Annotated in this window: 97 protein-coding genes and 11 pseudogenes (2 of these 108 only partly in view); 55 read left to right on the top strand and 53 right to left on the bottom strand. The window is 68.1% G+C overall.

Going from position 1 to position 115,343, the window contains the following annotated elements:
• Both OG568_RS01065 and OG568_RS01070 read right to left on the bottom strand, forming a co-directional pair.
• Positions 1-13, bottom strand: the beginning of a protein-coding gene (locus tag OG568_RS01065; RefSeq protein WP_329529856.1) for an SDR family oxidoreductase. It extends 722 nt beyond the left edge of the window; the window shows 13 of its 735 coding nt (coding positions 1-13); the start codon lies at positions 11-13; its stop codon lies off the left edge, out of view.
• A 101-nt stretch (positions 14-114) separates the two neighbouring features.
• Positions 115-783: a nitroreductase gene (locus OG568_RS01070; protein WP_329529857.1), complete on the bottom strand. Its 669-nt coding sequence runs from the start codon at positions 781-783 to the stop codon at positions 115-117.
• Between the two features lie 148 nt (positions 784-931).
• On the opposite strand from OG568_RS01070, the gene OG568_RS01075 reads away from it, so the two are divergent.
• Entirely contained in the window at positions 932-1,582 is a 651-nt protein-coding gene (locus OG568_RS01075; RefSeq protein ID WP_329529858.1) for an FMN-dependent NADH-azoreductase, read from the top strand.
• A 678-nt stretch (positions 1,583-2,260) separates the two neighbouring features.
• On the opposite strand, the gene OG568_RS01080 is transcribed toward OG568_RS01075, so the two are convergent.
• Positions 2,261-2,755, bottom strand: coding sequence for an AAA family ATPase (locus tag OG568_RS01080; RefSeq protein WP_329529859.1), 495 nt, complete (start codon positions 2,753-2,755; stop codon positions 2,261-2,263).
• 159 nt (positions 2,756-2,914) lie between these two features.
• Positions 2,915-3,361, bottom strand: a complete 447-nt coding sequence (locus tag OG568_RS01085) for a MarR family winged helix-turn-helix transcriptional regulator (protein ID WP_329529860.1) — start codon at positions 3,359-3,361, stop codon at positions 2,915-2,917.
• A 1,007-nt stretch (positions 3,362-4,368) separates the two neighbouring features.
• Between OG568_RS01085 and OG568_RS01090 the strand changes: the two genes are divergently transcribed.
• Positions 4,369-4,596, top strand: a complete 228-nt coding sequence (locus OG568_RS01090) for a DUF2871 family protein (protein ID WP_329529861.1) — start codon at positions 4,369-4,371, stop codon at positions 4,594-4,596.
• Between the two features lie 669 nt (positions 4,597-5,265).
• On the top strand, positions 5,266-5,580 hold the full coding sequence (locus tag OG568_RS01095) for a hypothetical protein (protein ID WP_329529862.1): 315 nt from the start codon (positions 5,266-5,268) through the stop codon (positions 5,578-5,580).
• A gap of 406 nt (positions 5,581-5,986) precedes the next feature.
• Here OG568_RS01095 and OG568_RS01100 read toward each other — a convergent pair whose 3' ends face one another.
• Positions 5,987-6,433: an NUDIX domain-containing protein gene (locus OG568_RS01100; RefSeq protein WP_329529863.1), complete on the bottom strand. Its 447-nt coding sequence runs from the start codon at positions 6,431-6,433 to the stop codon at positions 5,987-5,989.
• Between the two features lie 268 nt (positions 6,434-6,701).
• Here OG568_RS01100 and OG568_RS01105 point away from each other — a divergent pair, with 268 nt between their 5' ends.
• Positions 6,702-7,052: a DUF6461 domain-containing protein gene (locus OG568_RS01105; protein ID WP_329529864.1), complete on the top strand. Its 351-nt coding sequence runs from the start codon at positions 6,702-6,704 to the stop codon at positions 7,050-7,052.
• Positions 7,053-7,313: 261 nt separating this feature from the next.
• Here OG568_RS01105 and OG568_RS01110 read toward each other — a convergent pair whose 3' ends face one another.
• Together OG568_RS01110 and OG568_RS01115 are read right to left on the bottom strand one after the other, a co-directional pair.
• Positions 7,314-7,904, bottom strand: coding sequence for a peroxiredoxin family protein (locus tag OG568_RS01110; RefSeq protein ID WP_329529865.1), 591 nt, complete (start codon positions 7,902-7,904; stop codon positions 7,314-7,316).
• A gap of 1,034 nt (positions 7,905-8,938) precedes the next feature.
• The gene (locus tag OG568_RS01115) at positions 8,939-9,091 is read right to left on the bottom strand and encodes a hypothetical protein (protein WP_329529866.1); all 153 of its coding nucleotides are present in this window, start codon (positions 9,089-9,091) and stop codon (positions 8,939-8,941) included.
• A 1,094-nt stretch (positions 9,092-10,185) separates the two neighbouring features.
• Here OG568_RS01115 and OG568_RS01120 point away from each other — a divergent pair.
• Positions 10,186-11,205: a GlxA family transcriptional regulator gene (locus OG568_RS01120; protein ID WP_329529867.1), complete on the top strand. Its 1,020-nt coding sequence runs from the start codon at positions 10,186-10,188 to the stop codon at positions 11,203-11,205.
• A 218-nt stretch (positions 11,206-11,423) separates the two neighbouring features.
• Here the strand turns inward: OG568_RS01120 and OG568_RS01125 are convergent, their stop codons facing one another.
• The 4 genes from OG568_RS01125 to OG568_RS01140 form a co-directional block, all read right to left on the bottom strand.
• Positions 11,424-12,005, bottom strand: coding sequence for a helix-turn-helix domain-containing protein (locus OG568_RS01125; RefSeq protein WP_329536228.1), 582 nt, complete (start codon positions 12,003-12,005; stop codon positions 11,424-11,426).
• Between the two features lie 327 nt (positions 12,006-12,332).
• A complete protein-coding gene (locus tag OG568_RS01130; RefSeq protein WP_329529868.1) occupies positions 12,333-13,169 on the bottom strand; it encodes an SAM-dependent methyltransferase in 837 nt (278 codons plus the stop codon).
• A 114-nt stretch (positions 13,170-13,283) separates the two neighbouring features.
• Positions 13,284-13,514, bottom strand: a complete 231-nt coding sequence (locus OG568_RS01135; protein WP_266423508.1) for a DUF397 domain-containing protein — start codon at positions 13,512-13,514, stop codon at positions 13,284-13,286.
• A 4-nt stretch (positions 13,515-13,518) separates the two neighbouring features.
• Complete coding sequence (locus tag OG568_RS01140) at positions 13,519-14,337, bottom strand: helix-turn-helix domain-containing protein (protein ID WP_266694636.1); 819 nt, start codon at positions 14,335-14,337, stop codon at positions 13,519-13,521.
• Between the two features lie 433 nt (positions 14,338-14,770).
• On the opposite strand from OG568_RS01140, the gene OG568_RS01145 reads away from it, so the two are divergent.
• Positions 14,771-15,154 carry an ATP-binding protein gene (locus tag OG568_RS01145; protein ID WP_329529869.1) on the top strand — a complete coding sequence of 128 codons (384 nt, stop codon included), beginning with the start codon at positions 14,771-14,773 and terminating at the stop codon, positions 15,152-15,154.
• 448 nt (positions 15,155-15,602) lie between these two features.
• Here the strand turns inward: OG568_RS01145 and OG568_RS01150 are convergent, their stop codons facing one another.
• The 8 genes from OG568_RS01150 to OG568_RS01185 all read right to left on the bottom strand — a co-directional run bounded on the left by OG568_RS01150 (position 15,603) and on the right by OG568_RS01185 (position 23,593).
• A complete protein-coding gene (locus OG568_RS01150; RefSeq protein WP_329529870.1) occupies positions 15,603-16,592 on the bottom strand; it encodes a GlxA family transcriptional regulator in 990 nt (329 codons plus the stop codon).
• Between the two features lie 8 nt (positions 16,593-16,600).
• Positions 16,601-17,248 (bottom strand): HD domain-containing protein, encoded by a 648-nt coding sequence (locus OG568_RS01155; RefSeq protein WP_329529871.1) that lies wholly within the window; start codon positions 17,246-17,248, stop codon positions 16,601-16,603.
• Positions 17,249-17,293: 45 nt separating this feature from the next.
• Positions 17,294-17,851, bottom strand: a complete 558-nt coding sequence (locus tag OG568_RS01160; RefSeq protein ID WP_329529872.1) for a glycoside hydrolase family 36 N-terminal domain-containing protein — start codon at positions 17,849-17,851, stop codon at positions 17,294-17,296.
• 53 nt (positions 17,852-17,904) lie between these two features.
• Complete coding sequence (locus OG568_RS01165) at positions 17,905-18,120, bottom strand: hypothetical protein (RefSeq protein ID WP_329529873.1); 216 nt, start codon at positions 18,118-18,120, stop codon at positions 17,905-17,907.
• Positions 18,117-19,466, bottom strand: a complete 1,350-nt coding sequence (locus tag OG568_RS01170) for an ABC transporter substrate-binding protein (RefSeq protein ID WP_329529874.1) — start codon at positions 19,464-19,466, stop codon at positions 18,117-18,119. Before OG568_RS01170 ends, OG568_RS01165 begins: the two co-directional genes overlap by 4 nt.
• A gap of 18 nt (positions 19,467-19,484) precedes the next feature.
• Positions 19,485-20,420: a carbohydrate ABC transporter permease gene (locus OG568_RS01175; protein ID WP_329529875.1), complete on the bottom strand. Its 936-nt coding sequence runs from the start codon at positions 20,418-20,420 to the stop codon at positions 19,485-19,487.
• A gap of 11 nt (positions 20,421-20,431) precedes the next feature.
• Positions 20,432-21,253: a carbohydrate ABC transporter permease gene (locus OG568_RS01180; RefSeq protein ID WP_443077504.1), complete on the bottom strand. Its 822-nt coding sequence runs from the start codon at positions 21,251-21,253 to the stop codon at positions 20,432-20,434.
• A gap of 249 nt (positions 21,254-21,502) precedes the next feature.
• Positions 21,503-23,593 (bottom strand): fibronectin type III domain-containing protein, encoded by a 2,091-nt coding sequence (locus OG568_RS01185; RefSeq protein WP_443077506.1) that lies wholly within the window; start codon positions 23,591-23,593, stop codon positions 21,503-21,505.
• A 401-nt stretch (positions 23,594-23,994) separates the two neighbouring features.
• On the opposite strand from OG568_RS01185, the gene OG568_RS01190 reads away from it, so the two are divergent.
• The 3 genes and pseudogenes from OG568_RS01190 (at position 23,995) to OG568_RS01200 (ending at position 27,557) form a co-directional block, all read left to right on the top strand.
• Complete coding sequence (locus OG568_RS01190; protein ID WP_329529877.1) at positions 23,995-25,146, top strand: ROK family transcriptional regulator; 1,152 nt, start codon at positions 23,995-23,997, stop codon at positions 25,144-25,146.
• A 91-nt stretch (positions 25,147-25,237) separates the two neighbouring features.
• Positions 25,238-26,959 (top strand): annotated as a pseudogene (locus OG568_RS61180) (glycoside hydrolase family 95 protein); the annotation flags it as partial.
• 52 nt (positions 26,960-27,011) lie between these two features.
• Positions 27,012-27,557, top strand: coding sequence for a glycosyl hydrolase family 95 catalytic domain-containing protein (locus tag OG568_RS01200; RefSeq protein ID WP_329529878.1), 546 nt, complete (start codon positions 27,012-27,014; stop codon positions 27,555-27,557).
• Between the two features lie 21 nt (positions 27,558-27,578).
• Here the strand turns inward: OG568_RS01200 and OG568_RS01205 are convergent, their stop codons facing one another.
• On the bottom strand, positions 27,579-28,337 hold the full coding sequence (locus OG568_RS01205; protein ID WP_329529879.1) for an SDR family NAD(P)-dependent oxidoreductase: 759 nt from the start codon (positions 28,335-28,337) through the stop codon (positions 27,579-27,581).
• A gap of 34 nt (positions 28,338-28,371) precedes the next feature.
• Positions 28,372-29,574 carry a mandelate racemase/muconate lactonizing enzyme family protein gene (locus OG568_RS01210; protein WP_329529880.1) on the bottom strand — a complete coding sequence of 401 codons (1,203 nt, stop codon included), beginning with the start codon at positions 29,572-29,574 and terminating at the stop codon, positions 28,372-28,374.
• Positions 29,575-29,711: 137 nt separating this feature from the next.
• On the opposite strand from OG568_RS01210, the gene OG568_RS01215 reads away from it, so the two are divergent.
• The 4 genes from OG568_RS01215 to OG568_RS01230 all read left to right on the top strand — a co-directional run bounded on the left by OG568_RS01215 (position 29,712) and on the right by OG568_RS01230 (position 33,504).
• A complete protein-coding gene (locus tag OG568_RS01215) occupies positions 29,712-30,686 on the top strand; it encodes a LysR family transcriptional regulator (protein ID WP_329529881.1) in 975 nt (324 codons plus the stop codon).
• A gap of 26 nt (positions 30,687-30,712) precedes the next feature.
• Entirely contained in the window at positions 30,713-31,714 is a 1,002-nt protein-coding gene (locus OG568_RS01220) for an SMP-30/gluconolactonase/LRE family protein (RefSeq protein ID WP_329529882.1), read from the top strand.
• 240 nt (positions 31,715-31,954) lie between these two features.
• Positions 31,955-32,440, top strand: a complete 486-nt coding sequence (locus OG568_RS01225; RefSeq protein WP_329529883.1) for a hypothetical protein — start codon at positions 31,955-31,957, stop codon at positions 32,438-32,440.
• 425 nt (positions 32,441-32,865) lie between these two features.
• Positions 32,866-33,504 carry a TMEM175 family protein gene (locus tag OG568_RS01230; protein ID WP_329529884.1) on the top strand — a complete coding sequence of 213 codons (639 nt, stop codon included), beginning with the start codon at positions 32,866-32,868 and terminating at the stop codon, positions 33,502-33,504.
• A gap of 194 nt (positions 33,505-33,698) precedes the next feature.
• Here OG568_RS01230 and OG568_RS01235 read toward each other — a convergent pair whose 3' ends face one another.
• Positions 33,699-34,592, bottom strand: a complete 894-nt coding sequence (locus tag OG568_RS01235) for a helix-turn-helix domain-containing protein (protein ID WP_329529885.1) — start codon at positions 34,590-34,592, stop codon at positions 33,699-33,701.
• Between the two features lie 437 nt (positions 34,593-35,029).
• On the opposite strand from OG568_RS01235, the gene OG568_RS01240 reads away from it, so the two are divergent.
• Positions 35,030-35,722, top strand: coding sequence for an SDR family oxidoreductase (locus OG568_RS01240; protein ID WP_329529886.1), 693 nt, complete (start codon positions 35,030-35,032; stop codon positions 35,720-35,722).
• Positions 35,723-35,910: 188 nt separating this feature from the next.
• On the opposite strand, the pseudogene OG568_RS01245 reads toward OG568_RS01240, so the two are convergent.
• A pseudogene (locus OG568_RS01245) lies at positions 35,911-36,729 on the bottom strand (hypothetical protein).
• Positions 36,726-37,217, bottom strand: coding sequence for an FBP domain-containing protein (locus tag OG568_RS01250; RefSeq protein WP_329529887.1), 492 nt, complete (start codon positions 37,215-37,217; stop codon positions 36,726-36,728). The pseudogene OG568_RS01245 and the gene OG568_RS01250 overlap by 4 nt, the downstream one beginning before the upstream one ends.
• Positions 37,218-37,288: 71 nt before the next feature.
• On the opposite strand from OG568_RS01250, the pseudogene OG568_RS01255 reads away from it, so the two are divergent.
• A pseudogene (locus OG568_RS01255) lies at positions 37,289-37,819 on the top strand (TetR-like C-terminal domain-containing protein).
• Positions 37,820-37,835: 16 nt separating this feature from the next.
• Positions 37,836-39,014 (top strand): GDSL-type esterase/lipase family protein, encoded by a 1,179-nt coding sequence (locus tag OG568_RS01260; RefSeq protein ID WP_329529888.1) that lies wholly within the window; start codon positions 37,836-37,838, stop codon positions 39,012-39,014.
• Between the two features lie 90 nt (positions 39,015-39,104).
• On the opposite strand, the pseudogene OG568_RS01265 reads toward OG568_RS01260, so the two are convergent.
• Both OG568_RS01265 and rph read right to left on the bottom strand, forming a co-directional pair.
• Positions 39,105-39,350 (bottom strand): annotated as a pseudogene (locus OG568_RS01265) (transposase family protein); the annotation flags it as partial.
• Positions 39,351-39,445: 95 nt separating this feature from the next.
• Entirely contained in the window at positions 39,446-42,046 is a 2,601-nt protein-coding gene (gene rph / locus OG568_RS01270) for a rifamycin-inactivating phosphotransferase (protein WP_329529889.1), read from the bottom strand.
• A gap of 801 nt (positions 42,047-42,847) precedes the next feature.
• Here rph and OG568_RS01275 point away from each other — a divergent pair.
• A pseudogene (locus OG568_RS01275) lies at positions 42,848-43,123 on the top strand (transposase); the annotation flags it as partial.
• A 214-nt stretch (positions 43,124-43,337) separates the two neighbouring features.
• Here the strand turns inward: OG568_RS01275 and OG568_RS01280 are convergent.
• Positions 43,338-44,510 (bottom strand): right-handed parallel beta-helix repeat-containing protein, encoded by a 1,173-nt coding sequence (locus OG568_RS01280; RefSeq protein ID WP_443077509.1) that lies wholly within the window; start codon positions 44,508-44,510, stop codon positions 43,338-43,340.
• Between the two features lie 255 nt (positions 44,511-44,765).
• Here OG568_RS01280 and OG568_RS01285 point away from each other — a divergent pair.
• Together OG568_RS01285 and OG568_RS01290 are read left to right on the top strand one after the other, a co-directional pair.
• Positions 44,766-45,439 (top strand): annotated as a pseudogene (locus OG568_RS01285) (IS5 family transposase); the annotation flags it as partial.
• Between the two features lie 575 nt (positions 45,440-46,014).
• Entirely contained in the window at positions 46,015-46,215 is a 201-nt protein-coding gene (locus tag OG568_RS01290; RefSeq protein ID WP_329529890.1) for a hypothetical protein, read from the top strand.
• 1,460 nt (positions 46,216-47,675) lie between these two features.
• Here the strand turns inward: OG568_RS01290 and OG568_RS01300 are convergent.
• The 3 genes from OG568_RS01300 to OG568_RS01310 form a co-directional block, all read right to left on the bottom strand.
• A complete protein-coding gene (locus OG568_RS01300; protein ID WP_329529891.1) occupies positions 47,676-48,395 on the bottom strand; it encodes a hypothetical protein in 720 nt (239 codons plus the stop codon).
• A 389-nt stretch (positions 48,396-48,784) separates the two neighbouring features.
• The gene (locus OG568_RS01305) at positions 48,785-49,138 is read right to left on the bottom strand and encodes a hypothetical protein (RefSeq protein ID WP_329529892.1); all 354 of its coding nucleotides are present in this window, start codon (positions 49,136-49,138) and stop codon (positions 48,785-48,787) included.
• 269 nt (positions 49,139-49,407) lie between these two features.
• Positions 49,408-49,791, bottom strand: a complete 384-nt coding sequence (locus tag OG568_RS01310) for a VOC family protein (RefSeq protein ID WP_329529893.1) — start codon at positions 49,789-49,791, stop codon at positions 49,408-49,410.
• 569 nt (positions 49,792-50,360) lie between these two features.
• Between OG568_RS01310 and OG568_RS01315 the strand changes: the two genes are divergently transcribed.
• Entirely contained in the window at positions 50,361-51,278 is a 918-nt protein-coding gene (locus tag OG568_RS01315) for an NADP-dependent oxidoreductase (RefSeq protein WP_329529894.1), read from the top strand.
• 282 nt (positions 51,279-51,560) lie between these two features.
• Here the strand turns inward: OG568_RS01315 and OG568_RS01320 are convergent, their stop codons facing one another.
• The 3 genes from OG568_RS01320 to OG568_RS01330 all read right to left on the bottom strand — a co-directional run bounded on the left by OG568_RS01320 (position 51,561) and on the right by OG568_RS01330 (position 54,419).
• Positions 51,561-51,761 carry a hypothetical protein gene (locus OG568_RS01320; protein WP_329529895.1) on the bottom strand — a complete coding sequence of 67 codons (201 nt, stop codon included), beginning with the start codon at positions 51,759-51,761 and terminating at the stop codon, positions 51,561-51,563.
• A gap of 184 nt (positions 51,762-51,945) precedes the next feature.
• Positions 51,946-53,343 (bottom strand): HupE/UreJ family protein, encoded by a 1,398-nt coding sequence (locus tag OG568_RS01325; RefSeq protein ID WP_329529896.1) that lies wholly within the window; start codon positions 53,341-53,343, stop codon positions 51,946-51,948.
• Positions 53,340-54,419 carry a DUF3500 domain-containing protein gene (locus tag OG568_RS01330; RefSeq protein WP_329529897.1) on the bottom strand — a complete coding sequence of 360 codons (1,080 nt, stop codon included), beginning with the start codon at positions 54,417-54,419 and terminating at the stop codon, positions 53,340-53,342. The genes OG568_RS01325 and OG568_RS01330 overlap by 4 nt, the downstream gene beginning before the upstream one ends.
• An 850-nt stretch (positions 54,420-55,269) precedes the next feature.
• Between OG568_RS01330 and OG568_RS01335 the strand changes: the two genes are divergently transcribed.
• Positions 55,270-55,752: a hypothetical protein gene (locus tag OG568_RS01335; RefSeq protein WP_329529898.1), complete on the top strand. Its 483-nt coding sequence runs from the start codon at positions 55,270-55,272 to the stop codon at positions 55,750-55,752.
• A gap of 3 nt (positions 55,753-55,755) precedes the next feature.
• Here OG568_RS01335 and lexA read toward each other — a convergent pair whose 3' ends face one another.
• Positions 55,756-56,427 carry a transcriptional repressor LexA gene (lexA, locus tag OG568_RS01340; RefSeq protein ID WP_329529899.1) on the bottom strand — a complete coding sequence of 224 codons (672 nt, stop codon included), beginning with the start codon at positions 56,425-56,427 and terminating at the stop codon, positions 55,756-55,758.
• 388 nt (positions 56,428-56,815) lie between these two features.
• Positions 56,816-57,310 (bottom strand): MarR family winged helix-turn-helix transcriptional regulator, encoded by a 495-nt coding sequence (locus OG568_RS01345; protein WP_329529900.1) that lies wholly within the window; start codon positions 57,308-57,310, stop codon positions 56,816-56,818.
• A gap of 121 nt (positions 57,311-57,431) precedes the next feature.
• Here OG568_RS01345 and OG568_RS01350 point away from each other — a divergent pair, with 121 nt between their 5' ends.
• The 6 genes from OG568_RS01350 to OG568_RS01375 all read left to right on the top strand — a co-directional run bounded on the left by OG568_RS01350 (position 57,432) and on the right by OG568_RS01375 (position 63,843).
• Positions 57,432-58,889 (top strand): MFS transporter, encoded by a 1,458-nt coding sequence (locus OG568_RS01350; RefSeq protein WP_329529901.1) that lies wholly within the window; start codon positions 57,432-57,434, stop codon positions 58,887-58,889.
• Between the two features lie 65 nt (positions 58,890-58,954).
• Positions 58,955-59,377, top strand: coding sequence for a hypothetical protein (locus tag OG568_RS01355; RefSeq protein ID WP_329529902.1), 423 nt, complete (start codon positions 58,955-58,957; stop codon positions 59,375-59,377).
• A 175-nt stretch (positions 59,378-59,552) separates the two neighbouring features.
• Positions 59,553-60,383, top strand: a complete 831-nt coding sequence (locus OG568_RS01360) for a M55 family metallopeptidase (protein WP_329529903.1) — start codon at positions 59,553-59,555, stop codon at positions 60,381-60,383.
• 727 nt (positions 60,384-61,110) lie between these two features.
• Positions 61,111-62,442, top strand: coding sequence for a helix-turn-helix domain-containing protein (locus OG568_RS01365; protein ID WP_329529904.1), 1,332 nt, complete (start codon positions 61,111-61,113; stop codon positions 62,440-62,442).
• Positions 62,443-62,691: 249 nt separating this feature from the next.
• Positions 62,692-62,922, top strand: a complete 231-nt coding sequence (locus tag OG568_RS01370) for a hypothetical protein (RefSeq protein ID WP_329529905.1) — start codon at positions 62,692-62,694, stop codon at positions 62,920-62,922.
• Positions 62,923-63,456: 534 nt separating this feature from the next.
• Entirely contained in the window at positions 63,457-63,843 is a 387-nt protein-coding gene (locus OG568_RS01375; RefSeq protein ID WP_329529906.1) for a nuclear transport factor 2 family protein, read from the top strand.
• Positions 63,844-64,014: 171 nt separating this feature from the next.
• Here OG568_RS01375 and OG568_RS01380 read toward each other — a convergent pair whose 3' ends face one another.
• The 3 genes from OG568_RS01380 to OG568_RS01390 all read right to left on the bottom strand — a co-directional run bounded on the left by OG568_RS01380 (position 64,015) and on the right by OG568_RS01390 (position 66,450).
• Positions 64,015-64,893 (bottom strand): ABC transporter substrate-binding protein, encoded by an 879-nt coding sequence (locus OG568_RS01380; protein WP_329529907.1) that lies wholly within the window; start codon positions 64,891-64,893, stop codon positions 64,015-64,017.
• Between the two features lie 106 nt (positions 64,894-64,999).
• Positions 65,000-65,764, bottom strand: coding sequence for an SDR family NAD(P)-dependent oxidoreductase (locus OG568_RS01385; RefSeq protein WP_329529908.1), 765 nt, complete (start codon positions 65,762-65,764; stop codon positions 65,000-65,002).
• A complete protein-coding gene (locus OG568_RS01390; protein ID WP_329529909.1) occupies positions 65,761-66,450 on the bottom strand; it encodes a TetR/AcrR family transcriptional regulator in 690 nt (229 codons plus the stop codon). Before OG568_RS01390 ends, OG568_RS01385 begins: the two co-directional genes overlap by 4 nt.
• Before the next feature lie 533 nt (positions 66,451-66,983).
• On the opposite strand from OG568_RS01390, the gene OG568_RS01395 reads away from it, so the two are divergent.
• Positions 66,984-67,256 (top strand): hypothetical protein, encoded by a 273-nt coding sequence (locus OG568_RS01395; RefSeq protein ID WP_329529910.1) that lies wholly within the window; start codon positions 66,984-66,986, stop codon positions 67,254-67,256.
• Between the two features lie 301 nt (positions 67,257-67,557).
• On the opposite strand, the pseudogene OG568_RS01400 reads toward OG568_RS01395, so the two are convergent.
• Positions 67,558-67,773, bottom strand: a pseudogene (locus tag OG568_RS01400) (IS110 family transposase); the annotation flags it as partial.
• Between the two features lie 83 nt (positions 67,774-67,856).
• On the opposite strand from OG568_RS01400, the gene OG568_RS01405 reads away from it, so the two are divergent.
• Positions 67,857-69,031 (top strand): IS3 family transposase gene (locus OG568_RS01405; protein ID WP_266421100.1). Its coding sequence is split into 2 segments (ribosomal slippage): positions 67,857-68,124 and positions 68,124-69,031, totalling 1,176 coding nucleotides; the frame shifts between segments, so codons are not numbered across the junction.
• A gap of 60 nt (positions 69,032-69,091) precedes the next feature.
• Here OG568_RS01405 and OG568_RS01410 read toward each other — a convergent pair.
• Positions 69,092-70,729 (bottom strand): transposase domain-containing protein, encoded by a 1,638-nt coding sequence (locus OG568_RS01410; RefSeq protein WP_329529911.1) that lies wholly within the window; start codon positions 70,727-70,729, stop codon positions 69,092-69,094.
• Between the two features lie 205 nt (positions 70,730-70,934).
• Here OG568_RS01410 and OG568_RS01415 point away from each other — a divergent pair, with 205 nt between their 5' ends.
• Positions 70,935-71,579 carry a DUF998 domain-containing protein gene (locus OG568_RS01415; protein WP_329529912.1) on the top strand — a complete coding sequence of 215 codons (645 nt, stop codon included), beginning with the start codon at positions 70,935-70,937 and terminating at the stop codon, positions 71,577-71,579.
• A 262-nt stretch (positions 71,580-71,841) separates the two neighbouring features.
• Positions 71,842-73,497, top strand: a pseudogene (locus OG568_RS01420) (IS1182 family transposase); the annotation flags it as partial.
• A gap of 86 nt (positions 73,498-73,583) precedes the next feature.
• Here the strand turns inward: OG568_RS01420 and OG568_RS01425 are convergent.
• Positions 73,584-73,988, bottom strand: a complete 405-nt coding sequence (locus OG568_RS01425; RefSeq protein ID WP_329529913.1) for a cupin domain-containing protein — start codon at positions 73,986-73,988, stop codon at positions 73,584-73,586.
• 578 nt (positions 73,989-74,566) lie between these two features.
• On the opposite strand from OG568_RS01425, the gene OG568_RS01430 reads away from it, so the two are divergent.
• Positions 74,567-74,860, top strand: coding sequence for a GNAT family N-acetyltransferase (locus tag OG568_RS01430; RefSeq protein WP_329536229.1), 294 nt, complete (start codon positions 74,567-74,569; stop codon positions 74,858-74,860).
• A 288-nt stretch (positions 74,861-75,148) separates the two neighbouring features.
• Here the strand turns inward: OG568_RS01430 and OG568_RS01435 are convergent, their stop codons facing one another.
• The 3 genes from OG568_RS01435 to OG568_RS01440 all read right to left on the bottom strand — a co-directional run bounded on the left by OG568_RS01435 (position 75,149) and on the right by OG568_RS01440 (position 76,308).
• Entirely contained in the window at positions 75,149-75,469 is a 321-nt protein-coding gene (locus OG568_RS01435; protein WP_329529914.1) for an alpha/beta fold hydrolase, read from the bottom strand.
• Positions 75,388-75,972: an alpha/beta fold hydrolase gene (locus OG568_RS61185; RefSeq protein WP_443077512.1), complete on the bottom strand. Its 585-nt coding sequence runs from the start codon at positions 75,970-75,972 to the stop codon at positions 75,388-75,390. Before OG568_RS61185 ends, OG568_RS01435 begins: the two co-directional genes overlap by 82 nt.
• A 93-nt stretch (positions 75,973-76,065) precedes the next feature.
• Positions 76,066-76,308 (bottom strand): hypothetical protein, encoded by a 243-nt coding sequence (locus OG568_RS01440; protein ID WP_329529915.1) that lies wholly within the window; start codon positions 76,306-76,308, stop codon positions 76,066-76,068.
• A gap of 314 nt (positions 76,309-76,622) precedes the next feature.
• Here OG568_RS01440 and OG568_RS01445 point away from each other — a divergent pair, with 314 nt between their 5' ends.
• The 6 genes from OG568_RS01445 (at position 76,623) to OG568_RS01470 (ending at position 86,324) form a co-directional block, all read left to right on the top strand.
• Entirely contained in the window at positions 76,623-77,033 is a 411-nt protein-coding gene (locus OG568_RS01445; RefSeq protein ID WP_329529916.1) for a cupin domain-containing protein, read from the top strand.
• Between the two features lie 690 nt (positions 77,034-77,723).
• Positions 77,724-78,143, top strand: a complete 420-nt coding sequence (locus OG568_RS01450; protein WP_329529917.1) for a hypothetical protein — start codon at positions 77,724-77,726, stop codon at positions 78,141-78,143.
• Between the two features lie 1,024 nt (positions 78,144-79,167).
• On the top strand, positions 79,168-79,908 hold the full coding sequence (locus tag OG568_RS01455; RefSeq protein ID WP_329529918.1) for a class I SAM-dependent methyltransferase: 741 nt from the start codon (positions 79,168-79,170) through the stop codon (positions 79,906-79,908).
• 199 nt (positions 79,909-80,107) lie between these two features.
• On the top strand, positions 80,108-80,581 hold the full coding sequence (locus OG568_RS01460; protein WP_329529919.1) for an NUDIX hydrolase: 474 nt from the start codon (positions 80,108-80,110) through the stop codon (positions 80,579-80,581).
• Between the two features lie 284 nt (positions 80,582-80,865).
• A complete protein-coding gene (locus OG568_RS01465; protein ID WP_329529920.1) occupies positions 80,866-82,293 on the top strand; it encodes a PGAP1-like alpha/beta domain-containing protein in 1,428 nt (475 codons plus the stop codon).
• Positions 82,290-86,324: a tetratricopeptide repeat protein gene (locus OG568_RS01470; protein WP_329529921.1), complete on the top strand. Its 4,035-nt coding sequence runs from the start codon at positions 82,290-82,292 to the stop codon at positions 86,322-86,324. Before OG568_RS01465 ends, OG568_RS01470 begins: the two co-directional genes overlap by 4 nt.
• A 206-nt stretch (positions 86,325-86,530) precedes the next feature.
• Here OG568_RS01470 and OG568_RS61190 read toward each other — a convergent pair whose 3' ends face one another.
• Together OG568_RS61190 and OG568_RS01480 are read right to left on the bottom strand one after the other, a co-directional pair.
• Positions 86,531-87,472, bottom strand: a complete 942-nt coding sequence (locus OG568_RS61190; RefSeq protein ID WP_443077513.1) for a leucine-rich repeat domain-containing protein — start codon at positions 87,470-87,472, stop codon at positions 86,531-86,533.
• Between the two features lie 113 nt (positions 87,473-87,585).
• Positions 87,586-87,762, bottom strand: coding sequence for a hypothetical protein (locus OG568_RS01480; RefSeq protein ID WP_329529922.1), 177 nt, complete (start codon positions 87,760-87,762; stop codon positions 87,586-87,588).
• Positions 87,763-87,888: 126 nt separating this feature from the next.
• Between OG568_RS01480 and OG568_RS01485 the strand changes: the two genes are divergently transcribed.
• A complete protein-coding gene (locus OG568_RS01485; protein ID WP_329529923.1) occupies positions 87,889-88,848 on the top strand; it encodes an alpha/beta hydrolase family protein in 960 nt (319 codons plus the stop codon).
• A 727-nt stretch (positions 88,849-89,575) separates the two neighbouring features.
• Here OG568_RS01485 and OG568_RS01490 read toward each other — a convergent pair.
• On the bottom strand, positions 89,576-90,919 hold the full coding sequence (locus OG568_RS01490; protein WP_329529924.1) for an MFS transporter: 1,344 nt from the start codon (positions 90,917-90,919) through the stop codon (positions 89,576-89,578).
• 55 nt (positions 90,920-90,974) lie between these two features.
• Between OG568_RS01490 and OG568_RS01495 the strand changes: the two genes are divergently transcribed.
• From OG568_RS01495 to OG568_RS01525, 6 genes are all read left to right on the top strand, one after another.
• Positions 90,975-91,733, top strand: coding sequence for a helix-turn-helix transcriptional regulator (locus OG568_RS01495; RefSeq protein ID WP_329529925.1), 759 nt, complete (start codon positions 90,975-90,977; stop codon positions 91,731-91,733).
• A 395-nt stretch (positions 91,734-92,128) separates the two neighbouring features.
• The gene (locus OG568_RS01505; protein ID WP_329529926.1) at positions 92,129-93,355 is read left to right on the top strand and encodes an acyl-CoA dehydrogenase family protein; all 1,227 of its coding nucleotides are present in this window, start codon (positions 92,129-92,131) and stop codon (positions 93,353-93,355) included.
• 5 nt (positions 93,356-93,360) lie between these two features.
• The gene (locus tag OG568_RS01510; protein WP_329529927.1) at positions 93,361-94,593 is read left to right on the top strand and encodes a CaiB/BaiF CoA transferase family protein; all 1,233 of its coding nucleotides are present in this window, start codon (positions 93,361-93,363) and stop codon (positions 94,591-94,593) included.
• Positions 94,590-95,372, top strand: coding sequence for a crotonase/enoyl-CoA hydratase family protein (locus OG568_RS01515; protein WP_329529928.1), 783 nt, complete (start codon positions 94,590-94,592; stop codon positions 95,370-95,372). Before OG568_RS01510 ends, OG568_RS01515 begins: the two co-directional genes overlap by 4 nt.
• A 65-nt stretch (positions 95,373-95,437) precedes the next feature.
• On the top strand, positions 95,438-96,427 hold the full coding sequence (locus OG568_RS01520; protein WP_329529929.1) for a 3-hydroxyacyl-CoA dehydrogenase NAD-binding domain-containing protein: 990 nt from the start codon (positions 95,438-95,440) through the stop codon (positions 96,425-96,427).
• A complete protein-coding gene (locus OG568_RS01525) occupies positions 96,424-97,329 on the top strand; it encodes a 3-hydroxyacyl-CoA dehydrogenase (protein WP_329529930.1) in 906 nt (301 codons plus the stop codon). The genes OG568_RS01520 and OG568_RS01525 overlap by 4 nt, the downstream gene beginning before the upstream one ends.
• Before the next feature lie 193 nt (positions 97,330-97,522).
• On the opposite strand, the gene OG568_RS01530 is transcribed toward OG568_RS01525, so the two are convergent.
• On the bottom strand, positions 97,523-99,058 hold the full coding sequence (locus tag OG568_RS01530) for an AMP-binding protein (RefSeq protein ID WP_329529931.1): 1,536 nt from the start codon (positions 99,056-99,058) through the stop codon (positions 97,523-97,525).
• Between the two features lie 162 nt (positions 99,059-99,220).
• Between OG568_RS01530 and OG568_RS01535 the strand changes: the two genes are divergently transcribed.
• A complete protein-coding gene (locus OG568_RS01535) occupies positions 99,221-99,742 on the top strand; it encodes an HAD domain-containing protein (RefSeq protein WP_329536230.1) in 522 nt (173 codons plus the stop codon).
• Positions 99,743-99,785: 43 nt separating this feature from the next.
• On the opposite strand, the gene OG568_RS01540 is transcribed toward OG568_RS01535, so the two are convergent.
• Together OG568_RS01540 and OG568_RS01545 are read right to left on the bottom strand one after the other, a co-directional pair.
• Positions 99,786-102,647 carry a type 2 lanthipeptide synthetase LanM family protein gene (locus OG568_RS01540; protein WP_329529932.1) on the bottom strand — a complete coding sequence of 954 codons (2,862 nt, stop codon included), beginning with the start codon at positions 102,645-102,647 and terminating at the stop codon, positions 99,786-99,788.
• A gap of 361 nt (positions 102,648-103,008) precedes the next feature.
• The gene (locus OG568_RS01545) at positions 103,009-103,209 is read right to left on the bottom strand and encodes a DUF6229 family protein (protein ID WP_095858363.1); all 201 of its coding nucleotides are present in this window, start codon (positions 103,207-103,209) and stop codon (positions 103,009-103,011) included.
• A gap of 738 nt (positions 103,210-103,947) precedes the next feature.
• Between OG568_RS01545 and OG568_RS01550 the strand changes: the two genes are divergently transcribed.
• Complete coding sequence (locus OG568_RS01550; protein ID WP_329529933.1) at positions 103,948-104,952, top strand: substrate-binding domain-containing protein; 1,005 nt, start codon at positions 103,948-103,950, stop codon at positions 104,950-104,952.
• 170 nt (positions 104,953-105,122) lie between these two features.
• Here OG568_RS01550 and OG568_RS01555 read toward each other — a convergent pair whose 3' ends face one another.
• Positions 105,123-106,124: a LacI family DNA-binding transcriptional regulator gene (locus OG568_RS01555; RefSeq protein ID WP_329529934.1), complete on the bottom strand. Its 1,002-nt coding sequence runs from the start codon at positions 106,122-106,124 to the stop codon at positions 105,123-105,125.
• A 471-nt stretch (positions 106,125-106,595) separates the two neighbouring features.
• Here OG568_RS01555 and OG568_RS01560 point away from each other — a divergent pair, with 471 nt between their 5' ends.
• From OG568_RS01560 to OG568_RS01585, 6 genes and pseudogenes are all read left to right on the top strand, one after another.
• Positions 106,596-107,456: a TIM barrel protein gene (locus tag OG568_RS01560; RefSeq protein WP_329529935.1), complete on the top strand. Its 861-nt coding sequence runs from the start codon at positions 106,596-106,598 to the stop codon at positions 107,454-107,456.
• An 8-nt stretch (positions 107,457-107,464) separates the two neighbouring features.
• A pseudogene (locus OG568_RS01565) lies at positions 107,465-108,692 on the top strand (MFS transporter).
• 20 nt (positions 108,693-108,712) lie between these two features.
• Positions 108,713-109,732 (top strand): Gfo/Idh/MocA family oxidoreductase, encoded by a 1,020-nt coding sequence (locus OG568_RS01570; protein WP_329529936.1) that lies wholly within the window; start codon positions 108,713-108,715, stop codon positions 109,730-109,732.
• The gene (locus tag OG568_RS01575; protein ID WP_329529937.1) at positions 109,729-110,598 is read left to right on the top strand and encodes a sugar phosphate isomerase/epimerase family protein; all 870 of its coding nucleotides are present in this window, start codon (positions 109,729-109,731) and stop codon (positions 110,596-110,598) included. The genes OG568_RS01570 and OG568_RS01575 overlap by 4 nt, the downstream gene beginning before the upstream one ends.
• A 277-nt stretch (positions 110,599-110,875) precedes the next feature.
• On the top strand, positions 110,876-111,415 hold the full coding sequence (locus OG568_RS01580; RefSeq protein WP_329529938.1) for a GNAT family N-acetyltransferase: 540 nt from the start codon (positions 110,876-110,878) through the stop codon (positions 111,413-111,415).
• Between the two features lie 86 nt (positions 111,416-111,501).
• Positions 111,502-111,687 (top strand): annotated as a pseudogene (locus OG568_RS01585) (IS5 family transposase); the annotation flags it as partial.
• 59 nt (positions 111,688-111,746) lie between these two features.
• Here OG568_RS01585 and OG568_RS01590 read toward each other — a convergent pair.
• Entirely contained in the window at positions 111,747-112,346 is a 600-nt protein-coding gene (locus tag OG568_RS01590) for a hypothetical protein (RefSeq protein WP_329529939.1), read from the bottom strand.
• Between the two features lie 197 nt (positions 112,347-112,543).
• Here OG568_RS01590 and OG568_RS01595 point away from each other — a divergent pair.
• A pseudogene (locus OG568_RS01595) lies at positions 112,544-112,785 on the top strand (hypothetical protein); the annotation flags it as partial.
• Between the two features lie 375 nt (positions 112,786-113,160).
• A complete protein-coding gene (locus OG568_RS01600; RefSeq protein WP_329529940.1) occupies positions 113,161-114,429 on the top strand; it encodes a multicopper oxidase family protein in 1,269 nt (422 codons plus the stop codon).
• A 902-nt stretch (positions 114,430-115,331) separates the two neighbouring features.
• Here the strand turns inward: OG568_RS01600 and OG568_RS01605 are convergent.
• A protein-coding gene (locus OG568_RS01605) for a MarR family winged helix-turn-helix transcriptional regulator (protein ID WP_329529941.1) crosses the window boundary here: on the bottom strand, positions 115,332-115,343 show its 3' end. The gene runs 486 nt beyond the window's last position; only the last 12 of its 498 coding nucleotides appear in the window; its start codon lies off the right edge, out of view; its stop codon occupies positions 115,332-115,334.

The raw sequence follows: 115,343 nt of genomic DNA on the forward strand, positions 1-115,343 counted from the left end.
CTGCGATCTTCATGACATGCCTTTCGTCGGAACTATGTCCGGAATATTCCACATGAACCCGCATACGGGCGCGGCGAGGAACGGCGCCCGGGCCCGCCGGAGGGGCAGGCGGTCTCAGTGACCGCCGACGAACGTGACCGTCTCGCCCAGCGGCGCGCGGCCCGTACGGGCGCAAGCCGCCCCGGCGTCCTCGAATCCGATCGACACGCCGCAGAAGAGGATCAGCCCGTCCGGGGGCGAGAGGACCTCCGCGACGGTCCTGTGATACTTCGCCCACGCCATCTGCGCGCAGCTGTGCAGCCCTTCGGCGCGCAGCAGCAGCATGACGGTCTGCAGATACATGCCGGCGTCGGACCATTGCGGCCGGCCCAGGTCGCGGTCGATGTAGCAGAACAGGGCGGCGGGCGCGCCGAAACACTCCCAGTTCGCGGACGCGGCCCTCTGGCGCGCCTCCAGGTCCTCGCGCGAAATGCCGAGCGCGCCGTAGCGCTGCTCGCCGAAGGCGGACCGGCGTTCGCGGTAGGGGGACTTCAGTACGGGCGGGTACTGCTCGTACTCCGGCTCGTCCCAGGGGTCACCCGCGGCCAGGCGCTCGCCGGCACGCTTCTTGAGCTCGGCCAGCGGCCCGCCGGTCAGCACGTAGACGTGCCACGGCTGGAGGTTCGACGCGGACGGCGCCCAGGCCGCGGCGGACAGCACCCGCTCCAGCACCCCTTCCGGGACCTGCCGGCCGGTGAATCCGCGCACCGCCCGCCGGCTCGTGACCGCCTCATAGACGTCCAAGACCGCCCGCCTCCCGTTCGCTCAGCACACCCATCTCCGTCACACTCGATACAGTATCACTCAATACTATCTCGTGTATAACTATCTCTGCGTACAAATCCTCCGCCCCGGGCTCCCCGGCCCGGGCACCGCCCTTGGGAGAACGTCCATGGCCACGCTGCTGCACATCGACTCGTCCGTGTTCCCCGCCGAGGCGTCCTCGTCCCGCTGCGTCACGGACGCCTTCCGCAAGGCCTGGCAGGAACAGCACCCGCAGGGCACCGTCATCCACCGCGACCTCGCCGCCAGCCCCGTCCCGCACATCACCGCCGACGCCTGGTCCGCCGACTACGCCGCCCCGCGCGAGCACACCCCCGGGCAGTCCGCCGCGTTCGCCGCGCGCGTGCAGCTCATCGAGGAACTGGAGCAGGCGGACGCCGTCCTGATCGGCGCCCCCATGTACAACTACTCGATCCCCTCGACCCTCAAGGCATGGCTGGACAACGTGCTGCTGCCCGGCCGCACCGCGGGCCCGGCCCCCTCCGCCCAGGGCACCCCGGCCGTCGTCGTCGCCAGCCGCGGCGGCTCCTACGCACCCGGCACCCCGCGCGAGGGCTACGAATTCGTACAGAACTACCTCAAAGCCGTCCTCCAGGGCACCCTCGGCCTGGACCTGGACTTCATCGTCCCGGAACTCACCATGGCCCCCCGCAACCCGGCCATGTCCGAACTGATCCCCCTCTACGAGGCCTCCCGCGAGCGCGCCTTCCAGGACGCGAACGCCAAGGCCAAACAACTCGCAGAACGCCTCGCCGCATGACCCCGGCCGGACAGCACCCGGCCGCTCCACACACGGCGCAGATACAGGCAGGCACAGGTACAGGTACAGGTACAGGTACAGGTACAGGCACAGGCACAGGCACAGGCACAGGCACAGGCACAGGCACAGGCACAGGCACAGGCACAGGCACAGGCACAGGCACAGGCACAGGCACAGGCACAGGCACAGGCACAGGCACAGGCACAGGCACAGGCACAGGTGCAGGTGCAGGTACAGGTACAGGTACAGGTACAGGTACAGGTACAGGTACAGGCAGGCACAGGTGCAGGTGCAGGCGGGTGCGGGTGCAGGCGGGTGCGGGTGCGTTCCGGCTGCGGCGGTGCGGGTGCGGCTCCGGCTTTGCGCTGCACGCAGTCCACGACGGTGCGGGCCGGGCGCACCAGGCACCCGTCCCGGCCGCACCTACAGCCCGTCCCGGCCAGGGCCGCCTTCGCAGCACCGACCGCCGCACCGACAGCACTGCGGGCCGTGGCCGCCCCGGCGAGGGACTTCGGCCTGAAGCCCTCGCCGGGCCGGCGAGGGCTTGGCCACGGACCCAGCCCACGTGCGGGCCGGGTCCTGCCGCCGCGCGCGATCAGAAGCACACCCGCACGGACGGCGGGTCAGAGGCACACCCGCACGGACGGCGGGCCGGCGGGCGGGCACCGAAAGAGCCCGTCATCCACGCCGGCCCAAAGACGGTTCGCCGAAGAGAGCAGGCTCGTCATCGCCGGGAGCCTGGAAGAGCTTCACGTACTCCTCGATCAACTCGCGGCCGACCGGGACGGTCCCCGGCCCGCCCTCCCGGCTGCAGGCTTCGAGGCGGCGGCACAGCCCATCAACCGGGGCGGCCAGGCAGTGCAGTTCAACCGAAACGCCGAGTGCGCGCGCTCCCGCACGCTTCTCGTCCCGCTCAGAACGCGCCCAGAAGCCGAACTCCAGGATCACCGCCCGCCCCAGCCTCAGCAACTCCCGGGCATGCTCCCACAACCACCCCTCGAGCCGGCCGCGCATGCACTCATCGAACAGGCCGATACCGAGAGCCGCCATCCATGCGTCCGGGCACAGACGCACCGCTGGAACCCCGCCGGCCAGACGCTCGGCCAGCGCCGTCTTCACCCAGCCGGAAAACCCGCACAGCAAGATCAGAGCAGCCCCAGGACGCGCCGCCATCAGACACCTCCACCGCACCACTGCCGCAAGGCCACTCCAGCCTGCTCGCGCAACCACCAAACCGCTCCATCGAACGGAAACGGTTTCCGCCAGGCAGACCCGCCGGCTGCGCAGCGGCCAAACCCGCCCGCGCGGCAGGCAGCCGGAGCACGGGCACACTTACACCTGACCGCCCGCGGGATGGGCGAACCGGGTCAGCAGATCCCTCAGCCGCTCGGCCTCACCGGGCCCCAGCTCGGCAACCAGACGCCCCGCCAGCGGCTCCGCCGCCACATGAGCCGCATCGAACAACTCCACACCCTCAGGCGTGATCTCCACCGCCCGCACCCGCCGGTCCCCCGGAACACCCCTGCGCACAGCCAGCCCCTTGCGCTCCAGGTCATCCACCACCCGCATGATCCCCGCCTTGTCCGACCCCGTCGCCGCCACCAGATCCCGCTGCACCGTCGGCCCCCGGTCGACCAGCACGATCAGCACAGCGAAATGCCGCAACTCGATACCGAGCGGCCGAAGCGCCTCCTCCATCACCCCGGCCGCACGCCAATGCGCCCGGCGCAACAGCAGACCGAGAGCGAAAGGCGAGGCATCCCCAGGACGGTCGGTCACACGCGAGGCGGTAGCTGTGTACGGAACACCGGCGGCCATGAGACCACACTACAACCACCCACTCACTCAATACGGTCTCACCTGAAACCAAATACGGGCATGCCCACCGCAACCCTGCCACCTCACGCCAGAACGCCCGCCAAGACCACAGCACAGCCCACCACCCACGGCCGCCAACACCCACAGACAGTCCAACCGCACCCCCAGCCGCACCCCCAGCCGCACCCCCAGCCGCACCCTGCCCCACCCGTCCAGCCAGATACCAACACCCAACAAGCCAGCCCGAACCCCCCACCAGGACACAGAACCGACACCAGCACCGCACCAAACCCCGTCCACCCCGGAGAAAACCTCCACCACCCCAGAGCAGCACCCCCCGAGACCAACACAGACAGACAGCCAACCCCTCCCCCGCCGCAGGCCCCCCGGCCCGATCCCGACCCGAACGGCACACACCAGCCAGCACACCCACAGACACCACCGCCACCACCACCCACCCGCACGACACCGCCAGCAAAACGCCCGCCACCCATCCACCCAGGCAACCGACCGCCCCACCCAAAACCACCCCGGACACCCGCCCCCGAGCCCACCAGACAGCAAAGCCAGACCCCCACCCACCCCGACCCCCACCCACCCGGCCCCCACCCACCGGGGCTACTGCGAACAGGCGCCCTACACTCCCCTCCAGCGCCCCGGGCGACAGCAGGATGACGGGCCCGGACGTGACCTGTGCGCTCACCACACCCCCGGCGGCCAAAACAAGACCGGCAACCGCAGCGACGGCCACGACCGCACGGAAATACCTCATACGGACGCCATCCGTCCACACGGACTCCGCATGGACCAACCCCGACACCCCAACCCGGCCCGGAACACCGCAGAGATCTCCGAAAGCGGCCCGGACGATCACCCGAACCGGGCGAAACGTCCACTGCCCAACGCTTCAACAGCCCCCGGCAGAGCCCGAATTGACCAGCACCGGCTGGCAGGGAGCAAGCACGGACATGCGGAAGTCGTACTACGCAGCACACACCTACATGATCCTGGGAGTGATCTCCGGGCTCCACTACCGGGAGTTCACCAAAGCTAACCACTTCACCGGCGACACCCAGCTCGCACTCATACACACCCACCTGCTCGCACTGGGCATGCCGGGATTCCTCATCATCCCCGCCCTGGACAAACAGTTCACCCCCTCCGGAACAAAACTGTTCACCTACTTCTTCGCGTGAAGGCGTCGGGGGAACGGGCCGCCAGCAGCTGCCGGGTGAGCGGGCCCTGCCTGTTGAACGCACGGCTGCCGTACCGGTGGATCTGCAGCCGGACAGAAGCTGAGCCGGCCCGCCCGATTCAGCGGCACACCAGCGAGGGTGTGCTGTTGGCCTGATCTGGGCCGACGCAGGGACCGGGCGGGAGCGTGACGCTGCCTCGGGGCCCCTTCGCCGGGCCATTGTGGCAGTGGGAGTCCTCACTCCGCAGGCCGTGCGGTGGCCGGGTGACGAGTCACGCGAAAGCCCGAACGGGCGCAGCCGTAGCCCTCGTTCTCACCCCAGATGCCGGCCTTCCCCCTGGAAGACGGACAGGCCGACATCCGCCTCGGCCCGCGCGGTGAATCCCTGGTTCCCTCCGGACGGGGCCGCGGCCGCCGCCAGACGGATCCGGTATCCGGGGCCCAGGGCGCATGGTCGGACGCGGCGTGGCGCGACTGGTAGAACGTGTTCAGCACGGACCGGAACGTCAGCACGGCCTCGGGCGCCTGCGCCCGGTGATGGGCCGTCAGGGCGGCCGCATACCGCCGTCTCCTGTCCTGTGCGAGGGGAGGGCGGAGGCTCGGGCAGCCACGCCCACGCCTCAGGGGCGCGGGCGTGGTCACCTGCCCCGGCTGCCAGGACTAGGGGCTCTTGGTCGACGTGGCGGTCACGGTCGGCAGCGCCGTCGTCTTCGACGGGCTCGGCTTCGGCGAGTTCTTCTGGGTCTTCGTCGGCGACGGCTTCGGCGAATGCTTGCCGGTCTTCGACGGGGTCGGCTTCGGCGAACGCTTGTTCTTTGTCTTCGTCGGCGACGGCTTCGGCGAATGCTTGCTGCTCTTCGTCGGGGTCGGCTTCGGTGAATGCTTGTCGGTCTTCGACGGCGACGGCTTCGGCGAATGCTCGTCGGTCTTCGACGGCGATGCCGATGCCGATGGTGTCGCCGCGGGTGCGGCCGGGTGCTGCTGAGACCCGGTGGCCGCTACCGCGATACCGCCCGCTGCTCCCCCGGACAGCAGGGCCGCTGTCAGGGTTCCCACGGCGAAGGTGCGCCCCCAGTGGCTGCGGATTGTGTCATTCATGATGTTCTCCCATCTTGAACAACTGCCCCATGGGTCACTGTCGGCCTCAACCGAGGTTAGGTCGGCGCCACCCGATCGGCGACCGGAGCAAACCGGTTCGCACCTTCAACGGAAGTGGCCGATGCCTGCGCGCGGCAGCACGCCGGGCGCCGCGGCCGTGCGCAGCACCGTGAACGTGTGTGAAGACGGCCGCCGGACCGGCGGCCGCAGCCTCCGACCCGCTGACAGGGCAGGCTGGTTGGGGCCCGGCGGCCGTCAACGGCCAGGCTCGGCAGGGTGCCCGCTCGCCGGACTCACCGTGCGGGATCTGCCAGGGCGGCAAGGTCGGTCCCGGCCCTCACCGCCTCGCGCAGCAGTGCGGTGATCTCCTCGGGGTCCGGGCTGACGGCGTCGAGCGCCTGGACGGTCAGCGGGACTTCCTCGATCTGGTACTCCCCGCGGTCCGGATCGCCGAACTCCGGACCGGTGCGGTCCGCCTCGGACCATGACCCGATGCAGGCCAGGTAGAAGTACTGGCGCTGGTGCTCATCAGCCAGCACCTCCAGCAGGCCCGTGATCTGCGGCTCCGCACCGGTCTCTTCACGTATCTCACGGACCAGGGCCGCGCGGAGGCTGGGGTCGCCGGGTTCGACGTGCCCGCCGGGAAAAACCCGGTAGGGCGTCGCGCCCGGCCAGGTGCGCCGGATCAGCAGCAGTCGGCCGGCGGGCGTGAGCAGTACCGCCCGGACACACTCGATCACCGCACCTCCCGCTGCCGACACCGCCCGTCAGGTCATCGAATCAGTATGTGCAGCCCCGCGCAGCCGGTTGCCCGGTTACGGGCGGCGGCTGCCGGGTGCGGCAAAGTGGTAGCAGCCGCCAGGCCGCCAGGCCGCAGTTGCCGGTCACCGGCGCATCCGGGGTGCTCGCCTGCCCGAAGGCCCACCCGCTCCCCCGCTCCCCCGCTCCTGCGGGTTCCGGGCGGGGACATCGCAGATGTGTTGCCTGCCGGGACCGGCCGCCCGGGACATGCACGGCACCAGAGGGTCCAAGGACGCGTGGATCGCCCGTTCCAGGACGCCGAGTTCGCCCCTGCGCCACCGGCGCAGGCCGGCCTGGCCGGAACGCAGACTTTCGGCAGGCTCCTTCCCCGCACCGGATACCCGTGGACGGCCGGACGGCCGGCTGGAAGCCGGGTACACCCTGACACCGGTAGACGGGGCCTGGCCCACCGAGCCGTTCAGGATGGCGGGCGCCGAGCCGCGGGATGTGTGTGAGGGGCCCGGCGAACCGGTCGAGCAGCACCAGGAGTTCTTGGACGAGTCCGGCGACTGCCCCGAGTCCTTCCTCGCGGGAGCTTCACCGTCATGGGGCGAGTGAGGCAAGCGGACCCTCGCCCCCGAGTTCGGCGGCGATCTGGCGGGTCTGCCGCCGGGGTGCAGCGCCCGGACGGCTTCGGGGACGAACGTGCGTGGGCCGGTCCAGTGCGACGTGGGCGCCCGTGGGGGAAAGCGGCGGAATGCGGCTCCCGGGGTGGCGGAATGCGCGCAGCGAAGCCAGCGGGCCGGCCGACGCGGGTCCGCCGACGCTCACGCCCTGCGGGATTCCCGCTCCGAAAACGCCGCATCTGCCGCCGCGGGCTCACGTGGGCCCGCGGCCCTCTCGGGCCTCCTGGTAGGGGTAGTGCATCGAGTGGTCGCCGGCCTCCCAGGCCGCGCTGAGGCCCGGCGCGCTCAAGTCCCAGTCCGGGCGGATTTCCCGGGTCACATCGCGGAGATCGCGGCGGAGGTCCTCGATCGACGGCCTGCCCCAGTACCAGTAGCCGTTGTAGACGCTGTGGATGACCAGACCCGGCCCGAGGACGAGCGTGTGCGGGATCATCGGGTCGTGATGGGGGTCGGTGTATTCCTGGATCTGAAGGTCCTTCTGCACCTTGCGGCCGGCGTCGGACAGGAAGGTCCACTGGCCGCCGACCGCCGCGCGGAACTCGTTGAGTTCAAGGATGTTGTCGGTCGCGATGGTGACGACCTGGGTGTAGGCGACGGCGATCTCGGAGTAATGGGCCGCCAGTTGAAGGTGCTGCTGATGATCCTTCGGGCAGTAGTGGCCGCGTGAGAGCAGGAGGATCACCGGGTCGATCCCTTGCAGCCCGCTCAGTCGCCGCCGGGTCCTGGTGTGGTCGGTCAGCTCGTAGTCGGGGAAGGTTCCACCGGGTGTGATGTCGGCACGCACGGTGTTGTTCCTTTCTCGAGGTCGTTCGCTCGGACGTGTGGGGCGTTTGCGTATGCCGGCTTCGACAGGCCGGGATCATGGAACGGGACACGGACATCACCAAGTCGGCCCGCCGGTCTCGCGGGACGACGAAGCCGCTGCCGACGCCGGCCCCGCACTCAGGAGCCGGGCACCTTGTCAAAGGCCCTGTTTCGCCCCGGCATTGTTCCCGGCCACCGGCCCGAAAGCCGCGCCGTGATCTCCTGCAGCAGTCGGCCGTTGCCATCCGGATCACCGAACGAGAGGAACGAGGAACAAAGCACAGCCGCCGGGTTCCGTGCCCGGGCCTGCCACGTATGCCTCGGTCCCGGCGCGATGCAACACCCCGCCCGCGTCGCGGAACACCCCGACGTCGCGGTCGGCGCGCTCAGCATGAGCCGTCTCGATGCCAAAGACGGCCCAGGTGCAGGCCCTCCGCGCAGCCCGGCGCGGCGAGGGCGGCCCCGGGCCAAAAACGGAGCAGGACCAGGCCGGCGGGGTGAACTGCACCGCCCGCAAGCCCCCGCCGCCCGCAAGCCCCCGCCGCCGGCGAGGCCGGCGTCGGGCCGCCGCCCCGGCGGCTCGCAGAAGTCCTCGGCTCGGCCGTCCCCGGCAGCTGCCACCACCACAACCTCGGGTTTCACGTCCACCACCCTGCTCCTGTCCTGAGTGTTGTCACGTGGTGTTGACGGGGGTCACCTGGCCCCGGCCGGCGTCAGGGGTCCCTGCCCACGCGACTGGATGCCGCTGGGGCTTTTGTCTGTATCCACGCTTGTGCCGGGGGACGGCCGTCCGCAACCCGTGCGAGGCACCGGCCTGCGATCCGGGCCTGCGAAGTGATCGTCCCGCGGCCGTCCTCAGCGGGTCGGAAGCGCCCGGCACAGGGCTTCACCCCCGTTTGCGGCCCGCGGCCGCCAGCGGCCGCGGGCCGTTCCCCGCGCGTGCCGCGCCTCCGCACGTGCGGCCCGTCCGTAGACGTGGCCCGTACGGATGTGTGACGCGTACCGCCTCGATGCCTACGCGGGGGGAGCTGCCGGGTGTCCGCCGGCCGGGTGGGGCAGGGGAAAGCCGCGCAGTGCCGCGCAGCTCCGGGGGAAGCCGTAGCCGGGGTGCAGGACCGGGTCCTGTGCCTCGCCGGCGGGCACGGCGACGGCGACGGCGACCAGCACGCCGGACGCCGGGCACCGGTGGCAGTTCGATAAACCGCCACGGGCGGGCCGCGTCGTCGCCCGGCGGGGCGAAGGCGCGTACGCCGCGTTCGTCGTCCAGCGTGAAGACGAACACGCCGAAGGGCCGCTGCCCCGCCTCCCGGCCGGAAACCCGCAGAGGTCAGGACAGGTCATCCAGCCCCTCATCCGGCCCCGCCCCGGGCAGCACCGCCCGGACAGCCGGACAGGCTACACACCCGCCCCGCACAACCGGCCCAGGCAGCAGCAGGAGAGCGGGCCCGGGATGAACGGCGAGGCGCTCTTCACCCGGCCTCAGACGTGACAGTACGCCCGCCCGGGCGCAGCGTGCCCAGACCCCGCCACGGCGGCACACCGGCCGCCCGCCCGCACCGCGGGGCAGCAATACGCCGACCCGCCCGCGCACAGTGGCACACCGGTGAACCCGGACAGTTCACCGCGCCGGGCCGCCGGACACCCGCACAACCCGCCCCGGGAGCACGGCACGTACACGAACGCCCCCGCCGGACATCACCAGGCAGCACACACACCCCCACAGCCCGCGTCGGGTCCGGCGGCGGTACGCGAATGCGGATGGCCCGACAAACCCGCCAGCGCTCAAGATCCCGCCCCGCGCCGTCCACGCTCACGGTGCGGGACCCGCTTCGCGCGGCTCCCGGCTCCCGGCGAGCGCACTGGAAGGCTGCACCTCCCAGCAGGGAGCAAACCGGTCGTGGCACCGGCAGCGGTCACGGGCGCAGCATGAGGACACCGAAATCCGACGAAGGACGGACCACAGCCGGCCACGACCCCATTCCGGAGGTCCGGGAAGCACTCCTCGCCTGCCCCCCCAGTTCGGCGGCTGCGGCTCCTGGAGCCAGGTCCCGCACAACGCGGCACCCGCCAGGACACCGCGTGCCGCGTTGTGCGGGACCGCACCCGGCGGTGCGCACCAGGCAGCCGGGGGCCGCACGCGCCGGCGGCCTGACCGCTCGCCGGGGCTTCGGCTCGGTCCCAAAACCAAACGCCGGCAGGCATGGCGGGGGCGGCGTCCTGTCGGCCCAGTGTCCGCACCGCGCACGGCCCGGAGGCATCCGATGAACCGCAAGCACCCCGCAACGGGCCCGCTCACCGTGACCGTGTTCGTCTTTCCGGGAGTGCGGCTGCTCGATGTGACCGGCCCCATCGAGGTGTTCACGACGGCGAACGAGTTCGGCGGGTGCTATCAGGTGCAGATCGCGTCCGAGGACGGCACGGAGGTCATCACCTCTGCCGGGACCCGCCTCAGCGCCGACCTGAGCGCCCACGACGTGCAGGAACCGTGCGACATCCTGCTCATCCCCGGCGGCCCCGAATGGGAAACGATGATCAAGGACGACGCTCTTGTGGACACCGTCCGCCACCTGCACGCCAAGAGCCACTGCACGGCATCGGTGTGCACGGGAGCGTTCCTGCTGGCCGCGGCCGGACTCCTCAACGGCCGCCGCGCGGCGACGCACTGGCGCCATTCACGGCAACTGGCCTCCCGTTTCCCCTCCGTGCAGGTCCAACCGGACGCCATCTTCGTGCGGGACGGGCAGGTGATGACCTCGGCAGGTGTCAGCGCCGGTATCGACCTGTCCCTGGCCCTCGTCGAGGACCACTACGGCGCGCAGGTCGCCCGGTCGGTCGCCAAGGACATGGTCGTCTTCATGCAACGGCCGGGCGGCCAGTCCCAGTTCAGCGTCCGCTCCCGCACACCGCACACCCGCCAGGAGATGCTCCGCCGGGTCCTGGACGCCGTCGCCGAGGACCCCGGGGCCAACCACACCCTCACCGCCATGGCGCGCAGGGCAGGCATCAGCGTCCGTCACATGACCCGACTCTTCGACGACGAGGTGGGAACCACCCCGGCCCGCTACGTCGAACAGGTCAGACTGGAAGCCGCCCAGGTACTGCTGGAAACCGGTGACGACCCCATGCCGGCCGTGGCGCGCCGCACCGGGTTCGGCTCAGCCGAGTCACTCCGCAGAGCGTTCGTGCGGCACCTGGGTGTGACACCTGGCGCATTCCGGACCAGTTTCCGCACGACCGGCATGCACACCACAGACCCCGCATCCGCACCCACAGCACCGTAGCCGAGGCACAACACGCCGAAAACGCACAACCGCCAGCCACCCCAGGCCACCTCACCAACCTCCCCCACCGGCCCGCTCGCGAGTTGCGGACACCGGCGCCCTCACCCGATCAGTGGCCACGCTGAGAGAGGTCAATGACTGAAAGCCGAAGATTGACTGGCCGTCGCGAAGGGCATCACCGTCGCCCACTCGCCCTCGCCATACAACATCACGCATTCCTAGCGCGTGGCGTACGCGCGGATAGCTGGATGGACTCCGTCGAGAGTGGTCTTGCGGACCTTTTCCGGGTTGGCGTTGGCGGGGACCGGTTGACGCATGTAGGCCAACAGGAGGGTCAGGGCACTGAGGCGGTCGGCGGCCAGGCGCGAGGTGTCGGCGGCCAGGAGCCCTGCACCGACGAAGTGAGCCATGCGTTCCGCCCGGTCTTCCGCCGCCGCTTCCGTCGCGAGATCGCCCTTGGTCGACGGCGTCTGCAAGCCTTGTTGGGCGACGAGGGCGAATGCGGCGGCGGAGCCGACGATCGACGTGCCGAGGTCGATCGCCAACACCATGAGTGCCGTCTCCAGTTGCGGCACCGTCGTGATCTGCGCGTCCTCGGGGAGATGCTCGTCGAGCGCTCGGCGGCCAGTGGCCGGCAGTGACTCGGACGCGGCGGAGAGGATGGCCAGGAGCAGTCGCCTCTTGTCACCGAAGTAGTCGTACACGGCGTCCTTCGACACCTCGGCTCGGGCCGCGATGGTTTCCATGCTGACGCGGTCCACTGGGTGGCGCACGAACAGTTCGCGTGCAGCGGCGAGGATGGCCGTCCGCTTCTCCGCAGCCCCCTCGCGTTCTCCGTAGCCCCCTCGGGAACCGTCTTCTCCGCGCCGCGGCGACCGCTTCCCTCAGTTCCGCGATCTCAACGTGCCGGACCGCCAACCGGGAGATCGCCGGCCTCTTGAACTCGGCCGCCGCCGCCAGTTTCGCGGGAGACGACCCTCTCCTCGAACTGGGCAACCTCCCCCTGAGGCGTTCGATCTGGGCTTCCCTTGGATCGACACCCCGGCCTCCCGGGGTGCCTTCACCCGCCGCTCGAACTCATCGGCGTTCCTACCCGTCGAAGGGGTTGATGACGTCGGGCACCGGCGTCATGCCTTCAGTGCCACGCCCCCGTACATGGCAACGTCCGAGTCCTTGACGTCTCCTTCGGTACCGGGGAGGGGCCGCCACTGGTGCACGAGTGTCACCCCAGGCTCGACCAGTTGCAGGCCGTCGAAGAACGGCTGAACTTCGGCCCTGGTGCGGTTTCGGGCGGGCATACCGCGTTTGGTGTACTCGGCGACTACGCTGCCAATCGGTTTCGGGCTGGAATCGGTGGTGACCGTGGACATCGCCAGGAAGCTACCGGGCGCCAGCAGCTGCAGGTACTGCTTGACCAGGTCGTATGCCTTCTGGTCGTCGAGGACGAACTGCAGTACCGCGATGATCGACAGTGCGACCGGTCGGTCGAGGTCGAGGGTGCCGGTCAGCTCCGGTGCGCGCAGGATCGCCTCCGGGTCGTGCATGTCGGCATGGATGTACGCGATGCGGCCCTCAGGGGTACCCGTAAGCCGGGCTCCGGCGTGCGCGAGGACGATGGGATCGTTGTCGACGTAGACGATGCGGGCATCCGGGATGATCCCCTGAGCGACCTCATGGAGGTTCGGGGAGGTGGGGATTCCTGTACCGATATCCAGGAACTGGTCGATTCCCTGCTCGGCCAGGTACCGCACGGCCCGGTGCATGAACTTACGGTTTTCACGCATCGATATCTGCAGGCTGGGCCAGGCAGTGAGCATCTGCTCCGCTGCCGCACGGTCCGGGGGATAGTTGTCCTTTCCTCCGAGTATGTAGTCGTAGACCCGCGCCGAGTGCGGAACGCTCGTATCGATCCGAGGGGGTTCATATCCCAGAGGTCGTTTTGTCCAGGTCGTCTCGTCGGGCACTCGCGTACTCCTCTTGATTGCCTGCGTCAGAATGCTGCGTACGGTGCGGACGAAATCGCTCCAGGGCGCTTCGCCAACGATTCTTATGCCGATTATGCCGAGACCCGAGCGCCGTCAGGAGGCCAACAGGCTGGCCTGGCCCGTCTCCCAGCCCTGGGCGAAGACATCGAGCTCGACCTGCGTGAAGATCAGCGCCGGCCCTTCCGGATCGGTGGACTGACGGACTGCGAAACGGCCGTCGGGCAGTTTCCTGACTTCAACGCAGGCGCCGCCGTTGCTTCCGCTCCACGGCATGTGCCAGCCTTCCGTCCCCAGTTCCTGAACAGCATTGTGTATGCGATTCACGGGACTACAGCTCCTTGCGAATATCACCGAGGAATTCTCCGGTACGTTGTACTGGTAGGGCTTGCGCGCACATCCGGTCCAGGGCCGCCTGGTAATTCGTCACATCGTCGTACTCGTCGAGATATACCGCGCCGACGAGATTCTCGATGTATGCGATATCCGATATTTCCTCATGCGGGAATCGGAAGATATGGAACGGCCCATACATGCCCTCGTGCGCGCAAAGCCCGAACGGCATGATCTGGAGTTTGATGTGCGGCAGATCGGTCACCTCGATGAGACGGTCGATCTGCGTCCGCATCACATCGGGCGGAACCATGGGGCGGCGCAGCACCGTTTCGTCCATCACCACCCACAGTTCGGGCGGTTGGGGCCCGCTGAGCAGTTTCTGGCGCTCCATGCGGACGACGACTCTTCGCTCGGCTTCCTCGTCCGCACCATGGAGGCCGGCGCGCAGGATGGTCCGCGCGTAGCCCTCGGTCTGGAGCAGCCCGGGGACGTAGTGCGGCTCGTAGACCCGGATGAGGCTCGCCTCTTCCTCAAGGCTCACGTATGCGCTGAACCAGGCGGGCATCGCGTCCCGGTGGCGGTGCCACCATCCGGGCTGATTGGCCTCCTTCGCCAGGGCGAGGAAGGTCCTGGCCTCGTCTGCGGGGACTCCGTACGCCCCCAGCAGGGTCTGGATGTACGGGAGCTTCCACTTGCCCTTGGCGAGTTCCATCCGCCGGATCGTCAGGGGGGTGACGTCGAGTACGACCGCGGCGTCGTCGAATGACATTCCGGCATTTTTCCGCAGGTCTCGCAACCGTCTGCCCAGGACCATCAGCCTGACGGTCGAGGCGCCGGCCGCGGACTGAGCTGGGGTCACGTCCCGCCTCCTTGCACAGCATCCATAGGAGCAGTCTGTCACTCCCTGGTGATATCGACTCCCTGGCAATGTCTCCGTGAAATTATCACGGAGCATCTTGCTTCGTGACCATGTCGGCGAGCATAGTGGCGCGGTGACCGTGTTCACTCAAGCGTGGCAGTCGGCAGCCGCGCAGGCCTGGGCACCAGGTCTCTTCGCGAAGTCCCGCATCGGACGTCCCATGTGCGGCGCAGAGGTGTGCCGCTGCCGCACGGCCTCGGCCCGGGACGCGTCCACGCGTGTGGGGTTCGGCCCCTGGACAGGTCACGTGCGGCACTCACCCCCCATGACGAGGATTCACGTGGCCATCACTGATATGACCTTCCAGCGCGCTCCCTCCCCAACGAACTTGACCTTCGAACTTCCGACGCACGCAGCCTCCGTCGGTGAGGCTCGCCGCCGCGTCCGTGCCCACCTCAGCCGTCAGAGTTGTTGTGACGACACCTGCGAGACCGCGGTCTTGCTGGTCAGCGAACTGGTGACGAACGCGGTGCGGCACACACGAAGTCCCCGGGTGAAGTGCTCCGTCGGGCTGGAGGCGGACAAGGTCCGTATCGAGGTGGAGGACCACGGCGAGGGCGGCGCCCCTGTCGCGCTGGTCCAGGCTGCCGCCGATGACATGCACGGACGAGGTCTGCACCTGGTGGCGGCGCTTTCGCAGGAGTGGGGGGTCCGCGAAAGGAACGGCGTTCCCGGCTGCGTGGTGTGGGCACTCGTGTCCGTAGTCGAATGAGCACGCCGAAGGCGGTGGCTGGGGATCACGTGGACCGAATGCCGAGCCAGAGATGAACGGAGGGCAGGGGCGCACGGGCAGCGGGAGTCATACGGCAGAGCTCTGAACGCAACATCCGCGGCGGCATACCGCCAACCCGGCAGCCGTTCGCCGGGCGATTCGCTCTGAGAACGCGGCACCGCCGACCCTCGGGACGTGTTGTCGTGTGCGGCGTATTGAACGAGCGTGCTGGGCTGCGAGACTCTCCCGAACCCCGGGACACGGCCGACACACCGCCGGCGCGGGCCGGCCGCGTCCGATGGGAGCGACCCGAGCGCCCCACCCCGCGCACGAGCAAGCCCGGTGCACGCACTGCAAGCCCTGGGTGTTGTCAGAACCCGGCTCTGCGCTCTAGCACAGGTCTTGGGGCGGGGCAGTCGCGGAGTGTCACTGAGGCACGATCAAGCCCTCAGGCCGCCGTGATGCGGCGACTGCCCGCGGTGCTTCGGAAGCGGGCGCGGTACACGGTCGGAGAGACTCCGAGGGTGTGCTGAAAGACCCGGCGCAGGGACTCCGAGGAACCGAATCCGGCCTGCTGCGCCACTTCCTCCACTGTGCCGCTGCCCCTTTCGAGAAGAGCCTGAGCGGCTTCGACCCTGATGGATTCGACGTATTGCCCAGGAGTCATGCCGATCTCGGTACGGAAGAGCCGCCCCAGGTGCCGGGCGCTCACCCCGCTCACAGCGGCCAGGGAATCCAGGGTGTGCTCGGCCGAAGGGTCCGCACTGACGTGATCCAGTACTCGTCTCACCGCCGAGTGCCGAGGCTGAGATGAGACCAGTCGGGCGCTGAACTGCGCCTGTCCGCCGGGCCTGGCCATGAAGACGACCAACTGCCTGGCCACGCTGCGCGCCACCTCGGCCCCCCAATCCTCTTCGACCAGGGACAGCGCGAGGTCGATGCCTGCCGTGACGCCGGCTGACGTGACGACGTGGCCGTCCCGGACGAAGAGAGGATCGCTTTCCACCCGTATCCCTGGGAAGGCCACCGCGAGGTCCGGGGCGAGCTCCCAGTGCGTCGCAGCGCGCCGACCGTCCAGGACACCGGTCGCGGCGAGAACGAACGCCCCCGCGCACACGGAGGTCACCCGCTCGGCCCGATCGGTCAGGGCCGTGACCGACTCCACCAAGTCCGTGTCGTTGACGGCCTCCCGCCAGTCCCTCCTCCCCGGTATCAGCAGGGTGCCGATCCGGCGGGGAAGTGAGGAAACCGAGCCGTTGACGCCGAGCACCAGTCCCGATGAGGTGGCGACGTCGGCACCGGTGGGCGAGACGACTCGGACGTCGTAGTCCGCACCGTAGCGGTTGGCGGTCGTGAAGACCTCGACCGGGCCGGTGACATCCATGAGCTGAACCGCGTCGAAGGCGACAACGGCGACCGTGTGACTGTGGTGGGACACCCGCGGGACTACTCCTTCCACGGGGACTCGAGGATCGTACGGACGAAATCACCGCGCTGGAAGTCCGGGACGAAGTGCTCCAGAACGTCGGCCTTCACATTGCCGAACGTGGTCTCCGGCTTGAGGCGGATACCGTCGTAGAACGCCTGCAGGATCCGGTGCTTGAAGTCGGGGCGGGGGTGCAGGGCCACGACCTCGGCCCGGTCCGCCTCCGGGATCGTGCCGTATCCGATGCCCAGTACGTCGTACTCCACCCCGGCGGTGACCAGGGCCACCTCCGGCTCCATGAACTCCGGTATCCCTGGAGTGGTGTGCAGGGCGATCGCCGTCCACGCACGGCGAACACTGTCTTCCGGAATCCCACGCGCCTGCAGGAACCGCTTCGCTTCGTCGGCGCCGTCCACTTCGAACCGGCGGCCGCTGCCATGGAAGGTGTCACCCAGGCCCACGTCGTGGAACATGGCGGCGATGTAGAGAAGTTCCGGGTCGAAACTCAGGTCGCGGTTGCGTCCCTGCAGACTGCCGAAGAAGTACACCCGACGTGAGTGGTGGTAGATGAGCTCGCTCGTGGTGTCACGGATCAGCTCCGTCGCCTCTCGAGCCAGCTTCGTCGCAGGCACGTCTACGTTCGCCACCCCAGCACGATCGATTCCCATGTTGTCCGCCTCTTCCAGGTGTGTGTCGCCGTCCGGTCGGCGATGTCATCTCCAGCGTGGCACCGGCGGCCTCTGCCTCGCCATGGCGATCAAGACGTGTAACCCACAGATACCGACATGAGGACGCCAGCGCGCCGCCTCCTCCCACTTGCCGAGGCGTGGGATGTCGGGACGTCCCACTCCCGAAGGCGGAGGCGTGCACGCCTCCGCCTTCGGGAGTTGCTCGACGAGGTAGCGCTGGTCGCCGCTCCATGCCACGTGTACGGCGCACACTTCGCCGGTGCGGAGTCCGAAGCCGGGTACTCCCACCGGCACGAGGTAGGGAGAGTCGACGCCGGGTTTCCCGCGGCGCACGTCGCGAACATGGGCACCGTGGTGCAACGGGCGGCGCTGGGGGGACCGCTCCCGGCTCCACTTTCCGGTGAAGTCCAGGATCTCGGTGGCCCGACGCGGCAGGGGCAGCAGAGTCAGGGCGCCGCCCAGGTCGTAGGGCGTCGTACCGCCGCTGCTCCCGCGGTAGAGGACGGCGTCGGTGGTGAGTATCGCGTGGGTGTCCGTGGCGTGGGTGAGCGTGATGTCCAGTCCGGACGCCGTCTCGGTCAACTGCGGCTCAAGTACGCCGCCGCCGTCGGGGTCCGCACGCTGGGTGGCCCCTGTCAGGGTCGGACGGGGAGCGGTGCCGGTGCCGGCCAGGTGACCATGGTGGGCCGGGGTGCCGGTTCGGTGAGTTCCACGGCGTAGCAGGTGCCGGCCGCGCTCAGGCTGACGATTCGCGTGGGGGTGGTGCGCATACGGTCTCTTGCCAGGGGGACGGCAGGACGCGCCGTACGGGCCGCGTCCTGGCCGCGGTGCGCCGAAGAGACGGCGGTCACTTCTCGTTCAGGATGCTCTTGGTCTTGGCCTGCATGTCGGCGAAGACACTGTCGTCCTTCTGCCCGGCGAAGTAGGCCTCGATCAGAGGCTCGATCGCGTCCTGCAGAGCCGCTCCGTTGCGGAAGTCCGGCGACGGGTAGAGCTCCTTGTTCTTGAGCATGTCGGTGAAGACCGTGAGGTCGACGCCCTGCGCCTTGAGTGCCTCGGCGGAGGCGTACATCGAGGCGGGGATGGACGGGAAGAAGGTTCCGGTCGCCGACGCCTTCGTCTGGCAGGTCTCGGAGCCCATGTAGGAGACCCACTTCCAGGCCAGGTCCCGGTTCTTCGTGCCGGCCCAGATGGTGTTGCCGTTGGAGTTGCTGAAGACGGCGCGGGTCTTGCCGTCGGGGCCGAGGACCGTGGGACCGATTCCGACCTTGATGTTGGGAATCTTGGCGAAGGTGGACGCCGACCACGATCCGCCCGTCTCCATCGCGACCTTGCCCGAGGAGAGCAGGTCGACGTCGGACACGGTGTTGGTGAACGTACCGATCTTGGGTGCGTATCCCTTCGCCACCAGGGTGCGGATCCAGTCCATGGTCTTCACCAGTCGGGGATCGTTGTAGTTCAACTCGGTCGGCCAGTTGGCCGTGTTGCCGAGCCGCCAGCCCGTCGTGGAGACGAAGGAGCTCCAGGTGGACTGGCCCAGGAAGTCCTTGGCGGCCAGCTGGCCGAAGCCGTAGGTCTTGATGTGTGCCTTGTCGAATCCCGGCTCGTCACCGCGTCGGCCCTTGGTGTCGAGGGTCAGATGGGCGATCATCTTGCCGATCGTGCCCCCGTTGTCGGGGTTCCAGTTCAGGTTCTGGACGTCCTTGGCGCTGTATCCGGCCTTGGTGAGCATGTCGGTGTTGTAGTACAGACCGGTGGCGGCCCAGTCCAGCGGCAGGCCGTACTGCTTGCCGTCGGTGTACTTCCACGAGTCGACTCCGACGGAGAAGCGCGACAGGTCGAAGTCGTCCCTCTTGATGTAGTCGTCCAGCGGGAGCAGTTGGTTCTGGTCGGCGTACTGCGGGAAGAACTGGACGCTGTTCTGGAACGCGTCGGGAGCCGTGCCGGCCACGAAGCCGGCGGTGAGCTTGGTGAAGTAGTCCGTGACGTTGTACTGGGTGATCTTCACCGTGACGCCCGGGTTGGCCTTCTCGAAGTCCTTGGCGCAGACCTTGTACGCGGTCGCCTGCTTGTCGTCCCAGGTCCACCAGTTCAGGGTCGAGGAGCCGGAGCCGCCGCCCGAGTTGGAGGAGCATGCGGAAAGGACGGCCGCCAGGGTGAGCGAGGCTCCCAGTGCCACAGCCTTGCGAACTCTCATGGTTCCTTCTTTCACTGGTCACTTGAGGCCGGAGAAGCCGATGGAATTGACGATGCGTTTGCCGAAGGCGATGAAGAGCACCAACATCGGCAGCGCCGCGATGAGGGCGGCGGCCATCAGGCCCGCCCAGTCGGGCGCGGCTTGTGGTGAGGACTGCTTGAAGACGCCGAGTGCGAGGGTGAGGGGTTGGACGTGCTGGTCGTTGGCGATCAGCAGCGGCCAGAAGTAGTCGTTCCAGGCGTTGACGAACATCAGCAGCGACACGGTGGCGATCGGCGCGGACGACATCGGCAGGACGATCCGGAAGAAGATCCGCAGCGGGCCGGCGCCGTCGATGATGGCGGCCTCCTCGACCTCGTTGCTGAGGCCGAGCATGAACTGCCGCAGGAAGAACAGCGTGAAGGCCTGGAAGAGCCCGCCGGGCAGGATGAGTCCGGCGAAGGTGTCGGTGAGCCCCAGGTCCTTGACGAGGACGAAGTTGGGCAGCAGCGTGAACACACTGGGCACCATCAGGGCACTGATCAGGATGTTGAACACCATGTCGCGGCTGCGCCAGTGCAGGCGGGAGAACGCGTAGGCGGCGGTCGCCGAGAGCAGCACGATCAGCGCCGTCTGCACGGACGCGTAGATCAGCGAGTTGCGCAGGTAGAGCGCGATGTCGAGGGAGGCGCCGGAGCCGCCCTGCGCCTGGGCCTCCGCGGTGGAGGCGAGGCCCAGGACCCGTTCGAAGGCGCCCCAGGTGAAGCCCACCGGCAGCGGCGAGGACGGGTTGGTCGCCAACTGGTAGTTGTTCGACAGCGCGGTGCGCAGGATCCAGTAGAACGGGAAGAGGGTGACCAGGACGATGCCGCCGAGGTAGCTCCAGGCCACCACCTTGCCGGGTGAGAACCTGCGGGGTTTGTTGCGGGGGCGCTCCGGGAGGGCCGACCGGCCGGGTGCGAGGGTGACAGCCATGACGGCCTCCTTCAGTTCAGGTCGGATTCGTTGGCGCGGGCGAGCCGCAGCTGGGTGAAGGTGACCGCGATGAGCAGGGCGAACAGGGCCAGCGACATGGTGGCGGCGTAGCCGAAGTCGAACTGTCGGAAGGCCTTGCGGTAGATGTACATCTGCAGCACGTTCGAGGCGTTGGCCGGGCCGCCCTCGGTGGTGACCTGCACGATGTCGAACACCTGGAAGGAGTTGATCACCGTCAGGACGACCACCATGACGAGGATCGGCCGCAGCAGGGGCACAGTGAGCCGGCGGAACATCTGCACTTCACTGGCGCCGTCGACCCGGCCGGCCTCGTAGATGGTCGGCGGGATGGTCTGCAGGCCGGCGAAGATCAGCAGGGCGTAGTAGCCCATCCACTTCCAGACGCTGATCGCGGCGAGTGAGGGAATCGCCCATCCCCCGCTGCCGAAGAACAGGATGGAGTGGCCGGTCAGGTGTTTGAGGACGATGTTGACGATGCCGAGCGTCGGGTCGAGCATCCACTGCCACACCAGGGCGGCGATGACGTTGGAGATCAGGAACGGCAGCAGGATCACGCCGCGCAGGACCGACGAGCGGGTCACCCTGTGCAGCACCACCGCCGTCACCAGTGAGATCACCGTGCCGAAGGCGACGGACAGCAGGACGAAGTAGACGGTGACGAGCAGCGAGTGCCAGAAGACGTCGTCCCCGACCATCTCCCGGAAGTTGGCCAGTCCCACCCACTGCGGTGGGCTCAGGACGTGGAAGTCGGTGAAGCTGAGGTAGATACCGCGCAGGGTCGGATAGGCGTAGAAGGTCGCGAAGCCGATCACGGCGGGGAGGATGAGCAGCAGTGCGACCGGCAGGTCCCGGCGGCGTGCCGCCGGGACCTCGTGGTGGTGGAGCGCCGTCCCTTCCCGAAGGGACTCTTCTTCTTGACCGGTGAGGTGGCCGTGGTGGCCAGCGCGCCCGGTTCACCGGACCGCGGTTTCACCGACGTTGCGTGGTTGCCCTGTGATGTGACCACCACAGCACCCTCCTTCGTGTGTTGCGTGTCCAACTGGTGGAGCGACGGGCGTGGATCAGACGGTGATCTTGTCGATGTCGGGCGCGTAGCCGGTGGCGTTGCCGAAGGTGAGCGTGTTGTCTCCGGCCTTCAGCGGCACCGGGACGGTGAGCGACTGCGGGGCACCCCAGTTGTTGTCATTGGTGCCGGGCGCCGGGATCTGGAGGGTGGTGTCGCCGACGGTGAGGTCGATGACGCGACTCGAGTCGCCGTCCACGTAGTCCAGCTTCATCAGATACGTGCCGTCATTCGGGGCGCTGACGAGGGTGATGGCCACGTCACCGCCGCCGAGGTTGCCGATCTTCTGCCCGCCGGAGCCGCCGTCGCAGCCGGCGACGGCGGCGTTGCCGGTGAGGGTGTTGCCGGGTGCCTCGGCCTCGTAGGCGGTGGGACCGTCGGATGCAGGCGTGGTGATCTGGACGGCCTTGCTCGGAGCCGAGGTTCGCCCCTTGGTGTCGCGGGCGACGACGGTGAAGGTGTGAGCGTCGGCGGCGCTGAGGCCGTGGACGGTGGCGGTGGTGCCGGTGCTGGTGGTCACCGGCCGGCCGTCGGCGTAGACGGTGTAGCGGGTGACAGGTGAGGTGCTGGTGTTCACCTTGCCCCAGGCCAGCGAGACGCTCGTCGGCGTGGCGGAGGTGCCGTGCACGCCCAGCGGGGTGCCGGGTTGGTCTCCGTGCCGGGTCGGGGCGAAGGTGAAGAGCCGCGAGCCGTGCGGCGGCAGGTTCTGCGTCAGGTGCCCGGAGAAGCGGCCGAGGTTCTTGTGCGTCCACAGGTCACGGACCGCGGCCGTGCCGTTGATGCCCAGGTCGGCGAAGTCCGCGGTGACGTCGGCGTCATCGGAGCCCAGATTGAACAGCGCTACGGTGTAACTGCCGTCGGGATTGCGGGTGTACCAGGTCTGCTGGTTCGTGGTCTGGCTGACCGGACGCGCGGGACGGCCGGCCTGATCGACCGCGATCACCTCGTCGTTGGTGAGCAGCTTCAGCCCGTACGGGTCAAGCTTGGTGAGGTCGTCACCCGTGTACAGCGGCGCCGACTCGATGGCCCACAGCGTCATGTAGCTCTGTCGCTCGGCCTCGGTGAGACCGTCCATGGCGCCGGCTCCCACGTCCAGGGAGTCGAGGTTGTTCCAGTGCCCCGGCCCCGCGTCGTCGATCCACTGCACGACGTCGTTCCAGCGCACCTTCACGGAGTTGTTCCACGTCACGAGCGTGTTGCAGTAACACTCGACGTCCGTGTCGATCCGCCAGCCGTTCGAGTCGGTCTTCCAGGTCTCGGTCTTTGTGTGACTGAGCGACCAGGACAGCGTCAACTGGATCGGGCGGCCGGCCTGCCGGAGCGCGGTGTGCCAGGCCTTCACGTCCGAGGTGTTGTCGTGGTCCGCGCCCCCCTGCCCCGAGCCCGGCCCTACCCCGTCGACCTTGAGGAAGTCCGCGCCCCAGCCGGCCAGTTGGTCGGCGACGGAGTCGATGTACTTCTGCGCGCAAGGGTTGGCGAAGTCCATCTTGTACGCGGAGTTCCACCCGTTGGTCTTGCGCAGGTCGGGATAGACGATGTTCGAGGTGGTGCAGCCGGGCGCGCCGTGGATCGCGGTCTTCCCGTCGCCGTACGCGGCGGGGTCGAGGCCGACGGCCAGGTACAGTCCGAACTTGAGGCCCTTGGCGTGGAGGTAGTCACCCAGGGACTTCATACCGTGCGGGAACGTGGTGGGGTTCGACGTGGGCCGGGCGTACTGGTCGAAGCCGTTCGACCACCCGGCGTCCACGTTGATGTACTCGTATCCATGGGACTTGAGCTTCGAGGCGACCACGTCGGCCTGCTGTTTGACGTGAGCCTCGGTGAGCCAGTTCACCCCGCCGTAGCCGGGGAAGCTGGTGGATTCCAGACTCCAACTGCTCCAGCCCATGTACGGCTTGGCGGCGAGGAGGCCTTGCTGGTGGCCGGCGCTCGTCGGCGACGGGGAGGAGTCCGCCGCGGATGCGGCGGTCGGTGCCGCGAGGGACACCACGAGTGCGGTGGCGGCCAGGACGGGCAGCCGACGCAGCCGTACGCCGCTCGTTCGAATTCTGTGACGTGTGGATGACACGGGTTCTGCTGGACGAGCCATGTTTGCTCCATCTCGGCGCGAAAGGGCACCGTGGGGAGTTGGAAGCCCCAGAAGTGCCCATGCACGGTCAGCCGCATGGGGAATTGGTTGAGCGGGCGTTTGGATCCGCCCTAGTGGCCGTAAGGCGACGCCCGTCCCGGAGCGCAGCCAGGGAAGACTTACACGGCCGGTTGGGGAGGAAACCGGCCGCCACCTGCATCGGTGGACGTCCTGTCCACCTGACGTGAGGTGCCGCGAATGTAGCCACGCTTTTCTTCCAGCGTCAACATATTGCGCTACGCGAATCATCGACATTCGTGGAAGGAATGGAACAAGAATCGGGCGATGAGAGGCGAAGGCGGGCGCTGATCAGAAGGAGACTTCTTCTTTCTTCTTTTCCAATGGAAATGTATGGTCGCCGCATGACGCTCGCCGATCAGCCACCCGCGGCCGCTCTGCTGTTCCAGACCCTGCTCGCCTACGGCCCGCTCACCCGCGCCGAGATCGGGCGCCGCACCGGCCTGTCGCCGGGCGCGATCACGAAGGTCGCCACTCCCCTGCTGACCGACGGATGGATCACCGAGCTGGGCCGCTCGACCGAGCGCACCCAGGGTCGGCCGGCCACTCTCATCGCGGTGCGCGCCGAGCGCGCCCGCTTCGTGGGCGTGAAGATCACCGGCGACGAACTCATCGGCGTGCTGACCGACCTCACCGCACGGACCCTGGCCACCGCCCGGGCCGCACTCACCTCCCGCGACGTCGGTACGGTCGTCCTGGCCGTTGCCCGGCTCGTCGACCGGCTGAACGCGGAGGCGACGCCCCGTGCACCGGATGCACTGCACGGCATCGGCGTCACGATCTCCGGAGACGTCGACGGTCACACCGGTACCGTCCAGTACTCCCCCTTTCTGAACTGGCGCCGCGTTCCCCTCGCCCAACTCGTCCAGACGGCCACGAACACACCTACCGTCATCGAGAACGACGTCCGCGCCCTGACCGTCGCGGAACAGTGGTTCGGCGCGGGGGTCGGGCTGTCCTCCTTCGCCCTGGTCACCGTCGGCGCGGGCATCGGCTGCGGCATCTCCATCGGCGGTCGGGTCGTCTCCGGTGCCCACGGAGTCTCGGGAGAAGTGGGCCACCTTCCCGTGGGCGACACCGAACGCGTGTGCACCTGCGGCAACACCGGCTGTGTCGAAGCCGTCGCCTCCACCCAGGCCATCACGGAGCAGGCTCGCCAGGCGACGGGCGATCCGGTGCTGACGATGGACGAGGCCGTCCGCCTCGCCCATGCAGGCAACTCCGACGTCCGCGCCGTCTTCGCACGGGCCGGCCGCGCCATGGGCCTGGCGCTGGCCTCCGTGGCCAACCTCATCGGGCCCGAACGCATCATCATCTCGGGCGAAGGCGTGGCTACTTACGACCCCTACGAGGACCAGATCCGTGCCACCTTCGCCGCCCGCGCCTTCGGCGCCGCGGCCGACTGCGACCTCGTCGTCAGACCCCTCCCCTTCGAGGAATGGGCCCGCGGCGGCGCCGCCGTCGCCGCGCAGCATGTCTTCGCCCCTGCCAAGTAACCCGCGAGCACCTCTCGTCCGCGGCATGCGTCACTCCTGTGTCCGCCCCGCGTGAGCCGCCCTCCGCCCCACCGTCTCGAAAGTGCAAGCCATGCTCAAAGCTTTCTCCGGCCAGGACTTCCCCGATGTCCGCGTCCAGCCCGGAACGCTCTGGTACGACCGTCCCTCAACTCGTTGGTTCGAAGCGCTGCCCATCGGCAACGGCCGCCTGGGAGGCATGGTCTACGGCGGCACTGACCGGGAGCGGATCCAGCTCTCCGAGTCGACCGCGTGGTCGGGCGGTCCGTCGGCAACGGACCTGAGTCCGACCGCTCGGCAGCAGGTTCCGCGCATCCGCGAGCTCCTCTTCGCAGGAGACCACGCCGAGGCACAGCGGCTCGCCACCGAGCATCTGCCGGGCAGACCACGGTCGTTCGGGACCAACCTGCCCCTGCCCGAGGTACAACTGAACTTCCCCGACGGGGCTCGGACCCGGGACTACCAGCGGGCTCTGGACCTGGACACGGGCCTCGTCTCGGTCACCTACGAGCAGGACGGCGTCCGCGTCAGTCGCCAGGTGTTCGCCACGAACCCGCATGGACTGATCGCGATCCGCCTCACTTCGGACCGGCCCGGATCGCTCGGCTTCGCCCTGTCGATTCACAACGGTGTGCTCCCCGGGCACACGACCGCCACGGACTCGTGCGTCGTGTTCAGCGGCCACGCCTACGAGAGCCTGCACAGCGACGGACGTCAGGGCGTCGCGCTGGAGATCCGCGCCCACCTCGAAGCCGAGGGCGGCACCGTCCACCGCGTGGGCGATGCGCTTCATCTGGAAGGCGCCGATCGCGCGGTCGTCTACGTCGCTGTCGGAACGGACTGGGCCGGGCAGGACCCACGGGCGCGGACCCGATCACTGCTGTCCGCGGGGCTGGACGCCGGGTACTCCGCTGTCCGGGCGGCGCACATCGCAGACCACCAGGCGCTGATGCGGCGGGTCTCACTGGATCTCGGAGCGGCGCCGCCCGACATCGCGGCCCTGCCCACCGACGCACGCCGCGAGCGGCTCGCCTCCGGGAAGGCCGACAACGCTCTCATAGCGCTCTACTTCCAGTACGGTCGCTACCTTACGGTGGCCAGCTCCCGCCGGAACTCCCCCCTGCCGCTGGCGTTGCAGGGACTGTGGAACGACGGCCTGGCCAGCAGCGCGCCCTGGACGAACGACTTCCACCTGGACATGAACACCCAGCAGAGCTACTGGGCCGCCGAGCCGACCAACCTGGCCGAGTGCCAGGAGCCACTGTTCGGTCTCCTGGAGACTCTCGCGGCCCATGGCCGGGCGACCGCCGAGCAGATGTACGGCGCACCGGGCTGGGTCGCGCACACAATGACCAACGCATGGGGGTACACGGCACCCGGATCCGGCATCGGATGGGGAATGAACGTGACCGGCGGTGCCTGGCTTGCCCTCCAGTTGTGGGAGCACTACGAGTACGGCCGCGATGAGACGTTCCTCCGGGATCGTGCGTACCCGATCATTCGCGGGGCCGCCGAGTTCCTCCTTGCTTACGCGGTCGACGAGCCGGAGCAAGGCCGGCTCGTCACCGGGCCGTCGGAATCGCCGGAGAACTGGTACCTCGCACCCGACGGCAGCCGGTGTTCGGTGTCCATGGGTGCCACCGCGGACCGGGTCTTCATGGAGGCTGTGCTGCGCATCTGCGCGGAGAGCGCCGAGTTGCTCGATGTCGACGCCGACCTCCGTACCAGGATCGCCGCCGCGCGCCGACGGCTGCCCCCGTTCCGGATCGGGCGTCACGGGCAGTTGCAGGAGTGGCTGCACGACTACGAGGAGGCCGAGCCGAGCCACCGGCACACGTCCCATCTCAGTGCCTTGTTCCCCGGAGCGCCAGATCACCCCACGCGCCACACCGGACCTCGCACGCGCCGCAGAAGTCACGATCGCGCGCAGGCAACAGGCCCCGGGCTGGCAGCAGACCGAGTGGGTCGAGGCCAACTTCACGGTCTACTTCGCCCGTCTCCTCAACGGCGAGTCGGCTCTGAAGCACCTGACCAGCCTGATCGCGGACGCCAGCGAGGCGAACCTGATGACGTTCTCCGCCGGCGGGGTGGCCGGCGCCGCCCAGAACATCTACTCCTTCGACGGCAATGCCGGAGGCACCGCGGGACTCGCCGAGATGCTGCTGCAGTCCGACGGCCGACACATCGAACTGCTGCCCGCACTGCCCGACGGGAGCGTGTGCGGACTGCGCACCCGTGGCGGTCTCACCGTGGACGTCCGGTGGCACGACGGGCGGTTGCTCTCCGCGCGGATCCGGGCGTCGCGTGCCGCGGACGTCCGACTGCGGTACGGCGCCGACCTCCTCGAAGTACGGCTCGTCGAAGGAGAGACGCTTGCCCTCGGCCTCGACTGAGGGCAAGCGCCGGTCACGCGGTCACTGCGCGATCTGACCGCCGTCGACGAGAAGGGTCTGCCCGGTCACCGCGGTCGCGTCGAGCGCCACGAACGCCACGGCTACCGCGATTTCCTCGGCCTCCAGCAGCCGGCGCATCGGGATCTGGTCGATCCACTGCGTCATCCGCTGCGGATCGTCCATCTCGACCGTGTCGAGGATGGGAGTGCGGGTCCTTCCCGGCGCGATGGCGTTGACGCGGACCCCGTACTGTGCCCACTCGACCGCGAGTGACCTGGCCATCTGGGCCACCCCGGCCTTCGCCACGTCGTATGCGACGTGATACTCGGGATTGGAGCCGATGAAGGCGGCAATGGAGGATATGTTCACGATCGATCCGGACCGCCGGCGCACAAAGTGCCGGCCGAACTCCCGGCAGGCCACGAAGGTTCCGGTCAGGTCGACCCCGAGAATGCGGTTCCACACCTCGTCCGACACATCGAGGGCCGCGTCCTCGTGGTCGATACCCGCGTTGTTGACCAGGACGTCGACACGGTCGAAGCGCCGCACGACCTCGTCCGCCGCCGCGGCGACGGCCCGGGGGTCGGACACGTCCAGGGGCAGGAATTCACCGCCCAGCTCCTTGGCCGCGGCGGTGCCGGTCTCCGCGTTGCGGTCGGTGACCACGACCCGTACGCCACGGGCCGCGAGAGCCGCGGCGATGGCGCGCCCGATTCCCTGGCCCGCGCCGGTGACGACGGCCACTCTCTCGTCGGTGTGCCTCGGGTGCGACTCGGACATCTCATTCCTTCCGTCGGTGGATACGTGGGTCGCTTCACAGGGTCTTGGCCGACCCCGCTCCGGGGATCTGCCACCGGACACGCGCGGCCGGATCGATCGCGGTCGAGGCGCCCGGACCCTGCGGGCGCTCCATGAGCCCCTCGCGGACGACGCTGCGCTCGACGAAGGCTTCCTGCGTCCAGGGAATGAACTCGACCAGCGGAGGCACCTCGGACAAGACGGTGCCCACCAGGTGCTGGTGCACCTGCATCATGTCGCCGGCGTGCGGCGCCAGCCGCAGCCCCCGCGCCGCCGCGTGCGACGCGATCTGCAGGAACTCGGTCACCCCGCCGACCCGGGTGACGTCGACCTGTACGACACGAATGGCGTCGGCCGCCATGAAGGAGGCGAACTGGTGGTAGGAGTAGATGCTTTCACCGGCCGCCACGTCCAGCCTCGTCGACGACTGGAGGCGGACGTGGGCCTGAAGGTCGTCGGCGTGGAACGGCTCTTCGACCCAGTCCATCGCCGCGTCCTCCAGGGCCGGCATGATCTGGTTCGCCGTCGACAGGTCCCAGCGTTGGTTGGCGTCGCACATCAAGGTCACGTCATCGCCGAGCGCCCGGCGGACAGCGTGCACCCGTCGGGCGTCCTCCCGCCAGTCGGGCCGCCCCACCTTGATCTTCACCCGGGACCAGCCGTGGTCGACCAACGCGGTGAGGTCCCGTACCAGTTCGCTGTCGGAGAGGTTGAGCCAGCCGGCGTCGGTGTTGTACGCCTCGACGCTCTCCTGCGAGCCGCCCAGAAGCCGCCACAGGGGCATGCCCGCCCGCTGCGCCGCGAGGTCCCACAGAGCGATGTCGACCATGGCCAAGGCCATGTGGACGACGCCGGCCCGGCCCATCCAGTGAGTGGGCAGCCAATACAGGCGTTTCCACGTGCCCAGGATGTCCTCCGACGAGGTGTCCAGCAGGGCGTCGGCATAGTAGGAGAGGATCACGTCGGAGAGGAGCTCAGGCGCGCAGTGAACGCCGGAGACCCCTGTCCCGATGCGGCCGTCGGCGGTGCGGATCTCGACCACGGGCACCGTCCAATGCGCCATGGCGGCGGTGGAGTCCGCGATGGGTCGCTTCAGGGGGACGGCGAGGGCATAGGTCTCAACGGAGGTGATCACCGCACCGTCGTCGCCGCGAAGGAGGTCCGCTCCGTGCGCGGACAGCAGCCCGCGGGCGGTGCCGAAGGGAGTTTGATCGGTCATTGTTCCAGTCGGCCATGGCCGTCGGAACTCGTCAACTGCGAAATGCGAATACGGATGATCTGCCGCGCAGATGGAACGCTACCCGAAGGAATAGTGCACCGGCAGTGGTCCGGCTGTGGAGCAAGGAGGTTCGGCCAATGACTCTCGAACTGGCCTGGTTGCGTACCTGGATCGAGGTCGTGGATGCCGGCGGCTTTACCAGAGCGGCCGATAAGATGCATTTGTCGCAACCGCGCGTGTCGGCGCACATTGCGAACCTGGAACGTGAACTCGGCTGCCTGCTGATCGAACGCCGCATAAGACCGCTCACCCTCACCGACGACGGGCGTGCCCTGCTGGCGCGAGCGCGGGCGGTTCTCGCGGCTGCCGACGAATTGGTCACCGCGCGCCAGACCGATCTGGGCAACATCACGGGAACCGTCACGGTCGCGAGTTTCGCCAGCGGAAGTTCGGAATTACTCCCGGCGGTCATCACGGCACTGCAGGAGGCGCACCCACAGATCCGCGTCGCGGTCCTGGACGGAGACGTGAGCTTCATCGAGGCGGCCCTGTCCGAGCGTCGGGTCTCGGTGGCGCTGCGCCCGATCCGGCCCGAACCCCACGATCACGCCTTCACCATGCGTCCGCTCTGGCGTGAGCCCGTCGTCGTGCTCGCGCCCACCGGACATCCCTTGCTCGAGAAGAACGAGGTCGATCTGGGAGACTTCGCGGACCAGCGCGTCATCACGATCGGCGATCCGCTCGCCAATACGGTCGTCGGCTACGAGGCCGAGGTCGAGGTCGAGGTCGAGGTCGAGGTCGAGGTCGAGGTCGAGGTCGAGTTGAGCATCAAGGACCTGGTCGCGCCGTACGGAACCGTGGCCCATCAGCCGACCACACTCGGCGCCATGGTGCGTGCCGGACACGGACTCGGCATCATCAACTATCTGGGTGCGGTGATGATCCAGCGCGAGGGAATGGAGATGCGTCCCATTCGCCACCTCAACCGGTATCGGGACGTGGGAATTTGGTGGCACTCGGAGCGCCCCCTGGGCGCAGCGGCACGGGCATTTATTCGAGCGATGGTACAGGCGCCGCGACCTGAAGGTACGACCGCTGTCCCACCGGTTTAGTGGGCTCAGACTCATTCGCGGAACGAATGCCCCTCATCCGTGAATCGCCATTGACGACCATGGGCGACCGGGGTCAGGTTGGTCGAAAGTCGCCTGCCACGGGACGGCAGTCGGGTTCTTGGCTGTGGAAGGTAACGAGCGGAGTCACGATGGCCAATGTCCGGACGTACTCGAATACTGATGTGGCAGTGCGCAGCGACACGTCAGACGTGGGTGAGGGGCCGGTGTTCGATCCCCGCACCGGACATCTTCTCTGGGTCGACATCTACGGCTGCAAGGTGTTCGAAGACGATCTGTCCACCGGCCGGCAGACCGTCACGGATGTCGGCATGATGGTCGGCGCGGTCGCGCCCCGCGACGCACACGACGGCTTCGTCGCCGCGGTGGCGGACGGGTTCGGTTTCGTCACCGACACCGGGCTGACGCTGGTGGATCGTGTGCTGCCCCAACCGAACCTGCGAATGAACGACGGCAAGGTGGACTCCCACGGCAGATTCTGGGCCGGCAGCAATGACATGGAGTTCGCGCCGGGCCAGGGTCGACTGCACCGTTGGGACGGTGACGCGCCCAGCGTGGTCGTCGCGGACGGTCTCGTGCTGCCGAACGGGTTGGGCTGGAACGCCGAGGACACCGTCATGTACGTCGCCGACAGCTACGCCAATCTGCTCTACCGGGCGGACTTTCACGCCGAGTCGGGAGAACTGGGCCGGCTGGAGGTGCTGGCGAAGACCGAGGGGACCGGCGTTCCCGATGGTCTTGCCGTTGACGTGGAGGGGTGCTTCTGGGTAGCCATGCACGGGGGGCGCGAAGTGCGCCGATACGACCCGACGGGGCGTGTCGTCGGAGTCGTTCCTGTGCCTGTCCTTCAGCCGACCAGTTGCGCTTTCGGTTCGGGCGGCCGCTTGTTCATCACCTCCGCCCGCAACGGTCTGTCCGCAGAGGAACTGGCGAGGTCCCCGCTGTCCGGGTCCGTGTTCGTTGTCGAGGTCGGTACGGCGGGAGTCCCGGTCCGCCCGTTCCGATCCTGACGGAAAGAGGTGGATCGCCTGATCAATCGCGCCGAAGCAGTCGTGAGCGGCGATCTGTCCACCAGGGAGACTGCCGTCGCGGTCCCCCACAATGCCGGAATCGGATCGAACGAACCAGGGAAGATCACCACTCGGACGGTAGCGCCCACGTTCTGGCCATCAAGGTGTCGACTCCCTTGGCCGAGGCTGGAGGACGTCCTCGTCGACATGCGATGACGTCCTCCGCGCAGGTCTCGTCGGGTGTCTCCATCTCCTCGACAACTCCCGGATGTCTCATCGAGCACGTCGGTACGTATCTTTCCGCCGCTGGGCGCCGTACTCAAGTCCGGGACCAGCCCACTGAACGACGTCGTCGGATACGGGGAGCCGATCACCGCACCGGGCCTGACGTTCATGGACACTCCCGGGTACGACCCGGTGTCGGCCACTGGCATGGTCGCCGGAGGCGCCAATCTGCTCGCCTTCACGACCGGACGCGGCTCGTTGTTCGGCTCTCGCCCCGTCCCCTGTCCGAAGATCAGCACCACCAGCGGGCTGTACGCGCGGATGAGCGGCGACATCGACTTCGACGCCGGGCCCGCCATGAGCCACCCGGATCAAGTCACGTACGGCACCGCTCTGTTCGAAGCCCTCGTGGACATGGCCTCTGGTGCCGAGAGCAAGTCAGAGGCTCTCGGATTCGGGACGGAGGAGATAGTCCCCTGGCGCATGGGAGCGGTCCTGTGACGGCACACGGCGCTCCGGGACGCCCCAGCGAGATGACGCACTTCCTCCACGTGCGGCGGACACCAGCGGGGCGACCCGCTCTACGGCGCGGCGCGAGTTGGGGAACCAGGACGCGTGTCGGGCGCCCGTCCGTTTCAGTAGATCGACCACATCCATCACCGGCCGGTAAGCGGTGTTGTTGTGCTTCAACTCCGGCGCGTTGAGCAGCGGGGAGAGTATCCGCCGCCAGAGCGTCGAGGGCGGCGTCGACCCGACGGCGGCGCGGCTGAGGATCTGTGTGGGCTTTGTATCGCTGGGGAAACGCCCCTTGGTTGCGGGCGTGGAGGCGTGCGGTGCCGGAGGCTGGAGCGATGGCAGAGCCTGTTCATGAACCAGATGAACCAGATGGACCGGATGGAGCGGGAGGAGCGGCGACGTCGTTCGGCGTGGAGCGCGATCCTGCCCGGGTGGTCGCCTTCAGCGACGGCGTCATCGCCATCGCCATCACGCTGCTCGTCCTGGAGATCCGCCCGCCGCACGACACCCGCCACTTGTTGCACGGCCTCGCCACACTCTGGCCGTCGTACCTCGCCTACGTCCTTACCTTCATGCTGATCGGGCAGGTGTGGGCCAACCATCACATCATGTTCGACCACATCCGCAGCGCCGACCGAGTGGTGCTCTTCCTCAACACCCTGCTGTTGATGGACGTCGCGCTCCTGCCGTTCGCCGCCTCCGTGCTGGCCGAGGCGTTCCCGGACGGACACGGGCAGCGCACCGCTGTCGTCTTCCACGGCGCCGCCTTCGCGCTCCTGGCCATCTTCTTCAACGTCATCTGGGGGTACGTCCGCCGTGACCGCCGGCTGCTCACCGCCACCATCGACGCAGCCGGCGTGACAGCCATCAGCCGGCGCTTCCGGCTCGCCCTGGTCTGGCTCGCCACCGGAATCCTGCTCGGCGCCCTGGTTCCCGTACTCGGCGTGGCCGTGATCGCCGCCTTCATCCTCTACTACTGGCTTCCCATCACAGGTGAGACCGCCGCGGCAAAGCGTCGGCGTCGGCGTCAGCGTGGACATCGGACGTGACCAGAACTGCAGGAAGCCGAATGCGGCGGCTCCACCTCACGAGGGACGAACACCGCGCTCCTGCAGCGTCCTGTTCATCGGCCGGGATGCCGGCCGACGCGCCGCTCCGACGCCCGGCCGACTCGGGGCCCGGTGTTCTGAGACGCGGACGGTGTTCTCGCCTTCGTCAGGTCTCGCCTCCCTCAGGTGGGGGATCAATCCTGACCTGAGGGCGCGGACTGGTTCTGGTCGATGTCGCTCTCTTGGCTGGCCGCCCAGGACGCGAGGAGAGACAGGTTGTCGTGTGAGGTCGTTCCTGGTTCGGCGGTGTAGGTGATCATCGTCAGCCCGGGTTCGGCGGCCAGGTGGAGAAGGTCGTAGCGCAGTTCGAGCGCGCCCACGACCGGGTGCTGGAATCGTTTGGTGCCTCGCCCGTGGGCGCGCACGTCATGGCGGGCCCACAGCTCGCGGAAGGTGTCACTGCGGGTGGACAGCTCGCCGACGAGGTCGATGAGGGCGCGGTCCAAGGGGTTGGCGCCGGCAGCGGCGCGCAACTGGGCGGTGAGGTCGTCGGCGACTTCGTCCCAGTCGCACCAGAACTGGCGGGCGTGGGGGTCGAGGAACGTGAACCGGGCGAGGCTCGGCGCTTTGCGCGCGCCAATGTGGAGCACGCTGTACAAGGCGCGACCGAGGGAGTTGGTGGCGATCATGTCGAGGGTGGGGCTGCGCACCAGTGCGGGGACGCCGACGAGGGCGTCGAGGACCATCTGCAGCTGCGGGGCGATCGCCGCGGGCGAGGTGCGGCGGGATCGGGATGCGGCGGACGGTTGGTCGGCGCGGGCGAGGTCGATCAGATGGGCTTGCTCGGCGGCGTCGAGTCGCAGCGCGCGGGCTATGGCCTGCAGGACGCTGTCGGAGGCGTTGGTGAGCGCACCGCGCTCCAGCCGGATGTAGTAGTCGACGCTGAGCCCGGCCAGAGCGGCGACCTCCTCGCGGCGCAGCCCAGGCACCCGCCGCTTGCGTCCGGCGACGGGCAGCCCTACCGACTGGGGACTGATCCGCGCCCGGCGGGTGGCCAGGAACTCCTGAATCTGGCTGCGATGGTCCATGCCTCCACGGTAGGCACGGGTGGTGCGGTTAAGGAGGACTTGGCAGTACCCCCTTAACACGTCCTGCCGCACTGTCGGCGCTGCTGGTTGCCTTGAAGCCATGACCAGCAAGACCACGGCCGCCGACACCGCACACGTGTCAGGCGATCCCGTACCTGCTCCTGTCGCACGCGGTGTGAACCGCGGTCTGAGGCTGCTGTTCGCGATTGCCGGGAGTGCCGCTGCCGGCAACCTGTGCCGGGTCGAACCACCGCCCGGCACGAGGGCGGTCACGCGTTGGGGGGCGTGGGCGAGGTCACCCGCGAGCGGGGTCAGCGGCTGCCCGGCCACCGTGGTCGGCCCGGCCGGCGGGGCGCGCCGCCCCGCCCGGATCGCGCTCGCCTGGCTGCGGGCGCACAGCCCTGGATCGTCCCGATTCCCGAAAAATGATCAACGACATGACTTCCCATCCCATCGAAGAAAGGACCGCCATGGCCCTCGGAACCGCAGTGATCGTCGGCGTCGGACCCGGCCTCGGCCTCGCCGTCGCGCGCACATTTGCCCATGCCGGACACCCGGTCGCCATGCTCGCCCGCGACAAGGCGAGGCTGGACACCTACGCTGCCGAGCTCGCCTCCACCGGCCAGGACGTCCGCGGCTACGTCACGGACGCCGCGGACCCCGACAACCTGCGCGCCGCGCTCGACTCCGCGATCACCGAGCTGGGTGCTCCCGACGTGCTCGTGTACAACGTCGGTGTGCTTCGCAAGGACTCGCCCATCGGCGGTGACGACCAGGACTGGGCCAATGTCACGGCCGTCAATGTCCTGGGTGCCAGGGTCGCGGCCAACGCCGTCCTGCCCGAGCTGCGTGATGGCCGCGGGAGCCTCCTGTTCACAGGCGGCGGCTACGCGCTGTCGCCCTCCAAGGAACACGCGTCATTGTCCGTCGGAAAGGCCGCGCTGCGCGCGTACGTGCAAGTACTTCACAACCAACTGGTGGGAACGGGCGTGCACGCGACCAGCGTCACGATCACAAGGGACATCGGCGGCGGCGAAGCGCGCTTCGACCCGGCGGTGCTCGCCCAGGCATACCTCGAACTGCACAACCAGCCCGAGGCCGAATGGCAGCACGAGCTGATGCGTTACTGAACCCTCCTAGGGTTGGCTCCGCACCGAAGGGCTCCAAGTCTGGAATGGTCCGCTCGGTGCCGTCGGTGCCGCCGAACTTCTGCCACGGTGAGCGGAGCGAGGGTGCCGGAACCGTTTCCGCATCCCCTTTGCCGCAGCGTCGGCGGCAGGCGGTTGGGAAGCCCTGGGGCGGTCCCCGGGCGGACCCCTCAGGGTTCCTTCCATGGCAGCCATGCCCGCACCTCGAAGCCCCCGGCGGGCGTGGCGCAGTGTTCCAGGCGACCACCCGTAAGGGCCGCGCGTTCCGTGAGGCCGATCAGTCCCTGGCCTGTGCCGGGGACTGGTGGCACCTCCGAGGGCGGGGCCGGGTTGGTGACGGCGAGGGTCAGACTGTCGCCGGGATCGGACTCACCGGCCCGGAGCACGCCGATGATCTCCCGCAGATCCTGCAGGGCCTCGCGGGCCAGACGCTGGGCCTGCTCAGCGAGCAGCCGTGCCTCGCTCTCCGCCTGGTGCGCCTGGTCCCTGGGGTTCAGCATCAGCATCCGTTGGGAACGGACGAACATGCCCCAGCCGATGATCGACGCGTTGAACAGTCAGGTGAGCGCGACGGCTCCGGCGTCAGGCAGGTCGGGGTAGGGGCGCAGCCAGTAGAGGAGCGGGACGAGCGCGAGGCCGACGCCGCCGATCCAGGCGACATCGCGGAAAGGCCGGTGCACTGCGAGTGTGAACACGGCGACCGTCGCCACATCGCCCGAGGTGTTGGACAGCAGACCGACCGGGACCATCGCGACGGCGAGGCCGACCGGCTGCCGGCGCCGCAGCCAGACCGCCGCACAGGCGATCACGCCGAGCGTCGGGTCGAGGACGGCGAGGGGGCGCGACAGGCCTGGTTGGTCAGCCAGGGAGTGCGCGGCCGTCAGGCCAAGGAGGACCGCCAACAGGAAGCAGGAGAAGTCGACGACCCAGTCGCGCACGGTGCGTCGCGGCCGCCGGCCGGATGTGGCGTGCGTGGCTGGTTGCTTCATGCGGTGACCTTGGCGATGAACGCGACGAGGTTCGCGACGGTCCGCTGGATCTTCTCCTCCAGAGTGAGCGACTCGGGAAGCCGCGCACCGACGCCCGCGTCCTTCTTGCCCCGCACGTACAGCGGGCAGGCCAGGTCGCTGCACATGTAGGAGCCCACGGAGTTGCCCTGCTGCCCGGCCTTGCCCGCCTTCGCGGCGACCATCAGCGAGACGCCCCCGGTGTGGGTGGTCAGGCACATCGAGCACATGCTGCGCCGCGTCTGCCAAGAAATGGCACCGGGGCAGCGCAGCGCGAGTGCCACCGGGCGACCGTCCAACTCCGTGGCGAGGTAGGCCCGGTCGGGGGCCTGGGGGTCCCGCCAGCCGAGGAAGTCCAGGTCGCCCCAGGGCCGTTCGGCCAGGTCGCGGGGGACGGACAGGCGCTTCGCCTCGCCCTTGGTGCAGTTCACGAACGCGGCACGGATCTCTTGCTCAGTCAGCGGTTTCATGAGCGTCAGGCTAGTTTGCCTAAAACTATTAGGCAAATGCATAATAGTTGTCGCTGAATGGGAGGAAGGTTATGGTTAGAGCAGGGCCGGCCCCGGAACGTCTGACCCTGGCCGGTGCGGAAGTAGCCGACGACGTCGGCTTCGACCGGGTGACCGTCTCGGCGCTCACCCAGAGGTTCGACGTCAAGGTCGCGAGTCCGCGCTCGCGCCTGAAGCGGATGCCTGCCGCGACCACGCCGGGAGCATCCTGGCGGCAGCGCCGCCGCCTGACTCAGGCTCGACCCCGGGACGGCCGGGCGCCAGCGCCGGGGTACGTCACGCACAAATGACGGGCGATCCCGCGTGGCTACGACCTGACGGAGCCCGACCAGACGCACGCGGCCTGGATGCTGGACAGCGTCTCCCGCGGTTACGTCAGCCTGGAAACGGCCGGAGGCTTCGGCCACACCGCCGTCGACTCGCCGGAATCCTGGGCCTGGATCTTGGATTCCGTCGACGCTCCGCTGCGGAACCGAACCACGCCTCGACCAGCAGGGCACCGCGCCACCAAAGACCGTCCACCGCGCCGCGCCCCGGCACACCTAAACAATCCGGAAATCTGATCAACAGGCTGGGACAATGAACACTGAGCACGACTGGATCACCACACCTGTCACCGCGGACATCCTGCGCGGTTTCCTCGACGTGGAACCGACCGCGCACGGCCTGCTGCCGCATCGGCTGCCCGCTCGGGCTCGCCGACAGATCCCTGACAACCAACTGGCCGTAGCCGAGGCCCAGCCCTCCGGCGTGCGCCTGGCATTTCGTACCCGGGCCACCACCATCGAACTGGACACGCTGCCTACCAAGCGGGTCTACCGAGGTTTCCCGGCCCCGGCGGACGGCGTGTACGACCTGCTGGTCGATGGCCGCCTCGCCGCCCAGGCCACGGTGGCCGGCGGAAACGTCCGCACGATCATCGATATGGTCACCCAGTCCGCCGAAGTGCGCGAGGGTCCTGCCGGCACCGCCCGGTTCACCGGTCTGCCGGCGCGTGACAAGGACGTCGAGATCTGGCTTCCGCATACGGAGATCACCGAGCTGATCGCCCTGCGCACCAATGCCCCGGTCGAGCCGGCGCCGGACATCGGGCGCAGAGTATGGCTGCACCACGGCAGTTCCATCAGCCACGGCTCGAACGCCGCCCACCCGACCGCCGTCTGGCCCGCCCTGGCCGCAGCCCAGGGCGGGGTGGAGTTGGTCAACCTGGGGTTCGGCGGCAGCGCGCTGCTCGACCCGTTCACCGCCCGCGCGATGCGGGACACCCCCGCGGACCTGATCAGCCTCAAGATCGGCATCAATATCGTCAACACCGACGCGATGCGCCTGCGCGCCTTTACCCCTGCGGTCCACGGCTTCTTGGACACCATCCGCGACGGGCACCCGACCACACCGCTGCTGGTCGTGTCCCCCATCCTGTGCCCGGTGCAGGAAGACACCCCCGGCCCCCTCGCGCCCGACTTCGACGGCGGAACCTTGCGGTTCAAGGCCACGGGCGATCCCGCCGAACGCGCCGCCGGGCGCCTGACGCTCAACGTCATCCGCGACGAACTCGCCCGAATCGTCGAACAGCGGGCGGCTGACGACACGAACCTCCACTACCTCGACGGCCGCGACCTTTACGGCGAGAAGGACTTCGCCGAACTGCCACTGCCCGACGAGGTCCATCCTGATCCCGCAGGACACCGCCGCATCGGCGAGAACTTCGCGTGGCTCGCGTTCGGCGACGGCGGCCCCTTCGCCGTCAAGACCGGCTGATCACATCGCGGTCACGCAGACCGCGATCGCTACCTGGCCATACGGACGGCGTCGGCCTGCCCCTCCCAGGCCGTCGGCGAAATGCAGTTACTCCTCGCGGTCCGGATCGGTGCCCTGACAGCCGCCGTCGGCGATCGTCGCCGTCTTGCCTCCGGCGGCTTCGGCGCCGGACTCCTCCCAGCCAGAGGGCCGTCGACACAGAGCACCGTGTCCTTTTGGAACCGCTTCCGGGACTGAAGCACGTATCGGACCGAGGTGGTCGATGATCCGTTCCGCGGCCGACTTGGAGATGCGGAACAACGGGGCGAGCTGTCGCATCGTCAAGTAAGTACGCCAGAGTCCCTGGTGCAAGGATCAGCAACCGACACTTCCATATCTGTTGGGCCGGCCGGTCCAGAACGCCGCCGTGACCAAAAAGGAACAGAACGCGGTCAAGGCAGGATCTCGACATATCCGTCGGTTCCGTGCACGCGGATCCGCTGCCCGTCCCGGATCAGCCGGGTGGCCTGCTCCACGCCCACGACGGCCGGCAAGCCGTACTCCCGGGCGATCACCGCGCCATGGGTCATCAGGCCGCCCACCTCCGTCACCAGGCCCGCGACCGCGACGAACAGCGGCGACCAGCTGGGGTCCGTGAACGGAGTGACCAGGATGTCGCCCGCCTCCAGATCGGCCTCCGCCATGTCGAGGATCACGCGGGCCCTTCCCTCGACGGTCCCCGCCGAGACGGGCAGGCCGATCAGGACGCCGGCCGGCACGTCGTCGCGACGGTACGCCCCGCTGACGGCCTCACCGTCCGAGGTGAGCACCCTGGGCGGGGTGAGCGCCCGGTACGACCGGAACGCCTCCTTGCGCCGCTCGATGAGCCGTTCGTCCACCTGGTGAGTGCGTACGACGTCGTGGAACTCCTGGAACGTGAGGTAGAAGACGTCCTCCTTCTCGGGAAGCACGCCGGCCCGCACGAGGCGCTCGGCCTCCTCCAGCAGGGCCCGCTTGTAGACGAAGTAGCGGCTGACGATGCCGTACTTCGGATACTCTCGGTAGCCGGCGAAGGCCCTGACCTGGTCGATCATCCGTTTCGTCTCGTCGGCCTTCCGGTCCCCGTCTGGCAGTTCCCGCAGGCGTGCCAGCACGTCCTGTTCCTTCGCCGCCGCCTTCTGCCGCCCTTGCTCGAAGCGCCGCTCCGCAGCGCCCGGTTCGAAGTTCCTGACGTTGTCGAGGATCACGGACACCAGCGTGCTGGGGCGTTCGCGCCACCGCGGCCGCGTGATGTCGATCTCGCCGACGCAGCGCATGCCGTACCGGTCGAGATAGGCCTCGATGGCATCGCGGGCTTCGGCCCCGCCCGCGAGCTTGGCCAGCTCGTCCAAGAAGCCCTCGTCCTCGACGCCCCGCAGGAACGCCACCACCTCCGGCCGCGCCCGGATCACGTCGGCGACGTCGAGCAGCTCCAGTCCCATCTCCGAGGTGATGTTGTCGGGGGCGGACAGCGTCAGCGTGTCAGCCGCGTTCCTCTCGCCCAGCCACTCCAGCAGACTGTCGTTGAGCCACCAGGTGGCCTCCATCCCCGCCATGATCGCCTGGATGTTCAGCGGATCACCGAGGACCCGCTTGTGCTCCGTGAAGGCCTCCAGCAGGAACTCGAACAGCGCCGGTCCGGTCTTCGTGCGGATACCGCGCTCCAGAGCCGCGACGGACGCCTTGCTGCGCTCGATCAGTTCGGTGACGACGGCCGGATCGGCCTCGGCCGGGGCGGTGGACGCACCTGCTGCCGGCGGTCCGACAGGACCCGTGTCCGGGAGCGAGGGGACGAGATCGCCGTGGTCGAGGACGGTCTCCAGCGCGTCCCTGACCAGCGGATCGCCTCTCCCCATGACCTCCAGGAGCGCGGCGCGGCTCGCGGGCGAGGCCAGGCGCGGGGCGACGTCGACGAACAGCCGTCCGCCGGCCTCATGCATCGGCACCATCGCCGTCAGCCGCCACATGGAGAGACCCAGGGGCTTCATGGGGTCGGTCATCATCTGCTGGTGGCCGACGGAGACGTACACGTGGTTCTCCTGGTCACCGCTCTCGGGAACGGGGAACAGCGTCGTGATCGGCCGGCTCTGGACGATCCGGAAGGCGTCGTCGGCCAGGCACCATTCGATGTCCTGGGGGCGGCCGAAGTGCGCCTCGATCCGCCGCCCCAGCCGTACGAGCCGTACGACCTGGTCATCCGTCAGCGCCGGCAGTTCCTGCCGCTGCGGGTCGATCGCCGCTTCGCGCGCACCGCCGGCCGGCAGGGCGTGCACGGCACGGTGCTTGGCGGCGATCGTCCGGGCTACGACCTGGCCGTCGCGCACCTTGAAGACGTCCGGGTTCACCAGTCCGGACACCAGCGCCTCGCCGAGGCCGAAGCCGGCGTCCACGGTCGCGACCTTCCGGTTTCCCGTCACGGGGTCGGCGGTGAACAGGATGCCGGACGCGTCCGGGAGGACCATCCGCTGGACGACCACGGCCATGTGGACCGTACGGTGGTCGATGCTGTTCCGCCGGCGGTAGGTCACGGCCCGCTCGGTGAACAGCGAGGCCCAGCACCGGCTGATGTGCCGGAGGATCTCCGCCGGCCCCACGACGTTCAGATACGTGTCCTGCTGGCCGGCGAACGACGCCGTCGGCAGGTCCTCGGCCGTCGCGCTGGACCGGACCGCGTACGCGGACCGCTCGCCCAGCCGGGCGAGCGCGCCGGTGATCGCCTCCGCGAGATCGACCGGGACGGCCGTGCCCTCGATGGTCTCGCGGATCCGGGCGCTGAGCGTGCGGATCGCCTCCCGGTCGTCCGGGCTCACGCGCGACAGCTCATCGAGCGGCTCGTCGATCGACGGCGCCAGCGCCATGATCCGCCGGAAGGCGTCCGTCGTCACGCAGAAGCCGCCCGGCACGCGGGTGCCTTCGATCCGCGACAGCGCGCCCAGGTGCGCGCCCTTGCCGCCGACGACCGCGACCTGCGTCTCGTCAACCTCTTGAAGATCCCACACGTACCGCTCGATCATCGCGATACCTCCGAGGCAGCCGTGTCCCGTTGCACTGCACTGGCCGATCGATTCACCGGCGCCTCCAGCTCTGTCGAACCTCTTGTCGGGCATGTCCTCGTCTCTCGCTGCCCTACCTCTGACGAGTCGGCCGACCGCTCCGCCCAGCCGGGCGGCGCGCACCCCCGCGCCACCGCCCCGAGCGCTCGCGACCTCACTGCCAGTCCCACCACTGATTCGACGTCACCGCGTCCCCCATACGTCGACAACACACGCACGTCGTGCCCTCATTTCCGCTGGTTGTGGCCTCGGCCGACGATTTTGCGCCACCACCCGGGTCTTGCCGCAAGCCCCCCAGTGCGCTATACGTTAAGAGAGGCAAGGAGAGAGATCTCCTTGCCTTTGCCTTTTACCGTCCGCTGGAACTGACAAGCTTCTCGCGAAGCGGTGGCGCGCCGCGTACGGGTAGGCGTCGGCGGCCCAGGCGCATGTCCCATCGGCCTACGGATGCAACCACGGAACCAGAAGTTCTGTCCCTTGTCGGCAAGGCCCGAACGCCGTCGAGCGCACCGTCATCTCCCGGAGGTCGTCGCTCCCCGCGAATGTTGAGCCAAGCTCGACAAGCGGACGCTTGACGGTCGCCGTGGTTCAAATCGGCCCGCACGCAAGCGAACGGCCCCACGCCACCTCGCCCAGATCGTGGCCCAGTTGTCCCGCCCCACGGACAAGATCCTCCTCCTGCGCACCACTTACACCCGGCGGCGCCGACGCCCTGTTCGAACTGGTGGCCTCCGATCTCACCGTCCGTCTCCGGGCTGGTCGCAGCAGGACCCGACAGCTACGTGGAAGCGGACCTTCGGGCATCACCCGCTGGCCGCGTCCGCCGACCACGGCCCGGACGGGGCCGGGAAGCCGGTGACAGGGCTGCTACGGCCGGACAACGCGGGCAGCAACACCGCCGCCGACCACATCACCACGACGAAGATTGCGCTGGCCCCACTACCGAAGCGCTACCAGCGCGGTCGGCGCACGCTGATCCGCACCGACTCCGCAGGAGGCACCCACGACTTCCTGGCCTGGCTGACCTCCCGGGGGCGGGCGAAGTCGGAGGCCGCGTAGATTTCTCGTCAACCGCCTGGACACGATGGATGCACGGCTGCTGGTCGCGGTCGTGATCGCCGGGTTCCCGATACTGAACTGGCTGGCGCACCGGTTCGAGGAGGCGCCGGTTGCAGGGGTGTTGAAGCGGGGGCTGGACACGTCGTTCGCGCGGCTACGGAACGCGAGCGCCTGGCCCCCGCCTCAGTCGTGGTTACGGCGTCACGACCTTGCCGCCGAAGGTCACGGCGAGGTGCCCGTCCGTAGCGAAGGACCAGCCCAGGGTGCCGCTGTAGGAGGAGCAGCGGGAGCCGTTCGTGCCGGTCCAGAACTGGTTGGAACTGTCGGCGTCGCCGACGGTCTTGTCGTTCGAGCCGCTGACGGTGAAGCGGCACGAGGTGTTGGTCCGGAAGACCGAAGTGCCCGCGTCGAAGGAGAAATTGCGTTGTGCGTTGTCGACGCTCGCGTTGTTCGAGAGCGTCATCTTGCCCGGGTTGCTGTTGTACGTGAATCCGTGGTGACCGTTGCCGTAGGCGATGTCGTGCTGGACCACGTGGTTGACCGCGATGTCGTCGCCGCCGAGCTTGTAGCCGTTGCGGTCACCGTTGGAATTCACAGTGCCGTCGCTCAGCGTCCCGTTCTTGTAGGACAGGGAGTACTCGATGGTCACCGGGCCGATCGCGCCGGTGTCGGTCTTCGTGTACAGGTCCCAGCCGTCGTCAATGTTGTTGTGGGAGACGTCGTAACGGAAGACGTTCCCGGTGCCGGTGGTGAGCTTCGCGGCGAAGCCGTCGGCGTCCTCGCCATCGGAGTCGGCGTTGTCGTGCGACTCCGAGCTGACGATCAGGTTGTTCGACGGCCACTGGCTGCTGGGGGTGCTGGAGGAGATCCGGCCCAGTTGCAGTCCCGTGTCGCGGTTGTACGCGGTCACCGTCCGCTCGACGACGTTGTTGCTGCCGCCGACGTAGATCCCGTTGTCGCCGGCGCGTTGGACAGAAATGCCGTACAGGTGCCAGTAGTCGGCGTTCAGCTGGAGCCCGCGGTTCGACGAACTCTCGCTCTGCGCCGAGAAGTTCAGTACGGGGGTCTCGCCCGGGTAGGCGGACAGGGTGGTGCGGGCGATCGAGGTGCCGTTGTTGCCCGCCGGGATCGTGATCGTCGAGGAGTAGTTGTACGTCCCGCCGCGCAGGTAGATGGTGCCGCCGGATGCGATGCGGCTGATCGCCGTGGTGAGGGTCGTCGGGGCGGACTGCGTGCCGGCCGCGCTGTCGGTGCCGTTCGGCGACACGTACTGGGTGGTGCTCGCGGCCTGGGCCGGGGTGCCGGACAGCGCGACGAGCGCGCCGGCCAGCAGGCTGACACACGCGATGACGGGTCTCACTTGCATCGTTCTGCCTCCAGGTTCGTCCGTGACCAGGGGTGCCGTGCAGGAGAAAGCGCTTTCCCGCGTTCTCGCAGGGGACCGTAAGCGCTTACCATGGACGCGTCAATAGATGGATACGTGATTCCTATTCATGCTGGCGAACAATCGTCGGCACATCGGGATGCGTTGGATCACGTCCGGTGCGCGCGACGCGCCTTCGTCGGGCAGATACCCCCCGCCCTAGGTCCAGCCCTAGGCCGTATCTTCAAAAGATCTTGAGTGGTGGATCATGGGCGGGTGATACGTCGCCATGAACTGTCCGATGTCGAGTGGGAGTTCGTCGGACCGCTGCTGCCGGTACCACTGCGGGACCGGCAGTGGCTGGACGACCTCGAGGTGCTCAACGGGATCGTGTGGAAGTCCCGCACCGGGACGGCCTGGCGGGACGTGCCGGAGCGGTACGGCCCGTGGGCCACGCTGCACACCCGCTTTCGCCGACGGGCGCTGGGCACCTTCGAGCGCATGCTCCGGGCCGCCCGGGCGCACGTCGATGCGGCTGGGGACATCGACTGGCTGGTGTCGGCCGACTCCACCATCGTCCGCGCCCACCAGCACGCCGCCGGGGCCCGAAAAGGGGGGCCCGCAGTCCCGGCCTCGGACGCTCCCGAGGCGGCCTGACCAGCAAAATCCACCTGGCCTGCGACAGTGTCGGCCGCCCGCTCGCCTTCACACTCACGGGCGGCAACACCAACGACTGCACCCAGTTCACCGCCGTGACGGAAGCGATACAAGTGCCCCGCATCGGCCCGGGACAGCCCCGCACACGCCCCGCCCACGTGCTGGGCGACAAGGGCTACAGCTCCCGGGCCATCCGCACCTGGCTGCGACGGCACGGCATCGGCCACACCATCCCCGAGCGGGCCGACCAGGTCCGCAACCGGCTCCGACCCGGCAGCCGAGGCGGGCGCCCGCCGGCCTTCGACAAGCAGCTCGTTGCCCGCGCACTCCGCGTCCGAGTCCGTACGACCGGCGATGAGGTGATCGAGGGCGTTCGGGATGGCCAGGCCTCAGTCGACGCCCTGGTGGTCGACATCGCCTACGACTCCGCTGTGCGGCACATCATCGACCACTACGCCTCCGGCCCCTCCCAACTGGACACCTACTCCAAGCCCTCGACCCGGATGGAGCCGGCAGTCGTCGCGGACGATGTCGGGCGTGGCAGCGGAAGGACGGGCATCGTCGTCTCTACGATCCATGACCGTGTGCTGACACGGGCGTGGGCAGGGGGCGGCGAGGTGCGGGAGCGGATCACCGCCCGCCGAGGCGAGCTGGACACACCGGCCGCGAAGCCGGCCGAGCAGCTGGAGCAGGTCAACGCCGAGCGTGAGGAACTGGCGGTGGCCGAACGGATCCTGTGTCGTCCGGCCGAACTGGCCGCCGCCGATGCCGCACCCCGGTCCTCGCCGAGGTGGCCGGCCGGGCGGTACTGCTGGTCCCGCGCCGGGGCCTCAGCATGGAGGAGACCGCGGTGCCGCCGGACTACCAGCGCGTCCTGGCGATCGTGCGGCAGGCCGACGGACCGGTGAAGACCAAGAACGTCGGCGCTGTGCTGGGCCTGGAGACCGTGGTGCGGGGCAGGCTGGAGCCGTTGCGCGGGAGGCTGACGAAGCCGGTCGGGCGGGGCTGGCCGCGCAAACTGCCCGACGAGCGATTCACCGCCCACCTGTGACCGCACCAGGTCGTGTGGGCGTGAAGCCGTGACCAGGCGAGCCCCGGCTGCAGTCAAGGGTGTGTGAGGAACGGCAACCACCCCGCCGGGGACCCTGATGGCGTTGTCTACCGGTGCCGCCTCCCGCTGTCCACAGCCACCCTCACCTTCACCCCGAGGTCCTGCGCGGCCACCTCCGGATACACGGCGACGATGCCGTCAAGCGCCTGGCGTTCATCGGCGCCGCCAAACACTTGCGTCTACTGCTGGAGGAAATCAGCGAGCCGCTGTCGGTGCGGGAGGCCGACGCCTGTAAGGAAGTGAAGTCGGACCTGCGCCCGCGAGTCGTGCTCGCCTGGCCGAAGCAGAGGGCCCGCACCGCCGAGCCTCCCATTTTTAGGCCACCTACACCTATTTGAGTGAAAGACTCAATAAAATCGCCTTTTGTGCCCGCAGGTGAGTCATGGTCTCTTCAGAGAAAACCGACCCACCGAAGGGATGAGGCATTGCATTTGAGGCGTGCCGCAACGGTCCTGGGCGCAGCCGCGCTCACCATGATGACGATCCCCGCCAACGCTCACGCCGCAGCAATCGCCTGTGGCGGAGGTACGTCGACCGGCCGGGTGGCCATCAATGGCTGCATCAGCGCCCAGCGGGGATCTGTCGGCCCCTTCCCCTCTCGAGAGATGACGGCGTACATCAAGGCACGCAACACCGGGACAAAGGGACTCAACGTCTCTTACGAGGCATTTTCACGCCCCGACGGTGGTTCTTGGGAGAGAGTAGGCACCGGTCGCGCCTACGTCAGGGCCGGCGAAGCCATTGGCCCTGTCGAAGTGGGAAGCACGACCCGAGTATGCGCCCCGGTGAAAGTCGAAATCCGAGTACACGCTCGGGCCGACGGCGCCGCCTGGAGTGGCTGGTCTTCCGCATCCACGAAGCAATGCCAGACCTGAGAGCCTGAACGTCCCCGCTGGCGGGCCGGGCACAGCCGTGTACATCGAAGTGATGCGCTGTCACCTCTGAGAGGCGAAGGCGATCTTGATGCCAACCAGGTTCTGTCCGAAGGATCAACTGACTCACCTCTTGGCCCATCGTTACGCCCGACGCGGGGCGGGGAGATCATTCTGATGAGGAATGAACTCGGCTTGAACCGCATCGGCCGGGAAACGTGGGTCGAGGCGGACGGTGGCAGTGTTACCGCAGGGTGATCAACGGGATTCTGTTCCAGCACCGGACCAATCTCCCGCGGCGGGACTGCCGCCTGAAGGTGGACGCCCACCTACTCGGCCCAACCACCTAAGTGGCGACAAAGAGTACTCATCCCGCCGTATCCGCCGTCACACCGGCTCAAGAACTCCCGTGCTGTCGCTACCTGTTACGACAAGCGGGCCCATGTGCTCCATGGAAAGGTCGCTGCCGCCTCGATCCGCCTGCGGCTCCGCTTCTGAGCCAACGGCGGTCGCTCCCCTCCATCGCGTTCACATGACGGGGCGGTTGGAGGCCGTGTACTCATCCGCGATGCTGAAGACGCTGGCACACCGCGGGCATTCTGCCTGGCCGAAGAGATAGGTGATCCCGTCGGCGAGAACGTCCTGCCCGTCACGAACGGCAGTCGCATGCATCCATCGACCGATGGCAGAGAGGTCATCGGGGGACGCCGGCCTCAGGTTGCGTCGATCCACGTCGCCCAGGTGCCAGTCCCGGATCACCGAACAGTGCCCGTAATCGCCGATGGCGATCGTCACCTCGGCAGCACAGTGAGGGCAGGCGACCTGGTAGAAGTCGTCCGAGAAGTCCCCCACGACCGCACTCCAGTGGTACTGCTCCTCGACCGCGAGCCAGTCGAGGAAGGTCGCAAGGTAGTCGGCCGGCCGCGACCGTAGGTGCCGATCCAGCAGCTTACGGGGTTCCGCGATCGCGTCGGCGCAGTCCGCGAGCAGATCATCGCAACCGTGGCCCCCTGCCGCACACCGCATGATCGTCCCGGCCAGTCCACGCGCCCGTGCGCTCCGCGATGCGAGACGCACCAGGCGCGGCAGTGCGGCGAACCCAGCAGGGAACACCAAGTCACGCTCGAGGACCAAGCGGTAGCTCAGCTCATCCCACGCTTCCGCGTCGTCATCATGCCCGACCCGCTCCAGTAGCTCGGGGACGCGATGAACGTCTCCGTAGCAGTCGTACATCTGCGCCCAGTTCACCACCTGAGCATCTAACCGCCCTGAGGCCGACGGGGATGAATCCGCATCCATGAAGCACGCCCCCATCAGGGGGCGACGAGCAATTGTCAGTACCTGTGGCTTGGGTCGCCCGTCCAGCACGATGGGGACTGGTCCAGTATGGGCGACGATGGCATCGTTTCAGTTAGTCGGTCGACGTCGAAGTCGCTGATCAGAAGGAGTTCCTTGCGGTTGCCTGTGAGGAGTTGACTCCAATCGACGAAGCCGCCGTCGGCGACTTCGTCGTCTTGGTCTTCAACCCCGGCATAGATCTTGAAGCACACGCCCATGTAGTAGCCGCCTCCCGTCGTCCGGCCCGATCCTCAAGCACGGTAATGTCTGGAAGCGCGGCGAGGTCACCACATAGTCGTTCAATGATCGGGCGGCCAGTACTGGGCACGAACCACTCGCTGACTCGCCGCCAGCCGGATCGGCATGCTGGAACGAGGATCTACGGCCAGAGCCAGCGAACGTCGCAAGGACACCTCCAGCGCCAAGGCGTTCGTCGGGTCGGCCGCAATCTCGCTGCCGCGAACCGTTGCGATCACCTTGCGCGGACCGGCCGTCGCGACGGCCGAATGCGCTACCAGAGGCAGGACTGGGGCAAACACAAGAATCTCGAAGTCGTCGGGTAACGCGGACAACAAGGCGTCTTCGGTGCGGCGTAGTGCGGTGAAGCTGGTCGGTGCCGGTGGTGCGAAGCGATCGCTGCGGTAGGGCCGCATCGCTCTGCTGGCGAGAGCTGGTCTGCGTGGAAGGGCTATCGGTGAGCCAGGCGGCAGCCGAAGAGAAGACAGGTCAACTCGACGCGCGGGAGGAGCGCGCGCAGTCTCCGACCTTCCTCGGGGTTCCCACCGTCCTCCAGGCCGGCGGCCCCACCTACGACCAGCTCTACGCGGAGACCCGCCGCCGCAACAGCCGCGGACGCTCGTCGAATGGCAAACCCCCGGCCTCGCTCGAACGGCCGCACGGTTTGGCGCCAGTACGCACGTGGTCAGAGGGGCTGGAGCCGGGTGCGCAGGAGGCAGAATTCGTTGCCTTCTGGGTCGGCCAGGCAGTGCCAGCCCTCGGTGCCCGTCTGGCCGACATCGGCGGTCCTGGCGCCGAGAGCGAGCAGCCGTTCCAGCTCGGCTTCCTGGTCGCGGTCGGTGGCGTTGACGTCGATGTGCAGTGGGAGCTTCCCGGTCCGCGGGTCACTGCTGGGGCTGAAGACGAGGGTGGGCTGCGGACCGCCGAAGCCGACGTCGGGCGGCCCGATCTCGATGCTTCCGTCCTCCTCCCGGCCGAGTTCGACGTAGCCGAGAACCTCGCTCCAGAATGCGGCGAGTCGGTCGGGGTCGGCGCAGTCGACGACCAGCTCACTGATGCGGCATGCCATGCCGTCAGTCTACCTAGACAACCCGAGAGCTGATCGCTCCGATGGAGCGGTCACTTGAGAGTGGACTTCCTCTTGAGATCCATGACGCCGCAACAGCCTGCCTCACTTCTTGTCGAAGCGGCCAAGTCATCGGCTCCAAAGCTTGGTTCGGGGGAAGCCGCTGCCGCGCACACGCGGTGGCCTTCGCCGCCCCCACTCGCCAGTCCGCGTTATTGAAGGCACACTTCCCCGCGTATCCGTACGCGGGGCTGCTGGAGCACGATCCGGAGATGTGGCCCAGGTTGTCTCCGCACTCGCTGTGTCCCGCGCTGGTCGTGTCTCGTTCCGGCGAGATCACGCCAGAAGCCGTGAACCGTCCAGCAGGCAGGGCAAGCAGGTATCGAGGTCGTCGCCGTGCATCCCCATGCCGGAAGTGACAGCACCGTTCGTCAAATACGTCCTCGGATCGTTGATCCTGGGAAGACAACTCCGTTCCCCAGCCGTTGAATGCGATGGCACGGTCGATGTGCTGCCACCCAGGGCGCGACCGTCCAAGGCCTGTCCCGACGAGGAAGAGCGGTGATCACGCGATGAAGGCGGTGCGGTTCTACGAGTACGGCGGGATCGATGTGCTGCGGGTGGAGGAGGTGGAGCGGCCCGCGCCAGGCCCGGGGCAGGTGCTGGTCGAGGTCCGTGCGGCCGGGATCCAGCCCGGCGAGGCGATGATCCGCAAGGGCGCCCGGCACGAACGCTGGCCGGCGACGTTCCCCTCCGGGCAGGGCAGCGATCTGGCCGGCGTCGTGGTGGAGGCCGGTCCGCAGGTGCGCGGCGCCGCGGTGGGCGACGAGGTCCTCGGCTTCACCCATCACAGGGCGAGCCACGCGGAGTTCGTCGTGGTCAACGACGTGAACCTGACCCTACGTCCAGAGGAGCTGTCCTGGGACGTGGCCGGGTCGTTGTACGTGGCCGGCACGACCGCATACGCCACCGTGTTCGCGGTGGACCCCGGACCGGCCGACACGGTCGTCGTTTCCGGTGCGGCGGGCGGCGTCGGGTCACTTGCCGTGCAGCTCGCGCGGCGGCGCGGCGCCACGGTGATCGGGCTGGCGAGCGAGCAAAACCACGCCTGGTTGAAGGATCACGGCGTCGTCCCGGTCGAGTACGGGCAGGACGTGGCCGAACGGATCCGGCAGGCTTCCGGCGGGAATGTCGACGCGTTCATCGACACGTTCGGCGACGGCTACGTAGAGCTGGCAGTGGAGTTGGGCGTGCGGCCCGAGCGGATCAACACGATCCGCGATTGGCAGGCCGCGGCTCGGGTTGGGGCGCGAACCTACGGAGAAGGTTCGGCGGCATGCGCGGTCGTGCTCGGCGAGTTGGCCCGGCTTGCCGCGCGCGGGGAGCTGGAGGTGCCGATCGCCCGCACCTATCCCCTGGAGCGGGTACGAGACGCGTTCCGCGAGCTGGAAGGGCGGCACCCCCACGGCAAGATCGTGCTCCGGCCCTAGGTCATGTCCGAGGCAACGGTCGAGGGGATCGAGCAGGAAATGAAGGCCGGCTGCATCCCCCTCGGCCGCCGCGGCGAACCACGCGAGGTCGCTACCTGGATCGTGTGCCTTGGCCGACCTCACCACCGTAAGGCTCACCGGCCAGGTCCTCATCACTGCGACGGCCTGGAACCGACATAGCCATCCACCCCGGAACATCAACTCGGTGTCCCCGCCGACGGCCGGATGGCTCCTCATCATGTGCCCGACAGCGGGGAATCACAACTGGCCATTGACGGACCGTCAGCAGCTGGTACTGGTGTCGATGGTCTCCTCGATGGTCGCGTCCCGGTCGGTGACACGGTCCTTCAGCTCGGCGTTCTGTGCCTTCAGACACTTGATCTGGGTGTCTGAGGTCTGGCACCTCCCCGACCTCCCGGAGGACCGCCAGAAGGCGTACGAACTCGTCGCCGAGGCGCCGGTAGAGCCCTTCGAGGACACCACCGGAACCCCCGGATCGGCGTCGAGAGCTCGTCGCGATGCTGCCCGGCTGGAAGCCGGCCACCCACGGCACTCAGCACCCCGGACTCGCCCCGCACCCCCGGCTCCGTGCCGGAGGCTGTCCGCCACCAGATCTCGAGTCGTGCTGCGCATGACCGGCGCGTCGACTCGGGCTGTGTGAGAGCACCTATCCATGCGCCGCCTCCGCCTCCGGTCGCGACCGTGACCGGAGGCGGACACCACCACCCTGTTCGGACCATGCTCGCCAGTGGGTGGCCAGTGACCAACCGACGGCGACGACCGCGGCCAGTGCGAGAGTGGCCAGCATCAGCGTGGTGTGGGATCCGGCGCTGTCGGCCGTCCGGGCGACCGGGTTGGGCGCGCCGAGCCGATCGGCCAGCCAGCCGAGGGCAGCCGTGCCGGTGAGCAGCGCGCCGGACAGCCGTAGCGCGGGTTGTATCCGCAGGCGTGCGAGTACCAGCAGCGAGGGCAGGGCCAGGCAGACCAGCAGGAGCTGGAGCAGTTCGATTCCCAGGTTGAAGCCGAGCAGGCTGAACACGAGCTGTCCAGTGGACAGATGCATCTCGGCGAGCACGAAGGAGAACGCCATACCGTGGCCGAGGCCGAAGACGCCGGCCACAACCGCTTCCCGTCCAGGGAACAGTGGGCGGATCGCGTGTATCGCGCCGACGAGGATGCTGGCGGCGATGAACGCCTCGACCGGCCAGCTGGGTACCTCCAGGCGGCCGAGGGTGGTGGCGGCCAGCGCGACGGAGTGGCCGGCGGTGAAGGCGATCGTGATGCGGCCGATGCGGCCGAGCGCGGCTCGGGCGCCGACCAGGCCGTTCCAGCGTCCCCCGGTGGCCCGCAGCGGTGCGGGCAGGAGCAGGATGAGCAGGAACAGCAGGTGGTCGGTGCCGGTGAGGATGTGGTTGCCGCCGAGTTCGACCATGGCAACGAAACCACGCCAGGCGCTGCCCTTGCCGAGGTCGACGGTCAGTGGCGGGACGCTCATGTGCCGGATGTCGAGACGGACGGTACCGACCTGGGTGGCGCCCTCGCCGCTGACCCGTCCTGCGGCCCAGTCCTGACGTACCAACACCAGTGCGACGTGGGTGACGACCTGATGGACGATCACGTCGTAGTTCAGCGTGAAGTACCGTACGTCGCCGCCGGTCGGCGGGGTGAGCACGGCCTTGACGACCAGCTCGCGGTACGGGCCGGTGGCAGTCTGCTGGGTGCGGCTGAGGCTCAGCGCGCCGATACTGACCTGCCACGCCTCGCCCTTGAGGGTGGTCGGGCTGATGTGCCGACCGAGATAGGTGCGGATGGCCTTGGCCTTGGCGGGCAGGGCGGCCGAGTCGATACTGGTCAGATCGATCCCACTGGCCGTGGAGAAGTCGCCGACCGGCAGTTCGAGCCGCGCGGTGACGGAAGCCTTGTACACGTCGAGCTGGACCACTGAGTGCGGCATCGGATGCGCGGCGGCCGGCGACGCTCCGAGCAGGAGCGCCGCCGGTACCGCGATCGCGATCCCGGCCACCAGGCGAAGTGCTGTGGTCAGCCAAGTTCGCGGTCGGGTCATGAGAAGGTGAACTCGCTGCCGTAGTCGCGGGTGTGGTCGCGGTACACGGTGTGGTAGTGGATCTGGTCCCGGTACACGACGCCGTTCTGGCAGACGAACTCGACCCACACTCCGGGGCCGTCGATGCGTACGTAGTCGCCTTGGGCGTCCAGGCCGGTGCCGCCGGAGTAGCCGACGTAGGTCTGGTTCAGCTCACGCTCGTACGTCTTCATGAGCTTCTTCGCGGTGGCATCGTCCACGTTGGCAATCCAGGGGTGGATGGCCTTCAGGACCAGCTGCTTCTGCTTGGGCGACAGCGAGCTGACCTTGATGCCCTCCTTGGTCTCCGGGAACTGGCCGTCCTCACCCGGTCCGAGGAGCACGTCACTGAACGACTGGGACAGCTTGGCGGTGGCCAGCTGTTCCGTGCTCAGGCTGCCGGTCAGGGCGAGCAGGCCGTTGCGCATGGTCGCCAGAGGCGAGTACGTGGTGCCGTCGTCGTCGGTCCAGGTGGTCGGCTCGACCCCGACGAAGAACGGGCTGGCACCTGCCACCTTGCCCTTCTTGTAAGTGAGGTTCACGGCGAGGTGATGGCCACCGAAGTGCAGCTGCCAGGTGCCGTCCGCCGAGGGGGTGCCCAGGAACGCCAGGAAGTAGACGCCGCTGCCGTATCCGCCGAGGCCTCCACCTCCGGGTCCGCCGGACGGCGGGGCGCCCGTCGGGGCATCGGTGGGCGTCGAGCTCGGGGCCGCCGTGACGGACGGATCCGCCGAGGCCGTGCTCGACGCGTTGTCCGAGGGCGCCGGCCCCGCGGAGCTGGTGCTCTGCGCCGAGTTGAGCACGTCGTCGGCCTTGATGATCTGCGTGATCTGGTCGTACCCGGTGCCCTTGCCGGTGCCCGTGGCCAGCTTCAAAACCTTCATGGCGGCGGTCAGTTGGGTGTCGGTCAGGGAGCCGAGCTGGATACCGGGCCGGCAGGACGACCCACACGGGAGGTTGGACCACGCCGTCGCGTTCGCCTGGGAGAGGTCCAGCAGCACCTCCGCCTGCTGGTCGGCGTCCAGCGTGTTCAGGAACGCGTTGGCCGCGCTGACCACGGCGCCGACGCCAGTGGCATGCTTGTCGACCGGGCGCTTGACACCTGCCGCCGATTTGACTGCCTGCGTATTCGTCGAGGCATTTGCCACAACAAAGCCACCGCCGACCAGCGCAATTGCCGCGACAGCACCGGCAACGCCCCGCCAAGTCCGTCGCATGCGCACTCGACGGGTTCTTTCTCTACTCACGAACCACTCCTTCGATACCGGAATGGCGTCCCGGACGCACGGAAAACACCCACCAGTTGGCCACGGGTACGCCATATACATGCAGATACCGGACACTTCGCCCGATTGAAACGCACGACGGCCACCCGGCCGGGCGCTCGTGCGATTGTTGACAAGATTATCGACACTCTTACCGAAAACTCAATGCATCGTCAGAAGAACTAAATATTTTCGAGCCGAACCGGGACGTGATGCAAATTCACGGAATTCCCTTATGGGTTTGACAGGCTGCTCTTATAGCGTGAATAGATTTCCCTGCTATTGCGGATAACCGGCGGTAGCAGGTCGGGCAAGCGGGGTGCATGCGTACTTCTGCGGCTCCATCCTCACCGCATCAGTCCCATGCCCAGCACTCGAAGCGATCGCCCCATGAACAGCCTTGGAGAGCAAGGGAGTCACGCATGTCCAAAGTCAGCACCCACCCCATCGAGCAGTCCCTCGCGGGGCGCGGCGTGACCATGCGGTCGCGGGTTCGCGCGCTGACGCCGTCGGGAGCGACGTCGCGGCGCGGGCGGACGGAGAAGGACGGTCGCCCACCGGGGACGGGGGAAGCCACCCGGCTCGATGTCCTCGTCGTGGAGGAAGGCGCCACCCTCAAGGCGCCATCCTCACCGCCGACGGCGTGGCCTCCACTCTCGCCCGGGGCGCCACCTACAGCGGGACGCTTACCCGCACCGTCGCACAGGGCCCCCGGCCGATCTGGATACCCGCCGTGACGTCACCCATCCCCCACCCGCGTGTCCAGCGCGTCGCCGCGACGCTCACCGCCGTGCCCGCGCTGACCCGCGGCACTGCCGGCGCACTGACCGGCAGTACCGCGGAAGCGGACACCGCCACCGCCGGCACCGCACCCGCCATGGACGGCACGGGCGTTGCCGGGCTCGATCTGAGCGGTCTCTCCGGCACCCCCACGCAGATCGCCTCGGCGACCGTACTCGCCGCCGACAACACCCCCGGAAACCGGGCGGCTCGTGAGGTCAAGGGCCTCACGCCCCACGGATCCAGAGGTCCTCGTATCCGTCGCTCGCCATCGCCGCTCCCCCTTCGGCTGCTGCGAGCATGGTTGGCGGGTGTCGCGCTCATGTCGCACGCGGTTCCCGCCTGATTCTCAGAGCACGCGCAGGACGCCGACGACCTTGCCGAGGATCTGCGCCTGGTCGCCGGGGATCGGCTCGTAGGCCGGATTGCGGGGCATGAGCCACACCCGCCCGTCCTGCCGACGCAGCACCTTGACGGTGGCCTCGTCCTCCAGGAGCGCGGCGACGATGTCGCCGTGATCGGCGCTGTCCTGCCGCCTGACGGTCACAATGTCACCGTCGCAGATCGCGGCGTCGATCATGCTGTCGCCGGAGACTGTCAGGGCGAACAGGTCGCCGTCGCCCACGACCTGGCGGGGCAGGGAGTAGACGTCCTCGACCATCTCCTCCGCGAGCAACGGCGCGCCGGCGGCGATCCGCCCGACGAGCGGCACGTCGACCGGTGCCTCGCTGTTGCGGCCCAGGTCGGGTGCCCAGGAAGGCCGTACCCGGTAGGCGCGCGGACGGTGCGGGTCGCGGTAGAGGACGCCCTTGCGTTCCAGGGCCATCAGTTGGTAGGCGACCGAGGACGTGCTGGCGAGTTGCACGGCCTGGCCGATCTCCCGCATCGACGGCGGGTAGCCCTGGCGCTGAACCGTGTCGGTGATGAACCGGACAATGTCCCCTTGGCGTGTTGTCAGTTCCCCTTCGACGCTGCGGGGGCCCGTCGGCCGACCACGGCGTACAGGCATGTCGTTGTCCATCCCGGGCACCTCCGTACAAGATCTCGCAGGTCACGACCTTAACCCGTCATCTCCCCCAAATGGAACATCCTTTCGGCTCCACGGAGAGCGGAGAGCGGCGCGGGACCGCGTGATCTCGGAGTGGGCCAGCGGTTTCATGACCGTGTCAGCGGTCCGGGACGCCTCGCTGAACCCGCTCAAGCACGGCAACCCCATCCGCCTGGACCGCTACAGCTTCACCGCGACCCCTCCGCGCGAGGAGCCGCGGCCTCTGCGCGACCTGGCAACCGTCCACCTCGACGAGGAAGGCGACGCCGAGCGCGGGTCAACCGTGAGCGTTGCACCCCGGATACGGAGGCGGGGCAGGACGCGGGCCGGAAGGCTCTGCTCCTCGACTCCGGCGTCGGGGTCATGCCCGGGAGCCGGTGGCGCCGCGGGGGCCGGGGGCCTGCTTGCCGCCGGTGCGACCCGGACGCGGCGAGGGAAGCTCGCGCAGCCGGCGGATGTGCTGCTGCTGGATCTCCTCGGTGAAGGCCAGGAAATCGGCGACCAGTTCCAGCTGTTCGGCACTGTAACGGTCGTTGACCTGCTGACCGGCGTCCTCGAGGAACGGGGCCATCAGGCCGTAGGCGCGCTGCGCGGCGTCGGGGGTGATGCGGACGAGAGTCTTGCGGCGGTCGGTGGGGTGCGGAGTGCGGGTGAGGTAGCCGAGCTTCTCCAGGCGGTCGAGCATGGCGGTCACGCTGCCGGTGGTCAGGCCGAGCCGGGTGCTCAGCTCGCGGGGGGCGATCTCCTCGGTGGCCAGGAGGATCTCCAGGCAGCGCAGGTCGGTCTCGTTCACCCCCATCAGCCGTGCCAGCTCCCGGTCGAAGTCGTCGACGGCAGCCTGGTACGTCTGCACCACTTTACCCAGTTTTGACCCGACCGGCTCCTTTTGGCTTGACATTCGAGGTACCTCCGCCTCATGGTGCTACTAGCTTGACATCCAAGATATATGAAAGTCCAGTAATCGTAAGGGAGTGACCATGTCGTCCACCACGACCGACACGGGAGACATAGCCGCCACCGGCGGGGCAATGCCCTACCCCAAGCGATGGGCGGCCGCGTTCGTGATGATCCTCGCGGCGCTCCTTGACATGATCGACGGTTCGATCGTGAACACCGCGCTGCCTTCCATCGGCACGGGCCTCAAGGCCACCTCGGCCGACCTGCAGTGGACCGTGTCGGCCTACATGCTGGGCTTCGCCGCCACACTGATCATCGCCGGACACCTCGGCGACCGGTACGGCCACAAGAAGCTGTTCATGACCGGCGTCAGTGCGTTCGCGCTGGCCAGCCTGGCCAGCGCGTTGGCCACCTCGGCAGGCATGCTGGTCGCCTCGCGCAACATCCAAGGCGTGGCCGCGGCCATCGTGATGCCCCAGATCCTGGCCTCGTTCCGGACCATGTTCGACGGCGAGGAGCGCGGCAAGGCCTTCGCCCTGTACGGAGCGATCGCCGGGATCTCCACCGCGGTCGGCGTGCTGCTCGGTGGCGTACTGACTGACTGGGACCTGTTCGGCTGGGGCTGGCGCACCATCTTCGCCATCAACCTCCCCCTGGCCGTCCTCGTCCTGGTCCTGGGCCTCAAGTGGATCCCCGCCTCCAAGGACCGGGCCTTCACCGGCCGCATCGACCTCGTGGGCAACCTCGTCCTGGCCGCAGGTCTGGTCGCGATCGTGCTGCCGCTGGTGCAGGGCCGCTCCAACGGCTGGCCGCTGTGGGGCTGGATCTGCCTGGCCGCCGGCATCCTCGCGATCGCCGTACTGACCGTCTCGGAGCAGAAGCGAGGCATCGAACACCCGTTGCTGCCCACCAGCTTGTTCAGCAAGCCCGCCTTCAGCGCCGGTCTGCTCATTCAGCTCCTGTTCTACGGCGGCATGTCCGGCTTCATGCTGGTCTTCACCATCTGGCTGCAGACCGGCCAGGGCTACACCCCCACCCAGGCCGGTCTGCTGATGGTCGCCTTCAGTGCTGGCTCCATCCTCGCCGCCCCCGCCGTCGACCCCCTTGTCGCCAAGCTCGGCCGCATCGTGCTGATCCTCGGCGCCCTGGTCATGGCGGGCGGCCTGTTCTGGGTCCGCCGCGCAGCCCAGGACTCCGCCGCCTTCCACACCGGAGCCTGGCCGCTGGTCCCGGGCCTCTTCCTGGCCGGCGTCGGCCTGATCTTCCTGATCATCCCGCTGGTCAACACCATCCTCAGCACCGTGCCCGGCCGACTCGCCGGCGGCGCCTCCGGGATCCTTTCCACCGCCCAGCAGTTCGGCGGAGCCCTCGGTGTCGCCGTCATCGGCAACGTCTTCTTCTCCCACGCCGACAAGGGCCTGACCAGCGCCATCACCCACGCAGGGCCCTGGGCCATCGCCGCCTACGTCCTGTGCGCGGTGCTGTGCCTGGCCCTGCCCCGCAAGGCCGTCGGCAACCAGATCGAACCCGCCCTCTGACCCTCAGCCCCACCAGCTGCTGCCCCACGGCAGTTCACCCCCACGGAAACGAAAGAGAACCCTCCATGTCCGAGAACACCACTCCCGCCCTCACCGCCGACGACAAGCTCACCCTGCAGACCGCCGCCCACGGCGTCATCGGCCTGATGGCCGCCGCCGACCCCGGCCCCATCTCCTCCACCCGCTCCGGCATGGCCGGCGGCAAGGCCCTGTCGACCGCAATCGGAACCATCGGCCGCATCCTCGCGGACAAGCCCAAGGGCATGAAGCTCGGCGGCAGGTCCACCGCCGACCTCGCCGACCAGACCTTCACCGCCCTCACCGACTCCATCACCCTGCTCAAGATCAAGGCACCCGGTGAAGTCGACAACTTCCGCGAGACCATCACCATCGTCATGGACGCCGCCTCCCGCGCCCACCACGGCGAAGCCGGACCCACCGAGGCCGCCATGATGCGCAGGATCACCGCAGCCCTCGACGCCGCCTGACCCCCAACCACAACAAGAGCCTGGCCCAGACCGAAACGGTCCGGACCAGGCTCTTCACACCCCACGCCCCGCCCCCTGCTGGATCAGGCCGAAACCAGATGGTCCCGGCTGGTCAAGGAACCGAAGGACGAGTGGCCGACGTCTCCCAAGCGATCAACCTTGAGGAGACAGCGCAGTGCGGATCTACATCAGTGCGGACATGGAAGGCGTCACCGGGCTCGTCGACGCCGACGATGTCCAGCCCGGCGGCCGGGACTACGAGCGCGGACGACGGATGATGGCGGAGGATGTCAACGCCGCCATCCGCGGCGCCCTCTCAGCCGGCGCCACCGACATCACGGTCAACGACGCGCACGGCCCCATGCGCAACATCCTGCCCGAGCTCCTGCACCCGGCGGCCCGCCTCCTCCGCGGCAAACCCAAGCAGATGCTCATGCTGGAAGGTCTCGCCCCCGAGCACGACGCCGTGATCTGCGTCGGCTACCACTCCCGGGCCGGGGCACTCGGTGTGCTGAGCCACAGCTTCATGGGCCACGAGATCGAAGACATGTGGCTCGACAGCCGACCTGTGGGTGAGATCGGCTTGGCTCACGCCACCGCGGCCGCCATCGGCGTTCCGGTGACGGTCCTTACCGGTGACGACTGCGCCTGCACAGAGATGACGGATTGGGATGCCTCCGTCACCACGGTGCCCGTGAAGTATGCGCGGGACCGGTTCGCGGCTGATCTGCGTCCGACGGAAGAAGCACGCACGGCGATTGAGGAAGCAGTCGCCGCCGCTCTCTCCGCACCACGAACGGCAACTGCGGTGCCTTCGGCCCCGTCCACCCTCACCGTCCGCTGGCAGTCGGCCTCGGTGGCCTCGACGCTCCTGGGAATTCCAGGGGTCACCTCGGCAGACACCCGGACCGTCCAGGCGCAGGGCACTCTGCCCGATCTCTACCGGCTGTTCGGCGTGTGGATGCGGGTGGCAGCCTCCCTGACCAACCAGCAGCCGTACTGCTGACCATGAGGGCACCCGGCCGCGGCTGTGTCGTGAATACGGCGGGCGGTCCGCTGATGCCATCAGCGAGGGGAACGGCGGCGTTCTGCACCTCGCATGGCTCGAGGCAAGGACGCCATATACCGGTCAAGAAATGCAACTAACCCGATAGCACAGTGCGAATATACGAAAAGAGTCGGCCTGATTGCGATGGCCGACTCTTCCGTAGGCCGTCTCGCGCGCCAACACGTCCGGCCTAAAGTCCCTGTTCAGCTGCGGCTGGAGCCAAGCAGTCAGGGGAGCGCCGCGATGAGCGGCAGTGGTGCTGGATGATGTCAGGGGAGTTGGCTTGCCTGCAAGCAGGCAAGGGCCGAAATGAAATGAGACAGGGCCGCAGGGGCGGCTGCTGTGTACCGTTGCGCGACCTCGGTTTCCAATGTGGCTGGTCAAGGGTTGATGCAAACCGTCCCATGCCAAAAGACCCACGCCTTTTTGTGCGGGACGATCCTGCGATATCCGTCAAGCAGGTGCAGGCGGGGCGAACTCAAGTGGCAGGATGCTGTGCGCCCACGGTTGCGCCAACTGCCGCTGGGCGACAGTCGGTTGGAGCCATAACCATGGCCGCGCACGCAGCGCGGCCCCGATGCAGCCAGGAGCCCTCCATGCACAGTTGCCCTTCTTGTCATGCCGTCCTCCCGTGGCCCTGGGGCGACACCACGATCGCCCCGCAGCACTGAAGCGGGGTCGCACGATGGGGCGTCCAGAAAAGCCGATTCCTGACCTGCTGAGTCCCGTCGGCAAGCTCGCCATGGCCTTGCGCGAGGGGCGGGAATCTCTGGGCATCTCCTACGCCACGCTGGCAGAGCGGGCGCGCGATTGCAGTGCCGCCACGCTGCAGCGGGCCGCTTCAGGAACGGTCGTGCCCAAACTCGAGGTAGTACGCGCCTTCGCGCACGTGTGCAGTCTGGACGTCGACGAGATAGACCGCCTGTGGCTTGATGCGCGCCGTGGACACCAACGCGGTAGCAGCATCAGAGGGCAGGCGCCGCCGCCTCATCTCATCCGGGACTTGCCGGATCTCAGCGCCGCTCTGGAAGAACTGCGGCAGACAAGCGGAGCACCGTCGTACCGGGTGATGCACAACAGGGCACGGACTGCCGGAATGGAGCTTTCTCGCAGCACCGCGCACCGAATCTCTACGCGCCAGCAGGTGCCGGGATCCGCAGCCTGTCTGGAGGCGTTCCTGGTCGGCTGCGGACTGCCTCCACGTAGTCGTTCCGCGTGGTTCGAGGCTTGGTTGCGGGTACAGCAGCACGCCGACAACACGCGCCGGGGAAGCGGCATACGCGAGGTGGAGCTGCTGGAGGCGGTAGTAGCGGACGGCCCAGGCGGTCAGGTTACTCAGGAAATCGCCACGAGACTGCTGCGCAAGGCTGGATTTGACGCCTTGGAGCGTTATCGCAGCTTCGATGCCCCGTGGACGGTCGAATGCCTTCGATGCGCGGCCACGCTTCGGGTGAGACTGTCCGACGTCGTCCTGGGAGTGGCCACCTGCCTGGAGTGTCCCGATCTCAACGACCGAGTACGCAAGGCGTGGGCCGATCTCCTCGAAAACCGATCCGGCACCCTCAGCCGCGAGGAGGTACAGGCTCTGCGTGCCTCCACAGTGCTGCAAGCCAGGCAGCGACGGAACCAGTTGGACGTACCTGTGTTCGTGGCGGACAAGAAGACAGCGCTTGTCCTGCAGACCGGCACATGGCACGCGGCCCTGGAAACCGCGCTGAAGCACTACCTCCGGCGGCCGTTCCATCTGGACGTCCTGCTCGTCTACGACTACGACACGATGGAATCGCGCAGAAACGGACAGCGGCAGCGCAGGCTGGCCAAGGCAGCAGGTGTCGTCGAAGGTCCCGTGGAGACGCAGTTCCCACACGAAGGCCTCCGGCCTGACCATGCCGTGACTCATCACCCACCTCAGCCCGTGGCCACGGATCAACGGATGGCTCTGCCGTCCCAAGAGGCCGCTTCCTCTGCCGAGAGGAACCAGTCACCTCTGCCTGAGCCTTCCAACAGCGGTCCCTAGACGAAGGAGACTCACAGGAACGGACGACCGTACCGATTTCTGAACCGCCTCGCCCAGGCCCACTTCGGATCCGACACCTCACCCTCCCGGCCGGAAATTGCCACAGAAGAGCTTCTGCGCCGTGAGCCACCTGACCAGCCCCGGACGACGAAAGGAAGCAACGGCAGCCGCCAAGCATCACCGTGCTTCCCCAAGCCGCGTCACAGGGCGGTCGCTCTGCCCCGATCAGCAAGAGCAAGGAGCAACCACGTGACGTCTATCGACCGTATCCCACACGAGAACGACGAGAACAACAACGCACGTCCCCGCCCTGGAGGTCGCGCCCTACGCTGGGCCCAGCTGATCCTGTGCGCCGGCGGGGTCAGCGCCGCGATCGCCATGTGGGCACTCGGAGGTTCACCACTCGTCGCCGGTGCGGTGGCTACCGCCGTAGGGCTCGGGAACGCCGGATGGCACATCACCGTCAACGTACGGCGCTGAAATATCTGGGCCGCCGTGTTTCCCTCGGCCACGTTCGCGGCCCAGGGAAACACGGCGATGCACTGGGAGTGCGCTGCATCGCCGTGACGATGCGGCGCATGGCACCGTGTCAGGCTGGTGTCTGCTCCGGCGAGTTCTTGAGCCTGGCCGTACCACCGCTGCTGGGCAGCGTCGATATCGACGACGCTGTGGGTCCGCAATGCGAGGTGTTCGCGCAGGGCTTCGTCGTCATGATGGTGTGTTGGGTACGGCAATCACTCCCCCGTCCTGGGTGGCGCCCTGCGCGTGGCCGGGATGCCACTGGGGGACAACTTCGTCCTGCTGGGCGCATTGCGGCACCCTCGGCGCTGAAGCAGTCATGGCCGTCAACGGCGGCCGGCCACTCCCGTAGAGAGGGTGTGGCCCCAGCCCGGAGATCACTGATCACCCTGGCGTGAGTGCCCGCTGTGGCTGGCCGAGGCCATGGTCCGGGGAGACAATGAGGAGTGACCTCGATGGATCTCGTCCGATACTTCTGTGATCGGAGGGAACGCGATGAGAGATCAGGAGGCTCGAGCGGCGCTGGACCGGCACTGGGCAGCGTCTGCTGCCGGGGACCAAGACGCCGAGCACGCGATCTATCACGACGACGTCATCACTGACTATCCCCAGTCGGGTGAGCGCATCCACGGCCGCCGCAATCTACAGGCGCTGCGCTCACATCACCCGGCCAAGCTCACTTTCACCATCCGCCGGATTCTCGGCAGTGGGGATCTTTGGATCACCGAATATGTGATCGACTATGATGGGAAACCCGCATCCACTATTAGCATTATGGAATTCCACGACGGCAAGGTCGTCCACGAGACTCAGTACTTCGCGGATCCGTTTGCTCCGCCCTCCTGGCGCGCCGAATGGGTGGAGTCGATGCCCCAGCTCTGACACATGCATGCAATCCACCCGCACGTCGGATCAGAACGGGGCGGAGCATGGACTCGCGGCGCGTCGTGGGCCCGCTTGGGAAGGTCTCCGGGCAGGTGGTGCCGTACATACGCATACAGGGCGCAGTACTGGTACTTCCTGCGCTGCAGCAGCGCCGGCGTCGCCGGGCTCCTAGGGTGTGGTGGTTGTGGTGCGGTAGAAATCGGCTGCGGTGAAGGTGGCGGGGACGCCGAGTTCGGCGGCGACCGCGGTGATGGCGGTGTCGCCGACGGCGAGGTCGGCTTGGCCGTCAGTGGTGAAGTGCGGTGCGATGAACACCTCGTAGTGGGCCCGGATTTCGTCCGCGGTGTGTCCGCCGAGGAATGTCTGCATGTGCCGCACTGTGGTGTCGGGGTCGTTGTGGATGACCTGTAGGGCGCGCCGGTGGGCGCGGAGGACGGCTTGGACCGCGGGGTCGTTGGGGTCGGTGTAGGTGGGGTCGACGGCCAGGCCCACGGTGGGGATCTGGAAGTGGTCGCCGACCCAGCCGAGTACGTGCCAGCCGTGTTCGGCTGCTACTGCCTCTGGTGCCATGGTGCTGCCGACCAGGGCGGCGTCGATGCTGCCGTCGTGCAGTCGGCGCAGGTCCATGTCGTAGTCGCCGGGCATGCGGACGATGGTGTCGATGTCGCGGTCCGGGTCGAGGCCTGCCTTGCGCAGCACGATCCGGGTGAAGCATCCGGGTGCGGTGTGGGGGGCGTGTACCGCCAGCCGTCGGCCGGCCAGGTCGGCCAGGGAGGTCAGGCCGGGGCGGGCGAGGAACCAGAACAGCGGGCGGTGGGTGTTGACGTTGAGTGCGACCCAGGGGGTGGCGTCGGTCAGTCGGGACAGCAGGGCCCGGCCGAGTCCGATGGTGGCGCCGCGGCGCAGCCGCTCCTCGTCCCAGGTGCAGCCGTCGCGCAGTGCGACGTGGACGCCTTCCTGGGCGTAGTAGTCCTCCTGGTCGGCGATGTAGGCGGCCAGTTCCTCGTGCAGGCCCCGTCCGACGTAGGCGAGATCGATCGTGTACATGAACGTTCCCTTGATCGTGTCGCTGCAGTGCGCCCGCGCGTGCCACGGGTCCGGCCGCCGACGGAACCGGGGGCGGTATGGCCTCTGCGCGGTGGACAGTGGGGTGTCAGTACATGGACATTCCGCCGTTGACCGCGGCCGTGGTACCGGTCATGAAGGCGTTGTCCTCGCCCGCGTAGAAGGCGACCGCTTGGGCGACGTCGGCGGGGTGCGCCAGGCGGCCCAGGGGGGTGGCGGCCACCTGCCGCCGCTTGTGTGCATCGTCGAACACATCCGTCATGCGGGCCATCCGGGTGTCCTCCACCGGGCCGGCCGCGACGATGTTGACCGTGATGCCCTGCGGGCCCAGTTCCTGGGCGAGATACCGGCCGAACTGCTCCAGCGCCGCCTTGGACGTGCCCAGCGCGATCATGTTCTCCCGCGGCCGACGGCTGAGGCCGGTACTGATGAAGATGATGCGTCCCCAGCCCTGTTCGGTCATGGCGGGCAGGACCGCTTTCGTGACGGCGAACGCCGCATGCATCTCGGCGTCGAGCTTGCCGCCCAGCTCCTCCCACGTCATGTCCTGGAACGACTTGACCGCATACGGGATCAACGCGTTGTGCACCAGCACGCCAACGCCGCCCCAGGCCGCCCGCACCTGCCCGACCATGTTCTCGACCGCGGCCACCTCGCGCACATCGGCCTGTACGGCCATGGCCTCGCCGCCCTCGGCCTCGATACCGGCGACGACCTCCTCGGCCGCCTTGCTACTGCTGAGGTAGTTGACCACCACGCGCATTCCCCGCGCGGCCAGCAGGCGCGCGGTGGCCGCACCGATTCCACTGCTGGCCCCTGTCACCAATGCCACCCTGCCGGCTGTCCCGGTCATGAGCCCACCTCCTGCTCGTCATTGCGGGCCGCCGGCATGACCACCCGGGGTTGTCCATCGCCGATGCCGGTGCGTGCCGGGCGGATCGCCCCGTAGAGCACGGTGTCGACGGTCGCCCGCAACAGATCCGCCGCGGTCGAGTCGAGTTCGTGCGGCAACTGCGAGGTGAGCAGCCGCTCCAACGCGCCGCGGGTGATCTCACTCAGCAGCTCGGGCGGCGCTGACAGCAGTCCCTGCCGGTGTCCGTCCCGGAACAGTTCGTCGAGCCGCCGGTAGACCACCGCGTCCACACGCTGCTCCACGTAATCGCGCAGCATCACATCGCCCCGCCCCGACGCGAGCTGGGCCGCGCCGATCCGCCCTAGCTCACTGCCCGCCGCGATCAGAAACCGCTGGACCCGCACACCGAACGGCTGGCCTTCCGCGTCCTCGGCCGCCGCCACCAGTGTGCGCTCCACCGCAGCGAACGTCCGATCCAGCACCGCGGCCAGCAGACTGCGCTTGTCGGGGAAATGACGGTAGATCGTCTTCTTGCTCATCCCGAGTTCACGAGCGAGATCGTCCATACTCACCCGCGCGAAACCCGACGCGAAGAACAGCCGACCGGCCGCCTCCACGATCATGTCGGCACGCCGCCCGTCACGCTCGGAAACTTGAGAAACTGATTTGGTTTCCATGGTTCCCATAATGGCTCCCCACCCCTCAAAACATTCTTACCGGACATATTGGGCCACGTGACCGAATGCCGCGATCTTGGCCGACACGCAGGAAGAGGACGTGCGCGGCGTGGGCACGCGGTTTCTCCACACGCGGGCCGGAGCAGATCACGCGGATGTGCCGACGATAGCGACCGACGCCATCCGCGTGTCCTGCGCCTTACGGCCGAGTCGGCTCACAGGAGAGCGCACACCTCAACTCCCGCTCATCTCGGTGCCGATCCGCAGCCTTTCCCCTGGCGGCACCGCAGCCGCCAGATGTTGAACAGCACCAGCGCCTACGAACTCGTGAACGCGACCGGGCCCTCTTGTCGCCGCACCAACACCGTCTACCGCAGGCCAAGAAGGACGGGAGACAGCACTACCCAATGAACGCGCCACAGCCCTCCCACCACCCTGCCAAGCCACTTGGGTGAAGCCCTCGTTGGTCAAGTTCTCGGCACACAGTTACGTGAACTCCACCTCCGGCTGCGGCTCGTACGCCTCCGGCTGATACCGAGCCCGTGCGTGAAGTACTCACCGAGCCGCTTGACGTGCTCGGTCACGCCGACGTCTACGACGTCCGGCGACGTGGACCCTTCGATGCCGACGTGGAGGACCTCGCCGCCGCGGTACGCCTCGTAGGGCACACGGGCGTCGGCCCCACTGAGGACGTCGAGCCGGCGTGGCTGGTGGTCGGGATCCTCGGGGCGGGGTCCGGCGGGTTCTGGATGCCGCCCGCCAATTCGGGCCTGCCGCACTATCCGGACGGACCACCGATCTGTGGATCCATCTGATGACACTGGTCCTGGGGAGCGGTCATCAGGGCCGCGATCTTCCACCTGTTCATGTGGCGGTTCCACGAGTGGCCGCCTCTGACGAACAACCCGACGGGCGCCGGCGACCGGGTGGGGGTGAGTGAGGTCCGCATCGCCGCCGCCGACGTACGCCGATGCCCTCATCACCAGGGGTGTCGCCGCCCTGCCGCTGTCCGCCCTGGCCCAATTGGATGGTTTGCCCTTAATACTGCTCACTTTTCCATGATCTGTGGCAAGCGGATTCCCGGACCGAGCGGAGGACTGATTCGTCCATGCACATCTTGGCTGCGACGTCGCCAGCCCCCCGGCCCTTGCGCCGCTCCAGCCAGGTCGCCAGCCCGCTTCACGCCGGTCCGGTGCGAGACGGCCGGGGTCTGATACTCGGTCAGCATGACGACCAGGCCTTTGACCACGGAGTAGCCGACGGCGCGCTCCAGGGCGGGGCAGATGGCCACCAGCACGTCACACAGCGGTTGATCAGCCTCACCCGGTCCTCGCGGACCGCCTCACGGGCGTTACCCCTTGACCGTGGACACCCTGATCATTGGATCGTGAAGATCCGAAGGACAGGAGTTCCCGTTGGGGACGTCGAAGTACTCGCCTGAGTTCCGGGCCGATGCCGTCGCGTTGTACCGCTCCAGCCCGGGCCGGACGTACGCGTCGGTGGCCAAGGATCTTGGGGTGAACCACGAGACGCTCCGCACCTGGGTGCGGGATGCCGAGCAGGCCGCCGTGCCCGGCGCGGTGGAGGCCAGCGAGTTGGAGAAGGAGAACAAGCGGCTGCGGGCCCAGGTGAAGGAGCTCGAGCTGGAACGCGAGATCCTGCGGAGGGCCGCGAAGTATTTTGCGGGCGAGACCAGCTGGTGAGCCGTTTCCAGTTCGTTGCCGACCACCATGACGCCTTCGGCGTGAAGCGGCTGTGCCGGATCCTGGGGCTCTCCCGTTCCGGGTTTTACCGGCACCTGGCCGGCTTGGATGCGCGGGCCGGGCGGGCGCGTGCGGACGCCGAACTTGCCGGGCGGATCACGTCGATCCACACCGAGTCCGACGGCACCTACGGGGCTCCGCGCGTCACCGCCGAGCTCCAGGGCGCCGGGCTGCGGATCAATCACAAGCGGGTGGAACGCGTCATGCGGAAGTTCGGCATCGTCGGGCTGCACCTGCGCAAGAAGGTCCGCACCACGGTCCCCGCAGCCGACGCCATCCCGGTGCCGGACCTGATCCAGCGGGACTTCACCGCCTCTGGGCCGAACAAGAAGTACGTCGGCGACATAACCTACCTCCCGGTCGGCGACGGCCAATTTCTTTATCTGGCAACGGTGTTGGACCTGCACTCCAAGCGTCTGGTGGGCTGGTCGATCGCCGACCACATGCGGACCGAACTGGTCACCGACGCCCTCAAGGCCGCCGCCGGCGCGCGGGGAGGGAACCTGCGCGGAGCGATCTTCCACAGCGACAACGGAGCCCAGTACGCCTCCAAGGAGTTCGCCCAGGTCTGCAAGGACCTCGGCGTGATCCGATCACGCGGGGCCGTCGGCACCAGCGCGGACAACGCCGCCGCGGAGTCGTTCAACGCCAGCATGAAAAGGGAGACTCTCAAGGGCGCGAAACGCTGGCCCGGAGCTCGCGCCGCCCGCCTTGCGGTCTTCCGCTGGGTCACCCGCTACAACACCTGGCGACGGCACTCAGCCCTCGGTCAGCAGAGCCCGATCAACTACGAACAGCGATCAACTACGCTGACCACCGCCGCATAACAACCGGTGTCCACGATCAAGGGTGAAGGCCCAAGGCCGGGTAGTTAGGGTTTTCGCAGGTCACGCAAGGGGAGTTGGTGACCATGCTGTGGCGGCGTAGAGGCCGGGGCCGAGCTTGTGGATGAGTCCGCTGGTGGCCCAGCGGTTCAGTTGTCTGTACATGGTTTCCAGGGTGACGTCGCCGAAGTGAGCCGCGATGTCGCGGGGTTGCCAGAGGCGGGTGGGGTCTTCCTCAAGCAGGGTCAGGATTCGGTGTCGGCGTCGCTTGCCGGGGGCGGTGTGCCGATCATCCCGGGAGGCGGTCGGCAGTGCGGGCAGCGGATCGGAGGGTTCGAGGATGGTGACGTCGAGGTCGGTGACGGTGCGGCTGGCATCGGGCCGGCCGTCGTTGTCGCATCGCCCGTTGTAGCGGGAGGTCGGTGCTTTGACCTTGCGGGTACTCACCCGCTGCCGCCGGGGTGGGAGCAGGCCTGACAGGATCCGGCGTCCGATGAGACCGACCGGTTCGACGGTCGTGGTGACGACGTCGGCGGCCTGGATGACCTGATCACGGGCGGCTTGGAGGGCGATAGTGAAGCCGCAGCGGTCGGGGTCTGTGCCGGGGACGGACTCGGCGGCGTCGACCATAACGGTCCGCAGTGCCTGGTAGAGCGTGAGGAGCGACCACATCTCCTGCTCGATGCCGATGGGGTCACCCGAGCGCAAAAGGCGGCCGTTCATGATCGTGTGGCGGAGCGCGTAATACGCCGATTCGTGCTCCCACCGCTGATGGTAGAGATCCACCAACACGGCCGCCGGGAAGCGGCGGGCGTCCGTCAGGGTGGTGGCCAACCGGTAGGAGCCGGTGAAGACAGTGCCGTCGGTGCAGGTCACGGTGATCTGCGCATCGATGACCCGCACCCGCACGGTGCCGATGACTGACAGATAGGAGCCGTCGACGAGACGGGTGAGAGCCGGTGTGCGCCGGTTGCTGCGGAGCCGTCCGAGGAACTGGGCGCCGGTGGTGGTGACGGCGGAGAGGAAGGCGTTGCCGTCGAACCCCTTGTCCCAGAGCACCAGCATGTCCGGCCTCAGAAGGTGCAGCAGGCGGCCGGCGTAGCTCGTCTCGCCCTCGGCCGTCGGGCCGAACACCGCACCGATCAGGGCCCGGGTGCCGGTCTCGACCAGCGTCATCAACTCCAGCGTCGGATAGCCGTGATGAGACGTTCTCCCCAGCCAGGCCCGGTTCCGATCGGAGTCGAAGACCCTCTGCGAACTGCAGCCGTCGAATGACACCGTCCGGTAGGGCCCGAACCGCACTCCCGGCGTCGTCGGCCTTGCCAACGGCCCGGCCAGTACGTCGAACAACGCCCGAACCGGCGCGCTGCCGAGTCGCCGGCGCAGGTCACGTAACGCCTTCGCGGTCGGGCAGACCACAGGAATCCCGGACAGGCCGGCCGTCAGCTTGTCCCAGACGAGCCGGTAGCCGACCTCGGGGAACAAGCACATCACGAGCAGAAAGTAGACCCCCACCCGCGAGGGCAGATCACGCAGCCGCCGCTGCACCGTCCTCGTCTCCGACAGGACCGCGTCGACGAGCTCGAACGGCACGATCGCCGTCAGTTCCCCCAGATGACCGGGCGCGAACCGGCCCGCAGCCACCGTGACCGTTCGGGTGATAGTCGCCAACGGCGGCGGCAGGACACAATGATCGAGCAACGGAGCTCCTTCGGGACAAGCTGTCTTGGACGACTGCCTGTACCAACGAGCCCCGTTGCTCTACGTCGGAAACTCGCCAACTCCCCTTGCGTGACCTGCGAAAACCCTAACTACCCGGCCTTGGGTGAAGGCCCCACCTTCTTAAGGACCCGATCAAGCCTTGGCACGGCCATGCGTAGGGCGTGCCCTACCCCGTTCCGGGGGCTTGTCGGAGTGCCGGAGGTCGGCGCCGCGTGATCCGCTGTGCGCACGGGAAGCACGTGGGGGTTGGGCGCGGAACAACATCAGTGACTTAGGCAACGCTCACTGCGCCATGCAGTTGGAACCCGAACCACGGTTTGTCTGTTCGCCCGAACACAACCTGATGAACGCCTCGTTCGTCGCTCTGGGGATATTGCTGGTCATCGGTACTGCTCTGACCGGTGTTCTCTGGCGCAGGGGCTCGGCCGCGACCGTGGCCCGGTTCCTGTTGGCAGGTGCTGGCGCGGGATTCGTATTGGCCGGGATGGCGCCCTCGGATGTCCACGAGAACCAGCATGTCCTGGGTGCCCTGCTCATCATGGGAACGGGCAGCATCGGTCTTCTGCTGGCGGGAGTCGGCCTGGTGGACGAGGTTCCGCGTTCGCTGCGCTGGGCGACCCGCCTGCTGGGGCTCACGGCGATCACGGCCTTCGGACTCTTTCTCTCACATCACTATCTAGGGCTCGGCATGGGAGGAATAGAGCGGGTCGCGGCGTTTCCCATCCTGGCGTGGACGCTGGCTGTAGGCATCCTTGGCCTGTTCCGCCGCACACCCCGTGCACAGGACGCGATGCCAGGACTGCGAACCGCGCAGACGACCCACAGATGACGGGGCTTCATGGGTTCGGCACGCCCCTCCGCGGGTGGCGTCCCGCCAAGTGGTGAAGGTGGGAAGCGCGTCGGCTCCGGCCCCGCACCAAGCCGTCCAGTCGGGTGGCCGGCGGAGCTGACCTCCGGCTCGTCAGCCACACGACGGAGCCCGGGACCCAGATCAGGGATGCTGTTGGTTAATTCGGGCCTGTGCGTGACGTCGGCCTTCAAGACCCGGTTGTGGTCTTGAAGGCCGACGTTGTCGTATGGGGTGGGTGCGGATGTCGATGCAGCCGAAGGGGTCTGGGGAGATCCCGGCGGAGACGGTGCGGGTGGCGCGGGCCGCGTTCCCAAAAGGGAGCCTGGCGATCCGGGTGCGGGACGAACTGGGGTCGTTGTTCAGCGACGAGCAGTTCGCCGGCCTGTTTCCTGCGCGGGGGAAACCGGCTTGGTCACCGGGGCGACTGGCGATGGTGCTGGTGTTGCAGTTCGTGGAGGCGCTGACCGACCGGCAGGCCGCGGAGGCGGTGAGGGCTCGTATCGACTGGAAGTACGCGCTCGGGCTGGAGTTGGCCGATGCCGGATTCGACTACTCGGTGCTCTCGGAGTTCCGGGACCGGCTCGTCGGAGCCGACGGCGGCCGGGAGATCCTGGACACGGTCCTGGCGGCCGCCCGGCGACAGGGACTGATCACCGCCCGGGGCCGGGCACGGACCGACTCCACCCACGTGCTGTCCGCGGTGCGCGAGCTGAACCAGCTGGAACTGGTCGCGGAAACCCTGCGCTCCGCGCTGAATGCCGTAGCTCTGGCCGAGCCGGGCCGGCTGAGCGCGTGCGCCCGGCCGGAATGGTTCAAGCACTACGCCACCCGGGCCGAGGACTCCCGTTTCCCCAAGGACCGGTCTCGCCGGGACCAGACGTATCGGCGGGTCGGCGACGACGGCATGCACCTGCTGCGGAACGTCTGGGCCCAGGACGCGCCACCGGGCCTGCGGGAACTGCCGGAAGTCGAGGTGCTGCGGCAGGTGTGGGTGCAGTACTTCCACCTGGTTGACGGGGAGGTGGCCCGCCGGGACCCAAAAGACCGGCCACCGGGCCTGATGCGCCTGGTGACCCCCTATGACCTGGAAGTTCGCACCGGCGGAAAGCGCGACATCAACTGGGACGGTTACAAGGTCCACCTCACCGAGACGTGTGAGGACGACACCCCGCATCTGGTCACGGGCGTGGTGACCACCCTGGGCAGTGTCTCTGACGACCGGATGGCCGCCCCGGTCCACGCAGAACTCGCCCGGCGGGATCTGCTGCCGGGCGAGCACTGGGTGGATACCGGCTATGCCAACGGTGGCGCCTTGGTGACGGCCGGCCGTGACCATCGGGTCGACCTGCACGGACCGCTGAAAGCGGTGACCGTGCCGCACGCCCGCGGCGATGCCGCCTTCGGCCAGGACGCGTTCACCATCGACTGGGACAACCAGCACGTGACCTGCCCGAACGGCGTTGTCAGTACGCAATGGGCCCAGCGCAACTCCGAGGAGGGACTGCCGACCATCCGGGTCCGGTTCTCTCCGGCCGACTGCGGCACCTGTCCCCAGCTGCGGGAATGCGTCAACTCCGCCAAGCCTCGGCGGCGGGAGATCAACCTCCGACCCCGCGACGAATATGAAGCACTCCAGCAGGCGCGAAAGCTCCAGGCGACCGACGGGTGGAAGGACCGCTATAAGATCCGTGCCGGCGTTGAAGGCACCATCTCCCAAGCAGTGAACGCCTGCGGCCTGCGCAGAACCCGCTACCGCGGCCTGGCGAAGACCAGTCTCCAGCACCAGCTCACCGGCGCCGCCGTCAACCTCATCCGCATCAATGCCTGGCTCACCGGCACACCAAGAGCCCGCACCCGCACCAGCCCCCCTGACAGCACTCCGCCCCGCCGCATAACGACGGGGCGAAGCAACCAGGCCCGAATTAACCAACAGCATCCCAGATCAGGGCCCCGGGCTCCGTCTCTCCATATCGAGCACGCGGGTCAGCCTGCGGAGGGCCGCGGGGCGCGCAGGTGGGCCCGATCCTTCAGTTCTTCCTCGTCGACCAGCGTGAGCATCGGCTGGCCTGGCGCGCACATCATGAACACGATGTACTTGGCCGGCGCGTCCGACAGGGCATTGCCGTTCTGGTAGTGGATCACGTCACCGCCCGGCTCCCAGAATGTGTCACCGGCCTTGATCACGCGCTCCGGCTCACCCTCGAGCTCCCATCGGACCTCGCCCTCGATCACGTAGCCGAAGCACGGCCCCGAGTGGCGGTGCGGAGGAGTCCCGGGGTGACTGGGAGGCCACTCGACGAGGACGGTCATCCCCGAAGCACCCTCGGGAATGAACGGCGGCTTGACGTCCGCCAGCATCTTGGGTCCGACCCCGTCCGCTGAGTCCATCTCGTGCACTCTGCCACACCTCCACGGGCCTGCCCGGAACGGACGATCTGGCGTCGGTCACCGCCTCCTGGGCGGGTCTATGAACCTCTCGTTCGGCGGTGACCGTGCTCGTCAATTCCGGGCTCACAAAACTTGCTTCGCGGTGAAGACAAAGCGGGCCCACATCAGTGACACGCCGTACGCCTTCTGCCTCGCACAGACAGTCCCCAGCCCACCGTGCCTCCTGTCGGCGGCGTCCGCAATCCGGGAAGCCGCGGCATCCGACCTCGGCGCACGACGCCGGCCAGACCGCGAGGCACGCAGCAGTATCCCTACATATCCAGCCGCCCCTCCAGCCTTTCCGACTCGACAAGATCCGTCCCAGGTTCTGGAGTCGTCCGGGCCGATAGGGTAGCGCGTGTGAATACTGAGGAGCCGGTGAGGATTCGAGCCGCGAAAGTCACAGATGCAGCGGAGATCGCCCATATTCATATGACATCGCGAGCGGTCTCCATGCCATATCTTCCACCCCAGATACGCAACCATGAGCAAGTGACTCAATGGGCCGAGGAGGTTTTAGTGAAAGGCTATCGCACTTGGTGGCAGTGCGGAGTGGGAAGTTGCTCGGCTACACCGCCCTCGACGGAAATCTTCTCGAACACCTGTATTTGCGACCGGACGTCCGCCGACAGGGTGTCGGCACACTGCTCCTGGACCAGGTGAAGCGGAACAGCCCAGGCCGGCTCGTCCTGCATGTGTTCCAACTGAACACCGACGCACGCGAGTTCTACCGGCATCACGGGTTCATCGTCCTGGAGAGCACGGACGGAAGCCGCAATATGGAGAAGCTGCCCGACCAGACGTTGGAGTGGACCGCCCTTGAGGCGGAGTGAAAGCTTTCCTGTAAGCGGGTGGAGTCCAGGAGTGTCGACACGCTCGGACTGCCGCTGGCGCAACAGGCTTCGTCGTCCTGCCCCACCGCTGGAAAGCCGAGCGGAGAGTCGGCTGGTGCATGAGCGGCCGCCGCGACGCACGCGACTACGAGCGTCGGCCGCAGCACTCCGAAGCGCACCTGAACTGGGCACTCATCGCCATGATGCCCCGGCATCTCACCCGCTAAGGGCGCCGTACTGGCAGCTGGACGAAGAAGGCCGAACCAATGTGGCCAAGTCCCGACACTCTCAACCATCGACACAGCGGTCAAGGAACGGAAGGACGATCGGCAAGGTGAGATCAATTCGTGGAAACGTGTCGAAGTGTCCACAGCCAGGCGGTTCAACGAACGTGGCCCTCAAGGTCTGATCGGCCGTGTCCTGGATGGCCGGGAGCCCAGGGTCGCGTTCGCCGGCGAGGAGAAGCACCGGCACAGGGACATGAGCGAGCGCGTCCAGGACACCATCGCGGGCTTCGAGAGCGGCGGTCAGCGCTGCCGGCGCATGCGGGTCGGCAGCGAGAATCGCCGTACGCATCCACCCCGGGAGGGGGCCCTGACGCTCCAGCATGTCGATGAACGGTGCGATTCCCTGAGTGCGGAACAGCTCGGTCTCATGCTGAGCGCCCCAGCGATCGGACCGGTGAGCCGCTCAGGGTGGCGAGCCAGCAGGTTGAGGCCGATGATGCCGCCCATCGAGGCTCCCCAGAAGGCCGTCCGAGAAATGCTGAGCTCGTCGAGTACAGCAATGACATCATCGGCTTGACGGTCTATTCGGTAGCTGTCGATGTCGTGAGGTGCGCCGCTCCCGCCTTGACCACGGGCGTGGATAAGGACAAGGCGATAGCTGTCGGCGAGAGCGTCAACATGGCTGGCTGAGCGCCACGTTCTCCGTTCTCCGTTCTCCGAAGAATCCGTGCACCAGCACCAGTGGCGGTCCGCAGCCCACGGTCTCGAAGGCGATCCGAACTCCGTCGCTGCTGGTGATCTGCATGGGCCGAGCTTGGAGGACCAGGGGCCTGCGCGGCAACACACTTGGGGACGGGTGAGTGTGCGGTGACCGGGCTGGCGCATTCGACCTCAGGCGGGACAAGCGGGGCTGACGCGGCGCTCCGCCCGAGCACGGCGCCCGTGGTTGTCTGTGTGGTAGGTCAAGCGAACGATGACTCACGCAAGGACGACCCCTGACATCTTGCTGACCTTGACCGGAGATTTCGGGGTCACCGTCCCAGAACTCGTCACCGTGAGGGCCGACTTCGCGTCCCACCAGCGGCCCGACGCTCCGATCTCGGTGAGATCTGGATCCAGCGGCTTCGAGACCTGGGCTGGTGACGCGCGCACCTCGGGATCGAGCAGCCGCAACTCTCCGTCTATGGCCGCCTGCAGGGCCTGCTCGTTCTCGTCCGTCATACGGGGACCCTATGAGTATCCCTCGCCGATCTCCGGTTTTCTGCACTGCCTTCGTCGTCCCGCCCGGCCGCTGGAGGTCGAGCGGACAACCCGGTCCGCCACGCAGCGGCCATCGCGGAAACCACTCATGCCGCTGACACCACATCCTCAGGATGGCGGTGAACACCTGGCACCGGACGAGCGAGCTCAGCGCGCCCACCCACTCGGGCGACCGGATCCCCGGCGCGACTCTGGGCAGGTGCGCCGCGCAGGGCTGTCACAAACGGGGATGCCGCCTTGTCCTCACTGTGAAGAGTCCCTGTTTGGAGGAATACATGAGCGCTGAGCACGCACACCTGCCCCCAGGCGTTGAGTTGATCACGATCCTGCCGGAGGCGGCGTCCCGGATCCCGGCTGGCGCCGAGGCCAGGACCATCCGGATCACCCTGCCGCCCGGTGACCTGGGCGCACCGCCGCACCGGCACCCCGGTCCGCTGTTCGGCTACGTGACCCAGGGCGAGATCCTCTTCGAGCTGGAGGGGCAACTGCCCCGGGTGCTCAAGGCCGGTGACGCCGTGTTCGAACCCGGGGGCGACGTGATCCACTACCAGGGCGGCAACAACCTTCCGGACGCGCAGTCGGAGCTGGTGGTGACCATGTTCGCGCAGCCGGGTACCCCGGTTCTGACCGTGGTCAGCGCGGAGGAGTTGGCCGAACGACGACATCTGCGGGTTACCCAGGCATGATGACCACCACTATTCCGGATCTCTCTTTCCGCCTTGGCCGAGCAGCGGTTGGCCACCGCCAGGCAGGCTACTGAGGTTTTCGGATCGGGGTCATCGTGGTGAGGTCGGGATACATCCGGTCTCCGCGATGAAATCGCCGAGCAGTCCGAGCTGGTACTGCACCCGTTTCAGGCGGGTGCAGGCCAGTGCGGCGAGTCCCTCGATGCCGCACGGGCGAGGTTGCCCAGGCTGTTCTTCAGATGTACCCGCACGCCCTCGGCCGGGTTGGGACCGGGCATCTGGGCGGGGAAGCGGAAGACCGTCAGCCACTGCCGGGCCTCGATCAGCTCGCTGGTCGACGGCCGGACCGAGAATCAGACTGACGAGCGGATCGCGGAGGCCACTACCGGATCCCTATGTCCATCACCACGAGGCGATGGCCTTCGCCCCTCCCCGGATTTCCCTGACCATCCGTCACGGGCCTGCCGACGCCACCGTGGAAGGCGGTTCGACGGTTGCACGAGGATACGCAGAACTGCGCTTCGGGCCCGTCGCCATGCTGCACACCAGACAGTCACCACTACGACAAACGCATTGACCGCGAAGATCGCCAATGCGCTGGCCTGTTGCGATCAACAGGAGCCGGGCGCGGGCGGCCTTTTGCGGATGGAAACAGGGGCGGACCCGGCCGGCGCGGGAAGGGGATGACGCGTGAGACTGGCCAAGACGCGGGCTGCCTGCGTCACACCGTGTGTGTTCGATCTGGCGTTCGCGACCGCGAACTCCGCGTACGCGGCGTACTGGAGTTACGGCGCCTACGAAGGCGGCGGATACGGGTACTGGAACTACGACCCGGGGCCCGACCCGATCGCCCAGGGCGGCCCCGATGCGCCCGGCGGCTCCATAGCCGCCTGCGATGTCTCGGCGGATGGGTGGGGCATCGAGGTCCGGCTCGACATCAACCGTGACGGGGATATCGACCGCACAATCAGCACCCGCGGGCATGCCTCTCCGTACTGCTCGGACTGGTTGAGCGGCAACATCAAGGAAGACACCCCGGTCCGCGTGTGGGTTGTCAAAGTCAGCGGTAGCACCGACTACCGCCCCGTCTACAAGGACGGCACCGCATAGAGCACACCCGCTTGAGCCGGGTGTGGATGCCGCGCAGGACCTGGGCATCGTACGGCAGTGATCGCTCCAGCCCCGGGCGGAGGCCCCACCCCTGGCCTGGCCCGTGTGCTGACGCCTGGGCGGGACCGCGCCTTCTCTCCCGGCCATCCCGAGGGAAGAGCCGGGAGAGAAGGCGGCATTGGAGTGATCGGCAGCCCGAATTACGGCGTCGGCCCGACGGCGGCAGGGCTGCGGATCTGTGAGCCTTGCGCCGAGGCCGGCTTGAAGCCGTGGCCGGCGCCGTGGTGGGGACAGCACTCGACCGGATCACCACCAGATGTTCGGTCCCGAAACTCCCCCCACGCGACGACGGTCGTCAAGGAGGCGGCTACCGCCGAGCGGACCTGTTCGTGCGTGTACCGATCCGCTTGGGACCGACGCCGATGACTGCGTCGGTGCGTGACCGAAATCGCGAGGGGGTCGCTGTGCGGTCACCCCTGTCGTCCCACGGTAATCCTGTGGTCGCCAGCTGCGATCAGCCTGGCGACGGCGAGCGGCGCACACGGCGTGGCGGGCCGACGACATGGGCACCACCCAGTACGAGACGCGCCCCTGCGGCACGGGCTCTACGGCGTCCATCCGCGGTACTCCCAGGTGTGTCCCACGGCCGAGGACATCCACGTCCAGCGCCGCCGCCATTTCTCCGCTGTCTGGTGCCACATCGTGCGCATGCTGGCGGACCCCAGCGCGTAATACCGGCGTCCATGCGGGTCGCAGATATCCGGACCGCCGTCAAGGACCTGGCCGAGGAACACGTCGACTGCCCACGGGTCCGCGCTGCCGGTCAACGCGAGCACCAGACGCCCGGGGATCCGTACGGCCGGTGCTTCGACAGCAGCCAGTGTTCAGCGGCCAATTGCCTGTCGGCGCTTCTCAGCAGCGTGAGCCGCGCCCCGGGCCGTCGTGAGCGGTCATTGATCAACACAGCTGCTCCGCAGCGATATTGACTGGTCGTACAGCCTCCGCTCCGCATAACTTCGGCAGCATGGCTGACGAGTGCTTCCGGCATCCACGGCTCGCCGCGATCTACGACCCGCTCGACCCCGATCGCACCGATCTCGATGCCTACGTGCGGATGACGGAGGAGTTCAAAGCGCGCCGGGTACTGGACATTGGATGTGGGACAGGTGTGTTCGCCCTTCTGCTGGCTGACCGCGGGATCGAGGTCATCGGTGTCGATCCCGCGTCCGCGTCCATCCATGTGGCCCGGGGAAAGCCGGGCAGCGAGCGAGTGCGCTGGATCTGCGGTGATGCGGCGGTACTTCCGTCGCTGCGGGTTGATCTGGCGACCATGACGGCGAACGTCGCCCAGGCCGTCGTCGACCCGCAGGCGTGGAAGGAGACCCTGCGGGGCGCCTATGAAGCACTGCGTCCCGGCGGACATCTGGTGTTCGAGACCCGCGATCCGGCCAGGCGAGCCTGGGAAGAGTGGAACCGCGAGACTTCCTACGGCGTTACGGAGATCCCGGGCGTCGGCGCGGTCGAGAGCTGGGTCCAGTTGATCGAGGTGAGTTGGCCGCTGGTGACATTCCGATGGACCTACGTGTTCGGCGCAGACGGGCAGACGCTGACGTCGGATTCAACCTTGCGCTTCCGTGAGCGGCTGGAGGTCGAAGCCCAGCTGGTCGCACAGGGCTATGTGGTGGAGGACATTCGTGACGCGCCCGACCGGCCAGGCAAGGAGTTCGTTTTCCTTGCGCGGCGTCCAAAAGCCAGCCGGGTCTGAGAGCCAGTGCGGGTCCGACGATGGGCCCGTTGAGCTCCGCCCGATCCCGGGCGGGCTTCGGAGCTCCAATTTCTCAGTTCCGATAGCCGGGCTTACCGATAGACCCCGGGGTGTCACATCCGCGGCGAATCAACATACTTGCAGTTCCGGGGCATGTGGATCTTGGACGTTGGGACAGCGCCCAGTGGGAGGTGCGGGAATGAGTCTCCGTCTGGCGGCGTACGCCGTGTGCGTCGAGGACGGGCGGGTGCTGCTCGCCCGTCACGTACCGCCGAAGGGCGAGACCAACTGGACCCTTCCGGGCGGCAGGGTCGAGCACGCGGAGGATCCGTTCGATGCGGTGATCCGGGAGGTCGCTGAGGAGACCGGCTGCGAGGCGGTGGTCGAACGCCTGCTGGGCGTGGATTCAAGGGTGATCCCCGCGGCCGAACGCACCATCCCCGGCGGACCGGAACACCAGAATGTTGGCATCTTCTACCAAGTCCGTATCACCAGCGGCCAACTTCGGCCTGAGCCGAACGGCGAAACCGCCGAGTCGGTCTGGACTCCGATCCCCGACGTCGCCGGGCTGCGCCGGTCATCGCTGGTCGACATCGGAATCGCCCTGGCACAGACCCATCCGGCAACCGGCCACGTCGCTCCCGTCCCGGTCGGCGGCCTGATCCAGCACTGAGGCCGCCACCAAGAGGATCTGCTCGACGCGGGCACGGACCTGCCTCAACCCACCGCAACCCCCGGCCCGTCGCCGGCTTCCTCGACCTCACCGTATACGCGCCGTTCAGGCGGCCACCCCTGAGGGCAGGGCGGCTCCACCTCCAGGTGACGTGTACCAAAACATCGGGCTTTGCCGCTGTACGGGTGCTCCCATAGAGGTGGACCAGTATTTTCCCTTGATCGGAAACTTTTCCGACATGGCGACAGTCTCCCTTGTCAAAACGTGAGTTGGAGGGGGTGACGGTGGACAGGCTTCGTCATCTGGTGGTGATCGTCCCTGGCATCGGTGGCAGTGTTCTGGCCGAGTCGGATGCGGGCTCCCCGCACACGGTGTGGGACGCGCGTGTGAAAGACATCGCAGCCACCGCTGTGCTCAACCCCAAGCGCCTCGGCGTCGCGGAGCATCCGTCGCTCATACCGGTCGGGCTCGTTCCCCGTATCGGCTTTGCGGGCCCGCTGGCACTGCCTGGATATGCCGGTCTCATCAAGCAGATCAGCAAGGCCTTCGGCGCCCGGGTGGACACCGCCGACCGGCCGACCGCGCTCGCCGACACCCGGGCTGATCTGCTGCTGTTCCCCTACGATTTCCGGCTCGGGGTGCGCAGCGCCGCCGAGCGGCTGCGCACCGAGATCGAGGACCGGCTCGCCGCCATGTGCGGCACCGAGCGGGAGAAGGCGGGACGTGTCGTGGTGATCGGCCACTCCATGGGCGGTCTGGTGGCCAGGTACTGGCTGGGGCCGCTCGGTGGCGCGGACCGTTGTGCGGCGCTGATCACTCTGGGCACCCCGCACCGGGGCGCACCAAAGGCGCTGGACTGGCTGGTCAACGGCATGCTGGGCGGCGGGGCGCCGTTCGGCAGGGCAAGCGCGGTGCTGCGGGAGTGGCAGTCGGTCTACGATCTGGTGCCCCGGTACCGCATGATCGCCCAGCCCGGAGGAACACCGCTTTACCCCTACGAACTGGGCCCCGCCGTCACGGCACGGGCGCCTGGCTTTTCCGCACGGGCGAAGGCCGCCTTCACACTGCACGAGGAGATCCGGGAGTTCTGGTCGCGCCCCGAACCCGGGATCGCACTGCCGAAGGTCACTGCGGTGTTCGCGCGCGGACACGGCACCCTGCACCGGGCCGCTGTCGTGGGCGATCGTCTTGAGGTCGGCGACAAAGATCCCGACTGGCTGCCCAACCCCGGCTGGGGCGGTGACGGCACGGTGCCCGCCATCTCCGCAATTCCAGTGGAGGCGGACAGCGACCGCAACGCATGGCGTGCAGTGCCGGTCAAGCATCTTGCGCTCGCCTCCGCACCGGAGGCACTGGAGATCCTCGCCATGATTACCAGCCCTTCCCTCAGTGCCGTGCTCGGTGACACCCCACAGAGTCCCTGGCTCGGGGTGGACCTCGACGACGTGCTGATCACGGGGACCACGCCGTCTCTGCGGGTACGGCTGCTCGGGGCGGAGCGGGACGCGGCCACCCGTATCCATGCCGAGCTGCGCGGCCCCACGGGTGGATACCGCATCACCGAGTGGAAGGAGACCGGCGACGGGTGGGAGACCGTCCTGTCACCACTGCCGACGGGCACTTACGAGCTGACTGTCCAGGCGGTGCGCGTCCCGGTCGCGGGGCGCGTCACCTTTCGGTCCGTTGTGGGCGTGGTGGAACCCGAAGAGTGAGCGTACGTCCGTGGCCTCTGTGGGAACGCGGTACGGCCCCTGCCGACCTGGCCAGATACACGCAGCGTGGCGTGGTCAGCCGACTGCTGAGGGCCGCGCCCGGTCCCTCTGCGGCATCAGTGGAACACCGGGCGAGACAGTTGTACGAGGCCTTCGCCGAGCGGTGCATCAGCTATGCGGTCGCGCCTTCGGAAACCGCTCGGGGGCGGCAGCGCATCCGTACTCCCGACGAGGTGCTGCTGCGCCCCGGCCACGGCACCTGCCTGGACATCGCCGTGGCTTTTGCGAGCGGCTGTCTCGATGCGGGCCTGCATCCTCTGGTGGCGGTGCTTGATCCGGTGGCTCCGGGCGACGCTTCCCACGCGGTCGTGGTGCTGCGCCTGACGGACGATCCGGAAGACTGTCCGCTGACAGACGTGGTGTACGAGGTGGGGGCTGCTCCCGCCGTCCTGATCGACCGACTGGCGGCCGGCGAGGATGAGATGGGCGACTTCGTCGCCGTGGACGTGGCGCTGCTGGCCGCCGGGTACCGCCGGGGCGAAGCGGACCGGGGCTGGGACGCGGCCGTCCTGGAGGGTGCCCGCATGCTGCGCACGCGGGGCTGGCAACTGGGTGTCGACATAGGCCTGGGCCATGAGCCGGACCGTATCTTCCCCGTTCCCGGCTGGCCGGCGCTGCCGGTGCTGCGCGAGCCGTATCTGAGCCCCGACCGCGCCTCGGACGATGAGGGGCCGCTCCGCCAGATCTGGGCGCGCTACGGAGTGGTGCCCTTTCAGCACCGTGCCGAGCTGGACCGGCTGACGGCCTGGTGCCGCGCCGCCGGCGAACGACCCGGCAGCGAGCATCGAAGCGAAATCTTCCTCCTGTACGGGGCCGGGGGCGTGGGCAAGACGAGGATCGCCGCCGAGCAGGCAGCCCGGCTGGCGCAGTCGGGCTGGTACACCGGCTTCCTCGAGCGCAACACCCGGGCCGACTCGGTGGGGTGGCTGGCCCGGGTGGTATCCCCGTTGCTCGTCGTGGTCGATTACGCAGACGACCGCAGAACCGAGGAGGTGACCGCTCTCCTCGATGCGCTCCTTGAGCGGACTGCGCCCACCTGCGTCCTGCTCACCGCGCGGAGTGCGGGACCGTGGTGGGAGGACGACATCGTGGAGGAGCGGATCGGCCGGGCGGAGCAGCGGCACACCCCCCTTGAGGTCACGTCGCAGCCTCCCCGTCCCAAGAGCATCTTCCAGGCCGCCCTCAGCGCGTTCGCGGGGGTACCCGCCGTGTCCACTGCGCAGCCGCCCGAGCGCCATGGCGGCGGCTCCTGGGGCACTCTGGACCTGGTGATGCTCGGCTGGCTGACCGCTCGGCGCTCACCCGGTGAACTTCCCCGTACCCCCGATGAGTTGTATGCCAAGATCCTCAAGCATGAGCTGCGCTACTGGCGGCGCACGCACCGCAAGAAGTTCGGTACGCCGCTCGAGCCCGAAGTGATCAGTGCGTCCGCCGCCTGCGTCAGCTATCTGGCGCCGGTACCCGATCGTGTTCCGTACGTCCTGGAGAGCGTCGGGCCTCTGGCGGGAGCCGCGTGGGCGTACCGCCGCGCGCAAGTCGCTGACATCATCACGACTCTCATCCCCACCCCTGATCCGGGCGGAGAGCTGTTTCTCCAGCCCGACCTCCTCGCCGAGTATCTGGTCCTGCACACCTTCGGCCACGACACGGCGCTGCGTAGTCGCTGTCTGGCCGTGGCCGACCAGGCCGAACTGCTCAACTCCTGCGTCACGGTCACCCGTGCCTGGCAGCAGGACAACGAGAGCGCCGGACGGCTGGCTCGCGCGATGCTCACCGAGCGGCCGGACATCTGGCAGCCGGCGCTGCAGTCGTCACTCACCCACAACGGCCCCTTCATCCAGCCGCTCGAGGCACTGGCGGCCGCGGAGACCTCACCGCTCCCGCTGGACCGACTGGCACACGAACTGCCGTTGGCACACGGCACAGTGCGCGGGATCGCTTTGATCGCCGCCGAGCGGTCGGTCGCCCCGTCCAGCGCGCGAGCTGACGGCAAGATGCGGCGCTCGTTCTCTCTCGGCCTGCTTGCCGTCCGGTTGGCCGAGGCAGGTCGGAGGCATGAGGCGCTGGAGGCCGTCCTCGAGGCCGTCGCGCTGCGCCGCGAGCTCGTGGCCGCTGACCGCGACGAACACCTCCCCAATCTCGCCGCTGCGCTGAACAATCTCGCCAACAGCTACGGAGGAGTGGGACGCTGGGAGGAGGGCCTGGCCGCGGCCCGCGAATCCACCAGCCTCTACCGGTCCCTGGCGGACCGCGACGCGGATGCTTATCTCGCCGACTTCACCCGCGCCCTGAACACGCTCTCCAGTCAGCTCAGTAAGGCGGGAAAGCACCAGGAGGCGCTGAGCACCCTCCAGGAGCTGGTGGGCATTCGGCGTCGGCTGGCCAAGACGGACCCTGAACTCCATCAGGCCGCCTACGCCTCCTCGTTGTCGGTGCTGTCCGTGCGGTTGGCCGCGACCGGCGCCCATGGGGAGGCTCACGAGACGGCTGTCAAAGCCCTGGGCTACTACCGGACGCTCGCCGCAGCCAACCCTGCCACGCATGGCCCCGAGCTCGGCAGGTCACTCCTGTCTCTCAGCCACCGGCTCGGCCAGCTGGGCCGCCACCCCGAGGCAGTGGCGTCGGCCGAGGAGGCAACGGGGATTTTCCGTGGTCTGGCCGACGCCAACGGAGGGGGCCATCGGGCCGACTTGGCCATCTGCCTGCATTCACTGGCCACCCGGCTGAAAAACGTGGGGCGCTATCCGGAGGCCCGAACGGCAGCGGCAGAAGCCGTGGACCGCTTCCGGGCGCTGGCCGAGGAGAATCGCGGCGCCCATCTGCCCGCTCTCGGCACCGCGTTGCGCACCCTGGCGGCCCAACTCGCCAACACCCGGGAGTGGGTGGACGCAGAACAGGCAGCAGCCGAAGCCCTCGCAGTACAACGTGAGTTGGTACAGGAGCAAGGGGACAGCCATCGGCCGGAACTTGCCGCAGCACTGCACGGTCACTCCCTGCGCCTTGGTGCGCTGAGGCATGCCGCACACGCCACGGAAACGGCAGAAGAGGCCGTCGCCTGCTACCGGGCCTTGTCGGAAACCGATCCCGAACGCCACCGGCTGCCGCTCGCGCAGGCACTGAACAACCTCGCCCACCGGCTCTCCCTCGCTCACCAGGACACCGAGGCGCTGGCAGTCAGCACGGAGGCACTGGAGCACTTCCGCATCCTGGCCGACCAGAACGCAGCCCTGCACACCGAGCACTTCGCCATGGCCCTCAACAACAACGCGAACAAACTGGCTGAACTCGGCCGGCACCAGGAAGCCCTCCCGGCAGCGGATGAAGCTGTCCGCCACTTCCGTGTCCTGGCGTCCGCCCGCCCCGCCGTCCACCGGCTGCGCCTGGCAACTGCCCTGAGTACCCAAGCCCGGATGCTGCTGCAGGTGCGGCGGCAGGCAGAAGGCATCGTCAGCGCGTCGGAGTCCGTCGCGCTGCGCCGCGCGGAGGCGGCACTCGGCCCAGGTCGCCGCCCGCAGCTCGCGACTGGCCTCGCAAAATACTCCGACCAGCTGGCAAAGTCCGGTCATCGCGAGGAGGGACTCGTCGCAGCCGCGGAAGCTGTCGCACTCTGCCGAGGCTGGCAGATCCCGCGCCCAGACCTCGTCTCCCTCGCCGAGTTGCTGCACCCTCTGCTCGACCGTCTCTTCGAACTGGACTTCGACGACAAGGCTCTGCAGATAAGCAGGGAGATACTGCACCTCCGGCGCCGACTGGCCGCTGAGCGCTCAGCCCCCTACCCGCCGGCCGCGACCGCCCTGTACAACGTGGCCGTAGCCCTCGACGCCCTTGGGCGTCGAGGTGAGGCATTGCCGCTCCTCGACGAAGCGGTGGGGATCTGCCGTGAGGCGGTGTTCACCCGCAGCACCCCTTCCCGACGGCAGTTTCTCGCTGACACCGAGCAGTTCCGAGCATCACTCCTGCGGGGCGACTGACGGACGAGGAATTCGGACAAGGGCAACGGGTAACGGGTAGCTCTCCCACTGCTTGCGGCCTGAGGCCCAGCTCGGACATCCGCCACACGCTCGGGATCAGGTTGGTGTAAGCCTCGCCCGCTCTGCCGGGTACGTTCACCTCGTGTGCTACTACGCCGAGAAGCCCTACAAGCTGCATTACGCGTGCGTGCCCTGCCGCGTCGCGTTCAAGCGGCACCCCAGGCCCGGCGAGCACCGATGCCCTCGATGCTCAGGGCCGCTGGTCCGTGCCGGTCACGACTTCGCGACACCGCGGCGCCGTGACACCAAGGCATGGACGGTCGTGGCTGCGGTTCTCGACGCCGGACTGCGTTACGAGGGCCGCGAACCGTGCGGCTGCGGCAAGGAACCCAAGTTCCGTCCCCGCACCCGAGCCCAGCTGCGAGCACGTCGAATCGCAGCAGCCCGAACCGGCACGCGTCTTGCCGACATGTTGGGACGCGCAGATCTACAGGCATCCGGCCCCGTAGGCGTGGTCTGAGGCATCCGAGGCAGTCGTCGGTCAGTCCTCCACAGCAGGAGAGCGAAGCGGCCGTCGGTGCAACCGCGTCACCTCCGGATCCGGATCGCTCGGCTGGGGAGCCTCCAGAAGTCCCCCGAGGTCCACTCGTTCGACGGGCAGAAGCCGTGGCGACTCCTCCGCGGGCGGCGTGCTGCTGGTGGCGGTCGGGCCCGTGCCGAGTCGGCGTCGCGTGATGCTCATAGCGACAGTCTGGCGCATGCCCCTCCAACGTCCTGGCCCAGAGCGTCGTCCCGGCCCTGGATGTCGCCGGGACGCAGTGCGTCGGCGCGGGCACGGCTCGATGTACGACGCACTGAACCGTGGGAACGTCGATGTGCCCCCGCTGCGGCAGGGACGTCCTGGTGCCAGCTCCGGCACGCCCTGCGTCTGGGCCCGGCCGACGACACCACTGACGCCCCGCGCATGGCTCACCTCCCGCACGAACTGCCTGCCCCAGTTCGTCGGGTACCGATGTGAGCGCGTTGTGTCCAAGGTCCAGGGTCGTCAGTCGATGCAGTCGCCCGATCCCTGGTGGGAGCGCGGTGAGCCCGTTGTTCGCCAGGATCAGCACGCGAAGCTCGGTCTGCTGCCAGACCCACTCGGGCACTTCTCCAAGCTCGTGACGCCATAGGAGGCCAGACCTGCGCAAGCTGAGCTTGGGTTCTCATCTTGGGACCCAGTGCGCGGGCGCGCGTGACACTGGGCCTCGAGCCAGCGCCTTCAGCATGACGGGGGCCGATCGATCGCGTATTCGCTGACCAGCCACCGGTCGCCCACCGTGACGGCTTTGGCGGTCACCGGCTCGCGGCGGGGCTCTGTGGAGCCCTTCCCCCTCCCCGGATTGGCTGCAGTAAGCACCACACCCTCGTTCCAGCGGCCGTTGACGAAACGGAACATCGTTCCGTATATTAATCGGAACGGCGCTCCGCTTCAGCGCAGCCTTAGCCGCACGCTCCTGACCGCCTCCCCCGCCGTCGGCCGAATGAGACCGACAGCAGAGGCCGTTGAAGGGAAATACGCATCATGAGTGAATCAACTTACCCAGCCGACACCTTCAGCCCGCCCACTCCAGTCCTCTCGGTCAGTCCGGTAGTGCTGTCAGTTCCCGGCCGAGCCGTGGATCTGCAGGTGCGAGTCTCCGTACCCCTGACCGGGGGCGACCTGCCGGTCATCCTGCTCTCGCACGGTCAGGGCCTCTCGAACAACCTCTCCTCGCTGAACGGCTACGCTCCCCTCGCCAACTCCTGGGCAGCGCACGGCTTCGTCGTGATCCAGCCCACCCATCTGAGCTCGAGGACGCTGACCCTGGATCCCGATACCCCTGGGGCGCCTCTGTACTGGCGATCACGCGCCGAGGACATGAAGCACATCCTCGACCAGCTGGACGTGATCGAGGCCGCCGTCCCCCAACTCCTCGGGCGCCTGGACCGAAGCAAGGTCGCCGTAGCCGGGCACTCGATGGGCGGGCACACCGCGAGCCTGCTGCTGGGCGCCAGGCTCACCGATCCGCACGACGGAACCGAAGTGCACCTGGCCGAGCCCCGCATCAAGGCGGGTGTGCTGCTTGCCGCGCCCGGCAGAGGCGGCAATGCCCTCAGCGATTTCGCGGCCGCGAACTATTCCTTCTTCTTGACCACGGACTTCTCCGAGATGAAGACGCCCACGCTCGTGGTCGCCGGTGACAAGGATGCCTCCGCCCACCTCACGGTTCGGGGCCCGGACTGGCACACCGATCCCTACTTCCTCTCCCCTGGCCCCAAGTCCCTGCTCACCCTCTTCGACGCAGAGCACGGGCTCGGCGGGGTCTCTGGATACGACGTCGCCGAGACCACGGACGAGAACCCCGAGCGAGTAACTATGGTCCAGCGGCTCACCTGGGCCTACCTCCGCACCGAGCTCTACCCCGGGGATTCCGCTTGGCAGAAGACGCGTGACGCACTCACGGCGGGGCCCGACCCGCTCGGACGAGTCGAATCCAAGTAAGCCGAAGAGGTATCACTGCGGACTCGCCCGGGACTTGGCACAGGTCTCCCAGGGCTTAGGACAGGTCGGCGACCTCCGCCTGGTACTTCTGCTCCAGATTCTTCTTCACCATCTGGCCCAGCGGCCCTGCCAGGAAATTTTGACGCGCGACACGTATACCCGCTCAGGTGCGATGTCGCCGAGCGCCGGCTCCGGTCACATAGCGTTCCATGCCGCAAAGCTTCCCTGACACGACACCAGCGATGGCACCACACCTGACACGACGGCCAGATCCCATGCCGTTGACGCTCAGCCGCACCAACACAGTGCGAGAGCTGCCGGTCGCCCCCCACCCGCGCCCACCAACTGGGTGCCCAGCGCCCCGCGCACCACGTGCCGGGAGTACGCACGGGTTCCTGCGCGGGAAACACTGCCGCGAGCGGGCGAAGTCAGCAGGTAGAGGACCTGTGTTCGCCGCGTCATTCCGAAACCCCGCGCCGGTGAGATACACCGGTTGTCCGGGACCGTCGTGGAATCGCCGGGTGACGCGTTCAACCGGCCTCGTCACCGCGGCGACTTCGGGCTACGGGTGTCTGCTACGCCCAGCCAACCCGTTCATCCATGCACCGGATGGACCTCTCCCGCCGAATCGAGCTCACGACAGGAGCTCCAAGTCCGGCTGGTCAAACCGGCCATCGTCAGATCTCCGGGCGCACGAGTGAGGGGAGACGGTCACGAGGTGCCAGTCCTATGGCTGGTGTGCCGCTCCAGGGGGCGTCGGTGGAGACGGAGGCTGTGCCGACGTGACGGCATAGTGCCAGAACGGTCGCACAAGCAGCGCGCCGACCATGACGACGATCATGCAGAGCAGCGAGCTGCCTGTCCACGCGACGCCGAGACCGGTGGCGGAGGCCATGGCGCCGGCACGTAGGTCTCCGAGGCGGGGACCGCCGGCGACGACGACGGTGAAGACCCCTTGCAGACGGCCGCGCATGGCATCAGGTGCGTAGGTTTGCAGGATTGTCTCGCGATAGACCGCGCTGACGAGGTCCGCCGCTCCGGCAGCGGCCAGTAGGGCTGCGGCGGCAAAGAGGTGGTGGGCCGTGCCCGCGAGGGCGATGGCCGCCGCCCAGACGGTGACGGCGATGGCCAGCGCCCGGCCTTGACGGCGCACACGTCCGATCCATCCGCTGAACAGCCCCGCTACGACTGACCCGATGGCGAGGGCCGAGTACAGCAGCCCCACTCCTCCGCCGAAGCGCGCCTGCGCCGCTTCCGGGAACAGGGCGGTGGGCATGGCCAACGTCATCGCCGCGATGTCGACCGCGAAGGACATCCAGAGCACGGGGGCGGCAGCGATGAACCGCAGCCCGTCGAAGACCGAGCGCAGCCCACCGGTCCGGGCACCGGCTCCGGTCGGCATGATCGGGGGAAGGTGAACGGCCGAGTAGAGCAGGAGAGAGAACAGCACGGCGTCGGCGCCGTATGCCCAGCAGTAGCCGTTCGGCAGCGAGATCAGGATGCCCGCTACAAGCGGCCCGGCGACCTGCCCGACATTGCCGGCGGTGAAGTACAGCGTGTTCGCGGCGGGTACCAGGGGTGTGGGAACGATACGGGGAATGATCGCGCCCCGGGCGGCTGACGACACGGCGAAGGCGCCGGCCTGGACGGCGACGAGGGCGAGGATGAGGGGGACCGAGCGCAGATCGGCGACTGCCTGAAGCAACAGGCCGAGTGTGGTGGCCCAGGTGAGGCATGCTGACGCCAAGTACAGCAGCCGGCGGTCGAATCGGTCGGCGATGGCGCCACCGTACAAGCCGAAGACCACGAGCGGCACGAGGCCGGCCAGTCCCGTCATCCCCACGGACAGCGACGACTGCGACAGCGCGTATATCTGTACCGGGATGGTGACGCCGGTGACCATGGTCCCGACGTATGCCGCGCTCTGCCCGATCAACAGGCGTCGGAAGACGGGGTGTGCCAACGGGCGGGTGTCGAGGGCGGCGCCGCGCAGAACGGAGGCCAGCCGGGCCTTCAGTGCCGGCGGTGCGGCGGGAGGAAGATCACGCGGGGTGTGCGACGTCGTGGGCATGGTCATCACGCTGGCAGGACCGCGTGGTGTGCCGCTTCCGTTAATCTGCCGTTGTATGTCGGAAAACGGTCAGGCGGAGAAAGCGGCGGAACCCAAGGACAGCACCCATGCCCACCTCGCGGGTGAGGTCATCGGCCGCCACCAGCATGGCTACAGCCAACTTCTGTACGTCAGCGCCGGTGTGCTGGCGGTTCAGACGGGCGAGGCGTCCTGGGTGGCGTCCAGCGCGCGAGCCATGTGGATTCCGGCGGGCATCTGGCATCAGCACCGGGTACACGGGCACAGCTCCGTGCACACACTCGGCTTCGCCGCCCACGACATCCTGCTGAAGTCCGAGACACCGGTCGTCGTGGCCGTGGACGCCCTGGTGCGCGAACTCATCATCGCGTGCAGTGAACCATCCCTCCCACAGCAGGAAGCACGCCGCCTGCGTGCCGTCCTCCGGGATCGGCTGCGGCGAGCCCTCGTAGAGCCTTTGACACTGCCCACCCCCGACAACTCCCTGCTACGGCAGGCGTGCGCACTGGTGACCGACGATCTGCGGCAACCGCGGACCGCCGCCTGGCTCGCACGGCGCATCGGCGTGAGCGAGCGCACCCTGGCCCGGCTGTTCAGGACCGAGTTCGGCATGACGTATCCACAATGGAGGACCAACATCCGGGTCTTTCACGCCATGGTGCTGCTGGCGGAGGGAGCAAGCGTCAGCGAAACGGGACGACGGTGCGGATGGGCCACGACCAGTGCGTTCATCGACACGTTCAGCCGCACCATGGGCCAGACCCCGGGAACGTATCGCATCGGATCCGGTGGGTAGATCCTCCAGCCGCCTGCATGATGCAGCGGCCTGGGGGGCGTCTGGACGGCGATGCCACGCCACCGCTTCAGACGGTTGGTGCAGCGCTCGACCGTGTCGCGTTGCTCGTATGCCTCGCGGTCGAAGGCGGCCGGCCTGACGCCCCGACTGCCCCGCCTCAGCCGATGGCCGCGCTGCTTCCCCTCGGGGGGGCGGGAATCAGTACACACACCGGGCGGCAACGGGCCACTGGGGTGGCTCGTGGCGACAACGGCGCCCTCGCGCGGCGCGGGTCCGGAGGACCAGCCCAAGATCCGCGTTTAATCGCGCCAGAGATCCGAACCGCCGGGCGTCGGGAGCGCTGACGGGCGCGCGGATCTCCAGGCCACGTCTCACAGCGCTTGAGGGAGACAGCAATGAGCGGTACAACGACCTTGCCGACACCGTCCGGTCCCTACCTGGACAAAGGGCTGCTGCCCGCCGACTTCTTCGCCTACGAGGAACTGCTGTCGGACAGGGAGCGAGAGCAGCTCGAGTCCGTCCGCGAGTTCCTCCGCGCGCAGGTCGCACCGATCGTCGACGACCACTGGGCCAGGGCCGAGTTCCCCTTCCAGCTGGTCGAGGGCTTCGGGAGGCTCGGTCTCATGGACTGGGCCGATCCGGACTCCTCGGAATCCAGGCCGAGCAACCTCCTCGCGGGCTTCCTCGCGCTGGAGTTGGCGCATGTCGACGCGTCCGTGGCCACGTTCACCGGCGTGCACACGGGTCTGGCCATGGGCACCATCCTCACCTGCGGCTCCAACGAACAGAAGCGGCGGTGGCTGCCGGCGATGAGCCGCTTCGAAAAGATCGGCGCCTTCGGGTTGACCGAGCCGCACGGTGGCTCCGACGTGGCCGGCGGCCTGCAGACCACCGCGCGCCGCGACGGCGACGCGTGGATCCTCGACGGCGCGAAGCGGTGGATCGGCAACGCGACCTTCGCCGACCTGGTCGTCATCTGGGCCCGCGATGTCGAGACCCGCCATGTGCTGGGCTTCGTCGTGGAGAAGGACACTCCCGGGTTCACCGCGACGAAGATCGAGAACAAGATGGCGCTGCGGATCGTGCAGAACGCCGACATCGTGCTCGACGGTTGCCGCGTTCCGGAGGCCAACCGGCTGCAGAACGCGAACTCGTTCAAGGACACCGCCAAGATCCTGCGCCAGACACGCAGCGGCGTGGCGTGGCAGGCGGTGGGCGTGATGTTCGGCGCCTACGAGATCGCCCTGCAGTACGCGAAGGAACGGGAACAGTTCGGGCGTCCGATCGGGGGCTTCCAGCTCGTGCAGGACCTGCTCGTGAAGATGCTAGGAAACGCCACGGCCTCGTGCGGGATGATGACGCGCCTGGCCCAGTTGCAGGACGCCGGGGTGTTCCGGGATGAACAGTCCGCCCTGGCGAAGGCCTACTGCACCGTGCGGATGCGCGAGAACGTGGGGTGGGCGCGGGAACTGCTGGCCGGCAACGGCATCCTCCTCGACTACAAGGTCGGCCGCTTCGTCGCCGACGCCGAGGCCATCTACTCGTACGAAGGCACCCGGGAGATCCAGACCCTCATCGTCGGACGTGCCGTGACCGGCGGCCTCAGCGCCTTCGTGAGGTGACGACAATGACCAACGAATCCGTCTTCACCGGCCTGAAGGTCCTCGACGCGTCGAGCTTCATCGCGGGACCGGCCGCGGCCACCGTGCTCTCCGACTTCGGAGCGGACGTCATCAAGATCGAGCCACCAGGCATAGGCGACCCCCAGCGGCGGCTGAGTTCCGTACCGCCCAGCCCCCGGGCCGAGGCCAACTACAGCTGGCACCTCGCCAACCGCAACAAGCGCGGCATGGTGATCGATCTGAAGTCACCGGCGTCCGTCGGGGTCCTCAAACGTCTCGTCGAGTGGGCCGACGTGGTGATCACCAACTTCCCGCACGGCACGCGCGAGAAGCTGCACCTGGGCTACGAGGAGGTCTCGGGCTGGAACCCGCGGGTCGTCTACGCCGACATCACGGGCTTCGGCGATGCCGGTCCCGACGCCGGGCAGCCGGGCTTCGACCTGACGGCCGCCTGGTCGCGCAGCGGGCTGCTGGCCTCCACCCGCGACGCGGGGGCCCCGCCGACGGTCCCGGTCTGGGGCAGCGGCGACTACATGTCGGCGATCGCGATCTACGCGGCGATCGTGACCGCCCTGTACCGCCGCGAGCGGACGGGACAAGGGGCCAGCGTCGGGACGTCGCTGCTCGCCGCGGGCGTCTGGGCCACGGGAACGCTCGTGGCCGGCGCGCTCGCCGGCGGCACGCCGTTCGAGCTGCACGACCGGAAGGCGCCGGCGAACCCGCTGATCAACCCCTACCGGACCGCGGACGACGAGTGGTTCATGCTGGTCGCCTCACCCCCGCACTGGCCGGGACTGACGCGAGCCCTCGGGCACCCCGAGCTGCTCGAGGATCCCCGTTTCGCGGACATCGCGGGCTTCGTCAAGAACGCCGCCGCGCTGAGCGAACTGCTCGACGCCGAGTTCCGTTCGCGGCCCTTCACCCACTGGAAGGACGCCCTGACCCGGGAACGCGTCACTTACAGCCTCATTCAGACGCCGGAGGAGGCCGCGCAGGACCCACAGCTGCGCGCGAACGACATCGTCGTGCCGCTGGAAGGAGTCAGCGGGCTGACGGAAACCATCAGCAGCCCGGTCAACCTCCGAGGGGTGCCGAAGGTGCCCGCGAAGCGAGCGCCGGACCTGGGCGAGCACAACGACGAGATCCTCGCCGAGTTGGGATTCGGCCCCGCCGAGATCGCCGAGCTGCGCGCCCAGGGAGCGGTTCCCGGCCCGCCGGAAGCCGAGGGGTCACGATGAGCACGGCGCCCGAAGCGGCCGACTTGGTGCTCCAGGAGCGCCACGGCGGCGTGCTGACCATCACCATCAACCGCCCGGCGCGGAAGAACGCCGTCGACCACGAGGTCGCGGTGCAGCTCGCGGCGGCGGTGGATCTGCTCGACGCGGACCCGGAGTTGTCGGTCGGCGTCCTCACGGGCGCGGGCGGGGTGTTCAGCGCGGGCATGGACCTGAAGGCGTTCGCCAAGGGCGAGTTGCCCTTGCTGCCCGGCCGGGGCCTGGGCGGGCTCACCCGCGCGTCGGTGCGCAAGCCGTTGATCGCCGCGGTCGAGGGCTGGGCGCTCGGCGGTGGCTTCGAGCTGGTGCTCGCCTGCGACCTCATCGTCGCCGCGGAGGACGCCCGCTTCGGGTTTCCCGAGGTCATGCGTGGTCTCGTGGCGGCAGAGGGCGGACTGGTCAGACTACCGCGCCGCCTTCCCTACCACGTCGCCGCGCGCGTACTGCTCACGGGCGAGCCGCTGACCGCCGCCGAAGGCAAGGAGTACGGGCTCGTCAATGAGCTGACCCCGCCCGGCGCCGCGCTGGACGGGGCCCGGGAGCTGGCGGGCCGCGTCGCGCGGAACGCACCGCTTGCCCTGGCGGCCGTCAAGGAGGTCCTGCGCGAAACACAGGGCCTGAAGGAAAGCGACGCGTTCAGACGCCAGGACGAGCTCACGAGCGGGCTGGCCACCAGCGAGGACGCGCGGGAAGGCGCACAGGCGTTCGCCGAGAAACGCGCCCCCGTATGGCACGGCCGCTGATGCCGGCCACCTCAGCCGCCTCTCCCCCGGAGCCCGTGTCCGACTTTCAGGAGCAGTGAGCAGTCATGAACGCACACAAACCCGTCCACCGCGTGGCGATCGTCGGCACCGGCACGATCGGCGCGAGCTGGGCGACCCACTATCTCGTCCGAGGCTTCGACGTCACGGCGACCGACCCCACCCCCACCGCGGAGACGGCCCTACGGTCGTACGTGGAGACGGCGTGGGACGCGGCTGCTTCGATCGGGCTCGCCCCCGACGCCTCGCCCGATCGCCTGAGCTTCACCGCGGACCTGCGTCAGGCCGTCGCGGACGCCGATTTCGTACAGGAGAACGCGCCGGAGCGTCCGGAACTCAAGGTCAAGTTGTTCGCCGACATCGACGAGGCGACGCCGCCGGACGCGATCATCGCGTCGAGTTCGTCGGGCATCACGATGAGCGTCATCCAGGCCGAGTGCCGGCGTCCGGAGCGGACCGTCATCGGTCATCCCTTCAACCCGCCGCACATCGTGCCCCTGGTCGAGGTCGTCGGCGGGACGAGGACCGCCCCGGAGACGATCCGGGACGTCATGTCGTTCTACGCCGCGATCGGCAAGAAGCCGATTCACCTCAAGAAGGAGCTTCCTGGGCACGTCGCCAACCGTATCCAGGCCGCGTTGTACCGCGAAGTCGTGTACCTGGTCCAAGAGGGCGTGCTCGACGTAGCGGACTCAGACGACGCGGTGTCCTGGGGGCCGGGGCTCAGATGGGGCGTCATGGGTCCCCATCTGCTGTGGCATCTCGGCGGAGGAGAGGGCGGCATCCATCACTTCATGGACACTCTTATGCCGCGGATGGTGGCGTCCTGGAACGAACTGGGCGCCCCCGAGTTCACGCCCGAGCTCAAGGAGAAGATCGTGGGCGGCGTCCTGGAGGAGGCGGACGGCCGCTCGGTCGAGGAACTGGCCGCCCGGCGCGACGCGATGCTGTCCGCCCTGCTGGCCGTGCGCGCCGAGCACGACCCGTTCGGCCCGCGGAGCGCCGCAGCGGGTCGCCCGGCGAGGGAGGATTCGTGACGCGGCGCCAGGAAAGGCTGTTCGTGCTCGAGGCCAGCAGTGGCGGTCGTCTGTTCTCCGTGAACCCCGACGGCTCCGACATGAAGGTCGTCGTCACCGGGTGCAGGATCCCCGACGGGGTCACCGTCGATGTCCTGGCCGGGCACGTCTACTGGACGAATATGGGCCTTCCCCCGGAGAACGACGGCTCGATCGAACGCGTGGACCTGGACGGAGGCAACCGGACGACGATCGTCCCCGGCGGCGTCACGCACACGCCGAAGCAGCTCCACTTCGAGGCCGCCGGCCGGAAGTTGTACTGGGGTGATCGCGAAGGCATGCGCGTGATGCGCTGCGACCTCGACGGCTCGAACGTCGAGATCCTCGTGCAGACGGGAGAGGGAGAGGAGGATCGCCGCGACGAGACCAGGTGGTGCGTGGGAGTCGCCGTCGACCCGGTCGGCGGACACCTCTACTGGACGCAGAAGGGCCCGAGTGACGCGGGACTCGGGAAGATCCTGCGGGCCGGAATCGACCTGCCCGCCGGGGAGAGCGCGGCCGAACGAGGCGACATCGAGGTGCTGTTCGAGGGGCTGCCGGAGCCGATCGACCTGGAGCTCGACCTCGGCGAGCGCATGCTGTACTGGACGGATCGCGGAGACCCACCGCGGGGCAACAGCGTGAACCGCTCGCCGTTGGACCAGCCGCAAGGGCGGCGGTCCCCCGAGATCCTGTTGACCCACCTCATGGAAGGCATCGGCCTAGCCCTCGATCCGGACGACGGCCGCATGTACGTGACCGACCTGGGCGGGAACGTCTACGCGGCCGATCTCGACGGATCGAACCGGAGGGAGATCCTCATCCTGCAGGGCAACCTCACCGGCATCGCTCGTGCCGTGCTGCCGACCGGAACGGGGGTCTAGTTGTGGCCGGGGGCGCCCGTAAAACTGCCCTGCCGCCCCTCGTCATCCGGACGATTCGCTCAGCAGATCCTGCCGCGCCTTTCGTTCGACCCGGTACAGGTACAGGCACGGACTCACGCACAGGCCGGTGCGCGAAGGACACGGGCGCCCCTGGCCATCACGACAGCGGCGTCGGCCCCACCTGGCGGACAGCTCAGCCAACGCCCCGCTCGCGGCCCTCCCAGTACGGCTCCCGCAACTTGTACTTCTGGAGCTTGCCGGTCGCCGTACGGGCCAACTCCTCCCGGAACTCGACCGAAGTCGGCGCCTTGAAACCGGCCAGACGCTCCTTGCAGAACCGGATCAGCTCGTCCTGCGTCACCCGCACGCCGGGAACAGCGACCACCAGCGCCTTGACGGTCTCGCCCCACTTCTCGTCCGGCACCCCGATCACCGCGACCTCGGCAACCGCCGGATGGCTGAAGAGCACGTCCTCCACCTCGATCGACGAGACGTTCTCCCCGCCCGTGATGATCACGTCCTTCTTGCGGTCACTGATCGTCAGATGGCCGTACTCGCCGATCGACCCGCCGTCCCCCGTATGGAACCACCCGCCGGACAACGCCCGCGCAGACTCCTCCGGCTGCTCCCAATATCCCTCCAGAACGACGTTCGAGCGTGCGAGAACCTCCCCCTCGTCGTCCGTGCGGAGCGTCACGCCCAGCGCGGGGGCACCCGCCCGGACCAGCTTCTCCGCCCGCTCCGCGGTGTCGAGGCCGTCCCATTCGGCCCGGGCCCGGTTGACGGTGAGCAGCGGCGAGGTCTCGGTGAGGCCGTAGATCTGCATGAACTCCCACCCCAGCTCAGACTCGACACGTGCGACCGTCCGGGTCGGCGGCGGAGCACCCGCAACGATGATCCGTACCCGGTCACGGCCTGGAATCTCCCCTTCCCAGGACTCGGCGGCCGCCAGCACCGCCCCCACCACCGCGGGCGCCGCGCACATCACCGTCACACCGTGCTCGGCCACCCGGCGCAGGATCTCGGTCCCGTCCACCTTGCGCAGCACGATCTGCCGCACGCCCAGGGCCGACATCGCGAACGGCATGCCCCAGCCGTTGGCATGGAACATCGGCAACGTGTGCAGATACACGTCCCGGTCCGTCACCCCTGCGTGCAACGCGAAAGTGACCGCGTTCACCCAGATGTTGCGATGGGTGATCTGTACCCCCTTGGGCCGGGCCGTCGTACCACTGGTGTAGTTGATGGTCGCGGTGGCGTTCTCGTCCGGCTCCCAGGCCCGCGGGGCAGCGTCGAATCGGTACAGCTCGGCGTCGGCGGCGGCCCCGAGCGTGAAGCGGTGCCTGCAGTCGACACCGGCCAGACGCTCCGTCAGCTCGGGGTCGACAAGGAGCACATCGGCCCCTGAGTGAGCGACGATGTAGCTCACCTCGTCCGCGGTCAGGCGGAAGTTGACCGGGACGAGCACCCTCCCGAACCCGCTCACACCGAAGAACGACGTCAAAAGCCGCGCACTGTTCGGCGAGACCACCGCCACCCGAGCACCCGGCGGCACACCCAGCGCATCCAGTCCGGCGGCCTGAGCCCGCGCCAACTCGCCCACCCGCCGGTATGTCAGCCCTTCCCAGACCTCGGCCGGTTGGTCCGGCTCGTCAACGACGCCGACCCGGTCGGCATACACAGCGACGGCACGGTCCAGAAAATCACGGACCCCGAACGGGACGATCATCACAGCCTCCGAAGCTCGACCAACACAGAGCTTCTATCCCGCCACGCCCTCACGCATCCCGACAAACCGTCCGACACGGCCGTACGGTCTTGCACGGCTCATGGCGAACCATGAGCCGTGATCGAGACGGTCCCCGTGGTGATCTGTCGCTATGGTGCTGGAGTGACTGGCTCTCCGCAGCGTCCACTGCTGTTTCTCGATGTCGACGGACCGCTCATCCCGTTCGGCGCGGCGCCCGATCAGTATCCGGTCCATGCCACCCGCGGTGAACCGCTTGCTGCCGATGCGAATCCGCTCTTGACCCGTCTCGATCCAGAGCACGGGCCTCGGCTGGCGGCGCTGCCGTGCGAGGTGGTCTGGGCCACGACGTGGATGGCTGACGCGAACGAGTGCATCGCCCCCCGTCTCGGTCTGCCGCCGCTGGCTGTGGTGATCTGGCCAGAACCGTCCGACGTCGACGATGAGGACGAGCGGAACGGACTGCACTGGAAGACCCGCACCCTTGTCGAATGGGCGGCGGGGCGCCCGTTCGCCTGGGCCGACGACGAGGTGACCGACACCGATCGGGCCTGGGTCGCCGCTCACCACCCGGTAGACGCCCTGCTCCACCGGGTCGATCCCCGCCGTGGTCTGACCGATCACGACTATGCGGTTCTCGGCTCCTGGCTGGCACGGTTGTTCTGATGTACGGCCGACCGCTCGGGTTCACGGAGCGCGGCCGGTCGGGTCAGTCGAGGAGAAGGGGATTGGGCAGGGTGGCCGAGGGGTGCATGCGCAGGAGGGTGTGGAGGACTCCTGAGAGGCCGGACATGAGGCTGGGTGAGAACGCTTCGCGGGCCAGGCCGCCGACCGGGCCGCGTTGTTCGAGGCCGGTGAGGATCTCGGCGTCGAGGTCAAAGGGGTCGCCGAAGTTCAGCGACGTGAGGAACTCCCAGAGGCCCAGGTCGCCGTGGCACAGCGTATGGCTCCAGCCGAAGCCCTCGGCCGCGCAGGCTCGTGCGGCCCGGTGGGCCATGTCGAGGTGGGCGGGATCGCCCGTGCGCCGGTGGAGATCGAGCATGGCGACGCCGACCCCCGCGCTGCCGTGGCACCAGCTGGTGAAGAAGTCCTCCTCAGCGCCGATGCGGACGTCGAGCCAGTTGCCGTGCTCCGGTTGGTAGAGGGACTCCTGGTAGGCGAAGGCCCGTTCGGCGAGGTGGGTCCAGTCGCGCCGTTCGGCCGCGGAACCCGCGTCGCTGAGGGCGAGCCGGGTCAGCGCCCAGCCGATGCCGGTGGCGCCATGGGCGAAGCCGCCGATGCCCTCGGGGTTGAGCCGGGTCGTCCAGCGGGCGCCGCCGGCGTCGATGGTGGCCAGTCCGCTCAGTCGGCGGCCGATGTGCGCGGCGGCGCCGAGCCAGCGGTCCTGTCCGGTCGCCGCGGCCAGATTGAGCAGGGGGACGACTCCGCCGGCCGCCCCGTTGAGGAGGTCCACCTCGATGTCGTCCTCGACCAGTCGGCCCTCCGCGAGCAGCAGGGCCCTCGCGGCGGCCCGCTCCAGCAGCCACTCCTCACCGAGCACCCGGTGCAGCGCCAGCCACGTCCACACCTGCGACGCGGCACCGCTGAACGCGCCGGGCGACGGCGTCGGCGTCCGGTCCTCGGTGCCGACCAGGACCCGCAGTGCCCCCTCGAACGTCTCGGCGACGCCCGGCACCTCGTCCGCCCGCCCGGCCCGCACCTCGGTCACGTACTCCGCGAGCGTCAGCGCCACCCCGCCCTGCCCGGTGTAGAGGTCGGCGGGCAGCACCCTGATGGACCATCCCGCGGGGCTGAAGACAGGGCTGATCCAGGTGACCGTACCGTCCTCACCGCGCACCGCCCCGTCGCACAGCCGCCGTACCATCTGCGCGGCCAGGTCGCGTCGGCGCCGCTCCCGGTCCCGGGCGTGCGGGTCGCGGGCGGCGGCCTGCACCCGCGTGGGCAGCGAACGCTCATTGAGGTACGCGCCCACCAGCGCGTCCTGGATCACCGACTCCTCCAGCGCCAGGTCGGCGGTGCGCCAGTCCTCGACGGTGTTCCGTACGGCGGCGGCGTCCACGGTGAAGGTGAACATCGGCACGTCACCGGCCAACAGGTCCGCGATCTCGCCGTCGATGGCCGCACGGTCGGTCGGCGCGCCGGGCAGCACCTCGGCATTGCGCCGAAGGATGTCCCGGGCCCGTTCGACCGCCGCCGACTCGTCGTGCAGCGACGCCGGGTGCCACAGCATCCGGCCGATGTCGACGTACGCCTGCGTGGGCCGCAGGATCCGCCGCGCCTGAGCGCCTTCGAAGCGGCGCAGCAGCCGGTACGGGTCGGTCCCCGGCCGGCGCAGGTGCGCGGTCATCTCGCGGAAGCCGGCCAGGATCCGGTCCCAGTACACGCTCAACACGGGAGTGGGGCTGGGGTGGTTGCCCGCGATGGGCATCGCCACCAGGTCCACCTCGAAACGGGCCGCCGCGGTGCCGCCGTCCGCGATCACCGGGTTCGGGATCAGCGGCTGCTGGCCGGGAAGCGACCCGACGCCGGAGATGTCCACCCCGCCGAGTGCGAAGCCGGTCCCGCGTACGGGTAGCAGTCCGGTACGCAGCACCGTACGGCGGATGGCCGCCGCGGCCACGTCGACCGCGTCGCCCCGGCCGCTGGGCGGGAAGGGCGCGGGGGCGTCGAAGAGCGTCTCGGCGTCCACGATCACCGGCACCGGGCCCGCGGCGATCATGTTCTCCGCGTGCATGTCGGTGCCGCCGGTGAAGCGGAGGACGGCCAGCCAGTGCCCGACGTTCCGGTAGAACGCGGCGAGTTCGGCCTCGCCCGCGCAGTAGCGGTGGCGGACGAACTCGGCCCAGCCGTAGCCCTCGCGCACTCGCGTCCGCGGCACCCGGATGCGCTCGTCCGGCGACGGGGCGCCGGGGAAGTCCGCGTAGACCTCGTCCAACAGCGCGCCGAGCGCCACGTCGGCCTCGGACGGCCGGGGTTTGTACATGACGCTCCCCCCGGCGAAGTCGACTCGACTGACCGTCAGACCGCCCCGGTGGGTGTCGCCCGCCCCGAACGCGACGGCCCGCATCTCCCCCACGGAGCCCCCCAGCAGCGGTCGCAGCAGTTCGCGGTCCTCAGCGAGCCGCTCCGCGAAGCCGGCCGTCGCCGCCACCGACAACCGTGCCACCGACGCGATCCTCGGGCCGACGTTCGGGTATCGGCCGACCAGCCGGTCGAGATAGCCCTCCTCCGCGGCCCGCTCCAGGAACGCGGTCCACGTCTGCGTGTCGGATCCCGCCGCTGCGCCTTCGGCGTGCCGTGCGCCGCCCGCTGCGATGCGCAGCGCGTGCAGTTCGATCAGGAACAGTCGGGACAGCTTCGCGTGCAGGGACTTGAGCAGGGCGGTGTGGCCGGCTTCCAGTACCGCTTCCCGCTCTTCTCGGTCCAGGGCGTCCACGGTGGCCAGCCGCCGGGCCAGCTGTTCCCGCCACGGGCGGGCGATGGTGCGTACGGGTTGGGCGAACCACTCCGCCTCGTCCCTCTTCCCCGGCCTTTCCGGCTTGTCCGGCTTTTCCGGCGCCGATCCACTCACCGTCCACCCTCCCACTCCGCCGTGAACTCGCTTCTTCCAGTCGTTCCGAAGTCGCGCAGGGAACCGTGCGACCAGCCCGGACACCTCCGCACCCGGCAGCAACCGACCGAGCGGGAAACCGCCGCATCCCTGACGCGCACAGGGGCGGGCGGCTACGAGCTCGGCAGGATGCGGCGCGTTCCCGGGTGCGGACGCGTCGTGGCCTGGCGCACGGTTCCCTACGCTCCTGCTTCATGAACCGCACTCCGCAGGGGTGTCCGCGAAGAAGCACACGCCGCGGGAGAGTCGGTCAAAAAGCGCGCCCCGGAAATGGCACTCCGGGAAGGCCCTCCACAAAGGGCCTTGGAGTCACCGTGGGCGTTCAGCAACACCAGCTGCCGTGTGACCCACTCGGGCTGGAACAGAAGCCGTAGAGGGAGTCACTCGGGTCGGTGAGCGCGGCCTCGGCGGCGGCGCCGCCGACGTAGAGGGGCCCCGCGGGGTTGGTCTGGCCGTACGCGCTCTCGGCGCCCGCCAGCCAGGCATCGAGCACGGCGGTGGTGGCAACACTGGTCTGGGGCATGAGAGACCTCCGGTGGATGTGGGGATTGGGGCGGATTGCCCAGCCCTGAGTATCGCCGGGTTCGAACACCCGTCAGACGTCCAATCTGGCCAAAGCCATGTGGTGTTCGTGCGGCCTACCGCCGTCTACGGGACGGGCGGGACGGCGACACGGCCGAGCGGCGACCGGCCGGTCACGGCGGACGCCGGTCCTCCGGCTCCAAGCTCCGACCAAGGTTCCGCACCTACGAGGAGCTCCTGAAGAGCGGAGTGGGGACGCGACGGCACCCGTCCGGTCACCGGAGGCCGGCCGACAACCGCACGACCTCGATCTCACACCCCCTCAAGCCCCGGTCCAGAACGGGCACTTGGCCAACTAGCGCACCTGCGGCCTCCGAGGCGGCTCCCCTGAGATCGACGACCGCCCAGGGCCACCCACCGCCGCATCCAAGCCCCGCCGCATGTCGGAACGTCCTGACAAACCTGTTGACACCACTTGAGGAGCGCTCCATAGTACGTGCCACTAGAGCGCGCTAATAAAGCGCTCTAGTGGCGAACGGCCAGCGGTCCGCACCCATGACCGCCGCCACCCCACCGCTCCACGTTCCGCCGACACACACCAACCGCGGCCGCCGAGCCGGACCGAGCAGGACCGAACCGGCCCCCTCCTCGTCATCGAATGCCATCGAGTCAGGCCGCCGGCCATCGACGCCCCCCAGCCAGAACCCACCCTGACCCTGTACAGAGAGGTGCAACGAACATGCGCAGAAACCACCGAACAGCCGCCTTGGCCGGTGTTGTTCTCACCTGCACGCTCATCGCAGCCGGCTGCTCCAGCAGCTCGGGCGGCAAGAAGTCCGAGGAAGGCGGCGCGGCCGCCTCCGTGGGCAAGGCCGACACCCCACGCATGACCGTGGCCATGATCACCCACGCCGCCCCGGGTGACACCTTCTGGGACCTGATCCGCAAGGGCGCCCAGGCCGCGGCCGCCAAGGACAACGTCAAGCTCGTCTACTCCAGCGACCCCAACGCGGGCAACCAGGCCAACCTCGTGCAGAACGCCATCGACCAGAAGGTCGACGGCATCGCGCTCACCGCGGCCAAGCCCGACGCCCTGAAGTCGGTGGTGACCAAGGCCGAATCAGCCGGCATACCGGTCGTGGGCTTCAACTCCGGCTTGGACGACTGGCAGCGGCTCAACATGCTCGAGTACTTCGGCCAGGACGAGAACATCGCTGGCCAGGCCTTCGGCCGACGACTGAGCCGGCTCGGCGCCAAGCACGCTCTCTGTGTCATCCAGGAGCAGGGGCAGGTCGCGTTGGAGGCCCGCTGCGCCGGGCTGAAGAAGGGATTCACCGGCAAGACGGACACCCTCTACGTCAACGGCACCGACATGCCGTCCGTGAAGGCGACGATCACGGCCAAGCTCCGGCAGGACCCCTCCATCGACCAAGTGGTCGCACTCGGCGCCCCGTTCGCACTGACAGCCGTGCAGTCGGCGCAGGACGCCGGTGGCAAAGCCAAGACCGCCACCTTCGACCTCAACAAGGAACTGGTGAAGGCCGTCCAGAGCGGATCGGTCGAGTTCGCGGTCGACCAGCAGCCGTATCTCCAGGGCTACCTCGCCGTCGATGCCCTGTGGCTGTACAAGACCAACGGAAACGTCAGCGGAGGCGGCACCGCGCCCGTGCTCACCGGACCTGCCTTCGTCACCAAGGAGAACGTCGGCATCGTCGCCAAATTCGCGCAGAACGGCACGCGATAGCAGCATCCGACCGGCGCTGTGGGCACAGCGACCGAGCCTCCCTTCGCCGCATCGGTCAGTCCTCGGCGGCGAGGGAGGCTCCGCCGCGTACGCGGAAGTCCACGGCATGCGCCCGGGTCACCCTGCATGGCAGACGCCATCACACCGCGGTCCGACGCCGCCATTACCCCTCAGGGCCGTGCCGGCGGAACCGGCCCGCTCGTACCACGCACCACGAGCTTCGGGTCCAGCACCGCCTCTCGAGGCTCCAGGCCCTCGTCCTCCAGCCGTTCCACGGCGAACCGCACCGCGTGCTCGGCCATCAGGACCGCATCCTGGCGAACCGTCGTCAGGCCGATCGGCATCAAGTGGGAGAGATGGCTGTCGTCGTAACCGATGACGGACATATCGCGCGGAACGTCGACGCCTGCCCGCGCCAGAGCCATCAACAAACCCATAGCGCACCGGTCGTTGCCCGCGAGAACCGCCGTCGGCAGCGGCTGCCCGCCGTCGCGCTCCGCCAGGAGCACCCTGCCGGTCTCGATGCCCGACCGCTCCGTGTGGTCGCCGGGGATCACCCGCAACTCCGACTCCAACCCATGGTGGCGCATCGCGGCCCGGTAGGCGCGACGGCGTTCGACCGAGCCGGGTCCCCGGCCGCCGTCGATGTGCACGATACGGCGGTGGCCCTGCTCGACCAGGTGTTCCATGGCCTGCCGTATGCCCTTCGCCTCGGCGCTGTGCACGAAGTCGACACGCGCGCGAGGGACCCGGCGACTGACCGAGACGGTCGCCGTACGGTGACCGAGTTCCTCCAGGTACGCCGGCTCCGCCTCCGGACCGAGCAGGATCAGCGCCTCACAACGGTGGCTGAGCAGAGCCTCCACCGCCTTGGCCTCACTACGGCCCTGGGAGCTCGCGGAGAGGACGACGTCGTAGCCGAGCCGTTCGGCCGCGGGGTAGATGCCCTCGATCAGGTCCGAGTGGAACGTCTGATGGACAGTGAACATCACACCCAGCGTGCGACTGCGGCCGCGGGCCAGCAGCCGGGCCGCGCTGTCCGGGCGGTAGCCGATCTCGTCGGCGACGCGCAGCACCCGCTCACGGGTCTCCGGACTCGCGCCGGGCTGATTCCGGAAGATGATCGAGACCAGCGCACGGGAGACACCCGCCTTCTCAGCGACGTCCGTCATCGTAGGCCGCTGCTTGCCTGATGCGTCCACCTGCGTACCCACCCTTCGACGGCGCCCACCCTACGGGCAGTCGCGAAATCTCCCAGCAACAAGCTATTGACATGACATTTGGACAGGGGCCATCGTACTCGGACTAGAGCGCGCTAGTAGAGCGCGCGAAGAGATCCATCTCCCGCACCGCTTACCGGGATCCCCGGAGTGAGAGGAATGACAGTGAAGCGAGGAGCCGAGCCGCTCCACCACCCTCGCGGAGCCCGCCTCGGGCGAAGGCGGGGACGACGGCCCCGGGAAGACGGTGAAGCCATCTCCCGACCTCGACCTCGACCTCCACCCCCACCCCCACCTCGACCTCGACCGGCGACCGGCGACCGGCGACCGATGTTCCGGCAAGGCCCCGATCACACACAGAAGACCCGCGCAAAATCCTCCATCCCGCTCCCGCTCCCCCTCCCTCTCCCCCAAGGACACGCCATGGCAACGGCGCCATCCCCACTCCGCACCACCGCGGGCAACCTCTGCCTGGGTTCGGCCCCCGACTCCTGGGGCGTCTGGTTCCCCGAGGACGAGCACCAGGTGACGTACCCGCGCTTCCTCGACGAACTCGCGCAGGCCGGCTACGAGTGGCTTGAGCTCGGCCCCTACGGTTTCCTCCCCACCGCCCCGCAGCGGCTGAAGGCCGAACTCGACGCCCGTGGGCTCCAGGTCTCCGGCGGCACCGCCTTCGGCGCGCTGCACCGGCCGGAAGCCTGGGACGAGATGCTCGCCCACGTAAGGCAGGTGGCCGCGCTGACCGCCGCGCAGTGGGCGGGCTTCGGCCGGGCCGCCGACCGGCTCGGCCGACTCCTGCTCGACGACTACGACGTACGGCTTGTGATCCACCCGCACGCCGACAGCCACATCCAGACCCAGCCCGAGATCGAGCGGCTGCTGAACGAGTCCGACAGCCGGTACACCAATCTCTGCCTGGACACCGGCCATGTGGCATACGGCGGTGGCGACAACCTGGACCTGATCCGCCGCTTCGGGGAACGCGTCGGCTATGTGCACATCAAGCAGATGGACCCGGCGGTCCTCGTCCAGGTGGCCGAGGAGAATCTCTCGTTCGGTGAGGCCGTACGGCGCGGGGTGTGCGTGTCCCCGCCGGAGGGCGTGCCGAGCCCGGCCGATGTGGTGGCCGAACTCGCACAACTCGAAGCCGAGTTGTTCGTGATCGTCGAGCAGGACCTGTACCCGTGCGCTCCCGATGTGCCGCTGCCTATCGCCGTACGCACCCGTGAACACCTGGCCGGTTGCGGGCTCTCCGGAACTCGACGACCGAAGACCACCTGCTAGGAGGCGCCATGGATGTCAGGGACGGCACGGCAACGGCACTCACCACCCCACCCCGGATCATCGACGACGCACCGGCCGCGGTACGACGAAGGCTCCGGGTCATCACCGTCATCGCCACCTTCGGCGGACTCCTCTTCGGCTACGACACCGGCGTCATCAACGGTGCCCTGCCGTACATGACCGACGACCTGGGACTGACCCCGGTCACCGAGGGCATGCTCACCAGCTCGCTGCTGTTGGGCGCCGCCCTCGGGGCCGTGGCCGGCGGCTGGCTCCCGCAACGAACTCATGGTCGTCAGCGGTCAGTTGCTCGCCTTCACCTTCAACGCGATCCTCGCCGACGTGGGTGGTGAGTCCGGCGGTGTCTGGCGCTGGATGCTCGTGATCGCCACGATCCCGGCCGTCGTGCTCTGGTTCGGCATGCTGGTCATGCCGGACAGCCCCCGCTGGCTGGCTTCCCAGAGCCGCTTCAACGAGGCCTTCGAAGTGCTCAGGCAGATCAGGTCCGAGGCCCGGGCCCAGGCCGAACCGAGTGAGGTGTCCGCGCTCGCCGTCAAGGACGAGCAGGAAAGGCTCGGTGGCTGGAGGGACGTGAAGGCCACTCCCTGGGTGCGCCGACTGATGTTCATCGGCTTCGGCATCGCGGTCGTGCAACAGATCACCGGCGTCAACACGATCATGTACTACGGCACCCAGATCCTCACTGACGCCGGCTTCACCGCCGACAGCGCACTGACGGCCAACCTCGCCAACGGCGTGATCTCAGTGCTGGCCACCTTCGTCGGCATCTGGCTCCTGGACCGCGTCAACCGCCGCCCTATGCTGATGACCGGTCAGATCGGAACTGCCACCGCCCTGTTGCTGATCGGCGTGTTCTCGCTGGCGTTGCCGGAAGGCACGGGCCGTGCGTTCGCCGTGCCGGCGATGACCGTCACCTTCCTCGCCTTCCAACAGGGCGCGATCTCGCCGGTGACCTGGCTGATGCTGTCGGAGATCTTCCCGATGCGGATGCGCGGCTTCGGGATGGGCGTCGCGGCCGTGGTGCTGTGGCTGACCAACTTCGCGATCGGCCTGGTCTTCCCGTCCCTGGTCTCCGGGATCGGCATCTCCCACACCTTCTTCCTCTTTGTCGTGGCGGGTGTCCTCTCCCTCGTCTTCGTCAAGCTCTACGTCCCCGAAACCAGGGGCCGCACCCTCGAAACCCTCGAAGCCGAGCTCCGCACACGCTTCTCCTGACCCTCGAAGGAAAGACGACCATGACCGTACGGGTAGGCGTCATCGGCGCCGGAATGATCGGCCAGGACCACATACGACGGCTCACCGAGGTCGTCACCGGCGCCGCGGTCACCGCCGTGACCGACCTCGACCAGGCCCGGGCAGCCGAGGTGGCCGCCCGTGTGGGCGCGATGGCGCTGCCGACCGGCGCCGAGCTGACCAACTCCCCCGACGTGGACGCCGTCCTCGTCACCTCCTGGGGCCCCACCCATGCCGAGCACGTCCTGAACGCCCTCGCCGCACGCAAGCCCGTCTTCTGTGAGAAGCCCCTCGCCACAACCGCCGAGGACTGTATGCGCATCCTCGAGGCCGAACGCGCCCACGGCCGCCGCCTCGTGCAGGTCGGCTTCATGCGCCGATTCGACGCGGGCTACCGCCGGATGAAGCAGGTCATCACCTCCGGCGCCCTCGGTGCCCCGTTGATGGTGCACTGCGCCCACCGCAACCCCGCCGTCCCCGAGTCGTACACCTCCGCCATGGCCGCCCAGGACACGGCCGTGCACGAAATCGACGTGTTGCGCTGGCTGCTCGACGACGAGATCGTCTCCGTTCAGGTGATCACCCCACGCGCCACGAGCCACCGCTTCGAGCACCTGAAGGACCCTCAGATCATGCTCTTCGAGACCGCGAACGGCGTCCGAATCGATCTGGAGGTCTTCGTCAACTGCCAGTACGGCTACGACATTCAGTGCGAGATCGTCGGCGAGAAGGGTCTCACCCGCCTGCCCGACCCGGCCGCCGTCGCCATCCGCACCGCGGGACGGCACACCACCGCCGTCATGGATGACTGGAAGGCCCGTTTCACGGACGCCTTCGACACCGAGTTCCGCGAATGGGTCGCGGCCATCGGGACCGACGGCGAGCCCACCGGCCCGTCCGCCTGGGACGGCTACGCCGCCACCGTCATCACCGACGCCGCGGTCCGGTCCCTGGAATCCGACGGCGCCGTCGTCACCGTGGACATGAAGCCCCGCCCCACCCTTTACGGAGGCACCGCATGAAGATCGCCCTCGACCCGTACATGTTCCGCGCCCTGCCGCTCGACGAGATGGTGCGGACGGTCGCCGACCTCGGCTACCAGTACATCGAGCTGTCCCCGCGAAACGACTTCATGCCGTTCTTCCTTCACCCACGGGCGGACGACGAGCGCGTGGCCGACTTGAAGAACTCGCTGCGCAGGCACGGCGTCCAGCTCTCCTCCGTGCTTCCGCTCTACAAGTGGTCCTCGCCCGACGAGACCGAGCGCCAGGCTGCCGTCCGCTACTGGAAGCGGATGATCGAGATCACCGCCGAGCTCGAATGCCCGTTGATGAACTCGGAGTTCAACGGCCGCCCCGACCGAGCCGCCGAGAGCGAAGCAGCCTTCTGGCGTTCCATGGAGGAACTGCTGCCCGTCTTCGAACGCGAGGGCATCGCCCTCAACCTGGAGGCGCACCCGGACGACTTCTGTGAGGAGAACACACCGGCGGTCGACCTCGTACGCGCCGTCAACAAGACCTGGGTGAACTACCTCTACTGTGCCCCGCACTCCTTCCACCTCTCCGGAGCGTCGGACGGTGGTGCGGACGTCGCAGCGATGATGCGCCACGCCGGCGACAAGCTCCAGCACGTGCACATCGCGGACTCCTTCAACCACAAGGGATCGTCCGGCCTGCGCTACATCCTCAACCCGCCCGGCACCACAGCCCGCGTCCACCAACACCTCGACATCAGCCAGGGCGAGGTCGACTGGGACGCCTTCTTCGGCACGCTCCGCGAACTGAACTTCGACGGCGTCGCCACCGCCTGCGTCTTCGCCTGGGAGGAACGCGCCCGGGAGTCCTCGGCGTTCATGCTGGACCACATCAGCAAGGAACTCGCCGCGTAACGCGAGCTGCCTCCGAGGCCGAGCGGGTCTCCTCCTCGGGGGCAGGCCCGTCTCCTCAAGTCGGAACCGTCATCACGCAATGTGGGTCTGATGCCCGTTCTCGTGTAAACGACGCCGCTGACCCCGACATGGTGTTTGTCACGGCGAGGGACGCCGCCCACCGCACCGCGCCGGGCTGATTCGCGATCTCAGGCGGTCGGACGCCTGGTGAGGGGTGCGTCCCTGGGTGCGGAAAAAGGGATTGCCTCCAGGTCAGAGCTCACGTTGGCTGGACAGCATGTCTGAACTGCGCACCGATCGACTCACCCTCCGCCGATGGCGTGACTCCGACCTTGAACCATGGGCGGCGATGAACGCCGATCCCGAAGTTCGGGAGCACTTGGGCGACCTACTTACCCGCGACCAGAGCGATGGCTCCGTGGCGCGGTTCCAGGCCGAGTTCGACCAGCGAGGATACGGATGGTGGGCGGTTGAGGTGCAGGCCACGGGAGAGTTCATCGGCTTCGCGGGCTTGGACCAGGTCGATGACGGCATGCCGTTCACCGGAGTGGAGATCGGCTGGAGGCTCGCCCGCTCGGCCTGGGGACAGGGCTACGCCACCGAGGCCGCGCGGACAGCCCTGGCCCACGGCTTCGACACTCTTGAGCTTCCCGAGATCCTCGCCGTGACCACGGCCACCAACCTCCGTTCACAGGCGGTGATGCGCCGGATCGGCATGACCCGGGACCCGGCCGACGACTTCGACGACCCCACCGCGCCCGCAGGACCACTGCGTCCCAACGTGCTGTATCGCATCGCCCGTAGTGCGAGGACCTGACCCGATGCCCGCGGGGAGTTGACCGAGCCGGTCCGCACGGCCTGGCGGACCGAGCGGAGCCGTCATGCTCCGGACACCGGACGGCAGAGCGGACCTACGGCCGGCTGATGCTCAACCGCCGTCTGGCCCGCTACGACGAACCCCGCCCTCACCACTCCGAACCCATGATCCACCTCGCCATGAGCGACCTCATGGCCCGCCGACTCACCGGTGAGAGCACCATCTCCTGGCGCGACCCTTCAAAGCCACACCAAACGAAGATTCTGGGATGAAGCAACGGGAGAAAACGACCTCCAAAGCCGCAAGGACCCGGTCACCTCCCGCCCTGGCTTCAGCCGGTCTTGGCGCAGATCGCGTAGACGGAGGCCGTGTAGTACGGGTCGTAGCCGCCGTTCAGGAACCCGACGGTCCAGCCAACGGGGGTGGTGCCGGACACGATCGGGTTGGAGTGCAACTCCGAACCATACGATTGGGCATCGGTGCCGGGCAGGTACCAGCCGCCCCCGGTGGCGATCTCGCCGTCCGGGCACTTGGCGTCGACGTCGACCATGTCCAAGAGACCGACGTTCTTCGACACGGTGACCACGTGCAAGCCCGCCAGACCGGAGGCTCCGGCGGGCCCCTGCGGACCCGTGGGTCCGGCCGGACCCTGCGTTCCGGTGTCTCCCTGCTGACCTGCCGGTCCCGCCGGTCCCGTCGCCCCCTGCGCGCCGGTGTCCCCCTTCGGTCCGGTGTCCCCCTTCGGTCCGGCGTCGCCCTTCGGTCCGGTCTGCGCCCAGGTGACGGACTGCTCGTGGGGCCGGCAAGCGGAGTCCACCTCGACGAGGCGCAGGTGCCCGCTCGAGTTCACGCATCCATGAATCGTGCCGTCCGCGGCGATGTACGGCTGCTGCTCATTGGTGGCCGACGCGAAATCCGCAGACGTCGCCACGAGCACGACGGCGGCGGCAACGGCCGCTGTAACGGCACGGCGAATCAAAGTCACAGGTCCCCCCAGGATCGCTGGCTCGTCGGCCGGAACATCCGACCGAGGCTTCACAACTATCGCAAGAGCAGCGCGCATTGACGATATGTATGTGAATGTAAAAGTCGACGGATCGTTGGCAGTCGGCCCGGGGCGTCGGCCGACCGCCCATACCCGGCCTACAGCCCCGTGAGACGCGAACGCATCCGGTGCCCGGTGGCCCGGCAGCCTGGAGCCCCAAGCGGCTGTTCGCCGACCGGAACTATGACCATGACAAGTACCGCCGCCTGCCGAGGAAGCGGAACATCAAACCCTTCATCGCCCGCCGTGATGTCGCCCACGGCTCTGGCCTGGGACGCATTCGCCGGGTTGCCCAGCGTCTTTCACCTGGCCGCACCCGTTCAAATGACCGCGCATCTACTGGGGCACCGAGTTGACCCCACCAAGACATGAGTCTCGCTCATCAAGGTGATGCCCGCCCCGTTCCTTCGGGTCGTGACCGATTCGTCCCGATTTCCCGATGCATGATGGCAGCTCACGGTCGTCCGTCTTCCATATGTGCAGTGCATGGGGGTTCAGCTTGTCCGCACACATCCGTCGCACCCGAGCCGTCATCGGATCCGCACTTGCCGCGCTCGCACTGGCTGCGGGATGCACTACGCGTACCGAGACGAGTGCACTCGGCCGACCGGAAGTCTCGACGGTTCCCCCGCGGAGCGTATCCCCGTCGCCGGCCCTCACCGCGCGGGCCACTGAAGATCTGCGTGACCCCTCGCAGATCGTGAGCAGGAACGGACTGCTCAGGACCAGGATCGTCGTCGAACGCAAGAAGGTGCGCCTGGCAGGCCGCGATCTGTGGGCCCTGACGTACAACGGGATGTACATGCCGCCCACGCTGCGTCTGCGGCCGGGCGACCGAATGGAGATCTCCTTCGACAATAGGCTCGACCAGCAGACGAATCTGCACGTCCATGGCATGCACGTCTCGCCCGTCGGCAATTCGGACAACGTCTTCCTCAAGATCGAGCCAGGGAAGACGTTCACCTACAAGTACACATTCCCCAAAAGCCTGGAGCCGGGAACGTACTGGTATCACCCGCACCCACACACGCTCTCCGCCGCCCAGACCGCCGGCGGCATGGCCGGCCTGATCGTGGTCGACGGCCTCGACGAGTATCTGCCGGTGGCGCTCCGCGGGATCACGGAACACGTCGTCGCGCTCAAGGACTTCCAACTCGTGGGCGACCAGATCAAGACCACGCATCTCAAGATCGGTGCACCTACGACACGCACCGTCAACGGGCAGCTCAACCCACGGATCCGGATCAGGCCCGGCGAGACCCAGCTGTGGCGCCTGGCGAACATCGGGGCCAACATCTTCTACAAAGTGACGCTGCCGGGCACGAGGTTCCACATCGTCGCCCAGGACGGCTACCCGGTGAACAAGGTCTACTCCGTCGACTCCTTGGTCATCCCGGCCGGTGCCCGCTACGACGTGCTCGTACGGGGCCCGAAGGCCGGTGTGTCGGAACTGCGGACCCTGCCGTACAACACCGGCAAGGCCGGAAACCAGTTCCCCCGGGCGACACTGGCCACAGTCCAGTCCAACGGCGAACCGATGCGACCCGCGGCCTTGCCCACAGCCTTCGCCCCCGTGGACGACCTCGCCACCGAAGCCGTCGCGGGACGCAAGACGGTCATCTTCACGGAGAACAAGGCGGGCACGCTCTTCTACATCAACCACAAGCAGTTCGACCACAGCCGCATCGACTTCCGGTCCGAGCTCAACACCGTCGAAGAGTGGACGATCAAGAACAACAGCGACGAGGTCCACTCGTTCCACATCCACACCAACGACTTCCAGGTGATGAGCATCAACGGCAAGCCGCAGGTCAACTACGGCTTGCGGGACACCGTCGACGTCCCTGCACGCGGAAACATGGTCATCCGGATCAGGTTCCTCGACTATCCGGGCAAGACGGTCCTGCACTGCCACGTCCTCAACCACGAGGACGCGGGGATGATGGCGGTACTCCAGATCGACAAGTAGCCGCGCGGCGCGGCCTGCCCCCGGGGACACGGCCGAGCACGCACTCCGCCATCTCAGCGCACGTCACCTGCCGGTCCAGGACGACGACCTCACTCGTCGCGACGTCCGAGAGAGCCGAGATCTGAGGGGCCCCGGGATGAAGACCACATGCTCGTCCATCGTCTCTCCTCCGGTTCGCCGCGGGCCCGAGGTGCCCTCCCTCAGCGGGTGCTGCCTCTGCATCCATCGTGTCCCTGCTTCGCGGTATCGGTCCGGTCAGACGGTCCGACCGTGATGGCGTCCCGCCAGGCGGTGCGGGAGACCCCTGGAATCCGCAGGTCGGGGGCGGTGACTCCGCCTGTGAGCTGTGCAGGAGGCCCCGCCCTCATGCCCGTGCGCCCGGAAGACCACTCGGGCGGAAACCTTGGTTCGACTGGTAGGCGAACTTCTCACTACGACAACGGCTACCGCTCTTACCGGTCGCAGGCATGATGCCACTGGGGAGCTCCAGCGGGCCAAGGCAAGCGCCCTGGAGGCGCCGCCGCACGATGACCACATTGCCGGTGACGTAGAACTGAAGAAGCTCGCGTTCTCGCTGTGGTGCATTTTGGGCTCTCCTGGTTCGCGCGAGTGACGAGTCCGGCTTCCTCATGCTCAATGACTTAAACACTCAAGTGATTGAAGTGCGTAAAACCGTCGACGTGGAGAGTTGATCAGCTTGACTGCACACGCGCGTTGGACACTCAAGCCATCTGGCGGGATGCGGTGGCGCCGATACCGTCAGCCGACCCGCCGGGCCGAGCCGATCGCGGACATGGGGCGCACCTCAGCGGGCCCTCACCTTGGGGGCCCCGCACACTCGCCGGGTCGGCACCACCGCCGCGAAATCCCCAAAGAAGGCGCATGCGGTGTGCGCGGTGCGCTCAGCGTGCGGG

The sequence above is a fragment of the Streptomyces sp. NBC_01450 genome, assembly GCF_036227505.1.
Lineage (GTDB): Bacteria > Actinomycetota > Actinomycetes > Streptomycetales > Streptomycetaceae > Streptomyces.

Bases quoted from the DNA above. Each gene is read 5' to 3' on its own strand.
- OG568_RS01155 (WP_329529871.1), bottom strand. From the start codon at position 17,248: ATGGGAATCGATCGTGCTGGGGTGGCGAACGTAGACGTGCCTGCGACG.
- OG568_RS01215 (WP_329529881.1), top strand. From the start codon at position 29,712: ATGACTCTCGAACTGGCCTGGTTGCGTACCTGGATCGAGGTCGTGGAT.
- OG568_RS01520 (WP_329529929.1), top strand. From the start codon at position 95,438: ATGAACGCACACAAACCCGTCCACCGCGTGGCGATCGTCGGCACCGGC.
- OG568_RS01495 (WP_329529925.1), top strand. From the start codon at position 90,975: ATGTCGGAAAACGGTCAGGCGGAGAAAGCGGCGGAACCCAAGGACAGC.
- OG568_RS01240 (WP_329529886.1), top strand. From the start codon at position 35,030: ATGACTTCCCATCCCATCGAAGAAAGGACCGCCATGGCCCTCGGAACC.
- OG568_RS01485 (WP_329529923.1), top strand. From the start codon at position 87,889: ATGAGTGAATCAACTTACCCAGCCGACACCTTCAGCCCGCCCACTCCA.
- OG568_RS01435 (WP_329529914.1), bottom strand. From the start codon at position 75,469: ATGCTGGAGCGTCAGGGCCCCCTCCCGGGGTGGATGCGTACGGCGATT.
- OG568_RS01185 (WP_443077506.1), bottom strand. From the start codon at position 23,593: ATGGCTCGTCCAGCAGAACCCGTGTCATCCACACGTCACAGAATTCGA.
- OG568_RS01425 (WP_329529913.1), bottom strand. From the start codon at position 73,988: ATGGACTCAGCGGACGGGGTCGGACCCAAGATGCTGGCGGACGTCAAG.
- OG568_RS01580 (WP_329529938.1), top strand. From the start codon at position 110,876: ATGTCTGAACTGCGCACCGATCGACTCACCCTCCGCCGATGGCGTGAC.
- OG568_RS01460 (WP_329529919.1), top strand. From the start codon at position 80,108: ATGAGTCTCCGTCTGGCGGCGTACGCCGTGTGCGTCGAGGACGGGCGG.
- OG568_RS01490 (WP_329529924.1), bottom strand. From the start codon at position 90,919: ATGCCCACGACGTCGCACACCCCGCGTGATCTTCCTCCCGCCGCACCG.
- OG568_RS01385 (WP_329529908.1), bottom strand. From the start codon at position 65,764: ATGACCGGGACAGCCGGCAGGGTGGCATTGGTGACAGGGGCCAGCAGT.
- OG568_RS01515 (WP_329529928.1), top strand. From the start codon at position 94,590: ATGAGCACGGCGCCCGAAGCGGCCGACTTGGTGCTCCAGGAGCGCCAC.
- OG568_RS01210 (WP_329529880.1), bottom strand. From the start codon at position 29,574: ATGACCGATCAAACTCCCTTCGGCACCGCCCGCGGGCTGCTGTCCGCG.
- OG568_RS01305 (WP_329529892.1), bottom strand. From the start codon at position 49,138: ATGCGGCCCTACCGCAGCGATCGCTTCGCACCACCGGCACCGACCAGC.
- OG568_RS01080 (WP_329529859.1), bottom strand. From the start codon at position 2,755: ATGGCGGCGCGTCCTGGGGCTGCTCTGATCTTGCTGTGCGGGTTTTCC.
- OG568_RS01575 (WP_329529937.1), top strand. From the start codon at position 109,729: ATGAAGATCGCCCTCGACCCGTACATGTTCCGCGCCCTGCCGCTCGAC.
- OG568_RS01440 (WP_329529915.1), bottom strand. From the start codon at position 76,308: ATGACGGACGAGAACGAGCAGGCCCTGCAGGCGGCCATAGACGGAGAG.
- OG568_RS01325 (WP_329529896.1), bottom strand. From the start codon at position 53,343: ATGACCCGACCGCGAACTTGGCTGACCACAGCACTTCGCCTGGTGGCC.
- OG568_RS01380 (WP_329529907.1), bottom strand. From the start codon at position 64,893: ATGTACACGATCGATCTCGCCTACGTCGGACGGGGCCTGCACGAGGAA.
- OG568_RS01090 (WP_329529861.1), top strand. From the start codon at position 4,369: ATGCGGAAGTCGTACTACGCAGCACACACCTACATGATCCTGGGAGTG.
- OG568_RS01570 (WP_329529936.1), top strand. From the start codon at position 108,713: ATGACCGTACGGGTAGGCGTCATCGGCGCCGGAATGATCGGCCAGGAC.
- OG568_RS61185 (WP_443077512.1), bottom strand. From the start codon at position 75,972: ATGCGCCAGCCCGGTCACCGCACACTCACCCGTCCCCAAGTGTGTTGC.
- OG568_RS01310 (WP_329529893.1), bottom strand. From the start codon at position 49,791: ATGGCATGCCGCATCAGTGAGCTGGTCGTCGACTGCGCCGACCCCGAC.
- OG568_RS01175 (WP_329529875.1), bottom strand. From the start codon at position 20,420: ATGGCTGTCACCCTCGCACCCGGCCGGTCGGCCCTCCCGGAGCGCCCC.
- OG568_RS01550 (WP_329529933.1), top strand. From the start codon at position 103,948: ATGCGCAGAAACCACCGAACAGCCGCCTTGGCCGGTGTTGTTCTCACC.
- OG568_RS01140 (WP_266694636.1), bottom strand. From the start codon at position 14,337: ATGGTCCTGGGCAGACGGTTGCGAGACCTGCGGAAAAATGCCGGAATG.
- OG568_RS01365 (WP_329529904.1), top strand. From the start codon at position 61,111: ATGGGGCGTCCAGAAAAGCCGATTCCTGACCTGCTGAGTCCCGTCGGC.
- lexA (WP_329529899.1), bottom strand. From the start codon at position 56,427: ATGGACAACGACATGCCTGTACGCCGTGGTCGGCCGACGGGCCCCCGC.
- OG568_RS01545 (WP_095858363.1), bottom strand. From the start codon at position 103,209: ATGCCCCAGACCAGTGTTGCCACCACCGCCGTGCTCGATGCCTGGCTG.
- OG568_RS01120 (WP_329529867.1), top strand. From the start codon at position 10,186: ATGAACCGCAAGCACCCCGCAACGGGCCCGCTCACCGTGACCGTGTTC.
- OG568_RS01075 (WP_329529858.1), top strand. From the start codon at position 932: ATGGCCACGCTGCTGCACATCGACTCGTCCGTGTTCCCCGCCGAGGCG.
- OG568_RS01505 (WP_329529926.1), top strand. From the start codon at position 92,129: ATGAGCGGTACAACGACCTTGCCGACACCGTCCGGTCCCTACCTGGAC.
- OG568_RS01250 (WP_329529887.1), bottom strand. From the start codon at position 37,217: ATGAAACCGCTGACTGAGCAAGAGATCCGTGCCGCGTTCGTGAACTGC.
- OG568_RS01480 (WP_329529922.1), bottom strand. From the start codon at position 87,762: ATGTTCCGTTTCGTCAACGGCCGCTGGAACGAGGGTGTGGTGCTTACT.
- OG568_RS01445 (WP_329529916.1), top strand. From the start codon at position 76,623: ATGAGCGCTGAGCACGCACACCTGCCCCCAGGCGTTGAGTTGATCACG.
- OG568_RS01220 (WP_329529882.1), top strand. From the start codon at position 30,713: ATGCCCCTCATCCGTGAATCGCCATTGACGACCATGGGCGACCGGGGT.
- OG568_RS01560 (WP_329529935.1), top strand. From the start codon at position 106,596: ATGGCAACGGCGCCATCCCCACTCCGCACCACCGCGGGCAACCTCTGC.
- OG568_RS01555 (WP_329529934.1), bottom strand. From the start codon at position 106,124: ATGACGGACGTCGCTGAGAAGGCGGGTGTCTCCCGTGCGCTGGTCTCG.
- OG568_RS01235 (WP_329529885.1), bottom strand. From the start codon at position 34,592: ATGGACCATCGCAGCCAGATTCAGGAGTTCCTGGCCACCCGCCGGGCG.
- OG568_RS01390 (WP_329529909.1), bottom strand. From the start codon at position 66,450: ATGGGAACCATGGAAACCAAATCAGTTTCTCAAGTTTCCGAGCGTGAC.
- OG568_RS01350 (WP_329529901.1), top strand. From the start codon at position 57,432: ATGTCGTCCACCACGACCGACACGGGAGACATAGCCGCCACCGGCGGG.
- OG568_RS01355 (WP_329529902.1), top strand. From the start codon at position 58,955: ATGTCCGAGAACACCACTCCCGCCCTCACCGCCGACGACAAGCTCACC.
- OG568_RS01315 (WP_329529894.1), top strand. From the start codon at position 50,361: ATGAAGGCGGTGCGGTTCTACGAGTACGGCGGGATCGATGTGCTGCGG.
- OG568_RS01530 (WP_329529931.1), bottom strand. From the start codon at position 99,058: ATGATCGTCCCGTTCGGGGTCCGTGATTTTCTGGACCGTGCCGTCGCT.
- OG568_RS01375 (WP_329529906.1), top strand. From the start codon at position 63,457: ATGAGAGATCAGGAGGCTCGAGCGGCGCTGGACCGGCACTGGGCAGCG.
- rph (WP_329529889.1), bottom strand. From the start codon at position 42,046: ATGATCGAGCGGTACGTGTGGGATCTTCAAGAGGTTGACGAGACGCAG.
- OG568_RS01260 (WP_329529888.1), top strand. From the start codon at position 37,836: ATGAACACTGAGCACGACTGGATCACCACACCTGTCACCGCGGACATC.
- OG568_RS01190 (WP_329529877.1), top strand. From the start codon at position 23,995: ATGACGCTCGCCGATCAGCCACCCGCGGCCGCTCTGCTGTTCCAGACC.
- OG568_RS01105 (WP_329529864.1), top strand. From the start codon at position 6,702: ATGCACGGCACCAGAGGGTCCAAGGACGCGTGGATCGCCCGTTCCAGG.
- OG568_RS01280 (WP_443077509.1), bottom strand. From the start codon at position 44,510: ATGCAAGTGAGACCCGTCATCGCGTGTGTCAGCCTGCTGGCCGGCGCG.
- OG568_RS01170 (WP_329529874.1), bottom strand. From the start codon at position 19,466: ATGAGAGTTCGCAAGGCTGTGGCACTGGGAGCCTCGCTCACCCTGGCG.
- OG568_RS01455 (WP_329529918.1), top strand. From the start codon at position 79,168: ATGGCTGACGAGTGCTTCCGGCATCCACGGCTCGCCGCGATCTACGAC.
- OG568_RS01205 (WP_329529879.1), bottom strand. From the start codon at position 28,337: ATGTCCGAGTCGCACCCGAGGCACACCGACGAGAGAGTGGCCGTCGTC.
- OG568_RS01510 (WP_329529927.1), top strand. From the start codon at position 93,361: ATGACCAACGAATCCGTCTTCACCGGCCTGAAGGTCCTCGACGCGTCG.